85 protein-coding genes, 1 tRNA gene and 1 other RNA gene are annotated in these 89,898 nt (G+C 60.8%); 45 read left to right on the top strand and 42 right to left on the bottom strand.

Translation table 11 applies throughout. From position 1 onward, the window contains the following. The 12 genes from ACEK02_RS12390 to ACEK02_RS12445 all read right to left on the bottom strand — a co-directional run. Nucleotides 1-1,121: AMP-binding protein (locus tag ACEK02_RS12390; RefSeq protein ID WP_371422010.1), on the bottom strand; the 1,121-nt coding region annotated here is incomplete at its 3' end. A gap of 133 nt (nt 1,122-1,254) precedes the next feature. Then, nucleotides 1,255-3,069 carry an AMP-binding protein gene (locus ACEK02_RS12395; RefSeq protein ID WP_061979199.1) on the bottom strand — a complete coding sequence of 605 codons (1,815 nt, stop codon included), beginning with the start codon at nt 3,067-3,069 and terminating at the stop codon, nt 1,255-1,257. 18 nt (nt 3,070-3,087) lie between these two features. Further along, entirely contained in the window at nt 3,088-3,900 is an 813-nt protein-coding gene (locus tag ACEK02_RS12400; protein WP_210179984.1) for an ABC transporter ATP-binding protein, read from the bottom strand. Nucleotides 3,901-3,905: 5 nt separating this feature from the next. After that, nucleotides 3,906-5,084: an ABC transporter substrate-binding protein gene (locus ACEK02_RS12405; RefSeq protein WP_061979197.1), complete on the bottom strand. Its 1,179-nt coding sequence runs from the start codon at nt 5,082-5,084 to the stop codon at nt 3,906-3,908. A gap of 17 nt (nt 5,085-5,101) precedes the next feature. Further along, nucleotides 5,102-6,082 carry a branched-chain amino acid ABC transporter permease gene (locus ACEK02_RS12410; protein WP_371422011.1) on the bottom strand — a complete coding sequence of 327 codons (981 nt, stop codon included), beginning with the start codon at nt 6,080-6,082 and terminating at the stop codon, nt 5,102-5,104. A 59-nt stretch (nt 6,083-6,141) separates the two neighbouring features. After that, nucleotides 6,142-7,023, bottom strand: a complete 882-nt coding sequence (locus tag ACEK02_RS12415; RefSeq protein WP_321175236.1) for a branched-chain amino acid ABC transporter permease — start codon at nt 7,021-7,023, stop codon at nt 6,142-6,144. Then, complete coding sequence (locus ACEK02_RS12420) at nt 7,020-7,853, bottom strand: ABC transporter ATP-binding protein (RefSeq protein ID WP_321175235.1); 834 nt, start codon at nt 7,851-7,853, stop codon at nt 7,020-7,022. Before ACEK02_RS12420 ends, ACEK02_RS12415 begins: the two co-directional genes overlap by 4 nt. 240 nt (nt 7,854-8,093) lie before the next feature. Beyond that, nucleotides 8,094-8,414, bottom strand: a complete 321-nt coding sequence (locus tag ACEK02_RS12425) for a DUF6166 domain-containing protein (RefSeq protein ID WP_061979207.1) — start codon at nt 8,412-8,414, stop codon at nt 8,094-8,096. Nucleotides 8,415-8,495: 81 nt separating this feature from the next. Beyond that, entirely contained in the window at nt 8,496-9,257 is a 762-nt protein-coding gene (locus ACEK02_RS12430) for an SDR family NAD(P)-dependent oxidoreductase (RefSeq protein ID WP_061979193.1), read from the bottom strand. 56 nt (nt 9,258-9,313) lie between these two features. After that, on the bottom strand, nt 9,314-9,499 hold the full coding sequence (locus ACEK02_RS12435; protein WP_061979192.1) for a hypothetical protein: 186 nt from the start codon (nt 9,497-9,499) through the stop codon (nt 9,314-9,316). A gap of 15 nt (nt 9,500-9,514) precedes the next feature. Further along, entirely contained in the window at nt 9,515-9,934 is a 420-nt protein-coding gene (locus ACEK02_RS12440) for a hypothetical protein (RefSeq protein WP_061979191.1), read from the bottom strand. 45 nt (nt 9,935-9,979) lie between these two features. Next, nucleotides 9,980-10,768 carry a sterol desaturase family protein gene (locus ACEK02_RS12445; protein WP_061979190.1) on the bottom strand — a complete coding sequence of 263 codons (789 nt, stop codon included), beginning with the start codon at nt 10,766-10,768 and terminating at the stop codon, nt 9,980-9,982. A 223-nt stretch (nt 10,769-10,991) separates the two neighbouring features. Between ACEK02_RS12445 and ACEK02_RS12450 the strand changes: the two genes are divergently transcribed. Further along, the gene (locus ACEK02_RS12450; protein ID WP_061979189.1) at nt 10,992-11,687 is read left to right on the top strand and encodes a GntR family transcriptional regulator; all 696 of its coding nucleotides are present in this window, start codon (nt 10,992-10,994) and stop codon (nt 11,685-11,687) included. Nucleotides 11,688-12,581: 894 nt separating this feature from the next. Here the strand turns inward: ACEK02_RS12450 and ACEK02_RS12455 are convergent. The 9 genes from ACEK02_RS12455 to ACEK02_RS12495 form a co-directional block, all read right to left on the bottom strand. Next, nucleotides 12,582-12,815: a helix-turn-helix domain-containing protein gene (locus ACEK02_RS12455; RefSeq protein ID WP_371422012.1), complete on the bottom strand. Its 234-nt coding sequence runs from the start codon at nt 12,813-12,815 to the stop codon at nt 12,582-12,584. A gap of 214 nt (nt 12,816-13,029) precedes the next feature. After that, the gene (locus ACEK02_RS12460) at nt 13,030-13,944 is read right to left on the bottom strand and encodes an ArdC family protein (RefSeq protein ID WP_371422013.1); all 915 of its coding nucleotides are present in this window, start codon (nt 13,942-13,944) and stop codon (nt 13,030-13,032) included. Nucleotides 13,945-14,011: 67 nt separating this feature from the next. Next, the gene (locus tag ACEK02_RS12465; RefSeq protein ID WP_371422014.1) at nt 14,012-14,320 is read right to left on the bottom strand and encodes a DUF736 domain-containing protein; all 309 of its coding nucleotides are present in this window, start codon (nt 14,318-14,320) and stop codon (nt 14,012-14,014) included. Nucleotides 14,321-15,259: 939 nt separating this feature from the next. Further along, nucleotides 15,260-15,661, bottom strand: coding sequence for a hypothetical protein (locus ACEK02_RS12470; RefSeq protein WP_371422015.1), 402 nt, complete (start codon nt 15,659-15,661; stop codon nt 15,260-15,262). Between the two features lie 162 nt (nt 15,662-15,823). Continuing rightward, entirely contained in the window at nt 15,824-16,303 is a 480-nt protein-coding gene (locus ACEK02_RS12475) for a hypothetical protein (protein ID WP_371422016.1), read from the bottom strand. A 166-nt stretch (nt 16,304-16,469) separates the two neighbouring features. Beyond that, nucleotides 16,470-18,482, bottom strand: a complete 2,013-nt coding sequence (locus tag ACEK02_RS12480) for a ParB/RepB/Spo0J family partition protein (RefSeq protein WP_371422017.1) — start codon at nt 18,480-18,482, stop codon at nt 16,470-16,472. Nucleotides 18,483-19,275: 793 nt separating this feature from the next. After that, a complete protein-coding gene (locus ACEK02_RS12485) occupies nt 19,276-20,859 on the bottom strand; it encodes a hypothetical protein (protein WP_371422018.1) in 1,584 nt (527 codons plus the stop codon). 201 nt (nt 20,860-21,060) lie between these two features. After that, complete coding sequence (locus ACEK02_RS12490; protein ID WP_371422019.1) at nt 21,061-21,882, bottom strand: hypothetical protein; 822 nt, start codon at nt 21,880-21,882, stop codon at nt 21,061-21,063. A gap of 3 nt (nt 21,883-21,885) precedes the next feature. Continuing rightward, entirely contained in the window at nt 21,886-22,500 is a 615-nt protein-coding gene (locus ACEK02_RS12495; protein ID WP_371422020.1) for a hypothetical protein, read from the bottom strand. 232 nt (nt 22,501-22,732) lie between these two features. On the opposite strand from ACEK02_RS12495, the gene ACEK02_RS12500 reads away from it, so the two are divergent. The 9 genes from ACEK02_RS12500 to ACEK02_RS12540 all read left to right on the top strand — a co-directional run bounded on the left by ACEK02_RS12500 (nt 22,733) and on the right by ACEK02_RS12540 (nt 33,713). After that, entirely contained in the window at nt 22,733-23,377 is a 645-nt protein-coding gene (locus tag ACEK02_RS12500) for a SprT-like domain-containing protein (protein ID WP_371422021.1), read from the top strand. A gap of 23 nt (nt 23,378-23,400) precedes the next feature. Beyond that, nucleotides 23,401-23,820 (top strand): hypothetical protein, encoded by a 420-nt coding sequence (locus ACEK02_RS12505; protein WP_371422022.1) that lies wholly within the window; start codon nt 23,401-23,403, stop codon nt 23,818-23,820. A gap of 16 nt (nt 23,821-23,836) precedes the next feature. Next, complete coding sequence (locus ACEK02_RS12510) at nt 23,837-24,982, top strand: hypothetical protein (protein ID WP_371422023.1); 1,146 nt, start codon at nt 23,837-23,839, stop codon at nt 24,980-24,982. A gap of 104 nt (nt 24,983-25,086) precedes the next feature. Next, on the top strand, nt 25,087-25,989 hold the full coding sequence (locus tag ACEK02_RS12515; protein ID WP_371422024.1) for a hypothetical protein: 903 nt from the start codon (nt 25,087-25,089) through the stop codon (nt 25,987-25,989). Continuing rightward, a complete protein-coding gene (locus ACEK02_RS12520) occupies nt 25,982-26,596 on the top strand; it encodes a hypothetical protein (protein WP_371422025.1) in 615 nt (204 codons plus the stop codon). Before ACEK02_RS12515 ends, ACEK02_RS12520 begins: the two co-directional genes overlap by 8 nt. A gap of 2 nt (nt 26,597-26,598) precedes the next feature. After that, nucleotides 26,599-28,305, top strand: a complete 1,707-nt coding sequence (locus ACEK02_RS12525) for a type IV secretion system DNA-binding domain-containing protein (protein WP_371422026.1) — start codon at nt 26,599-26,601, stop codon at nt 28,303-28,305. Nucleotides 28,306-28,379: 74 nt separating this feature from the next. Continuing rightward, complete coding sequence (locus tag ACEK02_RS12530) at nt 28,380-28,547, top strand: hypothetical protein (protein ID WP_371422027.1); 168 nt, start codon at nt 28,380-28,382, stop codon at nt 28,545-28,547. Between the two features lie 438 nt (nt 28,548-28,985). Next, nucleotides 28,986-31,688, top strand: a complete 2,703-nt coding sequence (gene mobF / locus ACEK02_RS12535; RefSeq protein WP_371422028.1) for a MobF family relaxase — start codon at nt 28,986-28,988, stop codon at nt 31,686-31,688. 360 nt (nt 31,689-32,048) lie between these two features. Beyond that, nucleotides 32,049-33,713 carry a recombinase family protein gene (locus tag ACEK02_RS12540; protein WP_371422029.1) on the top strand — a complete coding sequence of 555 codons (1,665 nt, stop codon included), beginning with the start codon at nt 32,049-32,051 and terminating at the stop codon, nt 33,711-33,713. On the opposite strand, the gene ACEK02_RS12545 is transcribed toward ACEK02_RS12540, so the two are convergent. Next, a tRNA-Arg gene (locus tag ACEK02_RS12545) sits at nt 33,684-33,760 on the bottom strand. The genes ACEK02_RS12540 and ACEK02_RS12545 overlap by 30 nt on opposite strands. 163 nt (nt 33,761-33,923) lie before the next feature. Continuing rightward, nucleotides 33,924-35,351 carry an ATP-binding protein gene (locus ACEK02_RS12550; RefSeq protein WP_371422072.1) on the bottom strand — a complete coding sequence of 476 codons (1,428 nt, stop codon included), beginning with the start codon at nt 35,349-35,351 and terminating at the stop codon, nt 33,924-33,926. Nucleotides 35,352-35,798: 447 nt separating this feature from the next. Between ACEK02_RS12550 and rpmH the strand changes: the two genes are divergently transcribed. The 12 genes from rpmH (at nt 35,799) to ACEK02_RS12610 (ending at nt 45,316) form a co-directional block, all read left to right on the top strand. Then, complete coding sequence (gene rpmH / locus ACEK02_RS12555; RefSeq protein ID WP_011471298.1) at nt 35,799-35,933, top strand: 50S ribosomal protein L34; 135 nt, start codon at nt 35,799-35,801, stop codon at nt 35,931-35,933. A 24-nt stretch (nt 35,934-35,957) separates the two neighbouring features. Continuing rightward, nucleotides 35,958-36,320 carry a ribonuclease P protein component gene (gene rnpA, locus ACEK02_RS12560; protein ID WP_149533584.1) on the top strand — a complete coding sequence of 121 codons (363 nt, stop codon included), beginning with the start codon at nt 35,958-35,960 and terminating at the stop codon, nt 36,318-36,320. A 73-nt stretch (nt 36,321-36,393) separates the two neighbouring features. Continuing rightward, nucleotides 36,394-38,253: a membrane protein insertase YidC gene (gene yidC / locus ACEK02_RS12565; protein WP_371422030.1), complete on the top strand. Its 1,860-nt coding sequence runs from the start codon at nt 36,394-36,396 to the stop codon at nt 38,251-38,253. A 61-nt stretch (nt 38,254-38,314) separates the two neighbouring features. Continuing rightward, nucleotides 38,315-38,965 (top strand): ribosome biogenesis GTP-binding protein YihA/YsxC, encoded by a 651-nt coding sequence (gene yihA, locus ACEK02_RS12570; protein WP_371422031.1) that lies wholly within the window; start codon nt 38,315-38,317, stop codon nt 38,963-38,965. Further along, nucleotides 38,965-39,342, top strand: a complete 378-nt coding sequence (locus tag ACEK02_RS12575) for a DUF423 domain-containing protein (RefSeq protein ID WP_371422032.1) — start codon at nt 38,965-38,967, stop codon at nt 39,340-39,342. The genes yihA and ACEK02_RS12575 overlap by 1 nt, the downstream gene beginning before the upstream one ends. A 92-nt stretch (nt 39,343-39,434) precedes the next feature. Then, nucleotides 39,435-40,331: an acetylglutamate kinase gene (gene argB / locus ACEK02_RS12580; protein ID WP_371422033.1), complete on the top strand. Its 897-nt coding sequence runs from the start codon at nt 39,435-39,437 to the stop codon at nt 40,329-40,331. Continuing rightward, nucleotides 40,331-41,380, top strand: a complete 1,050-nt coding sequence (locus tag ACEK02_RS12585) for a DUF1036 domain-containing protein (protein WP_371422034.1) — start codon at nt 40,331-40,333, stop codon at nt 41,378-41,380. Before argB ends, ACEK02_RS12585 begins: the two co-directional genes overlap by 1 nt. Nucleotides 41,381-41,403: 23 nt before the next feature. Further along, nucleotides 41,404-42,138, top strand: coding sequence for a pyrimidine 5'-nucleotidase (locus tag ACEK02_RS12590; RefSeq protein WP_371422035.1), 735 nt, complete (start codon nt 41,404-41,406; stop codon nt 42,136-42,138). A gap of 74 nt (nt 42,139-42,212) precedes the next feature. Beyond that, nucleotides 42,213-43,058: a 2,3,4,5-tetrahydropyridine-2,6-dicarboxylate N-succinyltransferase gene (gene dapD / locus ACEK02_RS12595; protein WP_371422036.1), complete on the top strand. Its 846-nt coding sequence runs from the start codon at nt 42,213-42,215 to the stop codon at nt 43,056-43,058. Between the two features lie 67 nt (nt 43,059-43,125). Then, nucleotides 43,126-43,602, top strand: a complete 477-nt coding sequence (locus ACEK02_RS12600) for a DUF805 domain-containing protein (RefSeq protein WP_371422037.1) — start codon at nt 43,126-43,128, stop codon at nt 43,600-43,602. Beyond that, nucleotides 43,602-44,759 carry a succinyl-diaminopimelate desuccinylase gene (gene dapE, locus ACEK02_RS12605; protein ID WP_371422038.1) on the top strand — a complete coding sequence of 386 codons (1,158 nt, stop codon included), beginning with the start codon at nt 43,602-43,604 and terminating at the stop codon, nt 44,757-44,759. Before ACEK02_RS12600 ends, dapE begins: the two co-directional genes overlap by 1 nt. After that, nucleotides 44,756-45,316, top strand: a complete 561-nt coding sequence (locus ACEK02_RS12610) for a 5'-methylthioadenosine nucleosidase (protein ID WP_371422039.1) — start codon at nt 44,756-44,758, stop codon at nt 45,314-45,316. The genes dapE and ACEK02_RS12610 overlap by 4 nt, the downstream gene beginning before the upstream one ends. Here the strand turns inward: ACEK02_RS12610 and truA are convergent. From truA to def, 3 genes are read right to left on the bottom strand one after another with little or no spacing between them, the layout of a single operon-like run. Continuing rightward, nucleotides 45,313-46,053 (bottom strand): tRNA pseudouridine(38-40) synthase TruA, encoded by a 741-nt coding sequence (truA, locus tag ACEK02_RS12615; RefSeq protein ID WP_371422040.1) that lies wholly within the window; start codon nt 46,051-46,053, stop codon nt 45,313-45,315. The genes ACEK02_RS12610 and truA overlap by 4 nt on opposite strands. 49 nt (nt 46,054-46,102) lie before the next feature. Further along, on the bottom strand, nt 46,103-47,035 hold the full coding sequence (fmt, locus tag ACEK02_RS12620) for a methionyl-tRNA formyltransferase (protein WP_371422041.1): 933 nt from the start codon (nt 47,033-47,035) through the stop codon (nt 46,103-46,105). Nucleotides 47,036-47,074: 39 nt separating this feature from the next. Then, the gene (gene def / locus ACEK02_RS12625; protein WP_371422042.1) at nt 47,075-47,596 is read right to left on the bottom strand and encodes a peptide deformylase; all 522 of its coding nucleotides are present in this window, start codon (nt 47,594-47,596) and stop codon (nt 47,075-47,077) included. A gap of 233 nt (nt 47,597-47,829) precedes the next feature. Between def and ACEK02_RS12630 the strand changes: the two genes are divergently transcribed. Then, the gene (locus ACEK02_RS12630; RefSeq protein ID WP_371422043.1) at nt 47,830-49,044 is read left to right on the top strand and encodes a DNA recombination protein RmuC; all 1,215 of its coding nucleotides are present in this window, start codon (nt 47,830-47,832) and stop codon (nt 49,042-49,044) included. A gap of 76 nt (nt 49,045-49,120) precedes the next feature. Beyond that, nucleotides 49,121-50,488: an MFS transporter gene (locus tag ACEK02_RS12635; protein ID WP_371422044.1), complete on the top strand. Its 1,368-nt coding sequence runs from the start codon at nt 49,121-49,123 to the stop codon at nt 50,486-50,488. An 11-nt stretch (nt 50,489-50,499) separates the two neighbouring features. Here the strand turns inward: ACEK02_RS12635 and ACEK02_RS12640 are convergent, their stop codons facing one another. The 5 genes from ACEK02_RS12640 to ffs all read right to left on the bottom strand — a co-directional run bounded on the left by ACEK02_RS12640 (nt 50,500) and on the right by ffs (nt 53,998). Continuing rightward, the gene (locus ACEK02_RS12640; RefSeq protein WP_371422045.1) at nt 50,500-50,946 is read right to left on the bottom strand and encodes a hypothetical protein; all 447 of its coding nucleotides are present in this window, start codon (nt 50,944-50,946) and stop codon (nt 50,500-50,502) included. A gap of 15 nt (nt 50,947-50,961) precedes the next feature. Then, nucleotides 50,962-51,564, bottom strand: coding sequence for a recombination mediator RecR (gene recR / locus ACEK02_RS12645; protein WP_089262818.1), 603 nt, complete (start codon nt 51,562-51,564; stop codon nt 50,962-50,964). Nucleotide 51,565: 1 nt separating this feature from the next. Next, nucleotides 51,566-51,886, bottom strand: coding sequence for a YbaB/EbfC family nucleoid-associated protein (locus ACEK02_RS12650; RefSeq protein ID WP_371422046.1), 321 nt, complete (start codon nt 51,884-51,886; stop codon nt 51,566-51,568). A gap of 21 nt (nt 51,887-51,907) precedes the next feature. Continuing rightward, nucleotides 51,908-53,776, bottom strand: coding sequence for a DNA polymerase III subunit gamma/tau (locus ACEK02_RS12655; RefSeq protein ID WP_371422047.1), 1,869 nt, complete (start codon nt 53,774-53,776; stop codon nt 51,908-51,910). A 125-nt stretch (nt 53,777-53,901) separates the two neighbouring features. Continuing rightward, nucleotides 53,902-53,998, bottom strand: an RNA gene (gene ffs / locus ACEK02_RS12660) — signal recognition particle sRNA small type. Nucleotides 53,999-54,178: 180 nt separating this feature from the next. Here ffs and ACEK02_RS12665 point away from each other — a divergent pair. From ACEK02_RS12665 to ACEK02_RS12690, 6 genes are all read left to right on the top strand, one after another. Beyond that, nucleotides 54,179-54,601, top strand: a complete 423-nt coding sequence (locus ACEK02_RS12665; RefSeq protein WP_371422048.1) for an HIT domain-containing protein — start codon at nt 54,179-54,181, stop codon at nt 54,599-54,601. 5 nt (nt 54,602-54,606) lie between these two features. After that, nucleotides 54,607-55,545, top strand: coding sequence for an NAD(+) diphosphatase (nudC, locus tag ACEK02_RS12670; RefSeq protein ID WP_371422049.1), 939 nt, complete (start codon nt 54,607-54,609; stop codon nt 55,543-55,545). Nucleotides 55,546-55,563: 18 nt separating this feature from the next. After that, complete coding sequence (locus tag ACEK02_RS12675) at nt 55,564-56,496, top strand: sugar kinase (protein ID WP_371422050.1); 933 nt, start codon at nt 55,564-55,566, stop codon at nt 56,494-56,496. 78 nt (nt 56,497-56,574) lie between these two features. After that, the gene (locus ACEK02_RS12680) at nt 56,575-57,084 is read left to right on the top strand and encodes an Lrp/AsnC family transcriptional regulator (protein ID WP_371422051.1); all 510 of its coding nucleotides are present in this window, start codon (nt 56,575-56,577) and stop codon (nt 57,082-57,084) included. Between the two features lie 155 nt (nt 57,085-57,239). Next, entirely contained in the window at nt 57,240-58,271 is a 1,032-nt protein-coding gene (locus tag ACEK02_RS12685) for a YeiH family protein (RefSeq protein ID WP_371422052.1), read from the top strand. 67 nt (nt 58,272-58,338) lie between these two features. Further along, nucleotides 58,339-59,220, top strand: coding sequence for a LysR substrate-binding domain-containing protein (locus ACEK02_RS12690; protein WP_371422053.1), 882 nt, complete (start codon nt 58,339-58,341; stop codon nt 59,218-59,220). 60 nt (nt 59,221-59,280) lie between these two features. Here ACEK02_RS12690 and ACEK02_RS12695 read toward each other — a convergent pair whose 3' ends face one another. From ACEK02_RS12695 to hrpB, 3 genes are all read right to left on the bottom strand, one after another. Beyond that, nucleotides 59,281-60,780 carry a phosphomannomutase/phosphoglucomutase gene (locus ACEK02_RS12695; RefSeq protein ID WP_371422054.1) on the bottom strand — a complete coding sequence of 500 codons (1,500 nt, stop codon included), beginning with the start codon at nt 60,778-60,780 and terminating at the stop codon, nt 59,281-59,283. A 142-nt stretch (nt 60,781-60,922) separates the two neighbouring features. Next, nucleotides 60,923-61,441, bottom strand: a complete 519-nt coding sequence (locus ACEK02_RS12700) for a TIGR02281 family clan AA aspartic protease (protein ID WP_371422055.1) — start codon at nt 61,439-61,441, stop codon at nt 60,923-60,925. Nucleotides 61,442-61,582: 141 nt separating this feature from the next. Next, a complete protein-coding gene (gene hrpB / locus ACEK02_RS12705) occupies nt 61,583-64,057 on the bottom strand; it encodes an ATP-dependent helicase HrpB (protein WP_371422056.1) in 2,475 nt (824 codons plus the stop codon). A gap of 202 nt (nt 64,058-64,259) precedes the next feature. On the opposite strand from hrpB, the gene ACEK02_RS12710 reads away from it, so the two are divergent. Further along, nucleotides 64,260-65,324, top strand: coding sequence for an acyltransferase family protein (locus ACEK02_RS12710; RefSeq protein WP_371422057.1), 1,065 nt, complete (start codon nt 64,260-64,262; stop codon nt 65,322-65,324). Nucleotides 65,325-65,336: 12 nt separating this feature from the next. Here ACEK02_RS12710 and ACEK02_RS12715 read toward each other — a convergent pair whose 3' ends face one another. Further along, on the bottom strand, nt 65,337-66,308 hold the full coding sequence (locus ACEK02_RS12715) for a quinone oxidoreductase (protein ID WP_371422058.1): 972 nt from the start codon (nt 66,306-66,308) through the stop codon (nt 65,337-65,339). 92 nt (nt 66,309-66,400) lie between these two features. On the opposite strand from ACEK02_RS12715, the gene ACEK02_RS12720 reads away from it, so the two are divergent. Next, nucleotides 66,401-67,258, top strand: a complete 858-nt coding sequence (locus ACEK02_RS12720) for a LysR family transcriptional regulator (protein ID WP_371422059.1) — start codon at nt 66,401-66,403, stop codon at nt 67,256-67,258. A gap of 46 nt (nt 67,259-67,304) precedes the next feature. Here the strand turns inward: ACEK02_RS12720 and ACEK02_RS12725 are convergent, their stop codons facing one another. Further along, nucleotides 67,305-67,889 (bottom strand): hypothetical protein, encoded by a 585-nt coding sequence (locus tag ACEK02_RS12725; protein ID WP_371422060.1) that lies wholly within the window; start codon nt 67,887-67,889, stop codon nt 67,305-67,307. A 139-nt stretch (nt 67,890-68,028) separates the two neighbouring features. Between ACEK02_RS12725 and polA the strand changes: the two genes are divergently transcribed. After that, nucleotides 68,029-71,061: a DNA polymerase I gene (gene polA, locus ACEK02_RS12730; protein ID WP_371422061.1), complete on the top strand. Its 3,033-nt coding sequence runs from the start codon at nt 68,029-68,031 to the stop codon at nt 71,059-71,061. A gap of 117 nt (nt 71,062-71,178) precedes the next feature. Continuing rightward, the gene (locus tag ACEK02_RS12735) at nt 71,179-71,814 is read left to right on the top strand and encodes a LysE family translocator (RefSeq protein WP_371422062.1); all 636 of its coding nucleotides are present in this window, start codon (nt 71,179-71,181) and stop codon (nt 71,812-71,814) included. A gap of 95 nt (nt 71,815-71,909) precedes the next feature. On the opposite strand, the gene ACEK02_RS12740 is transcribed toward ACEK02_RS12735, so the two are convergent. After that, nucleotides 71,910-72,536 (bottom strand): glutathione S-transferase family protein, encoded by a 627-nt coding sequence (locus ACEK02_RS12740; RefSeq protein WP_371422063.1) that lies wholly within the window; start codon nt 72,534-72,536, stop codon nt 71,910-71,912. Between the two features lie 162 nt (nt 72,537-72,698). Between ACEK02_RS12740 and pyrE the strand changes: the two genes are divergently transcribed. The 3 genes from pyrE to ACEK02_RS12755 all read left to right on the top strand — a co-directional run bounded on the left by pyrE (nt 72,699) and on the right by ACEK02_RS12755 (nt 75,663). After that, a complete protein-coding gene (gene pyrE, locus ACEK02_RS12745; protein WP_371422064.1) occupies nt 72,699-73,262 on the top strand; it encodes an orotate phosphoribosyltransferase in 564 nt (187 codons plus the stop codon). 115 nt (nt 73,263-73,377) lie between these two features. Continuing rightward, nucleotides 73,378-74,742: a sodium:proton antiporter gene (locus ACEK02_RS12750; protein ID WP_371422073.1), complete on the top strand. Its 1,365-nt coding sequence runs from the start codon at nt 73,378-73,380 to the stop codon at nt 74,740-74,742. A gap of 99 nt (nt 74,743-74,841) precedes the next feature. Continuing rightward, nucleotides 74,842-75,663, top strand: coding sequence for a DUF2865 domain-containing protein (locus tag ACEK02_RS12755; RefSeq protein ID WP_371422065.1), 822 nt, complete (start codon nt 74,842-74,844; stop codon nt 75,661-75,663). Between the two features lies 1 nt (nt 75,664). On the opposite strand, the gene ACEK02_RS12760 is transcribed toward ACEK02_RS12755, so the two are convergent. After that, nucleotides 75,665-76,096: a hypothetical protein gene (locus ACEK02_RS12760; protein WP_371422066.1), complete on the bottom strand. Its 432-nt coding sequence runs from the start codon at nt 76,094-76,096 to the stop codon at nt 75,665-75,667. A gap of 315 nt (nt 76,097-76,411) precedes the next feature. Here ACEK02_RS12760 and ACEK02_RS12765 point away from each other — a divergent pair, with 315 nt between their 5' ends. Beyond that, on the top strand, nt 76,412-78,943 hold the full coding sequence (locus ACEK02_RS12765) for a glycogen/starch/alpha-glucan phosphorylase (protein ID WP_371422074.1): 2,532 nt from the start codon (nt 76,412-76,414) through the stop codon (nt 78,941-78,943). Nucleotides 78,944-79,068: 125 nt separating this feature from the next. Further along, nucleotides 79,069-80,184, top strand: a complete 1,116-nt coding sequence (locus tag ACEK02_RS12770) for an endonuclease/exonuclease/phosphatase family protein (RefSeq protein ID WP_371422075.1) — start codon at nt 79,069-79,071, stop codon at nt 80,182-80,184. Between the two features lie 278 nt (nt 80,185-80,462). Here the strand turns inward: ACEK02_RS12770 and ACEK02_RS12775 are convergent, their stop codons facing one another. The 3 genes from ACEK02_RS12775 to ACEK02_RS12785 form a co-directional block, all read right to left on the bottom strand. Next, nucleotides 80,463-80,900 carry an EamA family transporter gene (locus ACEK02_RS12775; protein WP_371422067.1) on the bottom strand — a complete coding sequence of 146 codons (438 nt, stop codon included), beginning with the start codon at nt 80,898-80,900 and terminating at the stop codon, nt 80,463-80,465. A 192-nt stretch (nt 80,901-81,092) separates the two neighbouring features. After that, nucleotides 81,093-82,706 carry a phosphoenolpyruvate carboxykinase gene (locus ACEK02_RS12780; RefSeq protein ID WP_371422068.1) on the bottom strand — a complete coding sequence of 538 codons (1,614 nt, stop codon included), beginning with the start codon at nt 82,704-82,706 and terminating at the stop codon, nt 81,093-81,095. Between the two features lie 183 nt (nt 82,707-82,889). After that, nucleotides 82,890-83,627: a HugZ family protein gene (locus tag ACEK02_RS12785; RefSeq protein ID WP_371422076.1), complete on the bottom strand. Its 738-nt coding sequence runs from the start codon at nt 83,625-83,627 to the stop codon at nt 82,890-82,892. Nucleotides 83,628-83,857: 230 nt separating this feature from the next. On the opposite strand from ACEK02_RS12785, the gene ACEK02_RS12790 reads away from it, so the two are divergent. The 5 genes from ACEK02_RS12790 (at nt 83,858) to ACEK02_RS12810 (ending at nt 87,853) form a co-directional block, all read left to right on the top strand. Beyond that, nucleotides 83,858-84,559 carry a response regulator transcription factor gene (locus ACEK02_RS12790; RefSeq protein ID WP_068733897.1) on the top strand — a complete coding sequence of 234 codons (702 nt, stop codon included), beginning with the start codon at nt 83,858-83,860 and terminating at the stop codon, nt 84,557-84,559. A gap of 135 nt (nt 84,560-84,694) precedes the next feature. Then, the gene (locus tag ACEK02_RS12795) at nt 84,695-86,500 is read left to right on the top strand and encodes a stimulus-sensing domain-containing protein (RefSeq protein WP_371422077.1); all 1,806 of its coding nucleotides are present in this window, start codon (nt 84,695-84,697) and stop codon (nt 86,498-86,500) included. 53 nt (nt 86,501-86,553) lie between these two features. After that, nucleotides 86,554-87,021 carry an HPr kinase/phosphorylase gene (locus ACEK02_RS12800; protein ID WP_371422078.1) on the top strand — a complete coding sequence of 156 codons (468 nt, stop codon included), beginning with the start codon at nt 86,554-86,556 and terminating at the stop codon, nt 87,019-87,021. Nucleotides 87,022-87,152: 131 nt separating this feature from the next. Beyond that, nucleotides 87,153-87,554, top strand: coding sequence for a PTS sugar transporter subunit IIA (locus tag ACEK02_RS12805; RefSeq protein WP_068733893.1), 402 nt, complete (start codon nt 87,153-87,155; stop codon nt 87,552-87,554). Continuing rightward, nucleotides 87,551-87,853 (top strand): HPr family phosphocarrier protein, encoded by a 303-nt coding sequence (locus ACEK02_RS12810; RefSeq protein ID WP_371422069.1) that lies wholly within the window; start codon nt 87,551-87,553, stop codon nt 87,851-87,853. The genes ACEK02_RS12805 and ACEK02_RS12810 overlap by 4 nt, the downstream gene beginning before the upstream one ends. A gap of 32 nt (nt 87,854-87,885) precedes the next feature. On the opposite strand, the gene ACEK02_RS12815 is transcribed toward ACEK02_RS12810, so the two are convergent. After that, nucleotides 87,886-89,517, bottom strand: a complete 1,632-nt coding sequence (locus ACEK02_RS12815) for a glycosyltransferase family 39 protein (RefSeq protein WP_371422070.1) — start codon at nt 89,515-89,517, stop codon at nt 87,886-87,888. Nucleotides 89,518-89,643: 126 nt separating this feature from the next. Here ACEK02_RS12815 and ACEK02_RS12820 point away from each other — a divergent pair. Further along, a partial coding sequence (locus tag ACEK02_RS12820; protein WP_371422071.1) for a GTP-binding protein occupies nt 89,644-89,898 on the top strand: 255 nt, incomplete at its 3' end.

Genomic DNA, 89,898 nt, shown 5'->3' on the forward strand with positions numbered 1-89,898 from the left:
ACGGCTTCCTGAAGCGGATAGGGCACGCCCTGACGGCGCTTGAGCTGGGCGCGCTGGTCGGCCGGGAGATCATCCCAACCCGGCTGTTCGGCGCAGACGGAGGCGGGGCCGTAGACCTCGGTCAGGCCGTAAACGTGGGTCAGCTTGATGCCGATGGTCTCGGCGCCCTCGAGCACCGCCACCGGTGGCGCGGCGCCCGCGATCAGCCCGATGAGGGGCTTGGCAGATTTGCCCTTTGGTGCGCCAGGTGCGTTGATGAGCGTGTTGTAGACAATCGGCGCACCGCACATATGGGTCACACCGTGCTTGGGGATCAGCTCGAAAATCTTCGCCGGATCGACCTTGCGCAGGCAGACATTGACGCCGGCCGATGCCGCGATGGTCCATGGGAAACACCAGCCGTTGCAGTGGAACATCGGCAGCGTCCAAAGGTAGATCGGGTGCGTGCCGAGATTGCCGGCCAGAATATTGCTCACGGCGTTAAGATACGCGCCGCGATAATGCGTCACGACGCCCTTCGGGTTACCCGTTGTGCCGGATGTGTAACTCAGTGCAATGGCGTCCCACTCGTCCTGCGGCTGATGCCAGACGAAGTCCGGGTCGCCCGAAGCCACGGCGGCTTCGTATTCCAATTCCCCGATCCGCTTGCCGCCGGCAAAGGCCGCGTCGTCGACGTCGATCACGAGCGGCTTTGGGCTTTTCATCAGACCCAGAGCGTCGGAAATCACGCCTGTGAACTCGGGATCGACCAGAATGATCTTCGCACCACCGTGATCGAGCTGGAACGCGATCGACGCCGCGTCAAGCCGAATGTTGAGTGCGTTGAGGACGCCGCTGGCCATCGGCACGGCGAAATGAACCTCGTTCATCGCCGGGATATTCGGCAGCATCGCTGCGACCGTGTCGCCCCGGCCAATGCCGCGCGAAGCAAGGAACGATGCGAAGCGCTTGCTGCGCTCATAGGTCTGCGCCCAGGTGAACGTGCGGCCTTCGTAAACGGTGCTGGTATGGTCCGGATAGACGCTGGCGCTGCGCGCAAGAAAGCTGAGCGGAGAGAGCGACACGTAATTGGCCGCCGTCTTGTCCAGACCGACGCTGTATTGGCCCTGACCGTTGCTCATATCCGAACTCCCTGATTGGTCCGATAGGTCGAACGCCCGAAACGGACGAGACCCGTACTCTATTTGTCTATACACGATGGTCTCGCCGATCATTCACACCGCCGAATGAGAAGCTATGAAGGGTTGAGGCCGTTCATGCACCATGTCGGCTATAGAGACCCTCAATCTCTGAAGCGTACTTCTTCTGAACATTGAAGCGACGAACCTTCATTGTCGCTGTGACTTCGTCGTCATCGTGATCCAGCTCCTTTGTCAGAAGATGAAATTTCCGGATTTGCGAAACTTGGGCAAGTTGCGCGTTGGCCGTATCGATCTCCGACTGGATCAACTCGCGAAGACTGTCGTTCTCTGTGAGGTTCTTGAAATTTGTGTAGGCGACGCCCTTTTCCTCTGCCCACTTCCCGGCGAGATCATAGTCGATCTGTATCAGTGCCGAGACATACTTACGCGCATCACCTATGACGATGCACTCCTTGATGAACGGGCTCGACTTTACCATGTTCTCGATCTCCGACGGACTGAGGTTCTTTCCACCTGCCGTAATCATGATATCTTTCAGCCTGTCCACGATGCGGAAATGACCATCCTTGAATTCCGCGACATCGCCGGTGTGCAGCCATCCGTCGCGGATCGACATCCTGGTCGCCTCTTCGTTTCGGTAGTACCCCGCAAACACCGTATCTCCGCGAATAAGAAGCTCGTTCGACTCTCCGAGCTTTGTTTCCATCCGGTCGATACCATTACCCACCGTCCCCACCCGCCGGTCAGACAATACCTGCCCGAGCGCAATGCCCGCACTTTCAGTCAGGCCGTAGACCTCGATCAGCGGCACCCCGATGGCGCGAAAGAAATGCACAATCGCGGGCGAGATCGGCGCAGCGCCGGTCATGGCGATGCGGGTCTTTCGCAGCCCAATGAAGTTCTGCAGTGCGCGGAAAATCAGCCAGTACGACAACGCAAACTTGAGTTTTTCGGATAGCGTTCGATCGGCGGCACTCTTCTCCGCAAACGGCTCGCAAGCAGAATAGGCCCGTTCGAATATCGCGCGCCGGACGCGTCCCGCCTCCAGCAGCTTGATGTGGATCGACGAATGCAGTTTTTCCCAAATGCGTGGCACGCCAAGGAACACGCTTGGCGCAACCTCTCGTAGATCCTCCTGCACGGTCCGAATTGACTCTCCGAAACTGACCAACGAGGCCAGATAAGTCGGGACCATCACTGTCGTCATCTGCTCGGCGACGTGACATAGCGGCAAATAGGACAGAACACTTGCCGACTGATCGACAACCAGCCGATCCGCACAACCAATCGCCTGCGCCCGAATGTTCTTGTAGCTCAGCATTGCACCTTTCGGCTTCCCGGTGGAGCCGGAGGTGTAGATAATCAATCCGATCTGCGATAACTGTTGACGATCGATGATGCCATCTACCAAAGCGGCATGGCTCGTCTCCAAGTCGGCGCCAATCGCTTCCAGCGCATCGAACGACATGACTTGATCGGGCGGGTAATCCCTGATGCCCTTGGTTTCAACGACGATAATCCTCCGCAGCTTTGGCAGTTCGTCGCGGCATTCCAGAACCTTGTCGACCTGCTCCTGATCCTCGCACACGATGATCTCGGATTCAGAATGCGCCAGCACATAAGCGACTTCGTTCGACGGACTGGTGGGATAAACCCCAACTGCAATACCGTCGATAATGTTTGCGCCAAGCTGCGCCAGCACCCATTCGATCCGGTTCTCGGACAGAATGCCGATGTGACCGCCTGCACTCAGTCCCAACGCGCGTAAGCCGAGTCCGATATGACGGGCACGGGTATAGTAGTTCTTCCAGGTACACGGATTCCAGATTCCGTATTTTTTTTGCCTGATAGCAACCCGGTTCGGATGAACACAGGCATTCTCACGTAGCGCCTGCGGCAATGTCATCTCAGGAAATCTGTCGCTCATGCGATCCTCATCACAACGTTAGGACAGCCAGCGCTTGCGGCGCTTGTAGTGCTTGATGCCGCGAAAACCCTTGGTCTCGGCGTTCGCCGCGCCGACACCGAGGTAAAATTCCCGAACGTCCTGATCGCGCAGAAGCTGCGCCGTGGGACCATCTGTCACGATCCTTCCCGACTCCATGATGTACCCGTAGGTCGAGACAGCGAAGGCGACGGCCGCATTCTGCTCGACCAACAGCATCGAGACGCCCTGCTCGCGGTTGATGCGAGCGATGATCGTGAAAATTTCCTCCACCAGTTTCGGCGACAGGCCGAGCGACGGTTCGTCGAGCAGCATGAGTTCTGGTTGAGCGATTAGCGCGCGGCCGATGGCCAGCATCTGTTGCTCGCCGCCGGACAGGTAACCGGCGCGTCCGGTTCGCCGCTCGAACAGGCGCGGGAAGTATGTATAGACGAGATCGAAAGGAGTTTTCGCGCCGCTGCGGCCTGACATCGCATAGGTGGCGGCGGTCAGATTCTCCTCGACGGTAAGGTCTTCGAAAATTCTGCGACCTTCCATCACATGGAAGAGCCCGCCCCGCACCAACTGATGCGGAGCGAGACGTGACACGGAGCTCCCCTTGAACAGGATTTCGCCCGTGGTGACCTTGCCATCCTCCAACTCAAGCAAGTTGGAAATGGCCCTGAGCGTGGTTGACTTGCCGGCCCCGTTCGAGCCCAGCAAGGCAACCACCGCTCCCTTGTCGACTTTCAACGACAGGCCGCGGAGCACCTGGACCGTTTTGCTATAAACGACCTCGATATTATTCACTGAGAGAAGTGTGTCCGCGGCCATTGTCATTACTTCGCAATCTTGATCCAGTCGGAGACCGGCTTCATGGTCTTGTTCGCACCGTCGTATTGATAGACGCGACCGACAGGAATGGTGTTGCCAGAGATCGAGATCGGTACGCCGATGATACCGCCGGTATCGAAGTCCTTGATCGAGTTCAACGAGGCCTTCATGTTGCTCGCGGTGAGATCCTTCTTGGCATCGAGCGTACGTTTTGCCGCTTCGATCATTAGCATCGCGGTGAGAAAGCCCTGGGTGTAGTATATCGTCTGATACTCGGGGCGGAGCTGCCGGATTTTGTCGAGCGTTGGCGACGTGCCTTCGGTATCGAAATAGTAGCGATACGGCATCACACCCATGTAGCCGTCAGCGACCGCAGCAGAATTGGCCCAGATGGAATTGTCCATCGACCAGAAGGTACCCATGAACTTGCTTTTGAGGCCCAGTTGCTTCATCTGCGTCATGAATTCCGGCAACGGCGCGAGAACATAGCCGTGAAAGATCGTGTAGTCGGGATCCGCCCGGCGCAGCTTCAAGACTTCGGTCGATACATCGACGCTGGTCGGCGGCGTTGCGATCTTACCGACTATTTTCAGACCTAACTCCGCCGCCCGCTTCTCTGTCGCCGCGATTGGATCCCGGCCGAATTCGGTATCTGAATTGACGAGAGCGATTTTGGCGCCCGGCGTCGTCTTGGCAATGTACTCCAGGAGAATGCCGATCATTTGCGAGTAGTCAGGGCCCGGGATGAACTGATACGGAAAGTTTTTCGGATCGTTCAGCTCAGTCGCGAAGGACGTGCCGGCCATAAGGATGCTGTCACGGCGACTGAGTTCGGCGTTGATCGTCTTGGCGAACCCCGTGGAATCTCCGTAGTAGAGGCTAACCTTCTCGCTGGCGGTGATGCGGTTGAACGCTGCGATCGATTTATCGACCGCATATGCAGTATCTTCGGATACATACTTAATCTTGCGACCCCCGATGCCGCCGGCATCGTTCGCTATCTTCAAATAGTCCTGGATCCCGAGGTTGAGCGGAATACCTGCGAAACCAAATGCACCGGTCAGCGGCATCGATGCGCCGATGACAATATCATCGGCAGCGCGCGCCGACGTTTGGATTCCGAGAGCAAGACAGCCGGCGGCTGCATACGACAGCAATTTCCGACGCGTTGGAAAGATAATCATTGCTTTCTCCCTACATATTACTTTTTGAACGGCCATAGATGGAAGAAACGCCGTATGCGGCGCCAGGTTTCGGCGAGGCCCTGCGGCTCAAACAACAGAAACATAACGATGAGCAAGCCGAAAACGATTGTGCGAATTGGCGACAGCTGTGCCGTCGCATCCGGAATGAAGGTCATGTATGAGACCAACAGCTTGAGAAGCTCCGGGATCACGGTCATGAAGATCGCGCCAAGAATGCCGCCAAGGATCGTACCCATGCCGCCGACGATGACGGCGGCGAGGAAGAATATCGAATAGATCAACGGAAAGCTTTCCGGCGTAACCACGCGAAAGAAGTAGGCCCACATTCCGCCAGCAACACCGGCGTAAAAGGACGAGAGCGCAAAGGAAAGCAGCTTGTACTTCAGCAGAGGAATTCCCAGCACTTCCGCGGAAATATCGCGGTCGCGGATCGCAATGAAGGCGCGGCCGATACGGGTCCGGAACAGGTTGGCTGCGGCGAACACCGATAGTGCGGTCAGTGGCACGAACAGCCAGTACAACTGGAACGGACGCACGAAATCGTATCCGAACAACCGCGCCGGCGGCATACTGAGCCCCTGCGTACCTCCGAGAATCGACGGTCCGTTTGTGTATAGAAAATGCAGAATGAATGATGCCGCAATGGTCGCAATAGCCAGGTAGAGACCTTTTACGCGAAGGCTTGGGACCCCGAAGATCGCGCCGACGCCCGCGGCGACTACTCCAGCCGCAATCAAATTGAAGATAAAGGGCGTACCGACATGGATCTCGAGGATCGCGACCGTATAGGCTCCGACCGACATGAAGGCCGCTTGGCCCACGCTTATGAGACCGGTATAGCCTGTGAGAATGTTGAGACCAGTTGTGCCGACGATATGGATAGCGACGAGACACGCAAGATAAATCCAGTACTGGTCAGCCAAGAATGGAAACACTACCAGCCCTGCGAACAACAACAGCAACATCACGCGCTGCACGTTGGTATCCAAAAAGGATTCTGCCTGGGCATAAGTTTCGTGGGCGGAGCTTATACGCATCAGAGTCGCTCGATCTCGATTGTGCCAAACAATCCGTAGGGCCGGATCATCATGGCAATGATGAGAGTAACAAAAGTGACGAAGAGCTTGAATTCGCCGCCAAGATACGTACCGACGAGCGCTTCAATGACACCGATCGCCAGGCCAGCCACAAGCACCCCGGCAATCGAGTCGAGCCCGCCAACAATTACCGCGACGAGAACCGTCAATCCGAACACGCCCATGCTCGGCGAGATACCACCGATCGAGCCAATGAGGATTCCCGATCCAGCCGTCGCCATCCCCGCGACAATCCACGAAATCGAGAACACCGCTGGAACGTTGATGCCGCATGAAAACGCTGCTCCCTGATCAGCAGCAGTGGCACGCAGCGCCACGCCGCCGCGCCATTTGCGAAAGACCAGGAGAAAACCAGCTATGAGCAACGAAGCGACGAGGAAGCATACCGCTATCTTCGGCGATACATAGGCATCGCCAATGAACACTGGTTTTGTCGGGAGGAAATTGGGCAGTGTTCTGGGATCTCCACCCCAGACGAGTTCAACAAAGCCAATCAACACCGAGCTCAAACCGACCGTCACCATAAACACCGAGATCGGACTTTCACCCAGCATCGGTCGTATGAGCGCCCGCTCCACCACGCCGCCAAGAATACCGCCGCCGATCACCGTCAGTATAATCGCGAGCCACACAGGTAGGGCCAGCGCTGTAGTCAGACCGAAGAAGAAATAGGCGCACAGCATCAACATCTCACCGACGGCAAGATTGATCACCTTCGTCGCTTTGTAGATCAGCACAAAGGCAATGCCCGTCAGGGCAAACAACGCACCTGACCCCAGACCCGACAGAACAACCTCGATAAGAAAGAGCCAGTCCATCATGCTGCCTTTTCGCAAGCGATCCGCCGCGACAATTCACCGACATCGCCGGACCCGAGATAGGCCGTGATCACGTCCGGGTTGTTCTGAATCTCCGCGGGTTTTCCGGCCGCGATCACCTGACCGAAATTCAGCACGACAACATGGTCCGAGATATCCATCACGAGTCCCATGTCATGCTCGACCATCAGGATGGTCACCCCCCACTCTTCCTTTACCTCGAGGATGAAACGCGCCATGTCTTCAGTCTCTTCGCGATTCATGCCCGCCACCGGCTCGTCGAGCATCAACACGCGCGGCTGCATCGCAAGCGCGCGGGCAAGTTCGACGCGCTTGCGCAAGCCATAGGATAGCGACGCGACAGGATGATCGCGGATGTGCTCCATCTCGAGAAAATCAAGCACGCGTCGCTCGAGCTCGGAACGCAGTTCAAGCTCCTCACGCCTGGCGCGACCGAAATACCACAACGCATCGAGCACGTTAGTCTGCATGTGCGCGTGACGGCCGAGCTTGATGTTGTCGAGCACCGTCATGCCGCGAAAGAGCGCGATATTCTGGAACGTGCGCGCCAAGCCGATCTTGGCCCGCGCCGGCGGATGCAGCCGAGTGATGTCCTCACCGTCGAATTCAATCTTGCCGGTCGACGGCCTGTAAAAACCAGATATGCAGTTGAATAGCGACGTCTTGCCGGCGCCATTCGGCCCTATCACGGCCGTGATCGCTCCTGGCGCTACAGAGAAGGTAACATCCGACAGCGCCTTCAGTCCGCCGAACGCAAGCGACAAATGGCTGATGTTCAAGCCTGCAAAGTCCGGCTTAGCAAAATCCGACAATTGATATCCCCCGTTGGCTGTCGCGGCGCTTTTCGCGCTCTTGCAGCCATATTATGAAAGCTTGTCTAATCTTATCGTTTCTGCACTACCGGCGTGCGGTCCCGGTATTTTGCCGCATGTTCATCGAGATGATTACGAGCCTGCTCTTATCGCCGTGCCGATCCTCGATGCCCCTGCGATAGGCGGGCACAAAACGATTTCGCAGCTGGACGTGGGCGACTACGTTAGCTTCCGCACATATCATCGCGTCAAAACACTGGTTGGTATCGGATGCATCTGTAGCAATGCAGTTCGAATGTCCTCGCTTGTCATTTCCCAGTCGTTGTCGAAGTTCGCGACGATCTCTTTCATGAACATCTCGGTCATCGACAACGCCTTCTGTTGGTCGCCGTAATACTCGTTCAGTATCGCCAAAGACAATTGCATTGGCTCATCGCCTTCGTAACTCCATTCAAAGAAACCGCTGCCATAAGTCCTGATATGGAGAACGTGATCCAGCGGTTGCCCATCGACCGTCACCCGCACCCCGTCAATCGATCTCGTTCCCTTGAAAATACTCATGTCCTCGCCTTTCAAGCCTTTGCACCGGTATCGAACCAGGCCGCGCGTACACGCACCTATCGCCACAACCGATCACAACAGTTACGAAAATGCTCGATATGCCAGAAACCCGCCGTCCACTGGCAGTTCGACGCCGTTAACGTACGAAGCTTCATCGGATGACAGGAAGGCGATGGCTTCAGCGACTTCGAGAAAGAGACCGGTGCGCCCTAACGGGACCGACTTCAGAAGCCTTGGACGCAACTCCGGGTCTGCAGATGCAACAGATGTGCGCATCGGCGGCATCCACCCGGGAATAACCGCGTTCGAGCGGATGTTGTCCTTCGCGTAGTATCCCGATGCTGACTTCACGAGAAGAAGTATTGCCGCTTTTGCAGCATTGTACCCCATATGGACGTAATCCGCGCCAACCTTTCCCGCGATGGATGAGACGGCAACGATTGATCCGCCGCCGGCCTGGGCAATGACCGGTGCTGAATGTTTGATGCCAAGGAAAGTTCCACGAGCATGGATCGCAAGGAGACGATCAAAATATTCCGTATCCATGACATCCGGAATCATCCCGCTGATCCCCGCATTGCTAACAAGCCCGTCGAGCCTGCCATAGCTGGATACAGCGAAATTCACCGCACCGATCCAATCCGATTCATTGCGAACATCGAGATGAAAGGCTGACGCAGACCCACCGTCAGAGATAATCGACTGAGCAACTCGCGAAGCGTCTTCATCGAGTATGTCGCCGATAACAATGTTAGCTCCTTTGCGCGCCATAAGGCGAGCAGCGCTCTCACCAAGGCCGCTCGCTGCGCCGGAAATAAGGAAAGTTTTGCCCGTCAGGTTCATTAGAAGTCCCTATTCTCGGTGACGCCGTAACGCGTTGTTTCCCTAACGCGACGTTCTTACTTGTTGACCTGACTTTTCGGTTTGACATCGGGAAAGACCCAAATGGCAAAAACCACGAACAGGCCAACCCCCACGGAGACCAAAGCCGGTGCAATTAGTTCGATGCGGTAGTCGTAAGCTGCGATACCGCAGGCAACAGCAAGAACAAGAATCGAAATCACAGATTTTATCTTGGTCATCATGATCTTATTTCTCGCTCACATCATCGACAGCGTAGCTGCGAAAGAAGAGAACTGACAAAGCATCACCAGCGCGACTGCTTGAACGCAGAGCAAGACCGTCAATCCACCGCGACTGTCGATCCATCGCTCAGGAAACACATCAAGGATGGCAGGCACAAAAAGGAATATCCAACTTGCCATAAGAATGATGCTCGATACGCGAATGGTAAATGCAGCAAACAAAACCGTTCCGAGGAGGAGCAAGAAGAGCAAGAAGATGTTCACGACCACCAGGCTAGTTCCGCTGGGGGTGGAGAGATTGTTTCCGCGCACACCCAAGGGCAGCATGCCGGAAATTATCAGCCCGCTCAGACAACAAGCCAACCAGAGAATGGAAAACCATCCAAGCGACACGAGATCCGGCTCTATTGTACGGGCAATCGAAAGCGCATCCATCGACGTTGCTCCAACTTGCAACTTCTCAAAGCACGACAGGCAAGTTCACTGGCTCTCCGCCAAGCGCTGCAATTTCAGCGTCGGTGTTTTTGCCGTTTTTCGCAGGCCTGACTTTACGTGCCTCCAGCTATTTCCATTGAAGACGTGCCCGAAAAAACCGCGGTCGAGATCGGACGTGCCGTAAACCCAATCAAAAATCGGCGTTCCGATGCCCATATTGACCTCCATCATAATGGAGTGGTCGTGATGGGCCTTGTGATGTCTGCGCGCGGTGTTGACGATCGGACAGTTGATCAGAAACCAGTTGTCTTCCACGTGGCAGCAGAAATGAACGAACTCGTACCACATGTAACTGCCAATCACGCTCGCCATGACAAGCCATCCAACATTAGGCGAGAGCAGCAGACCGGAAATCACCGCGCTAGGCAGAGCCACGAGAAGCATGGTGGCCATTGTGAACGGCGGGAAGAAGGTGACACGCCAGTCCATGTGATCAGCGAATCGCATCTCGTGATCAGTGAAGAATTGATGATGCTGCAGGGTGTGCCGATTGTAGAGTTCACGAAGCGCCCCGTTCTGCGCAGGCCGGTGAAGCCACACACGATGGGCCCAATATTCTCCGAACTGGTACGTCAGGAAAACAACCGGAACGACGCCCCACATCCACCACGCGACGTCACGCAAATTCGCCGCGCAGACGTAAATGACGGCGAAGCCGGAAACAAAAATCACCGCGACGTGAAGCCAGCCGTTGTACCAGGTTGCGATTTGATGACGATAGGTCGCGCGGAACGCGCGTTGCCTATCGGACATGGCTGATTTCTGCAGTTCCATGACCCTTCCTCCCTTTAGCCGACCATTCAGGATCATAGTCCTGATTGCCGACATTTGAAATTTCAGTTGTCGGCAATCAATCCCAAGGCTCGCCGCTTGTCAAGTCTGTTACAGTGGTCCTCTACCGCTCAGCTGAGAGGTCATTTGCGTCGTTGCGATCGGACAAATGTCAGCTATGTGTACTCATATTGATTTGTCCAAATCGAGAGAGAGCCCCGGTCTGATGCTTCGCAAACATCATACTCACAAACGGCAAAAGCCGTTCGCACCCGACGACGATGATTCAAACATCAGTCTGGCCGACCACGCCTATCGCGCTTTGGAGGAGATGATCATTACCCTGCGATTGCAGCCAGGAGCCGCACTCTCCGAACAAACTCTTGCCAGCCAGTTGAATATGGGCAGGACACCGATACGTGAAGCCTTGCGACGTCTGGAACGCGAGGGTTTGGTTCTCATTCTTCCACGAAGGGGGGTTCTGGTCAGCGAATTGAACGTTCACAAACAGCTTAGTCTTTTGGAAATGAGAAGGGAGACTGAACGTTTGCTCGCGCGACTGTCCGCCGAACGCGCCAGCCCAGAACAGAGGAAGGAATTCGCTAACATCGGCTCGAATCTGCGGCAGCTTACCGAGGATACCGATGAAACGCTATTTAGTCGCTGGGACAACCGGCTGACCGAGCTGGAATATGAAGCTTCTCAAAATGAGTTTGCTGCGAAATCCATGGCATTACTGCACGGCCTGTCCAGGAGATTTTGGGTGAAGTACCATAGAAGACATGCAAGCCTCGTTGATACTGCCGTGCTGCACGCGAATTTGGCCGAACAAATTTGCAGAGGCAATGCGAAATCAGCAGCGGCAGCATCCGATAAATTACTGGATTATATTGAGGAATTTACCAGAAACACTATCGTGTAATTTCAGGTTAGATTCCCGATGCCAACGCCTATGAAACGAAGCGTTTAACGCGTTACCCGTCGCGTGACTGCGCATTTCGTTTAACGAAGAGCAACGTCACGATAAAGGGATGCACAGGTGTGAGTTCTGCAAATTTCTGCTTTCTTCTGCATTTCTATTCAAGATAATGCATCGTTTTGCATAGATTTGCAGAGGCCGAAGTGAGTATCTATGTGAATGATGATGTCACAGGGGTGGTCTAAGTGCTGTCAAACAAGCAAGTCGAGATTGGTGCCAAGGCCATTGCCGAGGACATGACGCTTCCCGGCGGCGGCCGGAAAAAGCTGGCGCGGGTTGTTAGCGACTATCTTGACTGGTTCGATGCCGTGGAAGCCCGCGGCCTGACATGGGGCGACATCTCCCGCCTTCTGTTCGCCGCGGGCGCAAAAGGCCGCAATGGCCGCGCGATCCCGGTCGGGACGCTCTCGTCAACCGTATGGCGCAAGCGGTCGGATGCCGCGTCGCCGGCCTCCCCGGCGTCCACCAAAACTCGAACGGCCGATCGGGCCTCCCCTCGAATGGGCCAAGCGGAGCGTATCCACGTTATTCCGAGCAAGCCGACGAACCACGCCGGCGACCAGAACTCTGTAGCGCGAACCAAAAGCCAGCGCGCGTCAAAGGCAAAGCAGCGAACCGCACAACCAGTAAAGTCGGCGTCTCGGACTGCGCCGAGCGATACGACGACGTCGAAAGCTCAGACGCTTGCCTTTATGAAACGAGCCGCATCCATTAGGCGCGGCCGGTCCGATTGAAAAGCGGACGCCCGGTCGAACTTCGCCAAATCTAATTTCCAGTAGTCCAGCCGATGCACGGCGGAGGCACCATAGCCGGCGGTACCGCCAGCGCAGTGATTGTTTAGCGCGCCGTCCGATCAAAGAGGACGGCCAGATCGGCCCCAAGCGCGGATGCCAGCCGGTCCAGCGATTCCAGCGTGGGATTTGCCGTCCCGACCTCAATCGCGCTGATGAGCGCCTGCCGAAGACCGGCTTCGGCCGCGAGGTCATCCTGCGACAGCGCCCGTTCGAGCCTCAGCCGCCGCAAATTGCGGGCCAGAATCCGTTTGGCCGATAGAACTTCCCGCTTCGCCATTCATCAGGATGAACCATCCTGATGACAATCTCGCCACACGCTATAGCGTATAATAAACGCTTTGGCGTATAGGCGAATGACCGGTTCGGGTTCAATGGTTTCCGATTGCCGCAAGATATCAGCGCGCTGCTCCATAGCCTATGCGGTCCGAGTCCTCGTCGATCCGTCACGGACGATGGTGAGATCGGGGGTAGATTTGGCGCGTTGACGTGGCTCACCGGAGACCGGTGAGCCAATCGACTGCCTTTTGCGCCAGGGCTGCGGCGGTAAAGATCGCGCGCTTATCTGATTTGAGCACAGCCAGCCAGTTGGCAAGGTAGGCGGCGTGGTCGGGTCGCGGCTCCAGCGTGATGGAGAGATCGGCACAGAGGAACGCGGCACCGATTTCGGCAACCAGTTCCTCGCGCGCATAGGCGTGGTCGCCAAAGCGCTTGCCAAGATCGCGGTCGCAACGATGCGATGGCGACGTCCAGTGAACCAGTTCGTGTAGTACTGTCGCGTAGTAGCATTCGGCCGCACTCGCCGTCGGTGTGTCGATGAATTGCCCATAGGACGGCATTTCGATGCGGTCGGCGGACGGAATGTAGCAGGCGCGATTGCCCCTGTGCACGATGGTCGCTCTGGTCGCGGCGATGAACGCGTCGGCGCGCTCGACCCGGGTGGACACGGACTCTGTGATCGCAGACGGCTGAGCCGGTGGCGGCACCGGCAGGCCATCGATCTGATCGGTGTTGAAGACAGTATAGGCACGCAGCATGGGAATGCGCGTCACCGTCTCGTCGCCGGTTAGCGCATCATCTTCCGCCCGTTCGATGGTCTTGGCGTAGACCACGGTCGCGCCGTGCTCGCCCTTGCGGACCTGCGCGCCGAGGGCTTTGGCCTGACGGTAGGTCATCCATGTCGGAGACGCGTAGCCATGCTCAACCGCCTCGGACCAGAGAATCAGAACATTGATGCCGCGATAGGGTGTGCCATCGTGGCGAAGCGGTCGGATTGAATCCGAGTCTTTGGACGTTGTGGTCCAGGGCTTGGTCCACGAGCGGGTGCCCTGCTCCAGATCGCGGATGATGGTGTCGGTGACGCGCTGATAAATGTCGGCACGCGGGTTCGCACTGAGATGTTTGCTCATCGGCAATGTCTTTCGATGTGAAGTGATGAGGACCGGCGCGGCCGGAAGCGACCGCGCCGGGTGCGGCTCAGTCGGCGCTGCGGCGCGACCAGATCAGCGAGTGCACGCCGTCTTCGCCCTCGACCAGATTGGCGTAGATCGGGCTGGCGAAGCTCGGATCGTCCAGCTTCACGCTGAAGAAGATCTTGCCACCGTTCTGTGCGGTCTTTTTCCAGGCGGCGCCGAACTCGACGGCGCCGGCGAGGATGCGATAGTCAGGGGCCTTGTCGCTTTCCTTCTCGGTCGGGATGAACTTCGCCTTGACGTTGAGGCTGAGCGTCTTGACCGCGCCCGCAAAGCCGTTGTCGCTCTTAGTGAATGTTCCGATGGTAGCCATGGTCGTCGCTCCGTTTGCTGTCGGGCTCGCGTGATTGCGGCCTCGATGACGGTCCTTGCGCCGGGCGGCGATCGACCTGCACCGGAGGCCGGAGCGAAGCGGAGGACGGCGAACAGGACGGCTTTTTTGTCTTGCGCGAGGAGACACGCGTAGCGTGGCGGGGAAAAAAGCCGGACGCGCCGTTGCAGGGAAACGATCGGGGCCTACAGGCCCTTTACCGCTCGGCGATACCGTCCATCGTCAGAGGCCCAACACCTGCGTGACCGCGTCAGGCAAACGGACGACCGATCTCGGCTATCGGTTTCACGACAACGGTTTCTTGCAGACCGAGCGTTCGAAAGCGGGGACTGTCAAGCAAGCTGACCAAGCCGAACGGGATCAAGGTCACGATGACTTTGGCTCGTTGGCGATGGCGGCGCGCCGTGCCCGATAAACCCACGTAAAATGGACGGCCGGAATTCAGCGCCTGGACGAGCTTTGCAGCAACGATGCCACCGCGTCGTGGTGACAGCGTACAGCGCCTGAGCTGGTAATCCGTAGCATCTTGGCTGTCGCAGCGGCCCGTGTTCTGACGCGCCGTTGTTCATAGCGACACGCGCCGATCCGCGGCGATCATGCGGACGTGAGCGCGACGCGACATTCAGCCGTGGAGGTCCTGGCACCTCGGCTATCGAAGATCAGACAGTTCTCCGACAGCATCGATCACATCGACAAGGCAAGACTCAGCTGCAGCGACAAGCTGACGGCCACCGCGACGGATCGATCGGAACTGTCGTCAAAACGGTCGACGCGGTTCTATCCACAGAGCGGTCCCGCCGCAGCAGAACTCCGCCAGACTGAATCGTACGTGCGACCATCCGCTGGCGTTTTGAATGGCAAAGGATTTGCGTGTAACGGCGCTGCGGGTCGGAGCCTGTCGCTGACCGGTGGCCGCTTGGGTCATGCTGTCGCCCACGGGCGTGAAGGACGAGTGCAGATGCGTTTCGCTACGGCTCCGCAAGACATGGCGAAGTGGCTTGCACCGTCCGACATTCTTTGCGCGATCTCGTTCGCTCGCGGCTGCCGCGCATCGACTGACGCGACGCGGCAGGCTCCGGACGGTGACACCTTGAGAACTACCAGCTCCTCGACCTCGCGCTCGCGTCCAGCCGATGCTGTATCGATCCGCCAGATACGCAAGATCGCTGCATGTGGCAGGCCTGCCGCCATCCGCCATTCAAGCTTTTCACCGAACACGCGGCCAGCACCGCGCCAACTCACGGCCAATGGGGAGTGTCGTTGCCGTTTCGGCTGCCAGATGGCGATCCCGACGATGTTGCCTTCATCGGCGTACTCGGCCACGTAACCGGCCGGACCGGGGCAACGCCATTGATTGAACCCCTCGCGTGATCGATCTTGGCAAGACGGTGCATGGGTGGGGGTATAGATACGCCCCCTCAGCCGCATGGACGGCTGATATGCCCACAGTCAGCAATCCGAAAATTAATCCGCCGCATGCAGGATTCATATACGCACGGCTTGCTGTTGTTGTAAGCGCCGGACCTCGGCAGGGTTCGATCCGTAAAACATACGGCGTCGGTTTACCTTGCCCGAAATGACCGTCAACAGACTCGCAATACCGGGCAGCAGCCAGAATGCGCCCAGACCGCCGATCGGCAGCATCAACGTCCCCAGCACGATATGATGAACTATCACCATGTTACGCAGGTTATGACGGTCAAAGACCGCCATGTCCTCAGCTTTGATGCCCCATAGCTGGTAGTGATATCGCCGTCCGTAAACAAACATCTTGTCAAAGAGGAACTCGCTGGCGCTTCCCAATTGAAGCAGCGCGGCAGCATCGTTGCAAACTGCGACCTTATCGATCTGGATTCGGCGGCCGGATGGTTCGGTGATTTCAAGATAAGCGTAAACCGTCAGATAGTTGTCGAACTGGTGCTGGCCGTGTGCCGTCACCGTTCCCTTGATACTGAGCAAACCCATTGTCTCACCCTGTAAATCCTCACAGAAACACGTTACACGTTAAAACGTGTTATATACGTTAAAGCGTTTGACTGCATTTTCGACAACGCTTGTCTTCCGACCGGCAACGCGCCAAGTACGGGACCGGAGGCCGCACGATGGCCTCCGGTGCCGGCATTCTGCCGATTCATTCCGCCGCAATCATGCCTTCGGCGTTGTCTACGGCCCACTCTTCGTCATCGCTCGCCCCGTCAGCGGAGTGAACAATGGCCGGACCTGCGATGATCCGGGGAAGCCACCCCGTTCCGGCGACAAGCTGCTCGGCAGTTTCCGCCATCGGTGCCTTCTTCATGGCCGCGATACGATCAGCGGCTTCCGGCCCGACCGCCTCGCTGACGGCAGCGATAATATGGTCCTTGGCGACCCGGCCAAAGTAGGATCGCGCCGTCGGCGTCCAGTACTGGCTCATATTGAGAGCAAGCACTGTCGCAAGCGTATCCGCCGTCGCCAACGCACGCGGCTTCCTGTCCCATGGCACTCTGACCGCGAACACGGTCAAAGCTGCGCAGTGGGCGAACAGCGCCATGCGGCTGTCGTGATCGAGTTCAACAACAAAGCTCCAGAGACCGGACGGTGATTCTGGCAGTTGCACCGCCCATCGGTCATGACGATCCGCCAACGCGTTTGCGGCGGCGGTATCCTCGATGCCCTCGGCATGAGCTGCAAGTGCTGCACTCGTGGGCCGGATGTCGAGGCAAGACGTGGCTTGGTAATAGAACGTCTGCGCCACCATGGCATGGATGACCGCAATCAGCGCCACGTCCGGTTGCTCGCCCAGCGCGAGACGCAAGCCCAGCGTGCGATGCGCGGTCAGATCACGCACCAGCAAATCCGACAAGGGCTTGCCGGTTGCCGCCTCGTCGTCCTGACCGACCGACCGCGCGCCTTCGTCAAGGTCGTCCGTGCCTGAGCGGCCATCGGCATCGTCCGCGTCCGTCACCGGACTGGCCGGGTGCAGATGCTCATCCTCACGACGCACAAAACCGCGCTCGATCCGCAGCGTCCCATCATGATTCAGTATCACGAACGCGCCACAGCGGCTGACTACATCAGGATCATAGGCCTCGCGCTTGGCGTCGATGCGCTCGATTTCGGCCTCAAGCTCACCAAACCGCTCATCAATATCGTCGGGCAACTCCTCGACGCCCTCGAATTGCGTGGTGAGAGCGTCATAGGCCGCCTGCGCCGCCTCATAGGCCGCAGCGTCCTGTGGCGAAAGGTCAACCGGTGACGGATAGAGCCGCCGCAGGCCGTGCGAATGCGGGTAATCAAGATGAGCTTCCGCCCATTTCCAACCCTCGCGTTTGCAAAGCTCGGCGGCGGCGCGCTCCAGCCCCTCCTTGGTCAGGCGATCCAGCAACACGGTGTCCTCCAGGTAACCGCCCTGATCTTCCGAGAACAGATCGCGCAGGATGATCCCTCCCGCTGCCTCGTAAACTTCCAGCCCGACGAAGCGCGCCCGGCGATCCCGCGCCGGAACATTGGTTTCTGTCAACAAGCGCCGGATCGCGTAAGGCTCGCGGTTGTGGATCAGACGCTCAAAGGCGTCTTCCTGCCGCGCATGATCCTCGGTGATGGCAAAGGCCATCAATTGATCCAGCGTCAGGTCGCCGTCGCGATAGACTTGCATCAGCCTTGGCGACACCGACCCAAGCCGCAACCGTTGACGCACGACATGCGCGGTAACGCCGAACCGGGCCGCGATTTCTTCGGCACCGTAGCCTTTTTCTTCGGCGAGATACTTGAACACCTCGAACTGATCCGCCGGATGCATGTTGGTGCGCGTGACATTCTCGTCGAGAGAGATTTCTTTCGGATCGTTCGCGGTGTCGAGAACGCAGCGGATCGGCTCCGACTTCTTGATCTGCTTGCGCTTGGCAAGCAACAATTGCGCCAGCCGCCGTCCTTCGCCGACCGTGACCAGATAAAATCCGGTCGCTTCGCTGTCCGCATCCACCTCGGGTTCGACCACAAGGTTTTGCAACATCCCCTTGGCGGCGATGCTGCCCGCCAGAGCTTCGATGGCAGCTTCGCCATGTGGCATCTTGCGGGCGTTCTTCGGGGACTTCTTGAGCTTGCTGAGTGGGACGAAAATTTGCACCCCGCTCTCAACAACGGGTTCTGCGTGCTTGGCCGACATGATTGATCTCCTTTTGGTTTCATGGGCGCAGAGCGCACCTCGCGCCTGCGCCCTGCCCGTCGGCGAGACCGGGGTAGCAAGGACAAGGGCGGCGGGGCGGAGGGGGATCACCCGGCCTGCACAAGCGATTTGAATTATGAGAATTTACGCAGCGGTCCGCGCGGAAGGTCGGGGAGACCGCCCCGCCGGTCCCGGATCTTCCGGGACTTCACCCTTGTCGGCGCGAGGGCAGAGCCCTTAGCTCTCAAACAGAGAAAGGGCGTCTGTGCCGCAGCGAAGCGAAGGCAGTCGGCAGTCGCGAGACCGGTGCAAAAAGGCACCCGCAGGAGGGTCAGCATAGCGCCGCCTCTTGGCGGGACCCGGGACCGAGCGCCTCCGGCAAGCGACACAAACGAACTTCACGCTTACTCGTCGCGCGGGGATCGAAGCCGAAGGCCGAGACGCAGCTTTGCGGCTCGGTTCACAAGAGCCCGGTGCGGTTAAGTTCGGTCATGGGTATCTCCATGACTGGCGCCGCGAAACTCTCTCGCCACTTCTAACCCGTCACGGAATCCCGGCCACTCTCCAACTCTGAGGTAGCCGGGCTCTGCCAAGCGCGCCAATAGAGCCTTGGAAATTCCGGAGGTGAACGGCTGCTGCGGAAGCAGCCGAATTCTGGGGGCGTGTACCCCTGCATGCTCATACCCCCTATGCCCCCTACGGTCCCTATGGACCATGCTTCACCACTATCCGTCTCTGAGCGTGTTTCGGCCGGTCGTTGTTTCGTACGAAACAAGCCTGAGGCCCTCTCCGACTATTCGGCCTTCTTCACTACATAGGTCGACGTGCCCCATACGCCGGCGGGGATGTTGCGGATCATGACGTAACCGGCCGCGCGCGTACCGGCGAGATTCGCTACAAAGCTGGAAAGGCTCTGACGGCTACCGGAACCCTGGGGATCGGCCAGCATGCGCAGGCGAATATCGAGATTCTTGACCTTGACCGCGCGATCACCGTAGAGGTCGTGCCACAGCGTGAAGAATTCGACCAACTGGACGCGGCGCGGATCGTCGCGCTTGATGTCGCTGATACGCTTGACAGGATCGGCGCAACCGAGCGCGACCAGGGGATCCCGGCACCAGCGAGCCCAGCGTTCGAAGCTGCCGAGCGGCAGGCCGCGCTTGATGTCATTCCGACGTCCCCACCGCCAGATCGTCAACGCTGCGGCGAGGAGCTCACGCCGCCGGCTCTGGACAGAAGCGGCAAACTCGTGAGTAAACGAACGCAGCTCGGGGTCTTCGCAACCCGCATCCAGATCCACGACGAGAAAACGCCTCGCCAGATCCTCGGACACGCGCAAAGCGTTGCCGGTGATCGCGAGAAAGGCATTGGTAGGGATCTGGACGAGCTTTGTGTTCTCACGAAACGGCCGAATGGCGCACGGGTTCTCCGTGACAATCTGGGCGAGCAGATTGGAGCGAAGGACCTCAGCATTGACGTTGTCGATGAAGATTAACGGCTGGGCCGCAACGAGGGCAGCCGTCAATCGCTTATCCAATTCTGACCGATCGCCGGAACTGGTGAAGGGGTTGGGCGCGATGTCGTAGGCGATGCGCGCGATCGCGCGGACGAGCTGGCCCTTTCCGGTGCCGGCCCCGGAAAACTGCGGCGCACGGATGATGAACCCAGGCGTCAGAGACAAACTCGGGCGGCAAACCGCAGTCAGCAGGCCGGTGAGGAAGGCGGACTCGTCGACTCTGGGCGGCTGGCCCGGGTCGACGATCTTTCCGTTGCGTGAGGTCGTGGTGGTGACTGCGTCGGCGAAAGGAAACGTCAGGAAGGCGGAGCGCAAGCGGGCGAGCGCCTGTTTAGCCTGCTTCTCGGACGGGCGCTCGGGGATGGGCGGCGTATCGATGCCAACACACCAGAAGCGGGTTTCGGGATCGAACCCTTGAGCAAGGCGGATCGAGCCGTCGTCCGAGAGAATGGGGGCCCTGCAGATTCCATTAAGATCGTGCACGCCCCACGCGTCATGGCGGTTGAGATACAAGCGCGCAACGGCCGCCGGCAGCGTCACCGGCTTGCTGACAAGCTCGCCGCCAACGATCTTCTTCTCGACGGGCCGGCAGACCGCGTGAGTAAAATTGACGACGTCATGAGCGTTGAGCGGCCGAATCGAGCATCCGTCGGCATTCTTGACGAGCTTGATTAGGGAGGCGCCCCGCTGAAACAGCGTGTCCGAGGTCGCGAGGCGCTGCGAGAGGTCCGCTGCGGTAGCCGGCAGGTCCGCAACATCGACGACCAGTTCGGGCAGCGCGTCAAGCTTGGGCTTTGTATCCGTTCCCGCCGATTGCTGCCTGGCGCGCGGGCTCTTGGAATGCGGCTTCTTGTTGGGCATGTGAGTATCGGTCCTCGAATTCGGCGTCCCAAGCCGTGTCTCGACGACACGGGTGCGAGCGCCATCTGCAATTGATGGCACCGAAAATATCCACCTTGTACAAGTTAGGGAGGTAGACGGGGTCGGGGGAGTAATTGCCGAAATTGCAGGAAGCTCAATGACTGCGGAGCATACAGTTCTGGGAGCGCGCCCGTTTCGTTCTCACAGAGCCAACATGCCAAGGGCGATATCGTCCGCCTCAGCGAGATGCATGACCCGCGGCGATAAGCGCTCCGCGTGCGCGACCGCCATGTCTAATTGATAGATCAACGTTGGCAGCAAGCTCTCGGAAATCTCGAGGACCGCATTGATGCAGTGTCGCTCAAGCTCGATGAGAGGCACTCCTCCGTTATCATACAGCTCGAGCGCGCGAAGCACCCTTGACGGAAGCAAGGTTCGAAACAAATCAAGAGCAACGCTGTACGAGGCATCATACTTGCGCTGAGACAGACGGGTCTTGAGGAGTTCGCTGATTTTACTGCGATGCAGTCGCGCCATCCTGCTTGTCGCCTCGATCGCACGAAGCTTGGATCGTCGTTCGGAAAGTGCCTTTCGAACCGTTATTGCCGGGAGAACGTGGGCAAAGAGCCCGAATCGGTCGAATGTTTGGGCAACATAAGCCTCTCCTACGCTTAGCTCGCCCGTGAAGATACCGCCGTGGTAGCCTCTTTCAATTGTAATGGCGCGCCAAAGGTTAACGCGCTCGAGTGCCCTAGGATCGATTGCATCCCCGACTTCGGGAGAGCGAAAATCAATCCGCTCAAGGGCGAGAGGATAGTGGCGAGTGACATGTGCGAGGCCAGCCACGTAGATTGTCTGCCGCCACGTCGGCTGAACACGCACAACGGCGGACGTACAATCAATGCTCGCATCGACGTGTTCAATCCAATCGACGAGTTGAACTGTCCACGGCACAGCATTCGGCGGTTTCGGTAAGACCCGGCCGATCAAAGCGGAAAGCTCTGGATCTGCACGCACGGTCATTGCTCAAACGTGGGATCGCGCCGCCGCGAGCTGCCGCCGTCCGGCCGGTTGCCGTCTGCCGTTCCCCGATACGGCCGAATGTTGCAGATAATTTACAGTCGCCCGCGCCATCTCTGACATCAATTCGAACACTTCAGGAGCGGGCGCATTTGTACGGCGAAATGACTCCGGAAATTTCCTGAGGTCGTACCGCCTGCCTTTCAATTTAAGCACCAGCGGAAGCACTTCGATATCCTCGACGTCGAATCGCGTCATAAGTTTACGTGTAGCGGCACTTGGAGGAAGCTTCTCCTTCTTTCCCATAATGTGGGTAAGATCAGGAACGAGAATTGTCCCATGACTTCCAACGCTCATCATGAGAGCAGCGAGCCCCTTGTGATCTTCGTCGTCTTTATCGAACACCGCGGGCTCAAACCAACGTGTGGTTGGGATTGTCTGTTTGCCTAGGGGCGGAATGATGTTGAAGGCAACCCGACGAATATCCGGCTTAGACAAGTAATCTGCAAACTGCTGCATCTCCTCGAATGCCGTTCGGTTGAAGTGGGACGTCGGATCGGACTTCGTTCCACGCGTGCCCTGGGCAGCATAGTAAGGATAGATCGGAAGTCGCAGTCCCATTTCATCACTCCGTAATTGCATTCTCGGGCCCAAACACCCCAGACCCCGTCACCTCCCTAATCACTCTCGTATTTGCTCTTGTGGCGGGGCCGCACGCAATCATGCGTCCGAGCGGTAAACAAAGAGCTGAGTGATGAAGATGTCCAAGAAAGTCGTTGAAGCTTCGGTTAGCGCCAGGTTGCTGAAATCGGGAAAAGCTTCGCCGGCCGACCGCACCTTGCGGAAGACGGACTTGTCACGTCACGTGGAAAAGAAACTCGATCCGATCCCGCAGTCCTACGGGCCACTCGGACAAGCGTGGAAGTTCTTCAATCGCCAGCTGTTCGCCGGCGCATTGCCGCCGTGCCTGATTACGCTACAGCGCCGCAAGCGCTCGCTCGGTTACTTCTCCGGCCGGCGGTTCAAGTCCGCGGACGGCGTTCATGTGACCGACGAGATCGCACTCAACCCGACATACTTCGCCAGCAGCGGTGCAAAGGACGTTTTGTCGACGCTGGCGCACGAACAAGCGCATCAATGGCAGCAGCATTTCGGCAAGCCGTCGGGCTCCGGCTACCACAACAAGCAGTGGGCGGTGAAAATGCGCGAAATCGGATTGATCCCGAGCGATACCGGCCGTCCCGGCGGCAAGACGACGGGCCCCCGGATGAGCCATTACATCGAAGCGGGCAGTTTGTTCGATCGCGCCGCTGACCGTCTGATCGCCAAAGGCTTCGTGCTGGCGTTCGTCGAGTGCGAGTCCGACGGCGCCGACGGGCTCGCCCTGAAAAAACGGTTGAGCAAGACCCGCTATAGCTGCCCGGCCTGCGGTCTGAATGCATGGGCTAAGCCAAACGCTGGATTAATGTGCACGACCTGCAAAATCGTTCTGGTCTGACCATCATTCCGCGGGAGCATGCGATGCGCTTCTATACTACTGACTGGAATGCGAAACGCCATGCCAAGCGCCTCAAGGAAGTGTTGAGCCGGTACGGACACGATGTGTCCTACACCAGCTGCCTGGATCTCATGGCCCGTTTGTACGGCTTCGCCAATTTCGCCGAGATGAAGAGGATGGCCGCAGACCAGCCGCTTAGTACATTCGACGATGATGTCGACGACGGCATTCTGGAAATTCGTTTCCAATACGAGGTATGCGTGATGGTCGAGACGGGTTTCGCAGACATTGCCGGAGCCGTGCTCGACGAGGTTAACCCGACCAGCCTCCGCAGCGGGCCAACCGCCGGGTTCGACGATGGCGGATCCGTCGATACAGAACTTCCGATTGACGACGTCTCGCGCAGAGTACGCGTGCGCTTGTGCATGACGCAACAGGTGTGACGGTTAGGATGAAAAAATGAGCAAAACAGTGTCCCCGATGAGCCGGTCAGAGAAGCGCAAGGCAGCGCGCGAGCGTCGCAAAAAGGCCCGCGAACGTGCCGGGCACGTCGACACGGATGAAATCGTGCTGCGACAGGTGACCCAACCGATCACGTTGCCGGGCGTGGTCTCGAACATGGTGGCGCCGATCCTGGCACCGGATCGCCTTCCGAAGGAGAGCGACGGGCGGTCCCCGCCGCGCCGGCTCGTAGAAAAGCTGCGCGTGGCACTCGGGGTGCACGCGCTGTGCGTCTATCACAGCCTTAACGCTCTGTACGGGAATTCCGAGAAGGCTCGCGACGACGTGGTCGATGCGGCCGGGATGTCGTTTTGGCATCTGCGCCGAAACGGTGCCGGTCATATCGGTGAGCTCACACTATTCAACGATGAAGACGAGTTGATCGCTTGGGCCAAAGCGAAGCACGAAGATCTTCCTGTCGGCGCGCAGATTGCGAACAATCGCCTGCGCGCGGAGGCGGAACTGTCGGCGGTCACCCTGCTCGGGAAGACGTATGTGCGCGCCCAGCGGATTTTCACGGCATGGGAGGAAGCGCAGACGATCTTGAGCAAGGCCGGTGACGAAGCCGCCAGGGCCCAAGCGGAAGAGCAAGCCCACGGTGTCATCGAGAAAGCCTACAACTCGACCGGGCATGATCTGACCATCGGCAAACTGACCGAGATCGCAATCTATGCAGACATCAACCCGGTTATCTTGTGGCCGCAGCATATCAGCTTCTTTACGGAGCTGTTCGAACTGGCTCGCTTCGTCGGACGTATCAATGCGGGCGTCGGGGCTGAGCTGCCGACGAACCTCTATCAGCTCACGCGTCTTGTCATGGATGGGTATAAGACAGGCGACACCCGCGATCTCGTGTCCGAGGTAGCTCGCCACCATCTCGCCAAGGCGTTTCCGGGGAATCGGCTTATCGCGGCAATCGATGCTGCCGAACGAAGTGCGTTGATCGTCTCGGTAGCCCGCGGGACGTGTCAGATCAACTTGGTGATTAAGCCGACCATTGAAGCTGGGCTGATCGGCCGGTGGCAGAAGATCGTATCAGTGCTCCAGGCCGGCTTCACTCGTGGCGTCAGCCTAGTCGAGAGATTCTTTGGCACACCGCGGTGAAAGATTCGAGTACCAGCTTATCCTGCTGCGGATCAGATGACGGCCATGGACGAGACCAGTGGCGGATAAATCACTCTAATATCATTGGTTTTAGCCCGCTATTGATGCCGGCCGCGATCGGCCGCTTGAGCCTACAACGGCTCTGTCACAACAGACAGGAGTCCAAGTTGATGGTTCAGAAGCAGAGCTTGATGAGCTCGACCTCGCCGGTCGCGCTCGTCGTGACGGCGGACGATGGCGGTGTCGGGAAGACGCACTTCGGGGTGCAATTCGCCAACGCCTTCCATCTTTACGGAAAGCCGCTCGATCTCTACCAAATCGACACCAAGGGAAAGCTTGCGGCCAAGAGCGGCCAAGAGGTGACCTCACTGGCTGTGCCGGAGCGCCAGAGCCGCGCCGAGGAGTTGGTCGCGGCAGACGTGATCGCGCCATGGTATCGCGCCGTCACCGCAATGCCGGAGACCGGCCGATCCAGCCTGCTCGAGGTCGGAGGTGCCATGGCGGGAATGTTCCACGCCGCCATCACCGACCTCGATCTTACCGAGGACATCGACGCGCTGCAGCTCAACGTGGTTGCGTTCGTGCTCTGCAAGGCCGGCGAGGACTCCGCCGCCCAGCTCTTGCGCGAGCTCGGCCGGCTCGAACGTAATATGCCAAATGCGCGCCCGGTGATCGTAGCCAACGAGTTCGTCGGCAATCCGGTCGCCTCGGCCCAATATCTCGATAGCGGGCTGCGCAAAGCGTTCAGCGCCGCGCTCAAGAAGCACCCGGTCATTCGGATGCCGAAGATGCGGGCGCGCTCGATGGCGATCTATGAACGCATGCACGTGTTGCCGTCCACCATCGTCGGTTGGCATTTGGACAACTACGCTGAGGCCATCCGGCGGGTCGGGGGTCAGCGAGACGAAGCGAAACTGTTCGTGAAGGATGTCGCCGAATGGAGCGGCGTGATCCTGGAGGAGATCGAGCGCGTGTTGCCGACGCTGGCGGGAGGCGGTGATGCCTGATCGCCGCACCACCTTCCGCGAAGACGTGGCCCGCATCACGATTGACGCGACCAAAGCGTCAGAAGATCTCATCCGGCGGCTGAAGAAACTGACGCCGGAGGAGCTCCTTCGGCAGCCTCCCCGGGTCTTCAATCAGCTCAAGCTCGATCAGTATCGAGACGTCGTCGCGACGATCGCACCACAGGTACGGTTGCCGGCGTCCGATACCAATGAAGTCAGCGAAAAGAAACGGCGTAGCTTTACGCTGAAAACCTGGTGGCGTGAGCAGTCGACACTGGCCCAATCGACGATCATGACAATCATCGTGTCGGCAATCTTCAGCGGTACCGGCGTGATTGCGCCTTTGGCAGCAAAATGGACGCTCAGTCGCATGGAGGTCGTGCGCTCGGCCATGACGGCCAATTGGCCGGTGTGCAAGCGACTGAGCGAATATACCGACGGGTGCGTTTACTACCCTACCCAAGATCTGAACTGGGATTGGGTAGCTCAGAAACTGAATGTCCCGGCTGAGACCCTGCGGCGCACCAATCGTCACCTTCCGTGGCAATGGATACCGGCCAACGCCCAACTGGTGGTCTGGCGCGAACGCGGCCGCCTGGAGGACTGAGCATGCTTGCAAAATATGAGGCGCAGCCTGTGGCGCCGGCGTTCTTCAACGGTTTGATGATGGCGCTGCTGGCCTGCGCGCTTTCGATCGCTGCGTCATTCTTCATTCTGCCGCCGACCGCATGGCGGCTAGATAACGACGTAGCCGTCACCGGCACGGATTTATGGACTGCGTTACGGGCGGGCGTCCTTAACGAGGCGATTCTCCGCGATGATCTCGCGCGCGAGCTTAGTCCCCGGCTCGTTGGTTGCGCGCTTGCGATCCTGGTCTCAGCCATATTCGGATTCCGCATCCGCAAGTCGGTTACCCCGATCGTCGATACGCGTGAACATTATGTAGGACTTCAGCTTCTCCGTGGAAAGGCAGCCTTAGCTGCCGGCAACCAGATGGCCGCCGCCGAGGCAGAAGATCATGACCGTACGATCCAATTGGCTCCCGGACTGAGCATCCCCCGCCGACGCGAGGTTCGCAATGTCCTTTTGCTCGGAGCGATCGGCTCCGGCAAAACGCGTATCATCCTCTTCCTTCTCAACGAACTGATCGCCCGCTTGAAGAAGCATCCGAAGGGCGATCACGCCATGTTTGTGCACGACACGACCGGCGAAATCCTCGACGGATTTCCGATGCCGGCAACGCAGTTCGCAGCGATCAATCCTGATCAGGTGGGAACCTGGGCCTGGTGCATGGGTGCTGATTTGCGCGACGATCGCGACTGTGAAACCGCCGCTGACCAGGCGGTTCTACAGACGGGCGATGCCATCTGGGGCAAGGGCGGCTCGACCATGTATGCAGGCTGCATGATCCTCTGCAAAGCAGAACGCGGAGAGGCGTGGGGCGCGACCGAACTCTATGACGCTTGCCTGCGAGACCCGAAAACGCTCTCGGGACAATTTGAACAACATTATCCCCCAGCCGCGAAGCTGATCGAGTACGACAGCACGACCGGAGAACTCAGCCGCACCAGCGTATCGTTCCTATTGACGTTCCGTGCCAGTGTACTGCGAGTGCTTCGGCCGCTCGCGCTGGCTTGGGATGGAATCCCGGCGGCGCGACAGTTCTCCTTTACTCAATGGGTGGTCGGCCCTCCTCTGGGGAACAAACCTCGCCAACCACGTGTCGTGATTGTCCAACGTTCCGGACGCCATCCCGACATGAGCGCAGCCTGGATCGGCATGGTCATGGACGTGATTACCGGTGCCGTCGGCGATCCAAACCTCGCGGTCAGCCAGACACGGACGCGGAGTTTTGTCATCGACGAGGCGCCGGCGTTGGGTCACCTCAGGCGATGGCCTGAATTGCTCGACACCGGCAGGAACAAAGGTGTTTCCACCATCGCTGCCGTGCAAGACATCGCCCAGCTCCGCCGTATCTACGGCGAGGCGGCGGAAAGCATGGTCCAGCGGTTCGCAACCAAAATCGTCTGTGCCCAGACGCATGGCGCTGAGACGACCGAACTCGCCGATAAGATGATCGGAAAACGGGAAGTTCTCGAAAAGGAATATAGCACTACGACTGAACGAGGCCCGGCGGGAAAGACCGAAAGAACGACGATGGCGCCGCACGTAAGGGAGGTGCCGATCGTACGGCCTGAACATCTCGCCCAGCGGCTCGGACTTCGAAACCGCCGAATCAAGGCGCTGGTCGTTGGATTGGGAAACATCCTCGAATTGGAGTGGCCTATCACCACTTGGCCGCGACGGAGAGGTTAGCTATCGCAGATTTCACACGGACGGCCCTGCGCACGCGGATGATGGCAGATAGTCGCACCCACCTAGCGGGCGGCATGCAGGGCGTGTTGCTCCCGCGTGCGGGATTCGCGGCACGTGAGATCTGCTTCGACGAGGCGCCATTTGCCATTCTCGAGCTTGCTCGCCAGCGCCGGATGCAGGTCCGGCCGTCGCACGTGATTGTCGAGCTGGCGCTGACGGCGACACTTGTTGCAAACACGTGAGTAAAGCCCTTTTTTTTGCGCCACGCGATTCTTATGATGACGACGAAGCCGTCGGAGTCGTACAATCCCCGGCGATCGCGACTGCCGCTTGGTTCAGGCCAAGGCCAGCGCTTTTTTCGTACTAAAGAAGTTGGCTCGGGCCCGTGTAGTGACGGCGACCAGCGCCTGCGAGTTCTTGCTTGGCAGCTTACCACAGCGCCGTGTGGCCCAGTGAGGCCGCGACATACAGCGGATGAAACCGAGAACCTTTGGCGAGCGCGCGGCTCGATGACGGAGTCGTATTGTGCAGGCGAGTAGAAGGTTGGATCGTGTCATTTGAGATCTAATCTAGGTGAGCTGCAAGACCTTGGTTCTGCGATGGAATTCTTCCTGTATTGTTCGCGGCCAACGCGTGAAAAATGTGACTAATGAGAGGGCCTTCTTTAGGAGGCCTTTTTCGTGGTTGCGACCTGGAATCCTGCAGCGGCAAGCACCTATTACACGCGGCAGCGTGAGACGGAGTATTATGACGGCAGCAGTGAGCCGGCCGGACAATGGTACGCACCCGCCGGAGATCTCGGCGTGATCGATGGCTCGCAGGTCGACCGCGAAACGTTCGAGCGGCTTTATCACGCCATCGACAAAGATGGGCAATCGCTTGTCGACAAAGTGCGTCGACACAAAGAGCGCACGCCTGCGTTTGACATAACTCTAAGCACGCCGCGCTCGGTTTCGCTGGTCTGGGCATTTGCATCGTACGATACAAAATGTCTGATCGAAGCCGCGCAGCTACGAGCCGCGCGGGCAACGCTCAGGGTGCTGGAGCGTGAAGCGGCATGGGCGCGGAGGGGCAAAGACGGAGCCTTTCTCGAGAAGGTAGCAATCACCTCGGGGACTTTCCAGCACGGCGAGAGTCGACCGACCGAGCACGCCGACGGTCGGGTTTTCGGTGATCCAAATCTGCACACGCATTGCGTGGTCCTGAACATTGCTACGCGTAAGAGCGATTTTACCGTCGGTGGTCTGCACTCCAAATTGATCCGTGACTTCAAAATGGCCGCCGGTGCGACATACCACGCCGCGCTGGCGCATGAGCTCCAGACGCTCGGTTTCGCGATCGATAGAACAGGCAAAAATGGCGTCTTTGAAATCGCCGGCGTTGGCGACGAGGTCATCCGCTACTTCAGCGCGCGCCGTCAGGAGATTGAAGCTGAACTCGCCGGACACGGTGTTGTAAGTAGCGAAGCAACAGCTCTTGCCGCCGCGATCGCAAAAGCGACCCGCAGCGCCAAGCGTCAGAACGAGACCGTTCGGCGCCAGGAAATTTGGGCGGAAGCCGCACGATCAATCGGCATTGACGTCGATACGTTCACAGAGAATTTGCGTGATCCGACACCGACGCTCGATCGGCAGGCCGCGGAGCGGCTGCTTTCGGAGCGGTTGGCAGCGTTGCCGGTCGTTCTTTCTGAGCATGACAGTGTCATCGAGCGCCGCGAGCTGTTGCGCTCTGTGACAGCAGCTTTCGTCGGCACCGGTCTGCCTGCCGAGCGCGCGGAAGTCGAGGTCGCACGTCTGTTGCAAGACGGCGCCGTTATCGAGATTGGCCGCGATGCGCTGGGGCTGCCTTGTTACTCCACGCCCGAGATCATCGCCATCGAACGTGAGGTGGTCGAGCAGGCGCTGGCGCTGGCAAGACACACGTGGCACGGCGTCGACCTGGAACTAGCCGCTCAACAGTGCAATGCCGCCGGCTTGAATGTGGAGCAGACCGAGGCGGTGCTCGGTGCCTGCGGCGATAGTGCGATCTCGATTATCGAGGGCGCGCCTGGCAGCGGGAAGACAACCACGCTTTCGCAGATCGTATCTTCTTACAGCTTTTCCTCCGGCAGCGCTGGCGCAAGGTCCGGGAAGAGCCGGGACGAGGGTCGACAAAGCCCTGTCTCAGTCAGATGTATCGCCACAGCGGCGGCGTGGCGCATCGCCAACAATCTGGCAACGGATCTCGGCATCGAATCGCGTGCGACGGCGTCCTGGATCGCGATGCTGAACGCCGGACATCGGGTCCTCGACGAAGACACACTTCTGATCGTTGACGAGGCCGGCCTTCTGTCCTCTCGTCAGATGCACGCATTGCTCGGCGCGGTCGTCAAGGCTGGCGCCAAGGCAATTTTGGTCGGGGATCGCCGTCAGATTCAACCGATCGGCGGACCCGGGCTGGACCTCGTCTCACGTGCCGTCGAAGCGGTCCGCGTCGATACGATCGTTCGTCAACGCGAAGCATGGGCGCGCGAAGCCATCAGCTCTTTCGGCAAGGGAAACGCTGCCGCCGGACTAAAGGCATTCGCCGAACGCGGCCTCTTGATCGAGGCGCAGGGAGCGAAGGCCGCGATCGCTTCCATCCTGGACGCTGCCGAAGGAATAGCGGCCCGCGATTCCGACGCTTCGGTGCTTATTCTTGCAAAATCCAACGCGGCGGTGACTGCCGTTTCGCGTGTGGCGCGCGAACGCCGCAAGGCGGCAGGGCTCGTTAAAGGCTGCGAGGTGTCGTTCGCGGCGGCCACGCCGTCGGGACATACCACCCAGATATCTCTCGCTGCCGGCGACCAGATCCGGTTTCTTGCCCGTAACGATGACCTCGGAGTCATCAACGGCACCATTGGAACGGTCACGAAGGTCAGCGAGCGCGGGGAACGTGGCTCCGACGCCCATCGCGTGCGCATCGAGGCAGAGATCGCCGGCCGGCGAGTGACCTTCGATCCGAGCAGTCTTGCAGATGTCCAAGGCCGCGCCCGTCTCGGATGGGCCTACGCTTCGACGATCTATGGCTCCCAGGGTCTGACGGTCGATCACACCATAGTCTATCTCGATCAGAGTTATAACCGGCACGACATTTACGTTGCGGCGAGCCGCGCGCGCGAGCAAACCACCCTCGTCGTGGAGGCAAACAGCATCGACCGGCGGCTTGCCGCCGAGCTTCCATTCGATCAGCAACGCGATGACGTCGTCTTTTCCGATGGGCAACGCCGGACCTGGCTGGCCGAGCGGCTGTCCCGGGCATCACCGAAGATTTCGACGCTCGACGTAATCGAGCGCGTCAAACCGCTGGACCGGCAGGCGGCGCAGGTGCGCCAGCAGCGGCGGGAGCTCAGCCATGAGCTCTAGGCAGGCCGCCTCGCGCAAGCCGTCGGCGTTGCATCGGCCAAGCGCCCCCGCGCGCGACCAGATCGTCGCAAAATCACCGTCGACACCTAACCCTGGTCGCAAGCCGCGGCGAAGCCAGGTGCCGTCACGGGCGGAGGATTTTCGGGTGACGGTGAGCCTTCCCTCCCCGCTGCCCGTCTCGGATAGCGAGTTGCGCGCCATTGAGATTTTGCTCGGCAGCGATCTGAAGGATTACTCGCCGAAACCTCGACCAATCAATCGAAATCGAGCGCCACATAACAGTTGACAGGTCATGCTGCGAGCTGGGCAAAATCACGAGTCACGTGCGTTTGCGTGACATAAAAGTTGGCAGATATCTCGATGAACAAGCATTCATTTCACAACGTGAGCCCGGCGCAGACCGATGATGTAAAGCGAGCAGCGACCTATTATCGCGTGAGTACCGGCCGCCAGTTTGCCAACGACGCGTCGATTCCGTCACAACGTCAGATCACATCTGCCTATTGCGACCAGAACAACTATTTCATCGCCGAAGAGTTTATCGAAGCCGCCACGGCGACGGACGATCGCAGGCCGGCGCTCCAGGAGATGATCGAACGCGCCTGCGGATCGGATCATCCCTTTGATGCGATCATCTTTTACGCGTTCAACCGCTTCTTCCGCAATGTGGCCGAGATGGAACTGACGATTCGGAAGCTGCGCAAGCACGGTGTCGACGTTGTCTCGGTGACACAACCGACGGGCGATGATCCGAGCCAAATCCTGGTTCGTCAGATCATCGGGGCGTTCGACGAGCATACCTCCCGAGAAATCTCGAAAAATACATCGAGAGCAATGCGGGAGTCCGCTAAGCAGGGATTTTGGAATGGCGCCACACCGCCTCTCGGCTACAAGATCGTTGAAGCGGAGCGTCGTGGTCAGAAGATCAAGAAGAAGCTCGACATCGATCCGGTCGAAGCCGAGACAGTGAGTCTCATTTACAAGCTCTATCTCGAGGGTGACGGCGCGACTGGACCGCTCGGCGTCAAGGAGGCGACAAAGTGGTTGAACAGCCATGGCTATCGCACGCGGCGCGGATCGACTTTTGGCGTTGGGCCGGTCCACAAGATTTTGACCAATGATTGTTATGCGAGCGGAAAATGGCCGTACGGCCAGCGCAATTCCCGTGAGGGCGGAAAGCACGCGCCGTCGAACGTGATCTACATCTCTGTCCCGGTCCTGATCGACCAAGCTGACGCCGACCGGGTGAAAGCGAAGCTCGCACAGAGCAATCCGAAGACCACGCCGCCGCGCGTCGTCAATGGTCCCTCTCTGCTTACGGGACTCGCCGTCTGCGCATCCTGCGGCTCCGGAATGACCCGGACAGGAACGACCAACCGTCAGGGAAGATCATACTCATATTATTCCTGTGCGGGTTGCCAACAGAAGGGCAAGACCGTTTGCAAGGGCCGCCACGTCCCCGTGGCGACTTTGGATGAAATCGTACTGACCAATTTAAAGCAGCAGGTCCTGGCTCCAGATCGAATTGCCGAGATACTGAGATCGTTGATGGAGCGCCATGCAACCAAGAGCGAGTCCGTCGATCGCAGGCTTCTCACCCTGCAGCGGGAGGTCAGCGATGCCGAGGATCGACTCAAACGGCTCTACCGATCCATTGAGGATGGCATTGTCGAACTCGATGACATTCTGCGCGAACGTACCGCCAGCCTCAAATCCGAACGGGAACGCGCCAAGGCCGCGCTCGATCGCGCCCGGTCCCAATGTGGCACGGTCGCAGCAATCGATGCCCAGAAGATAGATGCCTTTGCGCGCCTGATGACCGAGAAGCTTGATAACGGCGATACCAACGCCAGAAAGGGCTACATCCGCTCAATCATCGACGCGGTCGAAGTCGATGATCAAGCCGTCAGGATCATCGGCAGTAGAGATATCCTGCAAGCCGTCATTGCAGGCAAACAGAACACGAACGGAGGAGTTCGTGGTTTTGTACGCAAATGGCGCGCCCGAAAGGATTCGAACCTCTGACCCCGTGATTCGTAGTCACGTGCTCTATCCAGCTGAGCTACGGGCGCGTGCCGCGATGTTGGGGGCCAAACAAAAGTCAGGGCCCGCCGACATCGAATGCGTTTGGCAAACCTTGGTCTGCGAAAGCGGGCCATAGCTACCGGGTCGGACCCGGCTTGGCAAGCACCCTTGAGCGCTTATTTCACTCCCGTGACATGCTGGAAAAATCGCTCAGGCGCGGGCACGCTCGGTGCGGATACTGTGCAGTTCCACCGGCCGGTCAGGAAGGCTTATGCGGAAGGTGGCCCCCAACGTGCCTTCCACCAGATTAATGTCGCCGTCATGGGCACGGACCAGTTCGGCGGCGATTGCCAGACCCAGGCCGCTACCGCCAGGGCGGGACGAGCCTTGAAACGCCTCGAACAGATGGTCGCGCGCCCGTTGCGGGACACCGGGGCCGGTGTCGGACACTTCGAGAATGGTCACAGCACCTTCGCGCCGGCCGGTGATGCGGATCTGCTGCGGGGCGGCATCGCTCTGCGGCTGGCCTTCGAGCGCCTGGGCCGCATTGCGGACCAGATTGAGCAAAATGCGAAACAACTGGTCGGGATCGGCATCGACCATCAGCCCGCGCTCGATGGCATTGACCCAGCCGATCGAGGCGTCGGTGGCAAGCCCCGCCGATTCGCGGACTTCATTAACCACCGGTTCGACCAGCATCATTTTGCGATCCGGTGCCGCTTCCTGCGCGCGACCATAAGAGAGCGTCGACTGGCAGAAGGCGATAGCGCGCTCCAGCGAGCGCATCAGCTTCGGCGCGAAGCGCTGCACCCGCGGATCCGGCACGCTGGACAGCTGATCCGACAGCAATTGCGACGAGGCCAGCAGGTTGCGCAAATCGTGATTGATCTTCGAGACCGCGAGGCCCAAGGCGGCAAGGCGGCTCTTCTGATGCAGCATCGAGACGAGATCGCGCTGCATGTCGGACAGCTCGCGCTCCGCCACGCCGATTTCGTCGGCACGCTGGCTCGGCACGATGATTCGCGCCGAACTTTCGGGGTTTTCATGGAACGCGACGAGATTGGCCGTCAGATTCCGCATCGGCCGCACGAATAGATAATGCAGCGCCAGATAGACCAGCCCCGCCGAGAGAATTGCCAGTCCCAGCGACACCCACAACAGATTGCTGGAGAAACGATACATCGCCTGCCGCAGCGGCAGTTCATCGACCACTACTTCGATGAATTGCGCTCCACCAGGCGCCGGACCGATGATTCGCATCGTCTGATCGCCACTCTCCAGCATGACTTCGAACGCATCGACAATCGCCGACCATACGGTCATCGACCGCATATCGATGTCATGGTCGATCTGTGCGGGCAGATCAGCGCTGGCGAGCAGACGGCGCTGCTGGCCCATCTTGATGGCCACCGCACGGGCGCCGATGCTGCTCAGGATTTGTCGCGACAGCGATTCCGGGACCATGCCGAGCGGCGCGGCATCCAGCACCAGCGCTGCCGTATTGGCCGCGGCCAGCCTGTCATTCAGACGATTGATCCGAAAGTTGGCGATCGACGGAACATAAATGAGAATTTCGGCAATCAGCACCAGCGGAATTGTGAGCAGCAAAAGCTTGCCCGACAGCCCCAGCCGTCGCATGGGGCCAAGACTGAACGAGGGCTCGAGGGGCTTTTCGCCGGCCGAAAACACAATATTGGCCTCTGATTTCACGGTCTGACGTTGAACTATCGAGAGATATGGGTCCAACGACGATTTGTTACGATGATCTTCGCGTCCATTTCTTAAATCCGTCCGCTCAGCGAACAAACTCCAGCCATAGAGCAATTTCATAACCGCCAACAACCTGAAAACACCGAACAAATGGGATTAATCCCATAGTTCCAGGAATTTGGCGGACCGGAACACCGCTACAGGGCAACATTGACGAAAACAGGACGCTCCCGTATAAGCCCGCCAACTGTCCGCGATGGCCCGGTTTTAGATCGGGTGCGGCTCGTCTTTGGGCCGGAAATGGCTCGCTGAGCCAGCATCTTAGGACTTACCTCAAATTACTCGGCGAATTGCCCGGTCAGCGGAGAACGACCCGTGAAGCGGACTTATCAACCCTCGAAACTGGTGCGCAAGCGCCGTCACGGCTTCCGCGCTCGCTTGGCGACCGTTGGCGGCCGCAAGGTTCTGGCTGCGCGCCGCGCACGTGGCCGCAAGCGCCTGAGCGCCTGATCGGATCTCTTCCGAGAGTTCATCATGGACCGGTTACGGCAGCGGGCGGACTTTCTCGCCGCTGCCAATGGGCCGCGGGTGAATAGCCCTGCCTTCGTGATGCAAACCCGGCGACGTGACGACGACGGCCCGATCCGGGTCGGCTTTACCGTGACCAAAAAAAACGGAACCGCCACCGAGCGGAACCGGATCCGGCGCAGGCTTCGCGAACTGGTGAAGCGCGTCGATGTCTTATCCATGCGACCTCACAGCGATTATGTGCTAGTCGGCCGTCGTGTCGCGCTCCAACGCGATTTTACGACCATGCTCGACGACCTCCGTTCGGCGCTGCACCGCCTCGATCGGCAATCCGCTAAGATGCAATCTTCTAAAACTGACGTGACCTGACGCTCCCAGCCTGCCACAAGCGCGCAGCTGGCCGCGAGAGCCGCACCCGCATTTGAATGACGAGACCTGAACGATGATCGATAATCGCAACACCATCATTGCCGTCATTCTGTCCGGCCTGGTGCTGATCGGCTGGCAATATTTCTACAACATTCCCCAGATGGAGAAGCAGCGCGCGCAGACCGCGACGCAGACCCAGCTCGCCAATCCGGCCGCACAGCCAAACGCCACGCCCGGTAGCACGACGCCAACGGCGAACTCCACCGCCGCAGGCGGCGCACCGGCGAATGTAGCTCCGGCCAATGCTCCGGTCGTCAGCCGCGATAGCGCTATCGCAGCGTCGCAGCGCGTCAAGATCGACACCCCGCGCATCTCCGGCAGCATCGCGCTGAAGGGCGCGCGCATCGACGACATCTCGCTGACCAAGTTCCGCGACACGGTGGATCCGAAGTCTCCGGCGATCGTGCTGTTCTCCCCCTCGGGCACTGCCGCGCCTTACTATGCCGAGTTCGGCTGGGTCGCCGCCGCCGGTGCAAACACCAAGATTCCCGACCAGAACACCCAGTGGCAGCAGGAAGGCTCCAACGCGCTGACGCCGACCACGCCAGTTGTTCTGAAGTACAACAACGGCGACGGCCTGACCTTCACCCGCACGATCTCGATCGACGACCGCTATCTGTTCTCGGTCAAGGACGACGTCAGCAACATCGGCAACGCGCCTGTGACGCTGTATCCGTTCGCGCTGATCTCGCGTCACGGCACGCCGCATGTCGAAGGCTATTACATCCTGCATGAAGGCCTCGTCGGCTATCTCGGCGACCAGGGCCTGCAGGAATACGGTTACAAGAAGATCGACGAAGCCAAGGCGGTGAATTTCAAGGTCACCAATGGCTGGCTCGGCATCACCGACAAATACTGGGCTTCGGCGCTGCTGCCCGATACCAATGCGCAGCTGCAGGCCCGGTTCTCGTCGAATCTGAGCGGCACCCAGCGGACCTATCAGACCGACTATCTGCAGGATGCGCAGACCATCGCCATCGGCGGCACCGGCACGGCAAATGCCCGCCTGTTCGCCGGCGCCAAGGAAGCCGCGACCGTCGGCATCAACTTCCCGCTGGCCGTCGGTCTCGGCGGCTACAATCAGGCACTCGGCCTCAACCACTTCGACCTTCTGATCGACTGGGGCTGGTTCTACTTCATCACCAAGCCGATGTTCCTGGCGCTCGACTGCTTCTTCCACCTGTTCGGCAATTTCGGCATCGCGATCCTGCTGGTGACGGTGCTGGTGAAGCTGATCTTCTTCCCGCTGGCCTCGAAGTCCTACGCCTCGATGGCCAAGATGAAGGCCGTGCAGCCGCAGCTGGCGGCGCTCAAGGAGCGCTTTCCCGACGACAAGATGAAGCAGCAGCAGGAGATGATGGAGATCTACAAGAAGGAGAAGATCAACCCGATCGCCGGTTGTCTTCCCGTCATGTTGCAGATTCCGGTGTTTTTCTCGCTCTACAAGGTTCTGTTCGTCACCATCGAAATGCGGCACGCGCCGTTCTTCGGCTGGATCAAGGATCTGTCGGCGCATGATCCGACCAACCTGTTCAATCTGTTCGGCCTGATCCCCGTCGATCCGACGACGATTCCCGTGTTCGGCCACTATCTCGCGCTCGGCATCTGGCCGATCATCATGGGCATCACGATGTGGTTCCAGATGAAGCTCAATCCGACACCGCCGGATCCGACGCAGAAGATGATCTTCGACTGGATGCCGCTGATCTTCACCTTCATGCTGGCCGGATTCCCGGCAGGTCTCGTGATCTACTGGGCATGGAACAACACCCTCTCGGTGCTGCAGCAGGCCTACATCATGAATCGCAACGGCGTGAAGGTCGAACTGTTCGACAACGTGAAGTCGACCTTCGTGAAGAAGAAGACGACCTGATCAAACCAAGTGGCTGACGTCCCCGGCGCGAGCCGGGGCGCGAAGCCCGGAAAGACTTCGCATGACCACTGACACCGATGCGAAGCTGATCGAACAGGGGCGCCTGCTGTTCGCCGGCGAATGGAAGTTCATCTGGGCCTCGCCCTCGATCGAGACCCTGCCGCCAATGGCAGGGATGGAAGTGGCCTTTGCCGGCCGCTCCAATGTCGGCAAATCCAGCCTGATCAACTCACTGACAGGGCGCAATGCGCTGGCGCGGACCTCGCACACGCCCGGCCGTACCCAGGAGCTGATCTTCTTCGAAGGTCCCGACGGCTCCGACTTCCGGCTGGTCGATATGCCCGGCTATGGCTATGCATCGGCGCCCAAGGTCAAGATCGCGTCCTGGACCAAGCTGATCTACAATTTCCTCCAGGGCCGCGCGAGCCTCGCGCGCGTCTATGTTCTGATCGACTCCCGGCATGGCCTGAAGGATGTCGACCTCGACGTGCTCAAGTCCCTCGATCGCTCCGCGGTCAGTTACCAGATCGTGCTGACCAAGGCCGATCAGGTGAAGAAGAGCGAGCTCGACAAGACCTTCGAAGAGGTCCGCACCGAACTGCGGACTCATCCGGCCGCCTTTCCCGACGTGCTGGTGACCTCGTCGCGCACCGGTGACGGCATGGCCGAATTGCGGGCCGCGATGGTCCGCCTGTTGAGCGAGCGCAATTGATGTCCCGCTTTAGCCTGTTTCGGATTCTTGTCATCCTGGCCGGCGTGATGGGCGCCGACGGCGTCATTCTCGCCGCCGTTTCCGCGCATCAACCCGACGCGACCCGGCTGGCCTCGGCCTCCTCGATGCTGCTGTTTCATGCCGCCGCCATTCTCGGCGCTGTCGCTTTGATCGAGCGCGGCGTCGCCCACCTGCAGATCGGCCTGACAGCGGCCTTCGGCTTCGTCATTGCTGCCGCGATCTTCGCGGGCGACCTGACGCTGCGCCAATATGTCGGTCACGGCCTGTTCACAATGGCCGCACCGACCGGCGGCGCCCTGCTGATCCTGAGCTGGCTGGCGCTGGCGGTATCCGCAGCTTGGCCGCGCAGCGCCTGACGCCGGGCCACTGGACAGGGCAGCGATGCTTTGCGCGGCGGCAATCAATCGGCTAGAACGCGCCGCAGATTGCTCACCGTGAGATCCGCTTCATGACCGACGCGCCCATCATCAGTGCTCTCGACCAGGCCCGCATCCTGTCGGAGGCGCTGCCCCACATGCAGCAATATGACGAAGAGACGATCGTCATCAAATATGGCGGGCACGCCATGGGCGCCGAGGATACGGCCCGCGCATTTGCCCGCGACATCGTCCTGCTGGAGCAGACCGCCATCAATCCGGTGGTCGTGCATGGCGGCGGGCCGCAGATCGCGCAGATGCTGCAGCGTCTCGGCATCAAGTCGGAATTCGCCGCCGGATTGCGCATTACCGATGCCGCGACCATCCAGATCGTCGAGATGGTGCTGGCCGGCTCGATCAACAAGCAGATCGTCAGCTATATCAACGAAGCCGGCGGCAAGGCCGTTGGCCTGTGCGGCAAGGACGGCAACATGGTCACCGCGTCGAAGGCGACGCGGACCATGGTCGATCCGGATTCCAACATCGAGAAGGTGGTGGATCTCGGCTTCGTCGGTGAGCCCGACAAGGTCGACCTGACGCTGCTCAATCAATTGATCGGCTATGAACTGATCCCGGTGCTGGCGCCGCTGGCATCCTCACGGGACGGCCAGACCTTCAACGTCAATGCCGACACCTTTGCCGGTGCCGTTGCTGGCGCCTTGAAGGCCAAGCGTCTGCTGCTTTTGACCGACGTGCCGGGCGTGCTCGACAAGTCGAAGAAGCTGATTCCTGAATTGTCGATCAAGGACGCCCGCAAGCTGATCGCCGACGGCACAATTTCCGGCGGCATGATCCCGAAGGTCGAGACCTGCATCTACTCGCTCGAACAAGGCGTCGAAGGTGTCGTGATCATCGACGGCAAGATGCCTCACGCGGTCCTGCTCGAACTCTTCACCAACCAGGGCACGGGCACGCTGATCCACAAGTGATGGACGCGCCACACCACACGTCGTCATGGCCGGGCTCGTCCCGGCCATCCACGTTTGGTGGTTTGCTCTTGCTCGGCGGGGTCTTGCTGCTCAGCCTGTTTACGACGGCCGCCCGCGCCGACCTCAAACTCTGCAACCGCATGAGCTATGTCGTCGAAGCCGCCATAGGCATCGACGACAGGAGCGCCACCGCGACCCGCGGATGGTTTCGCATCGACCCGGCGCAGTGCCGCGTCGTCGTGCAGGGCACGCTGACGGCCGACCGCATCCTGCTTCATGCCCGCGCGCTCAGCATCTATGGCGCATCACCCGTGGCGCAGAATGGCACCGACAATCTGTGCATCGCACCGGATAATTTCGTCATTGCCGCCGCACGTCAGTGCCGCGCCGGGCAGTCGCAAGTACCGTTCACGATGATCAAGCCGACGCAGACCGACGACGGCAATATGGTCGCCTATCTCGCCGAAGACAGTGAGTATGATGACGAGCAGGCCAAGCTCGCTGCGATTCAGCGCCTGCTGGTAATCGCCGGCTATGACGCCGCCCCCATCGACGGCGTCGACGGGCCGAAGACCCAGAGCGCGCTCTCGTCATTCCTCAAGAGCCGCGGTCTTGCGGCCGACGTGGTTTCAACGCCGAATTTCTTCGAAACCATGATCGCCGCGGTGCAGGCGCCCTCCGCGACCGGCCTCACCTGGTGCAACGATACATCCTACAAGGTCATGGCGTCTGTCGCGACCGACGACGGCAAAGGCGTTGTCAGCCGCGGCTGGTATCGCATCGAACCCGGCAAATGCCTGCGGCCGGACGTCGTCGGTCAACCCAGACAGATCCTCAGTTTCGCCGAGGCCGTCGACGATAGCGGTCGCGCCATCAAGCTCAACGACAAGCCGTTGAACTGGGGCGGCGTTCGCTTGCTGTGCACGCGCGAGAGCAAATTCGAGATTCGCGAACACAGTGACTGCAATACCCGCGGCCTCACCAGCGCCGGCTATGCCATCGTCGATATGTCGGGCGGCGGCAAGACGCTGCGCTTCGCGACGCCGTGACGACCGGACAACAGAGACAATCAATGACCCTGCCGACCAAATCGCCCCGAGCCTTCAACCATATCGAGACATGGGTGTTTGATCTCGACAACACGCTGTATCCGCACCACGTGAACCTGTGGCAGCAGGTCGATGGCAAGATCCGCGACTTCGTCGCAAACTTCCTCAAGGTCTCGCCTGACGAGGCCTTCAGGGTTCAGAAGGATTATTACAAGCGCTATGGCACCACCATGCGCGGCATGATGACCGAGCACGGTGTCCGCGCCGACGACTTCCTCGCTTTCGTCCACGAGATCGATCACTCGCCGCTGGAGCCCAATCCGGTGATGGGGGCCGCCATCGCGCAACTGCCCGGCCGCAAGCTGATCCTGACCAACGGTTCTGTGGCGCATGCCGGCGCCGTGCTGGAGCGTCTGGGCTTCGCCGATCAGTTCGAAGCGATCTTCGACATCATCGCCGCCGATCTCGAGCCGAAGCCCGCACAGCGGACCTATGACAAGTTCCTGCGCCTGCACGGCGTCGATCCCTCCAAGGCCGCCATGTTCGAGGACCTGTCGCGCAATCTCGTGGTACCGCACCAGCTCGGCATGACCACCGTCTTGATCGTGCCCGACGGCGCCAGGGAGGTTGTCCGCGAGGATTGGGAGCTGGAAGGCCGTGACGACGACCATGTCGATCACGTCACCGACGATCTGACCGGGTTTCTGGCTGCGCTGAACACGGCACGCCAGGGCGGGATGGCGGCCGGCGCGTCTTGACTCTCCCGGACCAAATCCCGACAAAAGCCTTCGAAATCATCAAATCTCTGCCCATTTTGCCCAAGGAAATCGCGATGTCGCTGACCGCCCTCGAATCCACCATCAATGCCGCCTTTGATGCGCGCGACAGCGTCAACCCCTCGACCAAGGGCGAAGTGCGCGACGCCGTCGACCAGGCACTGAACCTGCTCGACAGGGGTGAGGCGCGCGTTGCCGTTCGCGCCGACGATGGCAAGTGGACGGTCAATCAGTGGCTGAAGAAGGCTGTGCTGCTGTCGTTCCGCCTCAACGACATGACCTCGATCTCGGGCGGTCCCGGCGGTGCACCGTGGTGGGACAAGGTGCCTTCGAAGTTCGACGGCTGGAGCGACGACCAGTTCCGCAGCGCCGCGTTCCGCGCCGTGCCGGGCGCCATCGTGCGCAAGTCGGCCTTCATCGCCAAGAACGTCGTGCTGATGCCGTCCTTCGTCAATCTCGGCGCCTATGTCGATGAGAGCTCCATGGTCGATACCTGGTCGACGGTCGGCTCCTGCGCTCAGATCGGCAAGCGCGTGCACATTTCAGGCGGTGTCGGCATCGGCGGCGTGCTGGAGCCGCTGCAGGCCGGTCCGGTGATCATCGAGGACGACTGTTTCATCGGCGCCCGCTCGGAAGTCGCTGAAGGCGTCATCGTCCGCAAGGGCGCGGTGCTGGCCATGGGCGTGTTCCTGGGCGCATCGACCAAGATCGTCGATCGCGAGACCGGCGAAGTGTTCGTCGGCGAAGTACCGGAATATGCGGTGCTGGTCCCGGGCAACCTGCCCGGCAAGCCGATGAAGAACGGCCAGATCGGCCCCTCCACCGCCTGCGCGGTAATCGTGAAGCGCGTCGACGAGCGCACCCGCTCCAAGACCAGCATCAACGAGCTGCTGCGCGACTGATTGTCGTTCCGGCCGGTTTGCGCGTAGCATCGCGCAGACCGGACCGATCCGTTGACCTGGGGCTGCCATGGACTGGACCACGCTGCTTTTCAGCTTCAAGGGACGGATCAATCGCGGCAAATACTGGCTCGCGATCCTGATCTACATAGTGGCCTGGATCGCCTTCGGGACTGCTGCCGTGATGTGGCTCGGCGGCTTTGACACCGATCGCCTGTTCAGCATGGTCGGCGGCGCACTGCTCCTGTGGCTGGCCGCCATTGTCCTCATCACCGCCGGCACATGGTCCGGCATCGCCACCGGCATCAAGCGGCTGCACGACCGCGAGAAGAGCGGGTGGTGGATCCTGGTGTTCTGGCTCGGGCCCAGCGTGCTCAGCGGCATCGGCAGCACCAGCAGCGCAAGCACCAGTTTCGTCTTTCATATTGCCAGCTTCGCCGTGACCATCTGGGCCATCGTCGAGCTGGGTTTCCTGCGCGGCACAGCGGGGCCGAATGAATACGGTCCCGATCCGCTCGCCGAACTAGCCACTGCACCAAGGATCTGATGTCCACCACCGCGCTGTCGATCGCTCAAGAACTGCTTCGCTGCCCCTCTGTCACCCCTGCCGATGCCGGCGCACTTGGTGTGCTCGAACGGCTGCTGACATCGGCAGGCTTTACCGTGCATCGCGTCACCTTCAGCGAGGAAGGCAGCGCCGATATAGATAATCTTTACGCCCGCATCGGGACTTCCGCGCCGCATATCTGTTTCGCCGGCCATACCGATGTGGTGCCGCCCGGCGATGAAGCCGCATGGACCCATGGCGCGTTTTCCGGCGACGTGAAGGACGGGCTGCTCTACGGTCGTGGTGCCGTCGACATGAAGGGGGGTATCGCCGCCAGCGTGGCCGCCGTGCTGGACTATCTCGCAGCGAATGGCGGCCAACCAAAGGGGTCGATCTCGTTCCTGATCACGGGCGACGAGGAAGGCATTGCGGTCAACGGTACGGTGAAGCTGCTGCAATGGGCCGCCGAGCGCGGCGAAAAGTTCGATCACTGCATCGTCGGCGAGCCCTCGAATGTCGAGGAGATGGGAGACACCATCAAGATCGGCCGCCGCGGCTCGCAATCCGGCACGCTGGTCGTCGACGGCGTGCAGGGCCATGTCGCCTATCCGCATCGTGCGTCCAATCCGGTGCCGGACATCGCTGCGCTGATCGTGGCACTCAGCGGCGACCCGCTGGATCAGGGCAATGCGCAGTTTCAGCCGTCCAATCTCGAATTCACCTCGGTGGATGTCGGCAACACCGCCAGCAACGTGATCCCGGCGCAAGCGCGCGCGAAATTCAACATCCGCTTCAACGATCGTCACACGCAGGCATCATTGCGCGACCTGATCGATTCACGCGTCGCGGCTGCTGCTGGCAATCGCATTCGCGCGCATGTGATCTGGGAGCCGAGCAATTCGGATAGCTTCGTCACAAAGCCGGGCGCGTTCACCGATACGGTCGTCGCAGCGATCAAGGACGTGACAGGTCGCACGCCTGACTTGAACACCGGCGGCGGCACTTCCGATGCGCGTTTCATCAAGAACTATTGCCCGGTGATCGAATTCGGCCTGGTCGGCCAGACCATGCACCAGATCGACGAACACACGAAGGTGTCTGATCTGGAAAAGCTCACCCAAATTTATCATGGCGTGCTGGATCGGTATTTCGCATGAACGGCAAGATTCTCGTCCTCACCGCGCTCGAAAGCGAGCTCGACAAATCGCGCGCGCCTGCCGAGATCGAGGTGATTTTCACCGGCGTCGGCAAGATCAACACCACGATCGCAACGCTTCAGGCGGTGCAGGCCATGCAGCCCAAGCTCGTCGTGAACTACGGCACCGCCGGCAAGCTGAACACCAAACTCAGCGGCCTCGTCGAGGTCAGCGACGTGATCCAGCGCGACATGAATGCTGAGCCGTTGGCGCCGCGCGGCCGCACGCCCTTTGCGCCAGATCTCGACCGGCTGGTCTCGGGCCAGCGCGGCGTGGTCTGCGGCAGTGGTGACAGTTTCGTCACATCCACCGATCCCTGGCTGGTAGCGAACAATGTCGACATCGTCGATATGGAGCTGTTTGCCATCGCGCAGGTCTGCCTGCGCCACGGCATCCGCTGGCGCGCCTTCAAGTTCATCACCGACGACGCCAATGATGTCGCCCATGAGCACTGGACGGCGAATGTCGCCAATGGCCAGGATCTGTTCTGGGACACGATGAAGGGTGTGAAGGTCTAGTAGTCGACCTTTACCAGATACAAACCGTCGGGCGGCGCCACGATGCCGCAGGCGCTGCGATCCTTTGCAGCCAGAGCAGCAGCCAGATCGTCCGGCGTCCAGCGGCCATTGCCCACCCAGACCAGCGAGCCAACCATCGAGCGCACCTGGCTGTGCAGAAACGAGCGTGCGGAGGTCGTGATGGTGATCGCCTCGCCGTTCTGCGCGACGTCGAGCTGATCGAGCGTGCGGATCGGCGACTTGGCCTGGCATTCAGTATCGCGGAAGGTCGTGAAGTCGTGCCGCCCGAGCAGGCGCTTGGCGGCCTCGCTCATGGCCGCGACATCGAGCGGACGCGGCACGCGCCAGACACGGCCGGCATCGACAGCGAGATTCGCCCGCCGATTGCTGATCCGGTAGACATAGTGGCGTTTGATCGCCGAGAACCGCGCCTCGAAATCGTCAGGCACGACATCCGCCGACAGCACGCCGACCGGATGCGGCCGCAGATGGGCATTCATGCCGTCGCGAAAGCGACCGGGCACCAGCACTTTCGGCACGTCGCAATGGGCGACCTGGCCGAGTGCATGGACTCCGGCATCGGTGCGGCCGGCGCCGTGAACGCGGATCGGCTCGCCGCAAATGGCCTCCGCAGCACGCTCCAGCGCGCCCTGCACCGTCAGCGTCGCATTGGCTTGCACCTGCCAGCCGGAGAATGGCGTCCCGTCATACTCGATGATCATCTTGTAGCGCGGCATCAGAGCATGATCCCGAAAAGTGGCCACCGGTTTTCGGACAAGATCATGCTCATGAAAGGCGCAGCGGCGGCTTCAGCGGCGTACCGCGCAGGAATTCACTGGCCTTCATCGGCTGCTTGCCCGCGCGCTGCAGATCGATGATCCGGATCGCGCCATGCCCGCAGGCAATCGTCAACCGATCATCCAGCAATGCGCCGGGGGCACCTGATCCCTGCGCCAGTTCGCAGCGCAGGACCTTGACGCGCACCGATTCACCCTCGATCGGCACTTCGCACCACGCGCCGGGAAACGGCGACAGACCATGGCAATGCCTGAGCACGTCACGTGCCGGCTTCGACCAGTCGATCTTGGCTTCGGCCTTGTCGATCTTGGCAGCATAGGTGACGCCGACATCGCTCTGCGGCGTCAGGCTCAGCCGGCCCCTTTCCAGCGCGCCCATGGCACGCACCATCAAGTCGGCGCCGAGCGGCGCTAGTGCATCGTGCAGGTCCAGCGCCGTCATCGCATCGGTGATCGCCAGCCGCTCGGCCATGGCGACATCCCCGGTGTCGAGACCGACATCCATCTTCATCACCATGACGCCGCTCTCCGCGTCGCCTTCCATGATCGCGCGATTGATCGGTGCCGCACCGCGCCAGCGCGGCAGCAGCGAGCCGTGCAGGTTGAAGCAGCCGAGCGGCGGCACATCGAGAATGTTCTGCGGCAGAATCATACCATAGGCGACAACCACCGCAGCTTCGGCCTCATGCGACCGGAATTCGGCTTCCGCCTCCGGCGTCCGCAGCGTCTTCGGGGTGAAGACGGGAATGCCGAGCCGCTCGGCCTCGCGCGCCACAGGCGTCGGCTGCAGCTTCATGCCACGGCCAGCGGGCTTTGCTTCGCGGGTATAGACGGCGGCGATCTCATGGCCATGGGCCACGAGTTCGAGCAGCGTAGGCACCGCGAAATCCGGCGTGCCCATGAAGATCAAACGAAGCGACATAGGTCGGAGCCGATCTGTTGCAGCGTTACGCGGAGAAACCTACTCCGCGCGCTTGGCGAGCTTGGTGAACTTCTTCAGCACGCGATCGCGCTTCAGCTTGGACAGGTAGTCGACGAACAGCACGCCATTGAGATGATCGATCTCATGCTGGATGCAGGTTGCGAACAACCCGCTGGCTTCTTCCTCGATGGTCTTGCCGTCGAGGTCCATATAGCGGATCCGCACCGTCGCCGGACGCTCCACTTCCTCGTAATATTCAGGGATCGACAGACAGCCCTCTTCATAGACCGAGAGTTCTTCCGAGGCCCAGATGACCTCTGGATTGATGAAGACACGCGGCTTCTTGCCGTCCTCCTCATCGTCCTTCTTGGCGATGTCCATGGTGATCAGCCGCAGCGGAACCGCGATCTGGATCGCCGCCAGCCCGATCCCGGGTGCGTCATACATCGTCTCGAACATGTCGTCGGCGAGCTTGCGCACCTCCGACGTCACCTTCTCGACAGGTTTGGAGATCAGCCGCAACTGTTTGTCCGGCAGTATAATGATTTCACGAATGGCCATGGCGGGCGATTTAATCTGCGCGCCTGTCCGGGTCAATCCGTTGGAAATGCAGGGGCTTCGAAGGCCGTTAACCCATCGCTAACCATGCCAATTAAGGCAGGGTTAACCGTGTCGGTTAGGCTCCGCCTGACCACATTTCTTAGGCTTCGGTTAACCAAGAAAATTCATCTTGCATTGACCATAAACGTTCCCCCTTCGTTCGCTTCATTACCCGAATCGGCTACAAGGATGGGATGAACGAGATCCTTTTCATGATCGGCGACACGCCGGTCACCACCGGCGTGGCATTGATGGGCTTCGGTGCTCTGGCGCTGGGTTTGCTGCTCACCATCGCCATCATCATCGCCCGCTCTGGTAGCCGCGGCGCCGCCATGGCCATGGCACAGGCGATCCGGGCCGATGAACTGGAAGAACGTCTCAGTGAAGTTTTGAAGGCCCAGAACGAGGCCACCGGCCGCGTCGACGCCATGGGGCAGGCCCTGGCGGGCCGTCAGGCCGACATGGCACGCGCAGTGTCCGAGCGGCTGGACTCAGTGACCCACCGTGTCGGCCAATCCATGGAACAGACCACCCGCAACACCATGGAAAGCCTGAGCGCGCTGCATGAGCGGCTGGGCATCATCGACAACGCCCACAAGAATCTCACCGACCTGACCTCGCAGGTGACGACCTTGCGCGACGTGCTCGCCAACAAGCAGTCGCGTGGCGCCTTCGGTCAGGCGCGCATGGAAAGTATCGTCAAGGACGGTATGCCGAGCGGCGCCTATGCGTTCCAGCACACCCTGTCGTCCGGCAAACGGCCGGATTGCGTAATCTTCCTGCCGGACCAGCGCCCGCTGTGCATCGACGCGAAGTTCCCGCTGGAAGCCGTTACCGCGCTGCATGACGCGCGCAGCGACGAGGAGAAGAAATATGCGGCGCAGCGCCTGCGCGCCGACGTGATGAAGCATGTCACCGATATCGCCGAGAAATATCTGGTGCCCGGCGAAACGCAGGATACGGCGCTGATGTTCGTGCCGTCGGAGTCGGTTTATGCCGAGATTCACGATGGTTTCGACGACATCATCCAGAAGGCCTATCGCGCCCGCGTCGTGCTGGTATCGCCGTCGCTGCTGATGCTGGCGATCCAGGTGATGCAGCAGATCCTGAAGGACGCACGGATGCGCGACGCCGCCGACCAGATCCGTACCGAAGTGCTCAATCTCGGCGACGATCTCGGCCGCTTGCGCGACCGCGTGATGAAGCTGCAGACCCATTTTGGGCAGGCCAATGAAGACGTCCGCCAGATCCTGATCTCCGCCGACAAGATCGAGAAGCGCGCCGGCCGCATCGAGGAACTGGATTTCAGCAAGAGTGAGCCCGCCACCGAGGTGGCCCCGGTCATGGCCAAGACCGCCGCTCCCGACATGTTCGCGCCGCTGCCGCGCAAGATTCAGGCGGGGGAATAGAGCGCTCTTTAGCCTCTCCCCGCTCTTTGCGGGAGAGGCTAAAGAAAGCGAGCCCGAATCTGCTAATCCTCGTCCCATGACCAGCGCGCCTGACTCGTCCGAAGCCGCCCTCACCCTGAAGCCCCGTGCCTCCTGGCGTGAGAGCATGGCGGTATACACGCAGCCCCGGGTGCTGATTGTGCTGCTGCTTGGCCTATCGTCGGGCCTGCCGCTCGCGCTGTCAGGCTCGACACTCCTAGTGTGGATGCGCGAATCCGGTGTCGATCTCGGCACCATCGGGCTGTTCGCCCTCGTCGGTACGCCCTACACGCTGAAGTTCCTTTGGGCTCCGCTGGTCGACGCGCTGCATGTGCCCTTCTTCACGCGGCAATTCGGCCGCCGCCGCGGCTGGCTGGTGTTCTCACAACTGTTGCTGATCGGAGCGATCCTGCTTCTGGCGCTGACCGACCCCGCCCGCTCGCCACTGTTCGTCGCCCTTGGCGCGCTGCTGGTGGCTGCGATGTCATCGACGCAAGACATCGTCGTCGATGCATTTCGTGTGGAGAGCCTGCCGGAAAGCGAACAAGCCGCCGGCATGGCCTCCTATGTCGCCGCCTACCGCATCGGCATGCTGATCTCCACCGCCGGCGTGCTGTTTCTGGTCAGCGCCTTCGAGAGCACCGGCATCGCGCGCTCCACCGCATGGATGTGGGGCTACGTGACGATGGCTGCGATGGTGTTGATCGGCACGGTCACGGCACTGGCCGCCACGGAGCCCGAGCAATCCGCACAGGCCGAAGCCGCCACCCGTGGCGACAGTGCCTTCACACGCGTGGTCCAGGCCGCGATCGGTGCGTTCTCCGAATTCCTGGCCCGCAAGGACGCCTGGGCCGCGCTGGCCTTTGTCGTGCTGTTCAAATTCACCGACGCGTTTTCCGGCACCATGACGGCGCCGTTCGTGATCGACCTCGGCTTCACCCGCAACGACTACGCCGCCATTGTCAAAGGCGTCGGCCTTGCCGCCACGCTGATCGGCGGCTTCGCTGGAGGTTTTGTCGCGCGGCGCTATTCACTGGCGGCGAGCCTGTGGATCGGCGCTGTGTTGCAGGCGCTGTCCAATCTCGCCTTCTCATGGCTCGCCATCGTCGGCGTCAATCAATGGGCGCTGGCACTGGCCATCTCGGTCGAGAACTTCACCAGCGCCATCGGCACGGTGATCTTTGTCGCCTACCTTTCGGCGCTGTGCAAAAACCCGCTGCACACCGCCACGCAATATGCACTGCTTACGGCATTGGCTGCTGTAGGACGAACTTATCTGTCGGCAGGTGCCGGCTATGTCGCGCAGGCGACGGGATGGCCGATGTTCTTCGCCATCAGCGTCATCGTCGCGGTACCGAGCCTGATCCTGCTGATCTGGCTGCAGCGCCGCGGGCATTTCGAGATGCTGGGACCGGTGCGGGTTTAGCCAAAGCGAACTCAGTTCGGCTTCGTCACCACGCTCCACTTCGTCACCAGCGCTTCGCTCATCTGCCCGGCCTGCTCGGCGCAGGCGACCTCAGCGATCTTGAGCGCCACTTCCTTGCCGACGAGCTTCTTCAGCTGCGTGGCCTGGGCGTCATTGGCAACCACGATCTCGAATGTCTCAGGTCCTGTCTCAAGATTGCACAGCCCCGCAGGCGCCGGCAGGCGACGCGGCTCGCTGACCACTTGATACACATTGGTGCGTTTGCCCTTGGCATCACGGCTGCGCATGGCATTGAGCTGCCCGGTCAGCACGTCACCGATCTTCATCGTCTTCGGTGCCACTGGTGCGGCTGGCGCAGCCGGTGTTTCGGTCGCGCCGCTGGCAGCCGTAGCAAACAGGCCGGCCGCGCAAATCACCGCGGCCCAGGTCGGAAAAACCTTCAAGTCGTATCGTGTCATCAATGCTCTTCCAGTTTAAAACAGCGTCCGCTGCCGCATCGCGGCCGACAGCGTGCCTTCGTCAAGATAATCGAGTTCACCGCCAACCGGCACGCCATGTGCCAGCCGCGTCACCTTCACATTGGCCTCCTGCAGGAGGTCGGTGATGTAATGGGCCGTGGTTTGTCCATCCACCGTCGCGTTCAGCGCCAGGATGATTTCGCTCACCTCGGAATCATGCGCACGTGACACCAATGCGTCGATGGTCAGATCCTGTGGGCCGACACCGTCGAGCGGCGACAGCGTTGCACCCAGTACATGATACTTGCCCGTTGTCGCGTGGGCGCGTTCGAGCGCCCACAAGTCCGCGACATCTGCGACCACCACGATTGTCGAAGGATCGCGGCGCGGGTCCGTGCAGATGGTGCAGGGATTTTGCGTGTCGATATTGCTGCAGACCTTGCAGACCTGAATCCGGTCGATCGCGACCTGCAGCGCACCGGCCAGCGGCGTCATCAACGCCTCGCGCTTCTTGATCAAATGCAACGCAGCACGCCGGGCCGAGCGAGGGCCGAGCCCGGGCAGCCGCGCGAGCAGTTGAATCAGGCGCTCGATTTCCGGGCCGGCCGTGGACGCCATCTCAGGTGAGACCCATCCCCGGCGGCAGACCGAGGCCGCCGGTCAGCGCCTGCATCTTCTCCTGCATCGCGGCTTCCGCCTTGCGGCGCGCATCGCCCAGCGCGGTGACCAGCAGATCCTCGAGGATCTCGACCTCTTCGGCTTTGACCAGCGACGGATCGATCTTCACCGCCTTCACTTCGGTCTTCGCAGTCATGCGTACCGACACGAGACCACCGCCGGAAATGCCTTCGACCTCGACATGGTCGAGTTCGTCCTGCATCGCTTTCATCTTCGATTGCAGCTGCGCTGCCTGTTTCATCATGCCGAGAAAATCAGCCATGAGTTTTCCTTCGCAGTTCGATTAATCGTCGTCGTTCAAATTGTCGGCTGCATCGTCGCTGATCAAGTCGCTATCGCTACCGCCGAATTCCGGCGGCTCAGGGGCGATGACACGAACCTCGACTTTCGCACGCGGAAACCGTGCCAGCACTTCCTTGACCCGCGGATCGGCTTCCGCCGCGCGTTGCCGCTCGTTCTTCTGCTCCAGCTGCTGATCGCGCAGCGTCGGCTGTCCCTGCTCGTTGGACACGATCACGGCCCAACGCCGGCCGGTCCATTGTTCGAGCTTCCGCGACAGATCGTTGATCAGCGTGCGCGACGCCGTGCGTTCCATCGCAAGTTCAAGCCGCCCGTCCTCGATCTTGATCAGGCGCACATCGGCTTCGAGCGCTCCGCGCACCATCAGGTCGCGTTTCTCGCCGGCCAGTGCGACGAGTTCAGGAAAGGTGGAAATCTTCAGCACCGCTGCGGGCGGCGCATCTGCCATCCCGACCTGCGGCCGCGGCGACGGTTCGGCACTGCCGCGCTGCATGGTCGGGCCGCGCGATGCGCTCGACGACATCGTCGGCATGGCGGATGGCATTTGCGCTGACGGCAAGGATGCCGACGGAACGGACGATGGCGCGGCGCGGCCGCCACCATTGCCGGAGATCATCGGCGACGAACCGCCATTCTGATCGAGCATCCGGATTGCTTCGTCAGGCGTTGGCAAATCGGCAACATAAGCGATACGCACCAGCACCATTTCGGCGGCGGCAGCGGGGCGCGTCGCGCCCTGCACTTCGGTGATGCCCTTGAGCAGCATCTGCCACATCCGCGACAGCACGCGCATCGACAGTTTCGCGGCAAACTCGCGGCCGCGCACCCGCTCAGTCTCGCCCAGTGCGAGGTTGTCGGCGGTGGCCGGCACCACCTTGATGCGGGTGATGAAATTGACGAACTCGGCAAGGTCGCTCAGCACCACCACGGGGTCGGCGCCGGTGTCATACTGATCGCGGAATTCCTTGAAGGCGGCGGCAATGTCGCCGCGCGCCAGCGATTCGAACAGGTCGATGACGCGGGTGCGATCGGCAAGCCCGAGCATCTGGCGCACGTCATCGGCGCGGACGGTTCCGGCGGCATGCGCAATCGCCTGATCGAGCAGCGACAGCGAATCGCGCACCGAGCCTTCCGCGGCACGCGCGATCGCAGCCAGCGCTTCCGGCTCGATCTCGACCTGTTCCTTGGCCGCGATATTGCCGAGATGCGTCATCAGCACATCGGCATCGACACGCCGCAGATCGAAGCGCTGGCAGCGCGACAGCACCGTCACCGGAACCTTGCGGATTTCGGTGGTGGCGAACACGAACTTGGCGTGCTCCGGCGGCTCTTCCAGCGTCTTGAGGAAGGCGTTGAACGCCTTCTCCGACAGCATGTGGACTTCGTCGATGATGTAGACCTTGTAGCGCGCGCTCGAGGGCGCATAACGCACGCCGTCGGTGATCTGGCGCACGTCGTCGATGCCGGTATGGGAGGCGGCGTCCATTTCCAGCACGTCGATGTGCCGGCTTTCCATGATGGCCTGGCAGTGCAGGCCCGGCACCGGCATGTGGATGGTCGGCCCCTTGACCGAACCGTCCGGCAATTCGTAATTCAGCGCCCGCGCCAGGATGCGCGCGGTGGTGGTTTTGCCCACGCCGCGGACGCCGGTCAAAATCCAGGCTTGCGGAATGCGCCCGGCCTCGAACGCGTTCGAAACCGTCCGGACCATCGCTTCCTGGCCGATCAGATCCTCGAATGTCGTGGGACGGTATTTGCGCGCCAGCACCCGGTAGCCGCGACCGGAACCCGACACGCTCTGGCTGTTCGCCGGACTGTTCGTATCGGCTCCGGAATGTCCAGCATCAGCCATCGAACGGTCCGCGTATCTCTCTGGGCTCGGCAGTTACAGCGCGCTGCGCTTCGCAGAAAATTTACAGCGTTTTCGGGCGAAGTGGAAACCAGTTCGCCCAAAACAGCTGTTCTGCGGGAATTTAAGTAGGAGACTGACGAGCGACCCGATCCGGACCTCGTTAGGGCTGCTTCCTTCCGGACCTGACCCGATTGGCGAGTGGCTCGTCCACCGCCAATCTCCCGGTGCTTATTTGGGGCCAAAATGGTCGGAAAGCAAGCGCGGCGCATGCCGCAAGTCCGCCGCAAGATTTGCGCAACAAAGTCGCAGGAAAACATGGTTCAAACACGCAAAAGCGGCCATGACGGGAGTTGTCTGCGCAGACGCTTCCTGCGACGCTGCGCGCCTTAATTGAGAGTCCGAATGGCCCCCTCCTCGACCTGGTCGCTGCACGCGCAGCTGCAACAAGACACCATCGACATCGGCGACCTGCCCCTCAGCCGCGTGCTGGTCGTCAAGGATGCGCACTACCCCTGGCTGATGCTGGTGCCGCGCCGCGCCGATGTCACCGAGATCATCGATCTCGACGAGGTCGCGCAGAGCGCGCTGATGACCGAGATCAACCGCGTCGGCCGCGCGCTCAAAGACATCACCAAATGCGACAAGCTCAATGTCGCGGCACTCGGCAACATGGTGCCGCAGTTGCACGTCCACATCATTGCGCGCCGCAAGACCGATGCCGCATGGCCGCGGCCGATCTGGGGCGTGATGCCGCCACTCGCCCATGACGCCGCCGAAGTGCAGCGCTTCATCTCAGAACTCCGCCGCAAGATCTGGCTCGGTTGACCATCATGACAAGCACCATGTTTCCGCTCGGCCATCCGGCCTTCGTGTCCAACACGCTCGATCGCGCCGCCCATCTGCGCTTCAACGACGAAAAGCTGTTCGCGCTGGAAGGCAAAAGCTCCTCTCGCGCTTACGTCATTTACCGCGACTCGCTGGTGATGAAGAAAGAAGGCGACAGCCAGCGCGCGCTCCTGACCATCGGCGAAGCGCTGACATTCGGCGCCAATCCCGGCACTGTCTTTCTCGGCCTGCGTGACGGCGATGCCGTATTCGGCATGGGCATCGGCGCACCCGCCGTCGAAAAGCTGCTGACCCGCGATGATGTCGTCGTCAGCGAACTCCGCGGCATGGCCATGCAGGGCATGGTGCCGCCGGAACAGCTTTCGGCGGTTGCACAGGCCAAGTCGCTGGTGTCCTGGCATCAGCGCCACGGGTTTTGCGCCAATTGCGGCGCCAAGTCGTCGATGGCCGAAGGCGGCTGGAAGCGCGTTTGCCCGAGCTGCAAGACCGAGCATTTTCCGCGCACCGATCCCGTCGTCATCATGCTGGTGGAGAAGGGCGACAAGTGTCTGCTCGGCCGCCAGAAGCAGTTCGCACCCGGCATGTATTCGTGCCTCGCCGGCTTCGTCGAGGCTGCCGAAACCATCGAGGACGCGGTGAAGCGCGAGATATTCGAGGAATCCGGCATCCGTTGCACCGACGTCACCTATTACATGACGCAGCCCTGGCCATATCCGTCATCCCTGATGATCGGCTGCTCGGCCCGAGCCATCAGCGACGAGATTACCGTCGACAAGATGGAACTTGAGGACGCCCGGTGGTTTGACCGTGACGAGGCGATGCTGATGTGGAAACGCGAACACCCCGACGGGCTCGCGGGACCGCATCCATTCGCCATCGCGCATCATCTGCTCGGTCGCTGGCTGCATCCCGACCAGGCCTGACCACACGAGGACGTCCTCATGAGTGCCAAGCCCACCCGCATCCTGTGCATCGGCCTGCCTGTTCGCGACCTGACCTTTGCCGTCGAATCCGTACCCGGGCGTGGCCAGAAATTCCCATCCCAACGTTTCGCCCAGATCATCGGCGGAAACGCACTCAACGCCGCCATCGGCGTCAGCCGACTGGGTGGCCGCGCGTCGATGACCGGGCCAATGGGCGACAAGAACGAGACCGCCGACCAGTTCCTGTTCGACGACCTTGCCAAGGAAGGCATCGACTCCGCGCATCTGGTGCATATGCCCGGCCTCGTGACACCGATCTCGGCCGTCATGATCGATCCCTCCGGCGAGCGTACCATCGTCACCTTCCGCGATCCGGACCTCTGGAAAGTGAAGCTGCCCGACCACGACCTGTTGCTGAAGGACTGCGACGCTATCCTGATCGAAAGCCGCTGTGCCGGCTTCGCCACCGAGCTTTGCATCGAGGCGCGTCATCGCGGCATTCCGGTCGTCGTCGATATCGACAGCACGCTGTCGCAGCGCGAGGGCCTGCTGACCGCCTCCTCGCATCTGATCTTTTCGGACGATGCGCTGCAATCGACTGCCGGCATCACCGACAATCTCAAGGCGCTGCAGAAGATGGCGACGTTGACCTCCTCGTTCCTTGCCGTCACGCGCGGCCCCAAGGGCACCCTGTGGCTCGACGAGCATGGACATCCGAAGGAAACCCCGGCTTTCCCGGTTCACACCGTGGACACTCTTGGCGCCGGCGACATTTTCCACGGCGCCTTTGCGCTGGAATTCGCGGGCGGCAAGTCGGTACCGGAGGCGCTGCGCTTCGCGTCCGCTGCCGCGGCCCTGAAATGCACCCGCTATGGCGGCGCCTTTGCGTGCCCGCAACGTGCTGAAGTCGAACAACTTTTAAGGGAATCCAGAGTCGGCGCCCTCTCCTGAGGACACGCAAGGCTTGCTTTAGAAGAATGTTCTATATATGAGGTTACACGCCCTCATAATTAGAACAAAGTTCTTCCCATGACCGATATCGCCGACCAGCCCCTTGAATCCACCCGCCGCCTCGATGCGATCGATCGCAAGATCCTGACAGTCCTGCAGGAAGACGCTTCGCTGTCAGTGGCCGAGATCGGTGACCGCGTGGGGCTTTCGTCTACACCGTGCTGGAAGCGCATCCAGCGCCTCGAGGCTGATGGCGTGATCCTCCGCCGGGTCGCCCTGGTCGATCAGAACAAGATCGGCCTCGGTATCTCGGTATTCGTTTCGGTGGAGAGCGGCGACCATTCCGACGTCTGGCTGAAGAAATTCGCCGACGCCGTCAGCGCAATGCCCGAAGTCATGGAATTCTACCGGATGGCCGGCGACGTCGACTACATGCTGCGCGTCGTGGTTGCGGACATGCAGAGCTATGACGTGTTCTACAAGAAACTGATCAGCGCCGTCGCGCTCAAGAACGTCACCTCCCGCTTCGCCATGGAGAAGATTAAGTCGGTCACGGCGCTGCCGGTGCCATCCATGCCGGCCGGCTGAGTAATTTCGCGCGCGTCGCCCGGTCAGACCGGGCGATGGGGATGGGGGATGGGGGTGCCCCATCAATCGTTCTTTTCGATTGAATCAACAATAACGATCAATTAGATTTATTGATCGAACGGCATGATGGTGATGGCCAAACTGGAGTTTGGCCCATGACCGTTCTTTCCGACAATGCGAACCCCACATTCGCTGCGCGCAGCCTGCCGCTTCTCCCCGGACTGGCGCTCACAGCCGCCATCGCCGGCACCGCATTCGCTATGCGCGAAATCCCCTATGTCGGCTTCGCCAGTCCGATGATCCTGGCAATCGGCATCGGCATCGCGATCCAGAACACATCCGGCATGCCGGCCGCAGCCGAAGCCGGCATCACCTTCTCCATGCGCAGCATCCTGCGCTTCGCCATCATCCTGCTCGGCCTGCAGCTCACCGCAGCGCAATTGCTGGAGGTTGGCGCCGTCGGTCTTGCGGTGATCGCGGCGACGCTCGTTGCAACCTTCGTCTTCACCACCTGGCTCGGTCGCGCGATGGGCATCGACCGCAAGCTTGTCGAACTGATTGCCGCCGGCACGTCGATCTGCGGCGCCTCCGCCGTGATCGCCACCAACACGGTGACCCGCGCATCTGACGAGGACGTCGCCTATGCCGTCGCCTGCGTCACCATCTTCGGTTCGATCGCCATGTTCGCCTATCCGTTGCTCTCGGGCGCGCTGCAGCTCGACCCACATCATTTTGGACTATGGGCTGGCGCTTCGATCCACGAGATCGCCCAGGTCGTCGCGGCCACCTTCCAGCAGAGACGTGAAGCCGGCGATTTCGGCACCATCGCCAAGCTCTCACGCGTGATGATGCTGGCCCCTGTGGTGATTGCGCTCGGCCTGCTGGCGACGCGTCGCGCACGCGCTCCCGGAGCAGAAGCCGGCAATACCAAAGTGCCGATGCCGTGGTTTGCCTTCGGCTTTGTGGCGATGGTGATCGTCAACAGCCTCATTAACGTCCCGCACGCCGCGATGAATGTGATCGTGCCGATCACGACCTTCCTGCTGACCATAGCGCTCGCCGCAATGGGGCTGGAAACCAATATCCAGAAGCTCCGCGCCAAGGGCCTGCGCCCGCTGCTGCTGGGCGCTGCGGCCTTCCTGTTCATTGCCAGCTTCAGCCTCATGCTAGTGAAGCTGACTACTTAATTTTTTGACGCGTTTTCCTGAGCGAACCGGCCTCCACTTCGCTCGAAAACGCTATGACGGAGATCACATGACGCTCGAACAGCTCCGGATCTTCGTCGCCGTCGCCGAACACGAGCACATGACGCGGGCTGCCGAGAGCCTGCATCTCACCCAGTCTGCCACCAGCGCCGCCATTGCAGCGCTGGAAACGCGTTATGCGACGCAGCTGTTCCACCGCGTCGGCCGCCGCATCGAACTCACCGAGATTGGCCGCGCCTTCCTGATCGAAGCCCGGGCCGTGCTGGCACGCGCCGCCGCCGCGACGACCGTTCTGACCGATATGGCCGGCATGACGCGCGGCTGCCTTGCGCTGGCCGCGAGCCAGACCGTCGGTAACTACTTTCTGCCGCCTGTCATGGCACGCTATCGGCAGCACTTCCCCGGCATCGACCTCAGCCTCCGCATCGGGAATACCGAACAGGTGGCCGGCTGGGTGCGCGATGGCGAAGTCGATCTCGGCATCGTTGAAGGCGCGGTTGACGATCCGGCCCTCGCGACCCGGCCCGTCGGCAACGACGAACTGGTGCTGGTGGTCGGTCAATCGCATCCATGGGCGCAACAACGCACCATCGCGCCAGCTCAGTTCGCGGAGACGCATTGGGTCCTGCGTGAGGCCGGCTCCGGCACGCGCGCCATCGCACAATCGGTGCTGGAGCACTCAGGAAGCGCGCCCGACCATATTCGCATCGCCATGGAGCTGCCGTCGAACGAAGCCGTTTGCGCGGCCGTCGTGGCCGGCGCAGGCGCGAGCATCGTCTCGCGCCTGGCCGCCGCCGCCCTGATCAGCAGCGGCGCTCTCATTGCCATTGATGCCGAGCTGCCGACACGGCGCTTCGTGCAGCTACTCCACAAGGAGCGTTACGTCACGCAGGCCGCAAGGGAGATGATGGGGATGATTGCAACGCCCTGACTTAACCCCTCCCCGCCTAGCGAAGCTTCACTTCGCCGGGAGCGGGCGAGGTTAAAGAAATCAAATCGTCTGGTTATATGCGCCGACTTCCGGATGCGTACGCAGTACCACATTCATGGCTTCAAACATGTCATGCATGCGCGCATCGGAGACCGGGCTTTCGACCACCACCACCAGCTCCGGCTTGTTGGATGACGCCCGCACCAGGCCCCAGCTGCCATCCTCGCAGGTGACGCGCACGCCGTTGACGGTGACGAGATCGCGGATCGATTGTCCGGCGACCTTGTCGCCCTTCTTCTGCGCATCCTCGAAATGCTTCACCACCGCAGCGACGACACCATATTTGGTCTCGTCGGCACAATGCGGCGACATGGTCGGCGACGACCAGGTCTTCGGCAGCGCCTCCTTGAGATCGGCCATGGTCTTGCCCGGCGCGCGGTCCATCATTTCGCAGATCGCAATCGCCGAGACGAGGCCATCGTCATAGCCGCGGCCGACCGGCGCATTGAAGAAGAAGTGGCCGGACTTCTCAAAACCCGCGAGCGCCTTCAGCTCATTGGTGCGGCGTTTCATGTAGGAGTGGCCGGTCTTCCAGTAGGTCGTCTTGGCATTCTGCTTCTGCAGTACCGGATCCGTCACGAACAATCCGGTCGATTTCACGTCGACCACGAAGGTCGCATCCTTGTGAACCGCCGACATGTCGCGCGCGAGCATAACGCCAACCTTGTCGGCGAAGATTTCCTCACCGGTGTTGTCGACAACGCCGCAGCGATCACCGTCACCGTCAAAACCGAGGCCGACATCGGCCTTGTGTTCGAGCACCGCATCGCGGATCGCGTGCAGCATTTCCATATCTTCCGGATTCGGATTGTATTTCGGGAAAGTATGATCGAGCTCGGTATCCAGCGGGATCACCTCGCAACCGATCGCTTCCATCACCTGCGGCGCGAACGCGCCTGCGGTGCCGTTGCCGCAGGCAACAACGACCTTGAGCTTGCGCTTCAGCTTCGGCCGATTGGTGAGATCGGCGATATAGCGTGCCGGATAATTCTCGTGGAACTGATAGGAGCCGCCGGCCTTGTTCTTGAACTCGGCATTGAGCACGATTTCCTTCAGCCGGGTCATCTCGTCCGGACCGAAGGTCAGCGGCTTGCTGGCGCCCATCTTCACACCGGTCCAGCCATTGTCGTTATGCGAGGCCGTCACCATGGCGACACAGGGCACATCAAGATCGAACTGTGCGAAATAGGCCATCGGCGTCACGGCGAGGCCGATGTCGTGGACCTTGCAGCCGGCGGCCATCAGGCCGGTCATCAGCGCGTATTTGATCGACGCGGAGTAGCCGCGGAAATCGTGTCCGGTGACGATTTCCTGCTTCTGGCCGAGTTCAGCAATCAGCGCACCGAGCCCCATGCCCAGCGCCTGAATGCCCATCAGGTTGATTTCCTTGCCGAACAGCCAGCGCGCGTCATATTCGCGAAAACCCGTGGCCTTTACCATCGGCTCGGATTCGTAAGCGTAGGTATTCGGCACGAGCAAGGGCTTCGGCTTCGGAAACATCGGAGAACCTCGCATCAATTGGGATCAATCTTGAATGCGCAGGCTTAGCCTTTGCGCACGCCTGTGGGAAGACGTGCGGGTATTCAAGGGTGCGAGTTTGTTTGAAATTGGGCTACAGCCCCAATGGATGACGATATAGGTACTACTGTTCGAGCACCATACGGCCATCTGCATATTCGAAGCGTTTCAACTTCGACAGAAACGACAGGCCGAGCAAATTCTCGGATAGCGCCTCATCGGGCAGCACCATCGCATCGACATCACGAACAGTGAGTTCGCCGACCTGCACGACAGCGATTCGCGCGCGCGCCGCCTTCAGCGTTCCGTTCGCCGTTGTCACCGTGGCGTTATAATCGGCACGCGACGGACGCAATCCAAATCGCGCCGCCGACTTTTCATTCAATGCGATGACAGATGCGCCAGTATCGACCATGAAGCCGATACGCTGGCCATCGATATTCGCCTCCGTCTGGAAGTGACCTCGCGCATCGCGCGCAATCGACAGGCTGCGGATACCGGCCTTTGCATTGCCTTGTGTCGTGGTCGCGGGTGATGCCGCCTTCGCCATGGCCGGCGTCGTCGCCGTCATCTTGTCGGCCATCTGCGCCATCACGGTACCCAGACCGATCAGGATCGCCGCGAAGAACATGATACTACGCATACGCAACCTCACTGAACGCAACCAGGGGAACCGCGAGTTCATCACACGGGCTCACCACCGTCCGTTCAGGACGGTCTTTCAGACTGCTATTTTCGCGAAAAGGATGAGCGAAGCGTTAATGAGCGGCACTTTGCCTGATGATCACGTCCCGCGCGGCTTCACGCGGCGCGTCGGCAGCGCATTGGCGGGATCTTCCGGCCAGGGATGTCGCGGATAGCGGCCGCGCAGGTCGGAGCGCACATCGAGGTAGCTGCCGCGCCAGAAGCCCGGCAAATCGCGCGTCACCTGCACCGGGCGCTGCGCCGGCGACAGCAATTCGAGCACCAGCGGCACCTTCCCTTTCGCGACCGATGGATGCGTATTCAGCCCGAACAATTCCTGCAGCCGGACGGCAATGGTCGGACCCTGATCGGCTTCATAGTCGATCGCCAGCACGGTCCCCGTCGGCGCCTCGAAATGCGTCGGCGCCTCCCGGTCGAGCCGCGCGCGCAGCTCCCATGGCAGCAGGCCCATCACGGCATCGGACAGATCGCCGGCCGAAAAATCCTTCAGCGAGGTCTTGTCGAACAATGCCGGCATCAGCCAGCTCTCGCGCGCTGCAGCGAGCGCAGTGTCGGACAGATCGGGCCAGACGTCGCCTTCCGAGGCACGCAGGAACATCACGCGCCCCCGCCACTGCTGCAGCGCCTTCGACCATGGCAGGCGGTCGATGCCCGCGGCGACCAGACCATCGGCGAAGACGCGCGCGGTGTCTTCGGACGGTTTCAGCGTGAACGGCGCTTCCGACAATGTGATCGCATGCAGCACACGCTTGCGACGGCCGCGCAGCGACATCGACGCCCGATCGAAACTGACATCGTCGGTATTCTCGATCTGATCGGCGAAACGCGTTTCGATATCGGCCTGCGCGATCGGCGCCGCCAGCAGGATACGGCCATTGGCGGCGGTGCCGGTGAGCTCGGCCACCGCGATATAGGGCGCCCGCGCGAGCGCGGCGCTTTGTTCGATCGACGCGCCCCGACCATTGGCCAGCACGAAACTGCCATTGCCGCGGTTCCTGGCCACACGATCGGGGAAAGCGAAAGCGAGCATGGTGCCGGTGGTGAGCACCTCGTTCTCTTGGGCCGAAGAAGATTTTTCAACCTGCGACGCCCAGCGCTCCGCCAGTTGCCGCGCGCTGCCGGCGCGTTGCGAACGATCACGGCGGAACAGATCGAGACGATGATCGAGATCCACACTGTCGCCGCCAAGCCCGCGCTCGGTGAGGATGGCAGCGATCTCGGCAGCCTCCTCGCCATGACCGAAGCGCGCCGAATCCACGATCATGCGCGCCAGCCGCGGCGGCAGGGCCAGCGCGCGCAGCGCGTGGCCTTCCTCGGTAATGCGGCCATCACCATCCAGCGCGCCGAGTTCGCCGAGCAGGCCGCGCGCTTCCTTCAGCGCAGGCGCGGGCGGCGGATCAAGGAAAGTCAGTTGGGCGGGATCGCTGACGCCCCATTGCGCGAGATCGAGCACCAGTGTCGACAGATCGGCACTGAGAATTTCCGGCTGTGTATAGGCCGGCAGCGATGCGGTCTGCGGCTCGTCCCACAGCCGATAGCAGATGCCGGGCTCGGTACGTCCGGCGCGGCCACGGCGCTGATCGACCGCAGCGCGCGAGGCACGCACGGTCTCCAGCCGCGTCAACCCGATATCCGGCTCATAGCGCGGCACGCGGGCGACGCCGGAATCGACCACGATGCGCACGCCTTCGATGGTCAGCGAGGTCTCGGCAATCGAGGTTGCCAGCACCACCTTGCGCTGCCCCTGCGGCGCAGGCTGGATCGCGCGGTCCTGCACGCCGGCATCGAGTGCACCGAATAAAGGGACGATCTCGATGGATGCATCCTGCACGCGCTCGGCGAGAAAGTTTTGCGTGCGACGGATTTCTGCAGCGCCCGGCAGGAAGGCCAGCACCGAACCGGGATCAGCGCGCAAGGCGGTCGCGATAGCGTCGGCCATCTGCCGCTCGAGCTGGATATCGGACTTGCGGCCGAGATAGCGCGTCTCCACCGGGTAGGCGCGCCCCTCGCTGGCGATGACCGGCGCGTCGCCGAGCAGTTTTGCGATGCGTGCACCGTCGATGGTCGCCGACATCACCAGGATGCGCAGGTCCTCGCGCAATCCGGTCTGCGCATCGCGCGCCAGAGCGAGTCCCATATCGGCATCGAGCGAGCGCTCATGGAATTCGTCGAACAGCACCGCGCCGATATCCTTCAACTCGGGATCGTCGAGAATCTGCCGCGAGAAAATGCCTTCGGTGACCACTTCGATCCGGGTATTGCGCGAGATCTTCGAGCCGAAGCGGACGCGGTAGCCGACCGTCTCGCCGACGCGCTCGCCCAGCGTCTTCGCCATCCGTTCGGCGCTGGCACGGGCTGCGATCCGCCGCGGCTCCAGCATGATGATCTTTTTGCCCTTCAGCCATGGCTCATCGAGCAGCGCCAGCGGCACACGCGTGGTTTTGCCGGCGCCCGGTGGCGCCACCAGCACCGCAGCGTTGCCGGCTTCCAGCGCGCCTGACAGGTCGTCCAGCACAGCATCGATGGGCAGGGATGTATCGAAGGTTCGGGTCAAATCAGGCTCTGCAATGGTCCCGGCTGTCATACGCGGCAGCGGAGCGGCGGACCATCCCACATTCCTTAACCCGCGTTAACCACCCCGCCAAACTCGCACTGCCGCGACCATTTGGGCGGCATAATTGAGGTTCAGAGAAAGGCAATTGAAACCGATCTCGTCTCATGATCCTGCCAAAAGAAGCGCCGAACAGGGGATACCGATGACCACCAGTGGCACCTTCGCCGTGGCCGACCGCGCGGCGCTGTCAGGCACGGAGCGAATCGACTGGGTCGATTACGCCAAGGGCATCTGCATCATCATGGTGGTGATGATGCATTCGGTGCTGGGGGTCGAATTGGCCGCCGGCCAGACCGGCTACATGCATCTGCTGGTGGCCTTTGCCAAACCGTTCCGGATGCCGGATTTCTTCCTGATCTCGGGACTCTTTCTCGCCCGTGTCATCGACCGTGACTGGCGGACCTATCTCGACCGCAAGGTCGTCCATTTCCTGTATTTCTACGTGCTCTGGGTGACGATCCAGTTCGGTTTCAAGGCGCCAGGCTTTGCCGCCGAACGTGGCTGGGCCTATGTCGCCAACCTCTATCTGATCTCCTATATCGAGCCATTCGGCACGCTGTGGTTCATCTATATGCTGCCGGTGTTCTTCATCGTCACCAAGCTGGCACGGCGCATGCCGCCGCTGATGATCTGGGGCATCGCCGCCGCGCTGGAGATGGCGCATATCGCCACCGGCTGGACGATGATCGACGAATTCTGCTCGCGCTTCGTCTACTTCTATTCCGGCTATCTGTTTGCCACGCAGGTGTTCGCGCTATCCGATCGCGCCCGTGCCAAGCCGGCGATGGCGCTGGTCGGTCTCGCTATTTGGGCGCTGATCAATGCCGCGCTGGTTTACGACGGCTGCAGCGAATGGCCCGTGATCTCGCTGATGCTCGGCTTTGCCGGCGCGGTGGCCATTATCGTGATGGGCACGCTGCTGGCGAAGATGCAGTGGCTCGGTTTCATCCGCTTCTTCGGCGAGCATTCCATCGTGATCTATCTCGCCTTCTTCCTACCGATGGCGACATCCCGCGCGTTGTTGCTGAAGTTCAGCCCGTTCGACATCGGCACGATCTCACTGCTGGTGACGCTCTGTGGCGTCATCGGCGCGCTGGTGATCTGGAGGCTCGCGCTGCTGGTCCACGCGAACTTCCTGTTCGAACGTCCGGCGGCGTTCTGGATCGCGCCGAAGAAGAAAAGCGCAACGCTGCAGGCGGCTGAATAGTCCCGCCAAAACTCACGGCACCAGATATAACGAACCGCTGGTCCGCCCGGCTTCGAGATCGCCCTGCGCGCGCGCCGCATCGGCGAGCGAATAGGCGGTTCCGCTGACCTGCAACACGCCTTTCGACAATGCAGCCAACACAGCCGCCGCGCCGCGGTGATAGTCCTCCATGTGATTCATGTAGGCCATGACGCTCGGCCGTCCCAGCATGATGCTGCGCCGGGGGCCGAGATCGTTGACATCGATGGGCGGGATCGGCCCGGCGGCCTGGCCAAAACTCGCCACAATACCAAACGGCCGCACGCAGCCGAACGTCTTGGCCAATGTCGTTCCGCCGACGCCGTCATAGGCCACATCAACGCCGCGTCCATCGGTGAGCGCAGCCACCTCACCTGCGAAGTCGGCATCGCGGCCGACGATGACATGCTGGGCGCCGGCTTCACGTGCCATTGCGGCCTTGAGGTCTGAACCCACCGTCCCGATCACGCGGGCGCCGAGGTGCCGTGCCCAGCGTGTCAGCAACTGACCGAGGCCGCCGGCTGCGCTGTGCACCAACACGACCGTGCCGGTACTGACCGGATAGACACGCGTCAGCAGCATATAAGCCGTAATGCCCTTGAGCAGCGCCGAAGCGACAGTCGCGTCGGTGAGACCGTCCGGCAATTTGACCGCGCGCCATGCCGGCAGGTTGCGGTCGGAGGCGTAAGCGCCCACCGGTGCACCAGCATATCCGATCCTGTCGCCGACCTGCACCGAACTGACATTCTCGCCGGTCGCCATCACGACACCCACCGCCTCGGCACCGAGAACACCGTCCGCGGTTGGTGGGTACATGCCCGTGCGGTAGTAGATATCGAGGAAGTTGATGCCGATCGCAGTCTGCCGGATTCGGATCTCGTCAGGCCCGGGCCGCGGCAACTCGACAGTCACATGTTCGAGTTGCTCGATGCCGCCGGGCGACTTGAGGCGAATGATGCTGGTCATCGGGTGATCTCCTGGGAAGGTGAGCCACTTTGCAGCATCGGCCCGATATGCAAAATTCCTTATCTCTGCATATTTGTTGTGAGATTTTGCACATGCCTGATTGGGAAGACCTGCGTCATTTCGTGACGCTTGCGCGTGAAGGCTCGCTATCCGCCGCGGCCCGCGTACTGGGTGTCGATCACGCCACCGTGGCGCGTCGCGTAGCCGCGCTGGAAGCCGACACCGGCATGAAACTGGTCGATCGCCGCGCGCGCAGCTACGTGCTGACCGATACCGGCAGGCGCGTGGCGGACACCGCGGCGCCGATGGAAGATGCGGCGTTTGCAGTCGAGCGCACCGCATTGGCGGCGAAAGCCAGCCTGCGCGGCGACATCACCATCAGTTCACCGCCGTCTCTGACCAACGCACTCATCGCGCCACACCTGCTCCGGTTGCGGCAGCGTCATCCCGGCATCCGCCTCACGCTGATCGGCGAAAAGCGCGCAGCCTCGCTGAACCGACGCGAGGCTGACATCGCCGTACGCCTGTCCCGACCGACCGAACCCGGCCTGATCGCGCGCAAGGTCGGTTCATTCGGGTTCAGCCTGTACGGGTCGCCACAATATCTGAAGGAGACACCGCCATCGGCCTTCGCCTTCATCGCCTATGATCGCAGTATGGATGACTCTCCACAGCAGAAGTGGCTGAAGGCCATCGTCGCCAGCCGTGAGATCGTGCTTTACAGTAGCGACCTCGAGAACCAGACAGCCGCGGCGCGCGTCGGGATTGGACTCGCCCTGCTGCCACATTTCATCGGCGATCCCGAACCGGGGCTGCGACGCTGCACGATCGCATCGAATGCCGTCCGGCGCGACGTCTGGCTGGTTGTACATCGCGACATGCGTGCCGCGCCGAACGTACGCGCCGTGATGGAATTTCTCGACGATTGCCTAAAGGATCTTCGACGCTAATTCATCGCAAGATCAACCGCTGGTGCAAGGATCATCGTTGCGCCGTTCATTCGTCCAGCTTCACACCGTCCTTCATATCCTCGATCTTCTTGCGGAAGCCTTCCGCGTCGCCGAAATCCGCGAAGCCGACATAGTGCGGATGCGGGCCGAGCACGCGGCGCGCGTGCTTGATCGGGCACCAATAGACCTCGGTGCGCGCGGCGACTTCGCGCACGAAAGCGGCGGCGCCATTGCAATAGGAGCAATAGGCGCAGTTCACCTTCTCGATGATGTTGAGATAGGCGAGATGATGCCGGTCGAACATCAGATAGTCGCGCCGCCGCACCTTGGGGATGCCATAGATCGGAAAACAGATCGCCTGATAGGCCATCACCCAGAGATCGATCAACACGAAGGGGATGATCAGCGAATAGATCACCGGCGCAGACAGCACGATCAGCGGATTGGCGCTGAAGAGGTATTTCGACGCGCCCACCTTGATGGCGCGCTGCAGTTTCTCGACATCCTGCTCGAATACGATCTTGCGGCGCTCGAAGCGGAAGCGCAGTTCTTCCCGCCGGCGGGTCAGCTCGGCCTCGATCTCGGCCTCCACGCCCTTCATCTTGTCCATCAGTTCGGCGAGCTCGGGCATGAATGGTCCTTCGATTGGCAATGACCGGCGCAAGGACACATGGAACAGGGCGTGGCGCAAGCCGGCCGGCATCACAAAAACCAGCGGGATGGCCGGCTGACAGACTGTCATTTCCGGCGAAAATCCTTAAGTTGCGGCCATGCCGAAAACCTCAGAAACAGCTGCCACCAAGCCCGCCACCGTCAAGCCCCTGGCGAAGGGCGACCACGTCTTTCTGGTCGACGGCTCGTCCTATATTTTTCGCGCCTATCACGCACTGCCGCCGCTGAACCGCAAATCCGACGGGCTGCAGGTGAATGCAGTGCTGGGCTTCTGCAACATGCTGTGGAAGCTGATCCGGGACATGCCACCGGACAACCGGCCGACGCATCTGGCGATCATCTTCGACAAATCGGAAGTGACCTTCCGCAACAAGCTTTACCCCGAATACAAAGCGCACCGGCCGGCGGCGCCGGACGACCTGATCCCGCAATTCGCGCTGATCCGAGACGCCGTCCGCGCCTTCGACCTGCCGAGCATCGAACAGGGCGGTTTCGAGGCCGACGACCTGATTGCGACCTATGTCCGCGAAGCCGGTGAGCGCGGCGCGACCGCCACCATCGTATCCTCCGACAAGGATCTGATGCAGCTGGTGACCGAACAGGTCACCATGTACGACACCATGAAGGATCGCCGCCTGGGGATCGCCGAGGTGATCGAGAAATTCGGCGTGCCGCCAAACAAGGTTGTCGAAGTGCAGGCACTGGCCGGCGACAGCGTCGATAACGTGCCCGGCGTACCCGGCATCGGCATCAAGACTGCGGCACAGCTTATCACCGAATATGGCGATCTCGAAACGCTGCTCGCCCGCGCCGGTGAAATCAAGCAGCCGAAACGCCGCGAGTCGCTGATCGAGCACGCCGAAAAGGCGCGGATCTCGCGACAGCTCGTGCTGCTCGACGACAGGGTGACGCTCGACGTGCCGCTCGATGAGCTCGCGGTGCATGAGCCAGACGCGCGCAAGCTGATCGCGTTCCTGAAGTTTATGGAGTTCTCGACGCTGACGCGGCGCGTGGCCGAATATGCCGAGATCGATCCGGCCGATGTGGAAGCGGAAGGCGGTTCTGCGGCGATACCGCCCGCGCGAAAGACCAGCGAAGCCGGTGGCCAGGGCGGCGACCTGTTCGGCGACGCCGAACCTGCACCTGCTTCCAAGGGCAAGACGGGCGCGACCAGCCCGGTAAGCGGTAGCGCCCATGCGACCGGTCCAGGCAGCAAGGACGTGCTCACCCCGATCTCGCTGGCCAAGGCCCGCGCCGAAGCGGCGCGAAAGCTGCCCGTCAAGCGCGACGACTATCAGACCGTGCGCACGCTCGCCGACCTCAATGCATGGATCGCGCGCGTCCTCGATACCGGTCACGTGGCGTTCGAATGCAAGGCGTCGTCGATCGATCCGATGCAGGCCGACATGGTCGGCATCGCCCTATCGCTCGGCCCGAATGACGCCTGCTACGTGCCGTTCGCGCACCGACAATCCGGCGACGGCTCCGGTCTGTTCGCTGCGGATCTCGAGCCCGATCAGATCAAACCCGCCGATGCGCTCGCCGCGCTGAAGCCGCTGCTGGAATCCGCGGGCCTGCTGAAGATCGGCTTCAACATCAAGTTCACCGCAGTACTGTTGGCCCAGCATGGCATCACCCTGCGCAACGCCGATGACGTGCAGTTGATGTCCTACGCGCTGGATGCCGGGCGCAATGCCCACGGTCTCGATGCGCTAGCCGAGATGTGGCTCGGCCATGCCATGCTGACCTTTGGCGAACTCATCGGCTCCGGCAAAGGCAAGCTGACGTTCGAGCAGGTCAAGATCGATCGCGCCACCGCCTACGCCGCGGAAGACGCCGACGTACTTCTGCGACTGTGGAATGTGCTGAAACCTCGGCTGCCGGCCGAGCACATGACCACCGTCTATGAAACGCTGGAGCGGCCGCTGATTTCCGTGCTGGCGCGCATGGAGCGCCGCGGCATCTCCATCGACCGGCAAGTGCTGTCGAAGCTCTCGGCGGACTTCGCGCAGACCGCTGCCCGCATCGAGGCAGAGATTCGCGAGATCGCCGGTGAAGAGGTTAATATCGGCAGTCCCAAGCAGTTGGGCGATATCCTGTTCGGCAAGATGGGTCTGCCCGGCGGCAACAAGACCAAGACCGGTGCGTGGTCAACGTCCGCGCAGGTGCTCGATGACCTCGCCGAACAGGGTCACGAATTCCCGCGCAAGATTCTCGACTGGCGCCAGGTCTCCAAGCTGCGCTCGACCTATACAGATGCGTTGCCGAATTACGTGCATCCGCAGACCCACCGCGTCCACACGACTTACGCCTTGGCAGCGACGACGACGGGACGCCTCTCATCCAACGAACCGAACCTGCAGAATATCCCTGTGCGAACCGAAGACGGCCGAAAGATCCGCCGTGCCTTCATCGCCGCCCCCGGCCACAAGCTGGTATCGGCCGACTATTCGCAGATCGAGTTACGCTTGCTCGCGGAGATCGCCGACATTCCCGTACTGAAGCAAGCGTTCCAGGATGGGCTCGATATTCACGCCATGACGGCGTCGGAAATGTTCGGCGTGCCGGTGAAGGACATGCCGGCGGAAATCCGCCGCCGCGCCAAGGCGATCAATTTCGGCATCATCTATGGCATTTCCGCCTTCGGCCTCGCCAACCAGCTCAGCATCCCCCGCGAGGAAGCTGGCGCCTATATCAAGAAGTACTTCGAACGCTTCCCGGGTATCCGCGCTTATATGGACCAGACGCGCGATTTCTGCCGGGAGCACGGCTATGTGCAGACCCTGTTCGGGCGCAAGTGCCACTACCCGGACATCAAGGCTTCGAATGCCTCGATCCGCGCCTTCAACGAACGCGCCGCGATCAATGCCCGCCTGCAGGGAACCGCCGCCGACATCATCCGCCGCGCCATGACGCGGATGGAAGACGCTCTGGCGGAGAAAAAGCTGTCAGCGAAAATGCTGCTGCAGGTGCATGACGAATTGATTTTTGAGGTGCCTGACGACGAAGTGGCGGCGACGCTGCCAGTCGTGCAGCACACCATGCAGGACGCGCCATTCCCGGCGGTGCTGCTGTCCGTGCCGCTGCAGGTCGACGCACGCGCGGCGAATAACTGGGAAGAGGCGCACTAGTTTTACCGCCCAAACCAGCATCGCAGATGGATTTCGACTATCTGCGATGCTCAATCTGAAATGGTTCAGCGCCCCTTCATGAGCTACACAACGACTATCCTCAGCCGCGAGTAGCCCATGCCCCATCTCACATCCCTGCTCGGTTTCGCCCTCGTCTCGCTCGGCATGGTGCTGACGCCGGGACCGAACATGATCTACCTGATCTCGCGCTCGATCACGCAGGGGCCCGCGGCCGGCATGGTGTCGCTTGGCGGCGTGGCGCTCGGCTTCATCTTCTACATGCTGTGCGCGGCCTTCGGCATCACCGCGCTGTTGTTCGCCGTGCCCTATGCCTATGACGCGCTGCGCCTTGCCGGCGCCGCCTATCTTCTGTGGCTGGCATGGCAGGCCTTGAAGCCGAACGGGCGCTCGCCGTTTCAGGTCAAGAAGCTGGCCATCGACAGCCCGCGCAAACTGTTCGCCATGGGCTTCGTGACCAATCTGCTGAACCCGAAGATCGCCATGCTGTATCTGGCACTGCTGCCGCAATTCATCGATCCCACGGCCGGCAGTGTGCTCACGCAATCGCTGGTGCTCGGATCGACCCAGACGATCATCAGCGTCGGCGTCAACGGGCTGATCGCACTCGGCGCCGGGTCGATCGCGCTGTTTCTCGGCGAGCGACCGACCTGGCTGAAGCTACAGCGCTGGCTGATGGGCACGGTGCTCGCCGGGCTTGCCGTGCGGTTGGCGCTGGAAACAAAGCGGGCCTAGAGCCTCGGTTCTGCTAGAAGCCGAACCGAGGTCTAGCTTTTTGTTTTGACGCGTTTTCTTGATGCGAACCGGTACCCACTTCGCTGGAAAACGCTTTAATCCAGCTTCGCCTCCATACCCCGCTTCACGCCGGGCCGCGCCATCAACGCATCGTACCAGCGACCGACATGCGGGAAATCGGCGAATGACACCTTGTGGCGCTCATGGCGCCAGGCCCAGCCGAGAATGGCGAAATCGGCCACCGAGAGCGCGCCGGCGACGAATTCATGGTCGGCCAGCCGGCGATCCAGCACGCCATAGAGCCGGCGGGTCTCGTCCGAATAGCGCTTCAGCCCATAGGCGCGCAGAGTCTCGTCCTCCAGCGCGATGAAATGATGCACCTGGCCCGGCATCGGGCCGAAGCCCCCCATCTGCCACATCAGCCATTCCAGCACCGGGATGCGGTCACCGAGAGATTTCGGCAGGAATTTGCCGGTCTTCTCGCCCAAATAAAGGAGGATGGCACCGGATTCGAACACGCTGACCGGCTTGCCGTCCGGTCCGTCGGGATCGACGATGGCGGGAATCTTGTTGTTCGGGCTGATTTTCAGGAATTCTGGCTTCATCTGCTCGCCCTTGCCGATATGCACCGGGAACACCTTGTAGGGCAGGCCCATTTCCTCCAGTGCGACGGAGATCTTGCGGCCGTTCGGCGTATTCCAGGTGTGCAGTTCGATGGTCATGCGTTTCCTCTTCCGGTCTTGCCCGATCTTGTTGTCAGGTCTCTAGCATCGTCCCGATGGACGGTAAAACGAGCCGGAGAGTGTTGACGACGCCCGTTCCAGTCTGGAATGTGCCGGAAAGCGCCGATAGATTGCGCCCGGTTCAGCACAGAGACATTCATTTTGACCAAATCAGCCGCCCGCGCCCGCCTGTTCGAGATCATCCGCGACCGTTCGTTCGGTTACGGCGAGATCACATTGGCCTCGGGCCGCAAGAGCAATTTCTACTTCAACCTGAAGCCCACCATGTGCGACCCGGAAGGCGCGGCGCTGCTGGCCGAGCTGACCTATGACGCGTTGCGCGAGGACAATCTCGATTATGTCGGCGGCCTGGAAATGGGCGCCGTGCCGCTGGCCGGTGCGCTGGCGCAGCTCTCCTGGCTGAAGAACCATCCGATTGCCGCCTTCTTCGTCCGCAAGAAGCCGAAGGAACACGGCGCGCGTCTCGCCGTGGAAGGCCTCGCCAAGGGCGAGACGCTAGAAGGCAAGCGCATCGTCATCGTCGAGGACGTCACCACCACCGGCGGCTCGGCCGTGAAGGCGCTCGATGCCGTGCGCGAGGCCGGCGGTGAAGTCGTGCTGGTCTTCACCATGGTCGACCGCGACGAAGGTGCTGCAGAGACCTTCGCCAAGGCCGGCGTGGCGTTTCGCTCGCTTTACAAGGCCGGAGAATTTCTGAAGGGTTGATTCTTTATCGGCTCCGTTCGCGCGCAAAACACGCGAGGATGCAGTGAAAGGTCACGTTTTGCTTCGCTTCCTCGTTCTCGCCGCTTTCACCTTCATCGCCACGCTAGCACCCGATATGGCGCAGGCAGCCGAAGGCGCCCTCGATGGCGCCAAGCTGTCGATGTTGTGGGCATTGCCGTTCGCCGGCATCCTGCTCTGCATCGCCACCGGCCCGGTGCTCTATCCGCATCTGTGGGAACATCATTACGGCAAGTTCGCAGCGTTCTGGGCCGCGCTGGTGATCATACCGCTGTTCATCTTCACCGGTGCCACGACGGTGGTGCACACGCTGTCCCACACCGTGCTGCTCGAATATCTGCCCTTCATCCTGCTGCTGCTGGCGCTGTTCACGGTGGCCGGCGGCATCTATGTCGAAGGCAACCTGCATGACAATGTGTTGACCAACACGGCGCTGCTTGGCTTCGGCACGCTGATCGCCAGCGTGGTCGGAACCACCGGCGCGTCGATGATCCTGATCCGCCCGCTGATCCGTGCCAATGACGATCGCCGATACAACGTCCATGTCGTGGTGTTCTTCATCTTTCTCGTCTCGAACATCGGCGGCTCGCTGTCGCCGCTCGGCGATCCCCCGCTGTTTCTCGGTTTCCTGCGCGGCGTCGATTTCTTCTGGACCACCGTGCATATTTTTCCGGACACGCTGTTCGCAGCCGGCATCGTGCTGGCCATCTTCATGGCGCTGGATGTCTATTTGCATCATCGCGAAGGCAACTTTCCCAAGAAGAAAGATCCGACGCCGGATGCGCCACTGCATCTGCACGGCAAGATCAACCTGCTGCTGCTGGTCGTGATCATCGGCGCGATTCTGATGAGTGCCAATTGGAAGCCCGGCATCACCTTCACCATACTCGGCACGCCGCTCGCCTTGCAGGATCTGCTGCGCGATGTGATTTTCGTGCTGGCGACGTTTGCGTCGCTGTGGCTGACGAAGGCCGAGCACCGCAAGGCGAACGATTTCAAATGGGGCCCGATCGAGGAAGTCGCACTGCTGTTCGCCGGCATCTTCATCTGCATCGTGCCTGTCATGGCGATGCTGCAGGCTGGTAGCCAGGGGCCGTTTGCCCCGCTGGTCGCCCTTGTCAGCCATGCCGACGGCACGCCGAACAACGCCGCCTATTTCTGGCTCACCGGCATCCTGTCGTCGTTCCTCGACAATGCGCCAACCTACCTCGTATTCTTCGAACTCGCGGGCGGCGACGCCAAGGCACTGATGACGACGGGGGCCGCGACACTGGCGGCGATTTCGGCAGGTGCAGTGTTCATGGGTGCCAACACCTATATCGGCAACGCGCCGAACTTCATGGTCTATGCCATCGCCCGCGACGCGGGGGTAAAGATGCCGAGCTTCTTCGGTTACATCCTGTGGTCGGGCGCAGTGCTGATCCCGGTCTTCCTGCTGATGACATGGGTGTTTTTCATCTAGCCGCCGCGCTGGTTACCATTCATTTACCATGACGCCCTAACCTGACACCGCATCGGAGCGTTTGCGCTCCGGCACTGACATGCGGTCGCGGAGCTGGCGTTGCGTCACAATCGAACATCGTCGCGAGTCGTGCGTCCCCTGGTGCTGCTGACGGCCATGAGCCTCGGCGCGCTGACCCCGCAGATGGCATCTGCGCAGAATTTCTTCGATTTCCTGTTCGGTGGCAGCCAGCCGCAGAAACAGCAGCAGCGCCGCGGCGCCCCCGAGAGCAATTTTTTCTCGGATCCGTTCGGCCTCAACACGCCGGCCGAAGCGCCGCCGCCCCAGCGAAGTGCATCCGCCGGCGGCTCCGGTCCCGCCTTCTGCGTGCGCACCTGCGACGGCAAATATTTTCCGCTCGGCCGCGGCATGAGCCCGGCACAGATGTGTCAGGCATTCTGCCCGGCGGCGACCACCAAGATCCTGTTCGGCAGCAACATCGAAAGCGCATCGTCGAGCACCGGCGAGCGTTATAACGATCTCGAAAATGCCTTCGCCTATCGCAAGGCCCTCAAGGCCGACTGCACCTGCAACGGCCGCGATTCCTGGGGACTCGCGCCGGTCGATTTGACGCTCGATACATCCCTGCGTCCCGGCGATGTGGTTGCCACCACCAACGGCCTTGTCGCTTTCTCGGGCGTCCGCACCGGCAACACCCAGACCGCTGAGTTTACGCCAGTGGCGAACTATCCCGGCCTGACCTCCGACGTCCGTGCCCGGCTCGGCGAGATGAAGGTCGCGCCGGTCTCCGCCGAAATGATCACCGACGAAGCGCCGATGCCAGAAGCCGCGCGCGATGCTGCGCCAGTTCCGGCCCCTGCCACAACCGTCGTGCCGAAGACTGCCCCGGCCACTCGCGCCAAGCGCGCCGAGCTTCAGTAGATCATCGCCCGACGATGACGCCGATTACGTTCGGCGCCGAGAGATACTTCTCCTCGATCTCCGCACGTGCGGCCGCGCGATTCTCCGGCGTCAGCAATCCGCGCTTCTCGGCAAGGATCATCCAGCAATACCCCCACCAGTCTGTGAGCATGCCGTGGTCATCGACGAGGTCGTAGCCCTCTTCCGCCGCAAAGATCCGCGCATGCGCCTCGTCGAGCTGGTCGAGCCACGCGTGATCTTCCAGTGAGAACAGGTCATCGCTGATGTCGTCCGTCGTATAGCCCCAGACCGAGAGGCAAACGGTGTTGAACTCGCGATCGATCTGATCGTCATCGATGGGATGCCGGCGCGCCATCAGATGCAGCCGTGACAGCGACCGCGCGTAATCGGCGATTCGGGTGAGAGCAAACTGATCGAAGGCAATGGTGGACATCTAGTCCTCGCGAGCTTGAACAGACCATAGATATTGTGGGCGAATGCAACGAATCACATCGGGATATCAACAGCTTACTAATTTGTTCTTAATTTGTTCCATCTTATTTACTCCCTTCCCTCCCGTAAGGTCATCGGACTGACAGAGCTCAAGCCGATAACTCCAGCGTCCCTTTCGCCGCCGCTCGTAACGGCACAGCTCTGGTTCCACCGACTGCTCAAATCCAGGGCAGTTCCATTGCAAAAGCTCGCCACCTCCACGGGTTCCGGCAACAGTCAAATGCGCGTATGATTTTCGTCAGTGACACAGCTCAGGATGGCCGGTTTGTCAGATCTATCAGTCCCAGCAAAATTCCAGCCGGCGAACGCCCCCGTGGACGAGCTGGCGCTCGCCGACATCAAGAGCGCCATTCTCGTCAAGCTAAGGCTGGCGATCGGCAAGGAAGCGGCCTTCGCCACCAAGCACGACTGGTACAAGGCTGCCGCTCTGACGCTGCGCGACCGCATGGTGCATCGCTGGCTGACCTCGGACAAAGAGAGCTACGATGCCGGCCGCAAGCGGGTCTATTACCTCTCACTGGAATTCCTGATCGGCCGCCTGTTCACCGACGCGCTGAACAATATGGGCCTGCTGCCGCTGTTCGAAGCAGCCCTCGGCGATCTCGGCGTCGGCCTCGACGAACTCCGCAAATGCGAGCCCGACGCAGCGCTGGGTAATGGCGGTCTCGGCCGCCTCGCCGCCTGTTTCATGGAAAGCATGGCAACGCTCGGCATTCCGGCTTTCGGCTACGGCATCCGCTACGATTTCGGCCTGTTCCGCCAGATCATCTCCCATGGCGTGCAGCAGGAATATCCTGATGAATGGCTGGGCTTCGGCAACCCCTGGGAGATGCCACGGCGTGAGGTGCGGTATGACATCCACTTCGGCGGCAGTATCGAAACCATCGAGGACGGCAAGGGCCGCAAGCAGGTCATCTGGCATCCCGGCGAGACTGTCGAGGCCGTTGCCTATGATACGCCGATCGTCGGCTGGCGCGGCCAGCATGTGAACGCACTGCGGCTGTGGTCGGCGCGTGCGCCTGATCCGTTGCGGCTCGACGTGTTCAACACCGGTGACTATGTCAGCGCCAGCGCCGAACAGGCGCGCGCCGAAGCCATCTGCAAATTCCTCTATCCGAACGATGAGAGCGCTGCCGGCCGCGAATTGCGGTTGCGGCAGGAATACTTCTTCGTCTCTGCGTCGCTGCAGGATCTCGTCAAGCGTCATCTCCACTCCGACGGCAATCTACGTGGCCTCGCCAACAAGGCCGCGGTGCAGATGAACGACACGCATCCGAGCCTGGCCATCGCCGAGCTGATGCGCATTCTGGTCGACCAGCACAATATGCGCTGGGACGCCGCCTGGCAGATCACCAACGCAACGCTGTCCTACACCAACCATACGCTGTTGCCCGAAGCGCTGGAGACCTGGCCGGTCGAACTTTTCCAGCGACTGCTGCCGCGGCATCTCGAGATCATCTATCGCATCAATGAAGCGCATCTCGATCGCGCCGATGCGACGCGGCCGGGCGACACCGCCTATCGCGCCTCGGTCTCAATCATCGACGAGACCTCCGGCCGCCGCGTCCGCATGGGCAATCTCGCTTTCATCGGCTCGCACCGCATCAACGGCGTATCGGCGATGCATTCGGAACTGATGAAGGAGACCGTGTTCCACGATCTCAACCAGCTCTATCCCGGCCGTATCACCAACAAGACCAACGGCATTACTTTCCGCCGCTGGCTGATGCTGGCCAATCCGAAACTCACCGACCTGTTGCGCGCCACCTGCGGCGAAGCCGTGCTCGACGATCCCACGCGGCTCATCAAGCTGGAGGCCTTTGCCGGCGACGCCGCGTTCCAGCAGGAATTCCGCAAGGTCAAACATCACAACAAGCTCGCACTGGCGCGCGTGATCGGCGAGAAGCTCGGCGTTCAGGCCGATCCCTCGGCGCTGTTCGACGTGCAGATCAAGCGCATCCACGAATACAAGCGGCAGCTTCTCAATCTCGTCGAGACCGTTGCGCTCTATCAGGCGATCAAGGACGAGCCGGGCAAGGACTGGGTGCCACGCGTCAAGATTTTCGCCGGCAAGGCGGCGGCGAGCTATCGCTATGCCAAGCTGATCATTCGCCTGATCAACGATGTCGCCGATATCGTGAACAACGACACCACGATCGGCGGCAAGCTGAAGGTGGCGTTCCTGCCAGACTACAATGTCAGCCTCGCAGAAGTCATCATTCCCGCCGCCGACCTCTCCGAGCAGATCTCCACCGCCGGCATGGAGGCCTCCGGCACCGGCAATATGAAACTGTCGCTGAACGGCGCGCTGACCATCGGCACGCTGGACGGCGCCAATATCGAAATCCGTGACAATGTCGGCCCGGAGAATATCGCGATCTTCGGCATGACCGCCGCTGAAGTGGTCGAGCGCCGGACTAAGGGCCTCGACGCCTCGGACGTCATCAACAAATCGCCAAATCTCGGCCGTGCCATCCAGGCCATCGAGACCGGCGCATTCTCGCCGGACGATCCCGGCCGCTACGCGTCGGTCGGCCACGCGCTGCGCCATCTCGACCATTACGTCGTGAGTGCTGACTTCGACTCCTATTACGAAGCACAGCGCGGCATCGACACGCGATGGAGGGCCGGCTCAGCCTGGAGCCGCGCCGCGATTCTCAACACCGCACGGATGGGCTGGTTCTCGTCGGACCGCACCATCCGCGAATATGCCGATGATATCTGGGGCGTTCCGATTGCTGGCGATCTGCCGGGCACAACGGGTCTGCAGGCACGCAAGGCGACGTAGGCCAATTAGCCGCAGTGGCGAGCCCTGAAACGAAAGGTCGCCCTATTGCATCCTTTGGTTGAATATCCATAGAATTACTCCTCCAAGCAAGGGGGAGGTCCATGGATTACACCGGCTTGCGCCCGATGTCGGATATCGACCGGCGACGAATCATTGCGGGATTGTCGCAACTGCGAACAGGACTGAATGATATTCCAGCCAAGACCGCTGGCAACTTCCTGCTCGCTACATGGAATATCCGCAAATTTGGCGGCGGGAAATTCGGCGGCCGCATCTCCGACGCCTTCTACTACATCGCCGAGTGCATCAACCGGTTCGACCTCGTCGCGGTGCAGGAAGTCCGCCAGGATCTTCTCGCGTTGAAGAAGGTCGCGCGACTACTGGGAAAAGACTGGGACTATATCTTCAGCGACGTCAGCTTTGCCGACGGCGGCAACTCCGAACGCCTAGCGTTCCTGTACAACCGCTCGCGCGTTCATTTCACCGGGCTGGCGGGCGAGCTTGTCCTGCCCGGCAAATCCGCGACCAAACGGATGGCTCAACTGGCGCGTTCACCGTTCATCTGTGGCTTCCAGGCCGGATGGGCTAAATTCAATCTCTGCACCGTCCACATCTACTACGGCACCGGTAAGAAAGATAACCCGAGGCGGATCGACGAGATCGGCGCACTGGCCAAACTGCTCGCCAACAAGGCCAAGAGCTATATTCAGATCGACGACCCGATCTCATATTCGCCGGAAAACCTTATTCTGCTCGGCGATTTCAACATCTTCGGCAGGGAGGATGCGACGTTCAAAGCGCTGACCGACAATGGCTTCGTCATCCCGAAGCCGCTGCTGCGCGAGCAAGGCAGCAACATCGCGAAAGACAAATTCTATGATCAGATCGCGTTCTTCGGCGAAACACGCGGCATCGATGCGTCGAAGGCGGGCGTGTTCGATTTCTACAAATACGTCTTCAACGATGCCGACGCGTTCGAGGGCACGACCCTGTTGCCGCCGGCAGCCGCCTTCACCATGTGGCGCACCTACCAGATGTCGGACCACCTCATCATGTGGACCGAATTCAATGTCGACAAGACGGACACCTATTTGAAATCGCTAGCGGAAAGCGAAGGTGAGGCCGCTACTTCTCCGCCAACCGGCGCGACAAAGAAAAAGACGAAGAAAGCCCAGGCAAGAAAAGCGGCAGCGAAAAAGACAGCCGCCAGCAAGAAAAAGAAGAAGGCCGCGACGCGCTGACCAGGCCTCGAGGACTAAGTCCCGTCCCACAGCTGCCTTTGTAATTGTCTGCATCGACATTGGTGTAGGGCGTGCTGGGCGGCGTCGTCGGGGCTGCCTATGTGTAGCTCGATGACAGAATGCTCATGATGTCAGCCATGCCGTGCCCTCGTGCTCAATAACGGATACGCGCATTATGTCCGGACAGGGTCAAGCCACCACGCTTACCCGGCATGTCACACTGTTGCTGCCATGCCATAAGATATCAAATGACACCAAAAACAGCGCCTGATCCGGAATCACGCGCGATACGCGACGAGCACCGCGCCGCAAGCGATGAGGATGACGCCGAGCCAGTTCGGCAGCGACAATTTCTCACCGAGGAACAATACGGCAAACACTGCGACGAACACGACGCTGAGCTTGTCGATCGGCGCGACTTGCGCGGCATTGCCGAGTTTCAGCGCACGGAAATAGCAGATCCATGAGGCACCGGTCGCCAATCCCGACAGCACGAGGAAAAACCACGTCTTCGGCGAAACGGCTGACGGCGATTGCCAGTTGCCTGTGACATAAACCATCATGCCAGCGGCAAAGAGAATGACGATGGTGCGGATGAAGGTCGCGAAGTCCGAATTGACGTTCTCGATGCCGACCTTGGCGAAGATCGCCGTGAGCGCCGCAAAGGCCGCAGACAGCAGCGCCCAGAACGGCCAGGTGAGCATGACGTTTTTCATTTGAAGTGTCCTTACCTGTCAGCCGTCATTGCGAGGAGCCCTTGCGACCAAGCAATCCAGTTCTAGCTGGTCGTGCATCGCATTCCGACTAACGGTTTCGTCATGGCCGGGCGTGACGGTTGATAGGTTTCGCGTGACATGAAAAAGGCGGCCTTGCGGCCGCCCTTTCGCATTCATAATCGCTACAGCGAACTACTCCGCTGCCAGCTTCACATCCGGCGCGGCGGCGCGGACTTCCGCATCGACCTGCGCTTCGAACTTGGCGAAGTTCTTCTGGAACATGCCGACCAGCTTGCGCGCGGTGGCATCGAATTCGGCCTTGTCCTTCCAGGTGTTGACGGGATCGAGGATCTCCGACGGCACGCCATCCAGCGCGGTCGGGACTGCGAAACCGAAATACTTGTCGGTGCGGAATTCCACATTGCGCAGCGAGCCGTTCAGCGCCGCAGTAAGCAGGGCGCGGGTCACCTTGATCGGCATGCGCGAGCCGACGCCGTATTTACCGCCGGTCCAGCCGGTATTGACCAGCCAGCAGTCGACATTGTGCTTGGCGATCAGGTCACGCAGCATGTTGCCATAGACCGAGGGATCAAGCGGCAGGAACGGCGAGCCGAAGCAGGTCGAGAATTCGGGCTCCGGATCGTTACCGAGACCACGCTCGGTGCCAGCAACCTTCGCGGTGTAGCCGGACAGGAAGTGATACATCGCCTGCGCTGGCGTCAGCTTGGCGATCGGCGGCAGCACGCCGAACGCGTCGGCGGCGAGCATCACCACGTTCTTCGGCTGCGGCGCGCGGCCGGTGCGCGACGCATTCGGGATGAAGTCGAGCGGATAGGCCGAGCGGGTGTTCTCGGTCTTCGAACCATCGTCGAAATCCGGCAGGCGAGTGTTGGCGTCAAGCACGACGTTTTCCAGCACCGCGCCGAAGCGCTTCGACGCCGCGTAGATCGCAGGCTCGGCTTCTTCCGACAGCTTGATGGTCTTGGCGTAGCAGCCGCCTTCGAAGTTGAAGATGCCGTCCTTGCCCCAGCCATGCTCGTCATCGCCGATCAGCGTGCGCTTCGGATCGGCCGAGAGCGTGGTCTTGCCGGTGCCGGACAGGCCGAAAAAGATCGCGCTGTCGCCATCGGGGCCGACATTGGCCGAGCAATGCATCGGCAACACGCCCTTGGCGGGCAGATAGTAGTTCAGCGTGGTGAAGACTGACTTCTTCATCTCGCCGGCATAATAAGACCCGCCGATCAGGACGATCTTGCGGGCGAAATCGATGGCTACGACGTTTTCCGAACGGCAGCCGTGACGTTTGGGATCGGCCTTGAAGCTCGGCAGGTCGATGATGGTCAGTTCAGGCACGAAGTCCTTCAACGCAGCGGCTTCCGGGCGGATCAGCAGCGTGCGGATGAACAGCGAATGCCAGGCGAGTTCGGTGAACACGCGGGTCTTGATCTGGAAACTCGGATCGGCGCCGCCATAAAGGTCCTGCGCGAACAGGGTCATGCCTTCAGCATGCTTCTTGAAATCGACATAGAGCGCTTCGAACTGCTCGGGCGAGATCGCCTGATTGCCAGCCCACCACATCTGTTCGGTGGAGGCATCCTTGACGGTGAACTTGTCCTTCGGGCTGCGGCCGGTGAATTCACCCGTGTCAGCGCAGAGCGCGCCATCGGACGACAATTCGGCTTCGCCATTGCGCAGCGAATATTCGTAAAGCTGCGGTGCGCCGAGATTCCAGTTCACCGCCTTGAGATTTTTCAGTCCGAATTTATCGGCGCCATAGGCACCGTTGCGTACGCCCGTCTCTTGCACGGAATATTCCTCCTTGAGTCCGCATATCCGACCTGTGCGACTGTCTTCAATCGCACGTCAGCAGCGGTAGCCTTCACTATAAACGCTCGGCCAGTAATCCGGCGATCTAATAGTGACGAAGATGTGAAATGCCAAGCTGCCGTCCGTATATTTGGTTTATTCCAGCGCGGCACTTGATACCGCTCAATTATTCAAAGCGCGGGCCTGCTCTGCGAGTTCCTTCAGGACTTGCCGCAACGCACCCGGAGTGACAATCCGCCGCGGAAAGTCCAGCCGCATCACCTTCCCGCCGTTCTGCAGATCGATACCGTCCGGGTCGCATCCGGTGCAGCGCCAGTCACCCGCCTCCGCGCGCAGAAGCTTTGTTGCATAGAGATTGAGCGCATCGAGATGATCGGCGTTCATATGAGCAACAGCGCCCTCCTCCGCCTCCAGCATCGCTTCGGCACCGGTAAGGTCAGTCAGAAATTGCTCCGGCTTCAGATCGTTGATGCGGCCAAAACCAGCCACCAGATGGACGCCCTTCGGCACGATCCTGAAAAACGAGAAATCCTTAAAATCCACAAAGACTTGTGCGGATGGATGGACACTCAGATAGCGTCGGCGCAGCAGCGATTTTTCGCTCTCGCTGGCCTCCTGCGCGATACCTCCGAGCATGATGCGCGAGCCCTCCAAGGGGTCACCCGGAGCCCGCTCATCCAGCATCAGCGAGACGCGGGCATCCGCCAGGATATTGCGGGTATGGAGCGCCATCCGGGAAATCAGGAGAATCGGCGACCCATCCGGGTGGCTGGCGACATTGGCCAACGCACAATAAGGATCGCCGGAGCCGACGGTCAGGGTGGCCAGGGCACCCTGCCGACTGCGCCGCAATAGCGACCGGGTGACGCGCGAGGGGTCGAAATCGGGGGTCGGTTGCATCGTTAAATCCCGTATTTCATTGCAAAAAGTAGCTTCTTCTTCTTCGCCGGGAGGTCTATACATCTATGGAACCCACGCGTCATTCAAGCGTTTAGGGAACTCGGCCACACTTCAGCCCAGCTTGCATTGCTCGTTGCAGGACTTGTTTGTTGACTGTGTTCTTAAGGCCACCTCATACGGCGGATTGTCGAATTCTGCCGGATAGCCCATCCCGCTCGGAAAGCAGGCTCATGCCAACTATCGCTCTGGTCGACGACGACCGTAACATTCTCACATCCGTATCGATCGCGCTGGAAGCCGAAGGCTACCGCATCATGACCTATACGGACGGTGCTTCTGCGCTCGATGGTTTCCGCACCAGCCAGCCAGACCTCGCGATCCTCGATATCAAGATGCCACGCATGGACGGTATGGAGACGCTGCGTCGTCTGCGCCAGAAGTCCGATCTGCCGGTCATCTTCCTGACGTCAAAGGACGAAGAGATCGACGAGCTGTTCGGCCTGAAGATGGGCGCCGACGATTTCATCCGCAAGCCGTTCTCGCAGCGTCTGCTGGTCGAGCGCGTGAAGGCCGTGCTGCGTCGCGCCGCGCCGAAGGATCCGACTGCCGCTCCGAAGGAGACCGATGCCAAGGCGCTCGATCGCGGCTTGCTGCGGATGGATCCGGAACGTCACACCTGCACCTGGAAGAATGAGCCGGTCACGCTGACCGTCACCGAATTCCTGATCCTGCAGGCGCTGGCCACACGCCCAGGCGTAGTGAAGAGCCGCAACGCGCTGATGGATGCCGCCTATGACGATCAGGTCTATGTGGACGATCGCACCATCGACAGCCACATCAAGCGGCTGCGCAAGAAGTTCAAGGTGGTCGACGACGACTTCGAGATGATCGAGACGCTCTACGGCGTCGGCTATCGCTTCAAGGAAACCTGATCTGTAGAGGGTTCCCGCGGCACGGTTGGGGCCTGACGGCTCAGCCGTGCTGCGCTAGAATGCGCATACGCACCCGCAACAATGAGTATTGCGTGGCGCATCATAGATATCGACAACAACCGGGCAGTTTTGGCATTGCTGGATCGTACGCAGCCTGATGAAAGCCTGGACGCCGACGGCACTTCGCCGCATGCGGCAGGCGGCGATGCCGATCGCGCCCATCGCGGCTGGCAGCGCCCGCTCGACTGGCTGCGCCGTGCCCGGCAATTCTTCGTTGCGCTTACCTTTTCAAGCCTGACGCGCCGCATCGTTTCGCTCAACCTCGCCGGCCTTTGCGCCCTCGTCGCCAGCATCCTCTATCTCTCGCAATTTCGCGCCGGCCTGATCGACGCACGCGCGCAGAGCCTTCTGGTGCAGGCCGAAATCATCGCGAGCGCCATTGCCGCTTCGGCCACCGTCGAAACCAATACGATTACGATCGACCCCGACCGCCTGCTCGATCTCAAGCCGGGCGAAACCTACGGCGTGCCGGACGAACTCTCCGGCCTCGATTTCCCGATCAACCCCGAGCGCGTCGCGCCGGTGTTGCGGCGGCTGATCTCCCCGACCAAGACTCGCGCGCGCATCTACGACCGCGACGGCGTGCTGATCCTCGACAGCCGCAGCCTTTATGGCCGCGGCGATGTGCTGCGTTTCGAACTGCCGCCCCCGACCACCGAAAAGCCCGGCTTTGCCGAACGCACGATGATCGCGGTCCGGACCTGGCTCAATCGCGGCGACCTGCCGCTCTATCGCGAACTCGGCCCGGAAAACGGCAACGGCTATCAGGAAGTACAGCAGTCGCTCGACGGCCTGAAGAGCAGCATGGTGCGCATCAACGAACGCGGCGAAGTCATCGTCTCGGTCGCCGTACCTGTGCAGCGCTTCCGTGCCGTGCATGGTTCACTGATGCTGTCGACCCAGGGCGACGACATCGACCAGATGGTGACGGCCGAGCGTCTGGCGATTCTGAAAGTCTTTGCTGTCGCCGCCGTGGTGATGATCGTGCTGTCGTTGTTGCTGGCATCGACCATCGCCGGTCCGGTGCGACGTCTTGCCGACAGTGCCGAGCGCGTTCGCCGCCGTATCCGCACGCGCGTCGAGATTCCCGACTTCACACGCCGGCGCGACGAGATCGGCCATTTGTCCGGCGCGCTGCGCGACATGACCGACGCGCTTTATAACCGCATCGAAGCGATCGAGATGTTCGCCGCCGACGTCTCGCACGAACTCAAGAACCCGCTGACATCGCTGCGTTCCGCCGTAGAAACGCTCCCGCTGGCGAAGAACGACAACAGCCGCAGCCGCCTGCTCGCGGTGATCGAACATGATGTGCGACGGCTTGACCGGTTGATCTCGGATATTTCCGACGCCAGCCGTCTCGACGCCGAACTGCAGCGCAACGATACCGCGCCCGTCGATGTCCGACGGTTGCTGACCACGCTGACCTCGGTCGCCAACGAAACCAAGCTCGGTCATGACGTCGGCGTTGAAGTCCGCTTCGAAGGCGCAGCCACCGACGCGTTTTCAGTGCCCGGCCACGACTCCCGCCTCGGTCAGGTCATTACCAATCTGGTCACCAATGCACAGTCGTTCTCGACGCCGGGCGGCAAGGTGCGGATTGTCTGTCGCCGCCTGAAAGGCAAGATCGAGATCGTCGTCGATGACGATGGCCCGGGCATCGGACTGGACGCACTCGAACGCATCTTCGAGCGCTTTTATACCGACCGGCCGCATCAGGGTTTTGGTCAGAATTCCGGCCTCGGCCTGTCGATCTCCAAGCAGATCGTCGAGGCCCATGGCGGCACGGTCTGGGCGGAGAACCGTATCGGCCCAGCCAATGCCGACGGCGAGATCCCTGTACTGGGTGCACGCTTCGTTGTGCGGTTGCCGGCCACATGAGCGCGGATGGCAAAAGCATCCACGCGTCCGCCGTACTGGTGAATGATCGCGCCGTGCTGATCCGGGGGCCGTCCGGCTCCGGCAAGTCGCGGCTGGTGTTCGATCTGATCCTCGCCGGTCAGAGCGGACAGCTTCCGGAGGCCATGCTGGTCGGTGACGATCGGGTGCATCTGGATGTCAGGGATGGAAAACTGTGGGTACGGCCGGCGCCCCAACTGGTCGGGTTGCTGGAGATCAGAGGGCTCGGGATTCGACGCCTGGACTGCGCGACCGGCGCCATTGTCGGACTGGTGGTCGATCTCGACGCAACCGACGCGGCGCGCCTGCCGGAGCCGGAAGCGCTCAAAATCACACTTGAGGGCGTCGAATTGCCTCGAATCCCGGTCGGGGCAGGCTTTCATCCCTTACCATTGGTTGTAGCTGCGTTGACAACAATCGACGGCTTGGGCGCGGTGCGACCTTTGGACAATTGCTCAAAGGGAATTGGTAACCATATTAGTCCCACTATCGCCACCGAATAGACCCGTGCTACTTCCCGCCGCATCCGTGCAATTTAAGGGAAATTCGCGCAGAGCCCTCTTGCATAGGGGCTCTGGATGGTCAAAGTGGCCCTTTCGTGCGGTGCACCAAAAGCACCCGCGAGGAGTTTCCGATGATTGGTCTAGTACTTGTGACCCACGGGCGCCTTGCCGACGAGTTTAAGGCGGCGCTTGAGCACGTAATGGGTCCGCAAAAACAAATTGAAGCCGTAACAATCGGCGCCGAAGACGATTCCGATTTGTGTCGAAGCGACATTATCGAAGCGGTCAATCGCGTCGACAGTGGCGATGGCGTTGCTATCCTCACTGACATGTTCGGCGGCACGCCATCGAATCTGGCGATCTCCTGCATGAGCCGGCCGAAGGTCGAGGTTCTCGCAGGTATCAATCTGCCCATGCTTGTAAAGCTCGCAAAGGTGCGCGAAGAGCGCACACTGCCCGATGCGATCGCCATGGCGCAGGAAGCCGGCCGCAAATACGTCACCATTGCCAGCCGCGTTCTCGCCGGCAAATGAGCGACAGCCCAGACGATACGACGGCGTCCGGTAGCGTCTCGCGCGAGATTCCGATCACCAACAAACGTGGCCTTCACGCGCGCGCCTCTGCCAAATTCGTGCAGATGGTCGAGCGCTTCAATGCCGATGTCACGGTAACGCGCAACGGCGAGACCGTTGGCGGTACGTCGATCATGGGCCTGATGATGCTGTCGGCCGGCCCCGGTACCAGCATCCTGGTTGCCGCCAAAGGCGCCGAGGCTGAAGCCGCCCTCGAGGCGATAACCGAACTGGTGACCAACAAGTTCGGCGAAGAGTAGCGGCCGGCCGAAGCTGTTTCGTCAGCGAACGACTATTTCATCGCGCCAGGCGCCACCACATAGACATTCCATCGTGCGGTCGTACCGACGTTGCCCTTGAAGAAGCGCCGCGTCGACATCACGATGCGTTCGGCATTCGGCAGATTGTCCTTCATCCACGCTTCGCAGCGTTCGAATTTCCAGTCCCCTACAAGGCAGATGCCGATGAAGCCGTTGCGCTTCGCTTCGGCCATCGACGTCACGCCCGACGGCCATGGCTCATAGGGTGTCAGCGGCAGAGGATGATCCGGACTGTAGAACGTCATCTGCTCTGCGACATCGACGAAACCCACCACCTCGCTCCAGCGCGTGTGGAAGCGCGTGTGCCAGACTTCGGTGAGTTCACGCGCAAGCTGCGAGTAGGAGATGTGAGCGAAATTGCCATTGGCGTCGCGCGGCAGCGACGCGATGGCGATCTGCGGGGCTGCCGCAAGTATGACCAGCGACAGCACCAGCCAGATCGCGGCGAGCCGGACCAGCGCGATCCGCGGCATCATGAGCGACGGGATTGCAACGACCGCCAGCGGCACCAGGAAGAACAGCGAGATCCCCCAATCGGTCTTGATATAGACGTCGAACAACAACGCCCCGATCGGCGGGCCGACGGCGACGATAGCCTGGATCAGCCAGATATTCAGGGCCTGATCCATGCGGACACCGGGATTGGTCGTCTGTGACCACGGCCGCCTGACGAATGCGCCGGGATCGCGCGCCACCGACGCCCACCAGCGTGGACCCCAGGCCAGCACCGCAGCGGCCAGAGCCAGCGGCAACAGCAGCAGCGCGATATTGTGGCCGATATAGCCCCACGCCAGTTGCAAGCTCTCCCAGCGCGACGAGATCGCATAGGTATTACCGGCGTAACGAAATGGCGCGTATTCCACCTGCCGCACCCAGTCGAGATGCGGAATCATCGCTGCCACCATCGTCACGATGGCGATCCATGGTGCAGGCGAGCGCAGGAACAGCATCCGCTGCGGATGGATGAGCGCGGCCAGGCCGATGGCGCCGATCATCGTCACCACCCAGTATTTGGTCATCAGCGCCAGCGCAGCGGCGACGCCGAGCAGGAAGCCCGAGCGGATCGTGCGCTTCTCGAAAGCATGCAAATAGGCCAGCACCACCAGTGGCAGGGTCACCAGCTGCAGCAGGTCCGGATTGTATTTGAAGCCCTTGAAATTGAAGATCGGATAGATCGCGACCATCACCAGCACGAAAAAGGCACGGCGCCGATCGACCACGCGCAACGCGATCGTCCAGCAAAGGATCATGCCTATGCCGACCGTGACCATGGCGAGCAGATAGGTTGCCCAGTCCACCGGCGGGAAGAATTTGAACCAGACGCCCGAGATCCAGCCCGACAGCGGCGGGTGCTTGCCATAGCCCCACAGGAACTTCTGCCCCCAGGCATAGCCTTCAGAGACGTCAAAATGGATATCCTGCGCGGCTTTCACCTGCGTCAGGATCGCGGTCCACAGCACCACATGGGCGACCGTGAAACCGAGCACCAGCAGGGTGCTCAATTGTGGATTGCCGGCCCAGGCTACGAGCCGCGCAGCGCCGCGGCGGCCGATCGACAGCAAGCCCCGGCGCTTGGCGGGGGCGGAGGAAGCGATTGTACTCATGAGGCCCTGCCTAGCGTGTTTCGGGCCGGAGTAAAATCAGGATGCCGTGACGGAAACAGGGCCGGGAATCAGGCCGAAACCCGTATTAAGGTTGCCGCATCGGGGCCTGAATGCTATCCCGCGCGCATGACAACCTCCCCGATTTCGAACGTCCGCAACTTCTCCATCGTTGCCCATATCGACCATGGCAAATCGACGCTGGCCGACCGCCTGATCCAGATCACCGGCGGGTTGCAGGCGCGCGAGATGAAGGAGCAGGTGCTCGATTCCATGGATATCGAGCGCGAGCGCGGCATCACCATCAAGGCGCAGACCGTGCGCCTCGCCTACCGCGCCAAGGACGGCAAGGATTACATCTTCAACCTGATGGACACGCCCGGC

Source organism: Tardiphaga sp., from assembly GCF_041424195.1.
Classification (GTDB): Bacteria; Pseudomonadota; Alphaproteobacteria; order Rhizobiales; family Xanthobacteraceae; genus Tardiphaga.

Coding starts and splice junctions, on each gene's coding strand:
- ACEK02_RS12395 (WP_061979199.1), bottom strand. CDS start 3,069: ATGAGCGACAGATTTCCTGAGATGACATTGCCGCAGGCGCTACGTGAG.
- ACEK02_RS12445 (WP_061979190.1), bottom strand. CDS start 10,768: ATGGAACTGCAGAAATCAGCCATGTCCGATAGGCAACGCGCGTTCCGC.
- ACEK02_RS12495 (WP_371422020.1), bottom strand. CDS start 22,500: ATGGGACTGCGACTTCCGATCTATCCTTACTATGCTGCCCAGGGCACG.
- ACEK02_RS12740 (WP_371422063.1), bottom strand. CDS start 72,536: ATGACCATCGAACTGCACACCTGGAATACGCCGAACGGCCGCAAGATC.
- ACEK02_RS12640 (WP_371422045.1), bottom strand. CDS start 50,946: ATGACACGATACGACTTGAAGGTTTTTCCGACCTGGGCCGCGGTGATT.
- rnpA (WP_149533584.1), top strand. CDS start 35,958: ATGGACCGGTTACGGCAGCGGGCGGACTTTCTCGCCGCTGCCAATGGG.
- ACEK02_RS12575 (WP_371422032.1), top strand. CDS start 38,965: ATGTCCCGCTTTAGCCTGTTTCGGATTCTTGTCATCCTGGCCGGCGTG.
- ACEK02_RS12675 (WP_371422050.1), top strand. CDS start 55,564: ATGAGTGCCAAGCCCACCCGCATCCTGTGCATCGGCCTGCCTGTTCGC.
- ACEK02_RS12465 (WP_371422014.1), bottom strand. CDS start 14,320: ATGGCTACCATCGGAACATTCACTAAGAGCGACAACGGCTTTGCGGGC.
- ACEK02_RS12515 (WP_371422024.1), top strand. CDS start 25,087: ATGCCGGCCGCGATCGGCCGCTTGAGCCTACAACGGCTCTGTCACAAC.
- ACEK02_RS12440 (WP_061979191.1), bottom strand. CDS start 9,934: ATGGATGCGCTTTCGATTGCCCGTACAATAGAGCCGGATCTCGTGTCG.
- ACEK02_RS12550 (WP_371422072.1), bottom strand. CDS start 35,351: ATGCGACGGCTGGGGCTGTCGGGCAAGCTTTTGCTGCTCACAATTCCG.
- ACEK02_RS12665 (WP_371422048.1), top strand. CDS start 54,179: ATGGCCCCCTCCTCGACCTGGTCGCTGCACGCGCAGCTGCAACAAGAC.
- ACEK02_RS12590 (WP_371422035.1), top strand. CDS start 41,404: ATGACCCTGCCGACCAAATCGCCCCGAGCCTTCAACCATATCGAGACA.
- yihA (WP_371422031.1), top strand. CDS start 38,315: ATGACCACTGACACCGATGCGAAGCTGATCGAACAGGGGCGCCTGCTG.
- def (WP_371422042.1), bottom strand. CDS start 47,596: ATGGCCATTCGTGAAATCATTATACTGCCGGACAAACAGTTGCGGCTG.
- ACEK02_RS12475 (WP_371422016.1), bottom strand. CDS start 16,303: ATGGGTTTGCTCAGTATCAAGGGAACGGTGACGGCACACGGCCAGCAC.
- yidC (WP_371422030.1), top strand. CDS start 36,394: ATGATCGATAATCGCAACACCATCATTGCCGTCATTCTGTCCGGCCTG.
- ACEK02_RS12695 (WP_371422054.1), bottom strand. CDS start 60,780: ATGTTTCCGAAGCCGAAGCCCTTGCTCGTGCCGAATACCTACGCTTAC.
- ACEK02_RS12775 (WP_371422067.1), bottom strand. CDS start 80,900: ATGAAAAACGTCATGCTCACCTGGCCGTTCTGGGCGCTGCTGTCTGCG.
- ACEK02_RS12455 (WP_371422012.1), bottom strand. CDS start 12,815: ATGGCGAAGCGGGAAGTTCTATCGGCCAAACGGATTCTGGCCCGCAAT.
- ACEK02_RS12435 (WP_061979192.1), bottom strand. CDS start 9,499: ATGATGACCAAGATAAAATCTGTGATTTCGATTCTTGTTCTTGCTGTT.
- ACEK02_RS12655 (WP_371422047.1), bottom strand. CDS start 53,776: ATGGCTGATGCTGGACATTCCGGAGCCGATACGAACAGTCCGGCGAAC.
- ACEK02_RS12810 (WP_371422069.1), top strand. CDS start 87,551: ATGAGCGACAGCCCAGACGATACGACGGCGTCCGGTAGCGTCTCGCGC.
- ACEK02_RS12490 (WP_371422019.1), bottom strand. CDS start 21,882: ATGACCGTGCGTGCAGATCCAGAGCTTTCCGCTTTGATCGGCCGGGTC.
- ACEK02_RS12415 (WP_321175236.1), bottom strand. CDS start 7,023: ATGATGGACTGGCTCTTTCTTATCGAGGTTGTTCTGTCGGGTCTGGGG.
- recR (WP_089262818.1), bottom strand. CDS start 51,564: ATGGCGTCCACGGCCGGCCCGGAAATCGAGCGCCTGATTCAACTGCTC.
- ACEK02_RS12720 (WP_371422059.1), top strand. CDS start 66,401: ATGCCTGATTGGGAAGACCTGCGTCATTTCGTGACGCTTGCGCGTGAA.
- ACEK02_RS12815 (WP_371422070.1), bottom strand. CDS start 89,517: ATGAGTACAATCGCTTCCTCCGCCCCCGCCAAGCGCCGGGGCTTGCTG.
- ACEK02_RS12430 (WP_061979193.1), bottom strand. CDS start 9,257: ATGAACCTGACGGGCAAAACTTTCCTTATTTCCGGCGCAGCGAGCGGC.
- ACEK02_RS12505 (WP_371422022.1), top strand. CDS start 23,401: ATGCGCTTCTATACTACTGACTGGAATGCGAAACGCCATGCCAAGCGC.
- ACEK02_RS12480 (WP_371422017.1), bottom strand. CDS start 18,482: ATGTCGGCCAAGCACGCAGAACCCGTTGTTGAGAGCGGGGTGCAAATT.
- fmt (WP_371422041.1), bottom strand. CDS start 47,035: ATGTCGCTTCGTTTGATCTTCATGGGCACGCCGGATTTCGCGGTGCCT.
- ACEK02_RS12585 (WP_371422034.1), top strand. CDS start 40,331: ATGGACGCGCCACACCACACGTCGTCATGGCCGGGCTCGTCCCGGCCA.
- ACEK02_RS12530 (WP_371422027.1), top strand. CDS start 28,380: ATGCAGGGCGTGTTGCTCCCGCGTGCGGGATTCGCGGCACGTGAGATC.
- ACEK02_RS12600 (WP_371422037.1), top strand. CDS start 43,126: ATGGACTGGACCACGCTGCTTTTCAGCTTCAAGGGACGGATCAATCGC.
- ACEK02_RS12520 (WP_371422025.1), top strand. CDS start 25,982: ATGCCTGATCGCCGCACCACCTTCCGCGAAGACGTGGCCCGCATCACG.
- ACEK02_RS12635 (WP_371422044.1), top strand. CDS start 49,121: ATGACCAGCGCGCCTGACTCGTCCGAAGCCGCCCTCACCCTGAAGCCC.
- ACEK02_RS12770 (WP_371422075.1), top strand. CDS start 79,069: ATGTCGGATATCGACCGGCGACGAATCATTGCGGGATTGTCGCAACTG.
- ACEK02_RS12650 (WP_371422046.1), bottom strand. CDS start 51,886: ATGGCTGATTTTCTCGGCATGATGAAACAGGCAGCGCAGCTGCAATCG.
- ACEK02_RS12425 (WP_061979207.1), bottom strand. CDS start 8,414: ATGAGTATTTTCAAGGGAACGAGATCGATTGACGGGGTGCGGGTGACG.
- ACEK02_RS12510 (WP_371422023.1), top strand. CDS start 23,837: ATGAGCAAAACAGTGTCCCCGATGAGCCGGTCAGAGAAGCGCAAGGCA.
- ACEK02_RS12805 (WP_068733893.1), top strand. CDS start 87,153: ATGATTGGTCTAGTACTTGTGACCCACGGGCGCCTTGCCGACGAGTTT.
- ACEK02_RS12450 (WP_061979189.1), top strand. CDS start 10,992: ATGCTTCGCAAACATCATACTCACAAACGGCAAAAGCCGTTCGCACCC.
- ACEK02_RS12785 (WP_371422076.1), bottom strand. CDS start 83,627: ATGCAACCGACCCCCGATTTCGACCCCTCGCGCGTCACCCGGTCGCTA.
- nudC (WP_371422049.1), top strand. CDS start 54,607: ATGACAAGCACCATGTTTCCGCTCGGCCATCCGGCCTTCGTGTCCAAC.
- dapD (WP_371422036.1), top strand. CDS start 42,213: ATGTCGCTGACCGCCCTCGAATCCACCATCAATGCCGCCTTTGATGCG.
- ACEK02_RS12725 (WP_371422060.1), bottom strand. CDS start 67,889: ATGCCCGAGCTCGCCGAACTGATGGACAAGATGAAGGGCGTGGAGGCC.
- ACEK02_RS12680 (WP_371422051.1), top strand. CDS start 56,575: ATGACCGATATCGCCGACCAGCCCCTTGAATCCACCCGCCGCCTCGAT.
- ACEK02_RS12700 (WP_371422055.1), bottom strand. CDS start 61,441: ATGCGTAGTATCATGTTCTTCGCGGCGATCCTGATCGGTCTGGGTACC.
- ACEK02_RS12525 (WP_371422026.1), top strand. CDS start 26,599: ATGCTTGCAAAATATGAGGCGCAGCCTGTGGCGCCGGCGTTCTTCAAC.
- ACEK02_RS12735 (WP_371422062.1), top strand. CDS start 71,179: ATGCCCCATCTCACATCCCTGCTCGGTTTCGCCCTCGTCTCGCTCGGC.
- truA (WP_371422040.1), bottom strand. CDS start 46,053: ATGCCGCGCTACAAGATGATCATCGAGTATGACGGGACGCCATTCTCC.
- ACEK02_RS12405 (WP_061979197.1), bottom strand. CDS start 5,084: ATGATTATCTTTCCAACGCGTCGGAAATTGCTGTCGTATGCAGCCGCC.
- ACEK02_RS12765 (WP_371422074.1), top strand. CDS start 76,412: ATGGCCGGTTTGTCAGATCTATCAGTCCCAGCAAAATTCCAGCCGGCG.
- ACEK02_RS12485 (WP_371422018.1), bottom strand. CDS start 20,859: ATGCCCAACAAGAAGCCGCATTCCAAGAGCCCGCGCGCCAGGCAGCAA.
- ACEK02_RS12750 (WP_371422073.1), top strand. CDS start 73,378: ATGGCGCAGGCAGCCGAAGGCGCCCTCGATGGCGCCAAGCTGTCGATG.
- ACEK02_RS12715 (WP_371422058.1), bottom strand. CDS start 66,308: ATGACCAGCATCATTCGCCTCAAGTCGCCCGGCGGCATCGAGCAACTC.
- ACEK02_RS12610 (WP_371422039.1), top strand. CDS start 44,756: ATGAACGGCAAGATTCTCGTCCTCACCGCGCTCGAAAGCGAGCTCGAC.
- ACEK02_RS12760 (WP_371422066.1), bottom strand. CDS start 76,096: ATGTCCACCATTGCCTTCGATCAGTTTGCTCTCACCCGAATCGCCGAT.
- ACEK02_RS12685 (WP_371422052.1), top strand. CDS start 57,240: ATGACCGTTCTTTCCGACAATGCGAACCCCACATTCGCTGCGCGCAGC.
- ACEK02_RS12710 (WP_371422057.1), top strand. CDS start 64,260: ATGACCACCAGTGGCACCTTCGCCGTGGCCGACCGCGCGGCGCTGTCA.
- ACEK02_RS12540 (WP_371422029.1), top strand. CDS start 32,049: ATGAACAAGCATTCATTTCACAACGTGAGCCCGGCGCAGACCGATGAT.
- ACEK02_RS12690 (WP_371422053.1), top strand. CDS start 58,339: ATGACGCTCGAACAGCTCCGGATCTTCGTCGCCGTCGCCGAACACGAG.
- dapE (WP_371422038.1), top strand. CDS start 43,602: ATGTCCACCACCGCGCTGTCGATCGCTCAAGAACTGCTTCGCTGCCCC.
- ACEK02_RS12400 (WP_210179984.1), bottom strand. CDS start 3,900: ATGGCCGCGGACACACTTCTCTCAGTGAATAATATCGAGGTCGTTTAT.
- argB (WP_371422033.1), top strand. CDS start 39,435: ATGACCGACGCGCCCATCATCAGTGCTCTCGACCAGGCCCGCATCCTG.
- ACEK02_RS12460 (WP_371422013.1), bottom strand. CDS start 13,944: ATGAGCAAACATCTCAGTGCGAACCCGCGTGCCGACATTTATCAGCGC.
- polA (WP_371422061.1), top strand. CDS start 68,029: ATGCCGAAAACCTCAGAAACAGCTGCCACCAAGCCCGCCACCGTCAAG.
- ACEK02_RS12630 (WP_371422043.1), top strand. CDS start 47,830: ATGAACGAGATCCTTTTCATGATCGGCGACACGCCGGTCACCACCGGC.
- ACEK02_RS12790 (WP_068733897.1), top strand. CDS start 83,858: ATGCCAACTATCGCTCTGGTCGACGACGACCGTAACATTCTCACATCC.